At 59.0% G+C, this 113,566-nt stretch carries 99 protein-coding genes, 4 tRNA genes, 4 pseudogenes and 1 other annotated feature (2 of these 108 cut by a window edge); of the genes and pseudogenes, 62 read left to right on the forward strand and 45 right to left on the reverse strand.

Going from position 1 to position 113,566, the window contains the following annotated elements; all coding sequences use genetic code 11:
- The 4 genes from ACLBXN_RS04060 to ACLBXN_RS04075 form a co-directional block, all read left to right on the forward strand.
- A protein-coding gene (locus tag ACLBXN_RS04060; RefSeq protein ID WP_447611237.1) for an AAA family ATPase crosses the window boundary here: on the forward strand, positions 1-16 show its 3' end. Its footprint begins 839 nt before the window's first position; the window shows 16 of its 855 coding nt (coding positions 840-855); its start codon lies off the left edge, out of view; the stop codon is at positions 14-16.
- A 12-nt stretch (positions 17-28) separates the two neighbouring features.
- A complete protein-coding gene (locus tag ACLBXN_RS04065) occupies positions 29-1,840 on the forward strand; it encodes a VWA domain-containing protein (protein WP_447611238.1) in 1,812 nt (603 codons plus the stop codon).
- A gap of 133 nt (positions 1,841-1,973) precedes the next feature.
- Positions 1,974-3,119, forward strand: a complete 1,146-nt coding sequence (locus tag ACLBXN_RS04070) for a transporter substrate-binding domain-containing protein (RefSeq protein WP_447611239.1) — start codon at positions 1,974-1,976, stop codon at positions 3,117-3,119.
- 2 nt (positions 3,120-3,121) lie between these two features.
- The gene (locus ACLBXN_RS04075) at positions 3,122-3,784 is read left to right on the forward strand and encodes an ANTAR domain-containing response regulator (protein ID WP_447611240.1); all 663 of its coding nucleotides are present in this window, start codon (positions 3,122-3,124) and stop codon (positions 3,782-3,784) included.
- Between the two features lie 85 nt (positions 3,785-3,869).
- On the opposite strand, the gene ACLBXN_RS04080 is transcribed toward ACLBXN_RS04075, so the two are convergent.
- Positions 3,870-4,121, reverse strand: a complete 252-nt coding sequence (locus ACLBXN_RS04080; protein ID WP_447611241.1) for a hypothetical protein — start codon at positions 4,119-4,121, stop codon at positions 3,870-3,872.
- A 12-nt stretch (positions 4,122-4,133) separates the two neighbouring features.
- Positions 4,134-4,286, reverse strand: coding sequence for a hypothetical protein (locus tag ACLBXN_RS04085; RefSeq protein WP_447611242.1), 153 nt, complete (start codon positions 4,284-4,286; stop codon positions 4,134-4,136).
- A gap of 797 nt (positions 4,287-5,083) precedes the next feature.
- On the opposite strand from ACLBXN_RS04085, the gene ACLBXN_RS04090 reads away from it, so the two are divergent.
- On the forward strand, positions 5,084-5,350 hold the full coding sequence (locus ACLBXN_RS04090) for a DUF1488 family protein (protein ID WP_043008994.1): 267 nt from the start codon (positions 5,084-5,086) through the stop codon (positions 5,348-5,350).
- A 450-nt stretch (positions 5,351-5,800) separates the two neighbouring features.
- Complete coding sequence (locus ACLBXN_RS04095; protein ID WP_447611243.1) at positions 5,801-7,159, forward strand: EAL domain-containing protein; 1,359 nt, start codon at positions 5,801-5,803, stop codon at positions 7,157-7,159.
- Here ACLBXN_RS04095 and rdgC read toward each other — a convergent pair.
- Positions 7,121-7,941: pseudogene (gene rdgC / locus ACLBXN_RS04100) on the reverse strand (recombination-associated protein RdgC). The gene ACLBXN_RS04095 and the pseudogene rdgC overlap by 39 nt on opposite strands.
- 717 nt (positions 7,942-8,658) lie before the next feature.
- Here rdgC and ACLBXN_RS04105 point away from each other — a divergent pair.
- The gene (locus tag ACLBXN_RS04105; RefSeq protein WP_447611244.1) at positions 8,659-9,090 is read left to right on the forward strand and encodes a hypothetical protein; all 432 of its coding nucleotides are present in this window, start codon (positions 8,659-8,661) and stop codon (positions 9,088-9,090) included.
- 189 nt (positions 9,091-9,279) lie between these two features.
- Entirely contained in the window at positions 9,280-9,732 is a 453-nt protein-coding gene (locus ACLBXN_RS04110) for a hypothetical protein (protein WP_447611601.1), read from the forward strand.
- 349 nt (positions 9,733-10,081) lie between these two features.
- Here the strand turns inward: ACLBXN_RS04110 and ACLBXN_RS04115 are convergent, their stop codons facing one another.
- Positions 10,082-10,279 (reverse strand): hypothetical protein, encoded by a 198-nt coding sequence (locus tag ACLBXN_RS04115; protein ID WP_447611245.1) that lies wholly within the window; start codon positions 10,277-10,279, stop codon positions 10,082-10,084.
- A gap of 1,557 nt (positions 10,280-11,836) precedes the next feature.
- Between ACLBXN_RS04115 and ACLBXN_RS04120 the strand changes: the two genes are divergently transcribed.
- The 3 genes from ACLBXN_RS04120 (at position 11,837) to ACLBXN_RS04130 (ending at position 13,987) form a co-directional block, all read left to right on the forward strand.
- The gene (locus ACLBXN_RS04120; RefSeq protein WP_447611246.1) at positions 11,837-12,460 is read left to right on the forward strand and encodes an FMN-binding negative transcriptional regulator; all 624 of its coding nucleotides are present in this window, start codon (positions 11,837-11,839) and stop codon (positions 12,458-12,460) included.
- Between the two features lie 750 nt (positions 12,461-13,210).
- Entirely contained in the window at positions 13,211-13,456 is a 246-nt protein-coding gene (locus ACLBXN_RS04125; protein ID WP_447611247.1) for a hypothetical protein, read from the forward strand.
- A 174-nt stretch (positions 13,457-13,630) separates the two neighbouring features.
- Positions 13,631-13,987 carry a GNAT family N-acetyltransferase gene (locus ACLBXN_RS04130; RefSeq protein WP_447611248.1) on the forward strand — a complete coding sequence of 119 codons (357 nt, stop codon included), beginning with the start codon at positions 13,631-13,633 and terminating at the stop codon, positions 13,985-13,987.
- Between the two features lie 97 nt (positions 13,988-14,084).
- Here ACLBXN_RS04130 and ACLBXN_RS04135 read toward each other — a convergent pair.
- Positions 14,085-14,246: pseudogene (locus ACLBXN_RS04135) on the reverse strand (winged helix-turn-helix transcriptional regulator); the annotation flags it as partial.
- Between the two features lie 8 nt (positions 14,247-14,254).
- Here ACLBXN_RS04135 and ACLBXN_RS04140 point away from each other — a divergent pair.
- Positions 14,255-14,560, forward strand: coding sequence for a hypothetical protein (locus tag ACLBXN_RS04140; RefSeq protein WP_447611249.1), 306 nt, complete (start codon positions 14,255-14,257; stop codon positions 14,558-14,560).
- Between the two features lie 3 nt (positions 14,561-14,563).
- Here the strand turns inward: ACLBXN_RS04140 and ACLBXN_RS04145 are convergent, their stop codons facing one another.
- Complete coding sequence (locus tag ACLBXN_RS04145; protein WP_447611250.1) at positions 14,564-14,926, reverse strand: hypothetical protein; 363 nt, start codon at positions 14,924-14,926, stop codon at positions 14,564-14,566.
- A gap of 374 nt (positions 14,927-15,300) precedes the next feature.
- Between ACLBXN_RS04145 and ACLBXN_RS04150 the strand changes: the two genes are divergently transcribed.
- Together ACLBXN_RS04150 and ACLBXN_RS04155 are read left to right on the forward strand one after the other, a co-directional pair.
- Positions 15,301-15,531, forward strand: a complete 231-nt coding sequence (locus ACLBXN_RS04150) for a hypothetical protein (protein WP_447611251.1) — start codon at positions 15,301-15,303, stop codon at positions 15,529-15,531.
- A gap of 3 nt (positions 15,532-15,534) precedes the next feature.
- Positions 15,535-15,783: a hypothetical protein gene (locus ACLBXN_RS04155; protein ID WP_447611252.1), complete on the forward strand. Its 249-nt coding sequence runs from the start codon at positions 15,535-15,537 to the stop codon at positions 15,781-15,783.
- On the opposite strand, the gene ACLBXN_RS04160 is transcribed toward ACLBXN_RS04155, so the two are convergent.
- From ACLBXN_RS04160 to ACLBXN_RS04170, 3 genes are all read right to left on the reverse strand, one after another.
- A complete protein-coding gene (locus ACLBXN_RS04160; protein WP_447611253.1) occupies positions 15,770-15,991 on the reverse strand; it encodes a hypothetical protein in 222 nt (73 codons plus the stop codon). The two genes, ACLBXN_RS04155 and ACLBXN_RS04160, sit on opposite strands and share 14 nt — an antisense overlap.
- A gap of 167 nt (positions 15,992-16,158) precedes the next feature.
- Positions 16,159-16,515, reverse strand: coding sequence for a Rap1a/Tai family immunity protein (locus ACLBXN_RS04165; RefSeq protein WP_447611254.1), 357 nt, complete (start codon positions 16,513-16,515; stop codon positions 16,159-16,161).
- 89 nt (positions 16,516-16,604) lie between these two features.
- Entirely contained in the window at positions 16,605-16,997 is a 393-nt protein-coding gene (locus ACLBXN_RS04170) for a hypothetical protein (RefSeq protein ID WP_447611255.1), read from the reverse strand.
- A gap of 127 nt (positions 16,998-17,124) precedes the next feature.
- Here ACLBXN_RS04170 and ACLBXN_RS04175 point away from each other — a divergent pair, with 127 nt between their 5' ends.
- On the forward strand, positions 17,125-17,454 hold the full coding sequence (locus ACLBXN_RS04175) for a hypothetical protein (RefSeq protein WP_447611256.1): 330 nt from the start codon (positions 17,125-17,127) through the stop codon (positions 17,452-17,454).
- Positions 17,455-17,531: 77 nt separating this feature from the next.
- On the opposite strand, the gene ACLBXN_RS04180 is transcribed toward ACLBXN_RS04175, so the two are convergent.
- Positions 17,532-17,786: a hypothetical protein gene (locus ACLBXN_RS04180; RefSeq protein ID WP_043008969.1), complete on the reverse strand. Its 255-nt coding sequence runs from the start codon at positions 17,784-17,786 to the stop codon at positions 17,532-17,534.
- Between the two features lie 115 nt (positions 17,787-17,901).
- Complete coding sequence (locus ACLBXN_RS04185) at positions 17,902-18,285, reverse strand: DUF1090 domain-containing protein (protein ID WP_447611257.1); 384 nt, start codon at positions 18,283-18,285, stop codon at positions 17,902-17,904.
- Between the two features lie 257 nt (positions 18,286-18,542).
- Here ACLBXN_RS04185 and ACLBXN_RS04190 point away from each other — a divergent pair, with 257 nt between their 5' ends.
- The 4 genes from ACLBXN_RS04190 to arsH are packed head-to-tail and all read left to right on the forward strand — an operon-like array spanning position 18,543 to position 21,340.
- Positions 18,543-18,866, forward strand: a complete 324-nt coding sequence (locus ACLBXN_RS04190; RefSeq protein ID WP_043008966.1) for an ArsR/SmtB family transcription factor — start codon at positions 18,543-18,545, stop codon at positions 18,864-18,866.
- 25 nt (positions 18,867-18,891) lie between these two features.
- The gene (locus ACLBXN_RS04195; RefSeq protein ID WP_447611258.1) at positions 18,892-20,181 is read left to right on the forward strand and encodes an arsenic transporter; all 1,290 of its coding nucleotides are present in this window, start codon (positions 18,892-18,894) and stop codon (positions 20,179-20,181) included.
- Positions 20,182-20,205: 24 nt separating this feature from the next.
- Positions 20,206-20,637, forward strand: a complete 432-nt coding sequence (arsC, locus tag ACLBXN_RS04200; protein WP_447611259.1) for an arsenate reductase (glutaredoxin) — start codon at positions 20,206-20,208, stop codon at positions 20,635-20,637.
- The gene (arsH, locus tag ACLBXN_RS04205) at positions 20,624-21,340 is read left to right on the forward strand and encodes an arsenical resistance protein ArsH (protein WP_447611602.1); all 717 of its coding nucleotides are present in this window, start codon (positions 20,624-20,626) and stop codon (positions 21,338-21,340) included. Before arsC ends, arsH begins: the two co-directional genes overlap by 14 nt.
- Positions 21,341-21,399: 59 nt before the next feature.
- Here arsH and ACLBXN_RS04210 read toward each other — a convergent pair.
- Positions 21,400-21,476: transfer RNA gene (locus ACLBXN_RS04210), tRNA-Pro, on the reverse strand.
- A gap of 269 nt (positions 21,477-21,745) precedes the next feature.
- Between ACLBXN_RS04210 and ACLBXN_RS04215 the strand changes: the two genes are divergently transcribed.
- Positions 21,746-21,822 (forward strand) — tRNA-Arg (locus tag ACLBXN_RS04215).
- Between the two features lie 105 nt (positions 21,823-21,927).
- Here ACLBXN_RS04215 and ACLBXN_RS04220 read toward each other — a convergent pair.
- The gene (locus ACLBXN_RS04220; protein ID WP_447611260.1) at positions 21,928-23,664 is read right to left on the reverse strand and encodes a M14 family zinc carboxypeptidase; all 1,737 of its coding nucleotides are present in this window, start codon (positions 23,662-23,664) and stop codon (positions 21,928-21,930) included.
- Positions 23,665-23,877: 213 nt separating this feature from the next.
- Entirely contained in the window at positions 23,878-25,722 is a 1,845-nt protein-coding gene (locus ACLBXN_RS04225) for a DEAD/DEAH box helicase (protein ID WP_447611261.1), read from the reverse strand.
- Positions 25,723-25,987: 265 nt separating this feature from the next.
- Here ACLBXN_RS04225 and ettA point away from each other — a divergent pair, with 265 nt between their 5' ends.
- Positions 25,988-27,649 carry an energy-dependent translational throttle protein EttA gene (gene ettA / locus ACLBXN_RS04230; protein WP_019043963.1) on the forward strand — a complete coding sequence of 554 codons (1,662 nt, stop codon included), beginning with the start codon at positions 25,988-25,990 and terminating at the stop codon, positions 27,647-27,649.
- A gap of 48 nt (positions 27,650-27,697) precedes the next feature.
- The gene (locus tag ACLBXN_RS04235) at positions 27,698-29,998 is read left to right on the forward strand and encodes a DUF1631 family protein (protein ID WP_447611262.1); all 2,301 of its coding nucleotides are present in this window, start codon (positions 27,698-27,700) and stop codon (positions 29,996-29,998) included.
- Here ACLBXN_RS04235 and ACLBXN_RS04240 read toward each other — a convergent pair.
- Positions 29,995-31,032 (reverse strand): P1 family peptidase, encoded by a 1,038-nt coding sequence (locus ACLBXN_RS04240; RefSeq protein WP_447611263.1) that lies wholly within the window; start codon positions 31,030-31,032, stop codon positions 29,995-29,997. The genes ACLBXN_RS04235 and ACLBXN_RS04240 overlap by 4 nt on opposite strands.
- A 161-nt stretch (positions 31,033-31,193) precedes the next feature.
- Here ACLBXN_RS04240 and ACLBXN_RS04245 point away from each other — a divergent pair, with 161 nt between their 5' ends.
- Together ACLBXN_RS04245 and ACLBXN_RS04250 are read left to right on the forward strand one after the other, a co-directional pair.
- Positions 31,194-32,030, forward strand: a complete 837-nt coding sequence (locus ACLBXN_RS04245; RefSeq protein ID WP_447611264.1) for a MetQ/NlpA family ABC transporter substrate-binding protein — start codon at positions 31,194-31,196, stop codon at positions 32,028-32,030.
- Positions 32,031-32,235: 205 nt separating this feature from the next.
- Positions 32,236-33,078, forward strand: coding sequence for a MetQ/NlpA family ABC transporter substrate-binding protein (locus ACLBXN_RS04250; protein ID WP_447611265.1), 843 nt, complete (start codon positions 32,236-32,238; stop codon positions 33,076-33,078).
- A 3-nt stretch (positions 33,079-33,081) separates the two neighbouring features.
- Here the strand turns inward: ACLBXN_RS04250 and ACLBXN_RS04255 are convergent, their stop codons facing one another.
- Positions 33,082-34,284 carry a leucine-rich repeat-containing protein kinase family protein gene (locus ACLBXN_RS04255; protein WP_447611266.1) on the reverse strand — a complete coding sequence of 401 codons (1,203 nt, stop codon included), beginning with the start codon at positions 34,282-34,284 and terminating at the stop codon, positions 33,082-33,084.
- 56 nt (positions 34,285-34,340) lie between these two features.
- Here ACLBXN_RS04255 and ACLBXN_RS04260 point away from each other — a divergent pair, with 56 nt between their 5' ends.
- On the forward strand, positions 34,341-35,318 hold the full coding sequence (locus tag ACLBXN_RS04260) for an SMI1/KNR4 family protein (protein ID WP_447611267.1): 978 nt from the start codon (positions 34,341-34,343) through the stop codon (positions 35,316-35,318).
- Between the two features lie 7 nt (positions 35,319-35,325).
- On the forward strand, positions 35,326-35,829 hold the full coding sequence (locus ACLBXN_RS04265; RefSeq protein ID WP_447611268.1) for an ankyrin repeat domain-containing protein: 504 nt from the start codon (positions 35,326-35,328) through the stop codon (positions 35,827-35,829).
- Between the two features lie 57 nt (positions 35,830-35,886).
- Here ACLBXN_RS04265 and ACLBXN_RS04270 read toward each other — a convergent pair whose 3' ends face one another.
- The 8 genes from ACLBXN_RS04270 to ACLBXN_RS04305 form a co-directional block, all read right to left on the reverse strand.
- Complete coding sequence (locus ACLBXN_RS04270) at positions 35,887-36,255, reverse strand: copper-binding protein (RefSeq protein ID WP_447611269.1); 369 nt, start codon at positions 36,253-36,255, stop codon at positions 35,887-35,889.
- Positions 36,256-36,279: 24 nt separating this feature from the next.
- Complete coding sequence (locus tag ACLBXN_RS04275) at positions 36,280-36,768, reverse strand: DUF411 domain-containing protein (RefSeq protein WP_447611270.1); 489 nt, start codon at positions 36,766-36,768, stop codon at positions 36,280-36,282.
- A 19-nt stretch (positions 36,769-36,787) separates the two neighbouring features.
- Positions 36,788-37,270: a cupredoxin domain-containing protein gene (locus ACLBXN_RS04280; protein ID WP_447611271.1), complete on the reverse strand. Its 483-nt coding sequence runs from the start codon at positions 37,268-37,270 to the stop codon at positions 36,788-36,790.
- 15 nt (positions 37,271-37,285) lie between these two features.
- Complete coding sequence (locus ACLBXN_RS04285) at positions 37,286-38,692, reverse strand: multicopper oxidase family protein (RefSeq protein WP_447611272.1); 1,407 nt, start codon at positions 38,690-38,692, stop codon at positions 37,286-37,288.
- Position 38,693: 1 nt separating this feature from the next.
- Positions 38,694-40,127, reverse strand: coding sequence for a TolC family protein (locus ACLBXN_RS04290; protein WP_447611273.1), 1,434 nt, complete (start codon positions 40,125-40,127; stop codon positions 38,694-38,696).
- Positions 40,124-40,483 (reverse strand): hypothetical protein, encoded by a 360-nt coding sequence (locus ACLBXN_RS04295; protein WP_447611274.1) that lies wholly within the window; start codon positions 40,481-40,483, stop codon positions 40,124-40,126. The genes ACLBXN_RS04290 and ACLBXN_RS04295 overlap by 4 nt, the downstream gene beginning before the upstream one ends.
- A 115-nt stretch (positions 40,484-40,598) precedes the next feature.
- The gene (locus ACLBXN_RS04300; protein ID WP_447611275.1) at positions 40,599-41,060 is read right to left on the reverse strand and encodes a hypothetical protein; all 462 of its coding nucleotides are present in this window, start codon (positions 41,058-41,060) and stop codon (positions 40,599-40,601) included.
- A gap of 104 nt (positions 41,061-41,164) precedes the next feature.
- The gene (locus ACLBXN_RS04305) at positions 41,165-43,300 is read right to left on the reverse strand and encodes a heavy metal translocating P-type ATPase (RefSeq protein ID WP_447611276.1); all 2,136 of its coding nucleotides are present in this window, start codon (positions 43,298-43,300) and stop codon (positions 41,165-41,167) included.
- 39 nt (positions 43,301-43,339) lie between these two features.
- Here ACLBXN_RS04305 and ACLBXN_RS04310 point away from each other — a divergent pair, with 39 nt between their 5' ends.
- Genes ACLBXN_RS04310 through ACLBXN_RS04325 form a run of 4 tightly spaced genes read left to right on the forward strand, consistent with a single transcriptional unit; the run spans position 43,340 to position 46,378 of the window.
- Complete coding sequence (locus ACLBXN_RS04310; protein WP_034395549.1) at positions 43,340-43,813, forward strand: Cd(II)/Pb(II)-responsive transcriptional regulator; 474 nt, start codon at positions 43,340-43,342, stop codon at positions 43,811-43,813.
- A gap of 57 nt (positions 43,814-43,870) precedes the next feature.
- On the forward strand, positions 43,871-44,674 hold the full coding sequence (locus tag ACLBXN_RS04315; RefSeq protein WP_043008920.1) for an MlaE family ABC transporter permease: 804 nt from the start codon (positions 43,871-43,873) through the stop codon (positions 44,672-44,674).
- A gap of 13 nt (positions 44,675-44,687) precedes the next feature.
- On the forward strand, positions 44,688-45,677 hold the full coding sequence (locus ACLBXN_RS04320; RefSeq protein WP_003057075.1) for an MlaD family protein: 990 nt from the start codon (positions 44,688-44,690) through the stop codon (positions 45,675-45,677).
- Positions 45,674-46,378 (forward strand): hypothetical protein, encoded by a 705-nt coding sequence (locus ACLBXN_RS04325; RefSeq protein WP_447611277.1) that lies wholly within the window; start codon positions 45,674-45,676, stop codon positions 46,376-46,378. The genes ACLBXN_RS04320 and ACLBXN_RS04325 overlap by 4 nt, the downstream gene beginning before the upstream one ends.
- A 94-nt stretch (positions 46,379-46,472) precedes the next feature.
- On the opposite strand, the gene ACLBXN_RS04330 is transcribed toward ACLBXN_RS04325, so the two are convergent.
- Positions 46,473-47,510, reverse strand: coding sequence for a porin (locus tag ACLBXN_RS04330; RefSeq protein WP_447611278.1), 1,038 nt, complete (start codon positions 47,508-47,510; stop codon positions 46,473-46,475).
- A 519-nt stretch (positions 47,511-48,029) separates the two neighbouring features.
- Between ACLBXN_RS04330 and ACLBXN_RS04335 the strand changes: the two genes are divergently transcribed.
- Together ACLBXN_RS04335 and ACLBXN_RS04340 are read left to right on the forward strand one after the other, a co-directional pair.
- Positions 48,030-48,106, forward strand: a tRNA-Pro gene (locus ACLBXN_RS04335).
- 182 nt (positions 48,107-48,288) lie between these two features.
- Positions 48,289-48,365 (forward strand) — tRNA-Pro (locus ACLBXN_RS04340).
- A 102-nt stretch (positions 48,366-48,467) separates the two neighbouring features.
- Here the strand turns inward: ACLBXN_RS04340 and ACLBXN_RS04345 are convergent.
- A complete protein-coding gene (locus ACLBXN_RS04345) occupies positions 48,468-48,908 on the reverse strand; it encodes a YbaN family protein (RefSeq protein ID WP_407715654.1) in 441 nt (146 codons plus the stop codon).
- A 217-nt stretch (positions 48,909-49,125) separates the two neighbouring features.
- Here ACLBXN_RS04345 and ACLBXN_RS04350 point away from each other — a divergent pair, with 217 nt between their 5' ends.
- Positions 49,126-50,229: an enoyl-CoA hydratase/isomerase family protein gene (locus ACLBXN_RS04350; RefSeq protein WP_447611279.1), complete on the forward strand. Its 1,104-nt coding sequence runs from the start codon at positions 49,126-49,128 to the stop codon at positions 50,227-50,229.
- A gap of 107 nt (positions 50,230-50,336) precedes the next feature.
- Here ACLBXN_RS04350 and ACLBXN_RS04355 read toward each other — a convergent pair whose 3' ends face one another.
- A complete protein-coding gene (locus ACLBXN_RS04355) occupies positions 50,337-51,455 on the reverse strand; it encodes a DUF72 domain-containing protein (protein ID WP_447611280.1) in 1,119 nt (372 codons plus the stop codon).
- A 164-nt stretch (positions 51,456-51,619) separates the two neighbouring features.
- Here ACLBXN_RS04355 and ACLBXN_RS04360 point away from each other — a divergent pair, with 164 nt between their 5' ends.
- The 7 genes from ACLBXN_RS04360 (at position 51,620) to ACLBXN_RS04390 (ending at position 61,938) form a co-directional block, all read left to right on the forward strand.
- On the forward strand, positions 51,620-54,001 hold the full coding sequence (locus ACLBXN_RS04360) for a Tex family protein (RefSeq protein ID WP_447611281.1): 2,382 nt from the start codon (positions 51,620-51,622) through the stop codon (positions 53,999-54,001).
- A 61-nt stretch (positions 54,002-54,062) separates the two neighbouring features.
- The gene (locus ACLBXN_RS04365; RefSeq protein ID WP_447611282.1) at positions 54,063-55,310 is read left to right on the forward strand and encodes an alpha/beta hydrolase family protein; all 1,248 of its coding nucleotides are present in this window, start codon (positions 54,063-54,065) and stop codon (positions 55,308-55,310) included.
- A 65-nt stretch (positions 55,311-55,375) separates the two neighbouring features.
- The gene (locus ACLBXN_RS04370) at positions 55,376-56,215 is read left to right on the forward strand and encodes an HDOD domain-containing protein (protein WP_447611283.1); all 840 of its coding nucleotides are present in this window, start codon (positions 55,376-55,378) and stop codon (positions 56,213-56,215) included.
- A 210-nt stretch (positions 56,216-56,425) separates the two neighbouring features.
- On the forward strand, positions 56,426-57,187 hold the full coding sequence (locus tag ACLBXN_RS04375) for a response regulator (protein ID WP_211455715.1): 762 nt from the start codon (positions 56,426-56,428) through the stop codon (positions 57,185-57,187).
- Positions 57,188-57,346: 159 nt separating this feature from the next.
- A complete protein-coding gene (locus tag ACLBXN_RS04380) occupies positions 57,347-58,060 on the forward strand; it encodes a sensor histidine kinase (RefSeq protein WP_447611284.1) in 714 nt (237 codons plus the stop codon).
- A gap of 133 nt (positions 58,061-58,193) precedes the next feature.
- On the forward strand, positions 58,194-59,213 hold the full coding sequence (locus ACLBXN_RS04385; protein WP_447611603.1) for a patatin-like phospholipase family protein: 1,020 nt from the start codon (positions 58,194-58,196) through the stop codon (positions 59,211-59,213).
- Between the two features lie 298 nt (positions 59,214-59,511).
- Positions 59,512-61,938 (forward strand): AI-2E family transporter, encoded by a 2,427-nt coding sequence (locus ACLBXN_RS04390; RefSeq protein WP_447611604.1) that lies wholly within the window; start codon positions 59,512-59,514, stop codon positions 61,936-61,938.
- A 17-nt stretch (positions 61,939-61,955) separates the two neighbouring features.
- Here the strand turns inward: ACLBXN_RS04390 and ACLBXN_RS04395 are convergent, their stop codons facing one another.
- Positions 61,956-63,092, reverse strand: coding sequence for an iron-containing alcohol dehydrogenase (locus ACLBXN_RS04395; protein ID WP_447611285.1), 1,137 nt, complete (start codon positions 63,090-63,092; stop codon positions 61,956-61,958).
- Positions 63,093-63,402: 310 nt separating this feature from the next.
- Here ACLBXN_RS04395 and ACLBXN_RS04400 point away from each other — a divergent pair.
- Positions 63,403-63,552: pseudogene (locus tag ACLBXN_RS04400) on the forward strand (transposase); the annotation flags it as partial.
- 4 nt (positions 63,553-63,556) lie between these two features.
- Here ACLBXN_RS04400 and ACLBXN_RS04405 read toward each other — a convergent pair.
- The 9 genes from ACLBXN_RS04405 to ACLBXN_RS04445 form a co-directional block, all read right to left on the reverse strand.
- Positions 63,557-63,844: a hypothetical protein gene (locus ACLBXN_RS04405; RefSeq protein ID WP_447611626.1), complete on the reverse strand. Its 288-nt coding sequence runs from the start codon at positions 63,842-63,844 to the stop codon at positions 63,557-63,559.
- Complete coding sequence (locus ACLBXN_RS04410; RefSeq protein ID WP_447611605.1) at positions 63,837-66,146, reverse strand: FdhF/YdeP family oxidoreductase; 2,310 nt, start codon at positions 66,144-66,146, stop codon at positions 63,837-63,839. The genes ACLBXN_RS04405 and ACLBXN_RS04410 overlap by 8 nt, the downstream gene beginning before the upstream one ends.
- Before the next feature lie 289 nt (positions 66,147-66,435).
- A complete protein-coding gene (locus ACLBXN_RS04415) occupies positions 66,436-67,413 on the reverse strand; it encodes a zinc-binding dehydrogenase (protein ID WP_447611286.1) in 978 nt (325 codons plus the stop codon).
- 3 nt (positions 67,414-67,416) lie between these two features.
- Entirely contained in the window at positions 67,417-68,106 is a 690-nt protein-coding gene (locus ACLBXN_RS04420) for a type 1 glutamine amidotransferase domain-containing protein (RefSeq protein ID WP_447611287.1), read from the reverse strand.
- A 49-nt stretch (positions 68,107-68,155) separates the two neighbouring features.
- Positions 68,156-68,764: a TetR/AcrR family transcriptional regulator gene (locus ACLBXN_RS04425; RefSeq protein ID WP_447611288.1), complete on the reverse strand. Its 609-nt coding sequence runs from the start codon at positions 68,762-68,764 to the stop codon at positions 68,156-68,158.
- Positions 68,765-69,364: 600 nt separating this feature from the next.
- Positions 69,365-69,721: a DUF1304 domain-containing protein gene (locus ACLBXN_RS04430; RefSeq protein ID WP_211455721.1), complete on the reverse strand. Its 357-nt coding sequence runs from the start codon at positions 69,719-69,721 to the stop codon at positions 69,365-69,367.
- A 531-nt stretch (positions 69,722-70,252) separates the two neighbouring features.
- Positions 70,253-70,654: a cupin domain-containing protein gene (locus ACLBXN_RS04435; protein WP_447611289.1), complete on the reverse strand. Its 402-nt coding sequence runs from the start codon at positions 70,652-70,654 to the stop codon at positions 70,253-70,255.
- A gap of 48 nt (positions 70,655-70,702) precedes the next feature.
- Positions 70,703-71,503: an AraC family transcriptional regulator gene (locus ACLBXN_RS04440; protein ID WP_447611606.1), complete on the reverse strand. Its 801-nt coding sequence runs from the start codon at positions 71,501-71,503 to the stop codon at positions 70,703-70,705.
- Between the two features lie 164 nt (positions 71,504-71,667).
- The gene (locus tag ACLBXN_RS04445; protein ID WP_447611290.1) at positions 71,668-72,273 is read right to left on the reverse strand and encodes a TetR/AcrR family transcriptional regulator; all 606 of its coding nucleotides are present in this window, start codon (positions 72,271-72,273) and stop codon (positions 71,668-71,670) included.
- 146 nt (positions 72,274-72,419) lie between these two features.
- Between ACLBXN_RS04445 and ACLBXN_RS04450 the strand changes: the two genes are divergently transcribed.
- The 3 genes from ACLBXN_RS04450 to ACLBXN_RS04460 are packed head-to-tail and all read left to right on the forward strand — an operon-like array spanning position 72,420 to position 75,352.
- A complete protein-coding gene (locus ACLBXN_RS04450) occupies positions 72,420-73,475 on the forward strand; it encodes a sugar phosphate isomerase/epimerase family protein (RefSeq protein WP_447611291.1) in 1,056 nt (351 codons plus the stop codon).
- Positions 73,476-73,511: 36 nt separating this feature from the next.
- Positions 73,512-74,396 carry an alpha/beta fold hydrolase gene (locus ACLBXN_RS04455; protein WP_447611292.1) on the forward strand — a complete coding sequence of 295 codons (885 nt, stop codon included), beginning with the start codon at positions 73,512-73,514 and terminating at the stop codon, positions 74,394-74,396.
- A gap of 2 nt (positions 74,397-74,398) precedes the next feature.
- Positions 74,399-75,352: an alpha/beta hydrolase gene (locus ACLBXN_RS04460; protein ID WP_447611293.1), complete on the forward strand. Its 954-nt coding sequence runs from the start codon at positions 74,399-74,401 to the stop codon at positions 75,350-75,352.
- Positions 75,353-76,208: 856 nt separating this feature from the next.
- Here the strand turns inward: ACLBXN_RS04460 and ACLBXN_RS04465 are convergent.
- Entirely contained in the window at positions 76,209-77,000 is a 792-nt protein-coding gene (locus ACLBXN_RS04465) for a LysR substrate-binding domain-containing protein (protein WP_447611294.1), read from the reverse strand.
- 143 nt (positions 77,001-77,143) lie between these two features.
- Between ACLBXN_RS04465 and argH the strand changes: the two genes are divergently transcribed.
- The 3 genes from argH (at position 77,144) to ACLBXN_RS04480 (ending at position 80,282) form a co-directional block, all read left to right on the forward strand.
- On the forward strand, positions 77,144-78,658 hold the full coding sequence (argH, locus tag ACLBXN_RS04470; RefSeq protein WP_447611295.1) for an argininosuccinate lyase: 1,515 nt from the start codon (positions 77,144-77,146) through the stop codon (positions 78,656-78,658).
- 144 nt (positions 78,659-78,802) lie between these two features.
- On the forward strand, positions 78,803-79,762 hold the full coding sequence (locus ACLBXN_RS04475; protein ID WP_447611296.1) for a Bug family tripartite tricarboxylate transporter substrate binding protein: 960 nt from the start codon (positions 78,803-78,805) through the stop codon (positions 79,760-79,762).
- A gap of 13 nt (positions 79,763-79,775) precedes the next feature.
- Complete coding sequence (locus ACLBXN_RS04480) at positions 79,776-80,282, forward strand: RidA family protein (protein ID WP_447611297.1); 507 nt, start codon at positions 79,776-79,778, stop codon at positions 80,280-80,282.
- 373 nt (positions 80,283-80,655) lie between these two features.
- On the opposite strand, the pseudogene ACLBXN_RS04485 reads toward ACLBXN_RS04480, so the two are convergent.
- The 3 genes and pseudogenes from ACLBXN_RS04485 to ACLBXN_RS04495 all read right to left on the reverse strand — a co-directional run.
- Positions 80,656-81,694 (reverse strand): annotated as a pseudogene (locus ACLBXN_RS04485) (IS3 family transposase); the annotation flags it as partial.
- Positions 81,351-81,467: a sequence feature (AL1L pseudoknot), on the reverse strand. (Overlaps the previous pseudogene by 117 nt.)
- 72 nt (positions 81,695-81,766) lie before the next feature.
- The gene (locus ACLBXN_RS04490) at positions 81,767-83,047 is read right to left on the reverse strand and encodes an allantoate amidohydrolase (protein WP_447611298.1); all 1,281 of its coding nucleotides are present in this window, start codon (positions 83,045-83,047) and stop codon (positions 81,767-81,769) included.
- 16 nt (positions 83,048-83,063) lie between these two features.
- Positions 83,064-84,446, reverse strand: coding sequence for a dihydroorotase (locus ACLBXN_RS04495; RefSeq protein ID WP_447611299.1), 1,383 nt, complete (start codon positions 84,444-84,446; stop codon positions 83,064-83,066).
- 104 nt (positions 84,447-84,550) lie between these two features.
- Between ACLBXN_RS04495 and ACLBXN_RS04500 the strand changes: the two genes are divergently transcribed.
- From ACLBXN_RS04500 to ACLBXN_RS04530, 7 genes are all read left to right on the forward strand, one after another.
- Positions 84,551-85,444, forward strand: a complete 894-nt coding sequence (locus ACLBXN_RS04500; protein ID WP_211455733.1) for a LysR substrate-binding domain-containing protein — start codon at positions 84,551-84,553, stop codon at positions 85,442-85,444.
- 389 nt (positions 85,445-85,833) lie between these two features.
- Positions 85,834-86,928, forward strand: a complete 1,095-nt coding sequence (locus ACLBXN_RS04505; RefSeq protein WP_447611300.1) for a DUF917 domain-containing protein — start codon at positions 85,834-85,836, stop codon at positions 86,926-86,928.
- Between the two features lie 2 nt (positions 86,929-86,930).
- Positions 86,931-88,586 carry a urocanate hydratase gene (locus ACLBXN_RS04510; protein WP_447611301.1) on the forward strand — a complete coding sequence of 552 codons (1,656 nt, stop codon included), beginning with the start codon at positions 86,931-86,933 and terminating at the stop codon, positions 88,584-88,586.
- A 148-nt stretch (positions 88,587-88,734) separates the two neighbouring features.
- Positions 88,735-90,057, forward strand: coding sequence for an MFS transporter (locus tag ACLBXN_RS04515; protein WP_447611607.1), 1,323 nt, complete (start codon positions 88,735-88,737; stop codon positions 90,055-90,057).
- A gap of 45 nt (positions 90,058-90,102) precedes the next feature.
- Positions 90,103-91,248 carry an MBL fold metallo-hydrolase gene (locus ACLBXN_RS04520; protein ID WP_447611302.1) on the forward strand — a complete coding sequence of 382 codons (1,146 nt, stop codon included), beginning with the start codon at positions 90,103-90,105 and terminating at the stop codon, positions 91,246-91,248.
- 131 nt (positions 91,249-91,379) lie between these two features.
- On the forward strand, positions 91,380-93,035 hold the full coding sequence (locus tag ACLBXN_RS04525) for an HAL/PAL/TAL family ammonia-lyase (RefSeq protein ID WP_447611303.1): 1,656 nt from the start codon (positions 91,380-91,382) through the stop codon (positions 93,033-93,035).
- A gap of 46 nt (positions 93,036-93,081) precedes the next feature.
- Complete coding sequence (locus tag ACLBXN_RS04530) at positions 93,082-94,053, forward strand: porin (protein WP_447611304.1); 972 nt, start codon at positions 93,082-93,084, stop codon at positions 94,051-94,053.
- A 779-nt stretch (positions 94,054-94,832) separates the two neighbouring features.
- On the opposite strand, the gene ACLBXN_RS04535 is transcribed toward ACLBXN_RS04530, so the two are convergent.
- Positions 94,833-95,786 carry a LysR family transcriptional regulator gene (locus ACLBXN_RS04535; RefSeq protein ID WP_447611305.1) on the reverse strand — a complete coding sequence of 318 codons (954 nt, stop codon included), beginning with the start codon at positions 95,784-95,786 and terminating at the stop codon, positions 94,833-94,835.
- A 122-nt stretch (positions 95,787-95,908) separates the two neighbouring features.
- Between ACLBXN_RS04535 and ACLBXN_RS04540 the strand changes: the two genes are divergently transcribed.
- The 5 genes from ACLBXN_RS04540 (at position 95,909) to ACLBXN_RS04560 (ending at position 102,635) form a co-directional block, all read left to right on the forward strand.
- On the forward strand, positions 95,909-96,847 hold the full coding sequence (locus ACLBXN_RS04540) for a dihydrodipicolinate synthase family protein (protein ID WP_167010592.1): 939 nt from the start codon (positions 95,909-95,911) through the stop codon (positions 96,845-96,847).
- Between the two features lie 75 nt (positions 96,848-96,922).
- Positions 96,923-97,888, forward strand: coding sequence for a Bug family tripartite tricarboxylate transporter substrate binding protein (locus tag ACLBXN_RS04545; protein WP_211455741.1), 966 nt, complete (start codon positions 96,923-96,925; stop codon positions 97,886-97,888).
- Positions 97,878-98,582, forward strand: coding sequence for an SDR family NAD(P)-dependent oxidoreductase (locus ACLBXN_RS04550; RefSeq protein WP_447611306.1), 705 nt, complete (start codon positions 97,878-97,880; stop codon positions 98,580-98,582). Before ACLBXN_RS04545 ends, ACLBXN_RS04550 begins: the two co-directional genes overlap by 11 nt.
- A 27-nt stretch (positions 98,583-98,609) precedes the next feature.
- Positions 98,610-99,776: a mandelate racemase/muconate lactonizing enzyme family protein gene (locus ACLBXN_RS04555; RefSeq protein ID WP_447611307.1), complete on the forward strand. Its 1,167-nt coding sequence runs from the start codon at positions 98,610-98,612 to the stop codon at positions 99,774-99,776.
- A gap of 417 nt (positions 99,777-100,193) precedes the next feature.
- Positions 100,194-102,635, forward strand: coding sequence for a membrane-bound PQQ-dependent dehydrogenase, glucose/quinate/shikimate family (locus tag ACLBXN_RS04560; RefSeq protein ID WP_447611308.1), 2,442 nt, complete (start codon positions 100,194-100,196; stop codon positions 102,633-102,635).
- A 140-nt stretch (positions 102,636-102,775) separates the two neighbouring features.
- Here ACLBXN_RS04560 and ACLBXN_RS04565 read toward each other — a convergent pair whose 3' ends face one another.
- The gene (locus tag ACLBXN_RS04565; protein WP_447611608.1) at positions 102,776-103,753 is read right to left on the reverse strand and encodes a tripartite tricarboxylate transporter substrate binding protein; all 978 of its coding nucleotides are present in this window, start codon (positions 103,751-103,753) and stop codon (positions 102,776-102,778) included.
- On the opposite strand from ACLBXN_RS04565, the gene ACLBXN_RS04570 reads away from it, so the two are divergent.
- On the forward strand, positions 103,684-104,064 hold the full coding sequence (locus ACLBXN_RS04570; RefSeq protein ID WP_447611309.1) for a helix-turn-helix domain-containing protein: 381 nt from the start codon (positions 103,684-103,686) through the stop codon (positions 104,062-104,064). The two genes, ACLBXN_RS04565 and ACLBXN_RS04570, sit on opposite strands and share 70 nt — an antisense overlap.
- Positions 104,065-104,217: 153 nt before the next feature.
- Here ACLBXN_RS04570 and ACLBXN_RS04575 read toward each other — a convergent pair whose 3' ends face one another.
- Both ACLBXN_RS04575 and ACLBXN_RS04580 read right to left on the reverse strand, forming a co-directional pair.
- A complete protein-coding gene (locus ACLBXN_RS04575) occupies positions 104,218-106,509 on the reverse strand; it encodes a sensor histidine kinase (RefSeq protein ID WP_447611310.1) in 2,292 nt (763 codons plus the stop codon).
- Complete coding sequence (locus ACLBXN_RS04580; RefSeq protein WP_211455747.1) at positions 106,506-107,336, reverse strand: response regulator transcription factor; 831 nt, start codon at positions 107,334-107,336, stop codon at positions 106,506-106,508. Before ACLBXN_RS04580 ends, ACLBXN_RS04575 begins: the two co-directional genes overlap by 4 nt.
- 364 nt (positions 107,337-107,700) lie before the next feature.
- Between ACLBXN_RS04580 and ACLBXN_RS04585 the strand changes: the two genes are divergently transcribed.
- On the forward strand, positions 107,701-112,761 hold the full coding sequence (locus tag ACLBXN_RS04585; RefSeq protein ID WP_447611311.1) for an Ig-like domain-containing protein: 5,061 nt from the start codon (positions 107,701-107,703) through the stop codon (positions 112,759-112,761).
- Between the two features lie 216 nt (positions 112,762-112,977).
- Positions 112,978-113,566: the start of a TolC family outer membrane protein gene (locus ACLBXN_RS04590; RefSeq protein ID WP_447611312.1), read on the forward strand. 779 nt of this gene lie beyond the right edge of the window; only the first 589 of its 1,368 coding nucleotides appear in the window; its start codon is at positions 112,978-112,980; the stop codon falls past the right edge of the window.

Here is a 113,566-nt window from a genome sequence, read left to right on the forward strand (position 1 = left end):
GCAGTTCGATTATTGAAGGCGGGTGCACATGACTGTTCAACAAGGGAAAGTTTCGAGCAGGGGGCAATCAGGGCAACGGGTACGTGCGGTTTTGATGGATGATGAAGCTTCGCTGTTTTCGCGACTAACACTGCTGGCATCTGGATTGGCGCTCGCCCCGGTCAATGTCCAAGCATTGCAGGCAGCGAGCACTTTAGGCAGAAGTGTTGGCTTGTTTGCGGCATCAACTTCCAAGTCATCGCCTCTCCGGCCAGTTCTTTTGGCCAGTCAGAGGGCTGCTGCTCCATCTCCGACGCAGTTACTGCTACCGCCGCTTTCAGAGAAAGACAGCGTGGTGCGCGAACGGGTGCACATGGCTATGGTTGCCCACGCTGCTGCTCATTTGCGGTATTCACCAGCACAGAAGCCCAGCAATATTTTGAAGCCCATGGGCATGACGGTTGTCTCAGCGCTTGAAGATGCGCGTGTTGAACGCTTGTTAATTAAGGACTATCCGGGTGTGCGAAGTTGGTTCGAATCGCAGTTACTGAAGGAGCCAGATGAGCTGGATCTCAGCTTCAATGCCTTCATGATTCGCCTTGATCTGATCTTGATGCAACCCGCGCGTCTCAGTAGCAATCATTGGGTCAACAAAGCGCATGAATTATTCGAGCATGCGGCTCAAGAGCATGGACTAGAAGACTATGCCGCATTTCGTGCCATTGCCTCGATCCTAGCCAATGACCTGGGGCAAATGCGAGTGCGGATGGATCCTCAGCACTATGCAACGCCTCTCGCATACAGAGATGACAACAGTTATCTCTGGGAGCACCCTGAATCTGAGGCAGACGACGAGGACTCCATTGCACTGCAAAGTACTGGCGCACGACCTCCGCCACCGCAGCAGGTGCAAAGGGGCGAGCAGGCGGAGATCAATCAACAAGCTTCAAGCGTGGAGTTTGAAATTGCTCGCTTCACTTACCCCGAGTGGGACAGAAAGATTGAGCGAATGAAGTCGGATTGGTGCACTGTGATTGAAAAATTGCCTGGATGGCAGGGGCTGAGCGCAGTGCCAGAGATGGAGGTGCAAGCTGTATCGCGTTTCGGTGCCATGCTTTTACCTAATGCACATCAGCTAGATAGGCGTCACCGGCTTCGCCACCAATGGGAGGGTGACGATGTGGACTTGGATGCGGCGATTGAGGTGCAGGTGGATCGGCGTCTGAATTTGCGCCCTGATCCTCGACTGTTTGCACGGCCAGGCAAGGGGCCGCGCCCAACCAGCATGTTGGTGTTGTTAGATATTTCAGAGTCGGTTAACAACTTGGCGTCTGACGGACAAAGCTTGCTCGATATTGAAAAACAGGCAGCTCTCTTACTTTCGCACTCCAGCGTACAAGGCGTTGATCGGCTCGCGATTCACGCGTTTTCGTCGAATACTCGCTCAGAGGTTAACTACTATAGGTTGCTGGATTTTGGGCAGTCAGCAAGCCAAGCCACGACGGCCATGTTGAGGGCATTGAAAGCTCGCTTTTCTACACGCTTGGGGGCTGCAGTGCGGCATGCCAGTAACTTGTTGCAAGACGAGCCTTCAGGGCAGAGAACGATGTTGGTAGTGACGGATGGTGCTCCAGCTGATGTGGATGTTCATGACAGCCGTTATTTGATTGACGATGCTCGCCATGCTGTGCAGGAGGCTGCACGTGCTGGTGTTCGTGTCAGTTGTTTGGCGGTCGATCCCAATGCCGATGATTACGTTCGACATATCTTTGGATGGCGCAATTTTGGCATTGCTGACCATGCGCACCAGCTTGGTTCACGTCTGACGCAAATGAGTGCCAGACTTGCGGGGGGACGGTAAGTTGAAAGCGCTAAAAGCCATCATGGAGTCGCGGGAGCGAATGCTTGTGTGCAATAAACTTATACGCTGATATCCCAACAATTGATGCTGGCAAGCAGCAAGTGCGTTTCGCTGGCAGAGGCAGGAGATAGGCTTGGCACACAATGACCCCTTGCGCGTTGGCGTTCTTTTTTCTCAAACGGGGACTACATCCACTATTGGCCAATCGCAGCTACAAGGTACTTTGCTTGCGATTGACGAGATCAATAAAGCAGGAGGAGTTCTTGGACGGGAGTTGGTTGCTGTTTGTCGCGATCCGGCATCCATACCGAGCCAGTTTGCGGAGCAAGCTGAACAGCTAATTGTTCAGGAAAAGGTAAACACGATTTTTGGCTGCTACATGTCGAGTAGTCGGAAAGCCGTGATCCCTATTGTTGAGAAATGGAACAAGCTACTATTCTATCCCACGCTCTATGAGGGCTTCGAGTTCTCAGCCAACGTGATCTACACGGGTGCTGCACCTAATCAAAACAGTGTTCAGCTGGCGGATTTCATGACCAGCAGCTTTGGTGCTCGCGTCTACCTTATTGGCTCAGACTATATCTACCCCTATGAGTCCAATCGCATCATGCGTGAGTTGGTGATGCAGCACCCTGAAAGTGAAGTTCTAGGCGAGTGCTATCTACCCCTTGCCGCAACTGAGCATGACTATCGTGCTGTCATGGAGGATGTGCGCCGCAAAAAGCCGGATTTCATTTTTTCTACCGTTGTTGGGGACTCTACTGCTCAGTTGTATCGAGCGTATGCGGATGCTGGGTTCGATCCAAAGGAAATGCCGATTGGCAGCTTGACGACTTCAGAGGCGGAAATAGCACAAATGGGCTTCGACATAGCTGCAGGTCACTACACCGCAGCACCTTACTTCCAGTCGATCGGGTCAGAGGCAAATGTCCAGTGCCTTGCGAGGCTCAGAAAGTTGTTTGGAGATCATTGCCAGCCAAATCTTTGCTGGGAAGCCTCATATTTTCAAGTACACATGTACGCAAATGCGTTTCGAAAAGTGGGGACGGACAATATTGTTGGGCTTCTTCCCGCGTTGCTGGGGAGCGAGTTTGATGCGCCACAAGGCAGGGTCAAAATCGATCCTCACAATCACCATACTTGGCTTTATCCGAGGGTAGGGCGAGCTAACAGCGGCGGTGGATTTACTATCTTGCGCCAGGCAAGACGGGCCGTATCTCCTGATCCTTATTTAGTCACACATTCGTTGGGTGACTGGACAGCAAAGCTGGAGGTGTGAGCGTGACTCGTCAGCAGTCCCCATCTTCAAACGGATTTACCTCTACGGTTGCTCCACCTCAGCGAGCGACGTCACTTCACCTCAAAGAGCTGCGGCAACTGAAGATTACGGTTATGCATCCCGATGATGCAGATGGGACGCTGCTGACGCAGCAGCTAATGCGTATCGGTTGTCAGATACGTACTGTGTGGCCACCTATGCAGCAGTTGCCCAGCGAGACGGATATCGTACTTTTTGCTGTTCGCCCTGACCACCTGCACCTGCATCTCAGTTGGGCGCATTCAGAGGATTCCCCAGCCTTGATTGCTGTGGTGAATTACGAAAATCCAACCATTGTGTCTGCGGTGCTGGATTTGAAAGCACAGGCTATTCTTCCTTCGCCGATACGCTCATTCGGACTGCTCTCAACATTAGTGATTGCGCGCAAGGCACATAAAGAAACGCGCCAGTTGCAGCAACACATTGCGAAGTTGCAAGGCAAGCTGCAGGGGCAGCGAAAGCTCGCGGATGCAAAAGCCATTTTGATGAGTACTCACCAAGTGACTGAGGAGCGAGCATATGAAATGCTACGGATGCAAGCAATGAATAAGCGTATGTCAATTGAAGATGTTGCCAATGCCATCATCGAAGCTTGTGATTTACTGGGACTGAAATCCAACGCTTGAGGCAAGGACTAGGGCGTGCAACCCTCGCTAGTCTTGACCGAGGTGGATGTAGTGTCGAAGTTAACACTGGATCTTACAGAGACCTTCACAACGAATCATCGAGAGGCTGCTCTGCAGCGATCGCTGTCAGCCGGTTGTCCTGCGTCAATGCCCGTTCTCGACCGCACTTCGGACGTTCAGCTGACACCAACGAATCTACAGCGATTGATGTCGCTGGCTCCTCAGACGCCACTATGAGCACGATCTGAGCAATGCGCCGCTCCATGTCGATGTGCCCCCCGCGCAGCGCTTGGAGTTCACCGGGCCGCAAGCCGGTGTTGAACCAGAATTGGATCATTGGCCGCTCAGCCTAGCGGTATGCCAGCAGGATCTGCTCGCGTTCGTCCTGTGTGAATGGCTGAATCACATAGTCGCTGGCCTTGCTGATGCAGTCCATTCCAGAGAACCAGTTACACAGCAGGCTGGGCAGGACCTGGCCCACCTGCAGCCATACCGGCGGCACATGCGCTATCCAGTGATGGGCATAGCGTAGCCGTTGTAGGTGGGCGGGGACATCTGCTCGTTCTTCGCCTGACGGGCCTAGGTGTTCAGCTGCTTTCGCAGCAACGTTTCCATGGGTGGATTGATTTTGGAAGGAGCTACAGCCTTGGGACTGCCCGGGAAGTAGTCAGTCTAGGAATAGGTACCGTCGACAATCTTGCGCCGGCTCTCATCGCGCAAGGAGGCTGCTCCTGTTGATTGAGCAAGGTGGCGTCAGCTTGGGACATTCCTGCCCCTCCCACGTGAAGGCAACCTGTAACCTGTCGCCGAAGACGAGGGGGCGAACCTTCACGCCGGGTGGTGTTGTTTTGGCAGGTGGTCTTTTATCCATTGACCGGCTTCTTTAATGTTGACGTAAAGGCATCGGTGAACGATGGCGACCTGGGCCTCTTCGCGCTAGGTGCCGGACTTTTTGCTCTGTTTGACCGTCTCTCGCGTGACTCTCGTGAGTTCCTCATGCTTGGAAGTCCAAACCCGCTCAGGAGCGTTGCCGGATACATCGTTGACAGCGGGTGTGGCATCTTGCATATCTGAATGTTTCATGAATCGAGGCTCAATTTGGGTTGGGAATAAAGTGATTGACTGCTTGAAAACGCACGTGTGCGGTCGTGGGCTGGTGCTTAATTGTCAGCCGGCATTTCGGTGCACGGCTGGAGTGACTGGCTTTGGGCTGTGCGATTTATTGATTGCAGAATGCAAAAAACACGCATAGTGGTGGACTATGGGTAAACTTCTGCTGATTAGTTCAGTGGGGCATGTATGGACCAAATGGATGCCGGTGCAACGTACGCAATGAGCCCGCGCAGGGTTGTGTTTGAGTATCAGGCCAACAATGAAGCTCGATCGGCGGCTATCAGTGGCGATGCGCTCGAGCGCTTGACAGGGGCCAAGGACCTTGCCGGAGCGCAGCAGAACCTGGCGGCCTACCGAGACCATTGGCAAGCAATCCATGGGCTGGCCGCGACAAAGCACGGTCAGGGCCAGGAGCCTGTCGTCATTCGTGTGGGCGATATTCCAGCCCCATAAAGCGGCGAGGGGCCAGGGTTGAGCCTTTTTGATCTCTTGAAGCTGAACCTCTGGGCAACCGGTCTTGCTGGCTATCGCTTTACATTGCTGGACTGCATCATCAGATGGCTGCTTGTCGTCTGTGTTTGTTCCGTTTAGGCAATCCGCTCGTGCGTCTATCTTGCCTCTTGCCGTTTTCCGGGGTGGACGCCTGAAACGCGCCAGCCTTTGTGGTCTGGCATGCAGTCAGCCCTTGATCACAGCGCATTTGATTTCAGGTCGCGCGGCTTCTATCTGTGCGCAGTCTATATGTCATTTATATGAAATCAATAGACTCACTATCAATTGAAAAACATGTATAGTAAAAAATAATAAATTGAAACAAATTGTAATATATGATTGGTGAGGCTCGGTTGTAGGTTGGCAACATCTACTTGGTTTAAAAGCATGGAGTAATTTAAATTGGTAGATGTGGAAAATAAAGAGCAGGCTCACTATAGAGAAGTGGAGTGGCTGGGAAAGAAGTTTCCGAAGAGTGATCGAGCCATAAAAATCAGACTACTTCTGCAGTTGAATACTCTGGTATGTACCTCGCTCGGAATTTTCTGGACTATATGCTATTCGTTCTTCTCAAGAATTGATCTGGCTTTAATTTTTGTAGCCTTGTTTTTTGTCGGTGTCTGTTCTTATTTTTCGGCAAAGAAATTTAGCTATCAATATCTTGCAGGTATAGCGCATGCACTGCTGTTGATCGTGATCGCCATCTCTTTGATTGACAGTCCTATCGAAGATGTTCCGCGCTCTGCCCATGTGTACTTTTTACCGCTGGCAATTGGGGTGGTGTTTGTCTTTAATCAGAAAGACAAATATATGGGGATCATCTTCCCAAGGTTGTGTTTGATTCTCTTTGCAATCTTCGGCGTCGGACTCATGGATATGGATGTTTCCAGTATTTCTCCGCCTGAGAATATTCGATGGATTGGCTGCATTAGCAACTATTTATTTTCCACGTTGATTCTCGCCTGCATCCTGAAAATCTATATTGCAAATTTGAATGAAAAGGTCGACTTGGCATTCAATCTGGCGCAAGCTGTTTCCAAGAATGAAATAGTGGTTCACTATCAGATTCAAGTGGATAAATATGGCAAGCCTTTGGGGGCAGAGGCTCTTGTCAGATGGATGCACCGAGAGCGCGGTCTTTTATCTCCGGACAAATTTATTCCACTGGCAGAAGAGAGTTTTGTGATCAGAGATATTGGGCTGGAAGTTCTGCGTCAGTCCTGTCATCTGCTGAGAGAGTGGTCCGAAGATCCCTTGCTGCAGAATAAGTATATTGCGGTCAATGTGAGTCCGGTGCAACTCATTGATGATGATTTTGTGTCTGATGTCATCAAGGTTGTACAGGCGGCGGGAGTCGATCCAGGCTTGATAGAACTTGAGCTGACAGAGTCGGCTTTGAGCATGGATGCTGAAAAAGCAAGTTCGAAAATTCAGCAGTTGAGAGACTTTGGTATCCGATGGGCTCTCGATGATTTTGGCTCGGGGTTCTCATCGCTCGCCATACTGAAGTCTTTGCCGGTCCAGAAAATCAAGATCGACAGGCAGTTCATCAAGGATGCCAAGTCAAGCGAGTCCTCGAAGAACCTGCTGAAAAAGATCCTGGAGATTTCCGAGCTGATGGGGATGGAGGCTATCGTCGAGGGGGTTGAAGATCACAGCCAGCACACCATGCTCGTTGATCTGGGATATTCGCAATTTCAGGGCTATCTCTTCGGACGCCCCAATCCGGCCTCAGTCTTGACCGATTCCATCAGGTCGCGCGGAGGCTGATCGGCTGGAGCGAGCTTCTTCCCCGAGTGCATCCATCAGATCGGGAATCAGGCGTGAACGCTCGCCCGTGGCAATGCTCACATCGGTGCCGAAGCCGCCGTCGTCCTGGCTACTGGGATCCATCGCCGCATCCCGCAGCGTGATGTTCTTGATCTGGAAGTCTTCGGCATGCACGAAGCCCACCCGGTCCTCCCTGGTCATGGCCAGTCTGATGCGGAGCTGGCCGTGCTCGATGTGTTGGCGGACTTCGTCAATATCCAAGGGGTGGTGGGTGTAGCGCACGACAGCCTAGGATTCGTCGCAGGCTTTCAACTCTGCCTCGCGGTCGGCTCTGAAGCCCGCGGGTGGCTCCTGGGTGATCAGCCAGTGTGCCATGGCGGCCTGTGGGCGGATCTGAGTATCCACCAACGCCACCGTAAAGCCGGGCAGGCCTTTAACCAGCAGCGTGGCGATCTCATCGGCGCGGCTTTGGGCACTTGTGTCCATGACCTGGGTACACGGACAGCAGGTCGACCCATACCCACATGCCGTCTTGCTTGGTGAAGGCCATGGGCAGCAGGTCCAGCTTGGCCTCGTCCTTGAGTTCGCGGCGCTCTGTCTTGAAGCGCATCGCATCAGCCACTGTCCGTCCAAGGATTCGATCAGAGGGCCGTACTGCTCACCGCGCGGCGGTGCCCAGCTGGCGGAGTGGTGCCAAATTCGTCAAAGATGGCATCCTCTAGCGCCTGCAGGCCGCCTTGCCAGCGATCAGTAATGCGGTAAATGCTCATGTTTTTAAACATCGCTGCTCCTGAATGAGTCCGCCGTTGGTGGGCATTCTTCGAGTTGATGAACTCTTACAGGGGAACATCGCCTTACATAGATGCTTCCTGAGAGGGATAGGCTGTTGGCAGCAACACTTGTAGAAAGGGCTGCCATGAAAGAGCTATTTGCACTGGCTGCGGTCACCTTGATGCTGGCTGGATGCGCGACTCAGGCGCCTGTGAACGGACAGGGTGTGAAGCCGGGCCCCCTCCAGACGGAGAGGAATGCAGATCAGGATCTTCGAAACAACGAGATCCTGCAGCCAGGTCGCTCAGGCGACTTTGACAATGATTGGGGCAGAGAGAAGGCACCAGATCACGGCAATGAGGGCCATGAAAATCAAGGCAGCTTGTGGCCATGGCCAGGTTCGGGATTGAGCGGCGGAGCTACGTACCCGGGCGGACATAGTTGGGGCTATTAGGGTGAAGGCATGGGTGCATCTCGGGCGCAGTGGTCTTGCTGTGCAGCCCCCGGCATGCTGCCGGGCATCCTTGCGCGCCTGCACATCACCTTGCCAAGTATTGAGAATGCGCATAACTGATTAAGCGTCTTGAGCGCGGTGGCCAATCCCCGCTGTTGTGACTATGGTTTTCCACTAAAAATTGAAATAATTCGACCGGTTAGGTTCAAGAGAATGACTTGATTGCTATCAAAATGAGATAGATAAATTGCGTTTTTAATAATCGAAGCAGGCCATGAAATTCAGAGCTATTGCAGTTGGTATAGCGGCAATTTGCACTACTTCATTTGCTTTGGAGTGCTTTGGGCAGAGCTCGAATGCTGTTGCCAGTGAGGTCAACAAAGCCGCTTCAGAGTCTTTGAGGATTTATCGAAGTCATGGCATGGCGGGGCTGAAGGGGGCGGTGTCGGAGTGCTGGCGACAGCCGCGTGATTTCTGTCTTTATCTGGACGTGGCTTCGCAGCGGATTGCTGCCAATGCGAACCGCAGCGGCACGGCTGTTGACAAGTATTTCTACACGTCGGCCTCGTTGGAGCGGGCCCATGTTTGGCTCTCGCTGAGTGCCCGAAGCCCCACAGCCAATGTCCAATATCTGCAGGCGGTAGAACAAGTCATGGATAGCCTCCTGCGCACCCAGCAAGAAAAAATGACTTTCAAAGTTCAGTAGTTTCTGGTCGGTGCCTGTTTCGGGCTAGCCAGGGTTTCCGTTCAGTACGTCAGCATGGCGGCTCTGACTAGTGCCACTCCGAAAATAACCGGCTGAGTGAAAATTCGGTGTATTTCTTGCTGCACTGCAATAATTCAAGACGCCGCCAGGCCCAAAATTGACCACAGATAGCAACTTGAGTGATTGGAGATGCTGTTTGTGTGTCATGTCATGAAAATAAAAGCCTTTGCGTGCCTGCTGACATCCATCTATTTGGTCACCCTGTCTGGCGGAGTACTGGCAAAGGAAGCCAGCTCCATTGCCAGCGATGTGAGGAAGGCCGTGTCTGACTCGCTGCAGGTCTACAAGCAGGGCGGCGTATCAGGTTTGACCAGCGCGGTGTCCGACTGCTGGAGAGCGCCGCGTGACTTCTGTCTTTACCTGGACTTTGCGTCGCATCGTATTGCTGTGGGCGCGACGTATACAGGCACTACGCTGGACGAGTACTTCTACGCTGCATCCGTGTCGCAGCGAGGACGAACCTGGCTCGCACCCAATGGCCGCGGGCAACTGGCGAATGACCAGTACTTGTATGCGGTGGATCAGGTTATGGCCCGCAGCCTGCTCGCCCATCGGGACAGGATGTTCAAAGGCAGCCCCTGAGCGGTTCAGGCATACGAACTGGGTAGGCAAACCGGCGGTTCAACAAGAACTTACAAGCCGGGGGCGCAGCGGGACTAGCCTGAGAGACTTCACTTTCTCAAGGGGTTGTCATGAAAGCGCTACTTCTGATTACGGCAGTTGCCAGCATGCTGGCCGGGTGTTCGATGATGCCAGGGCGTGATTCGGGCTCGATGCCAGCCCAGGGAGCCAGCCAGCCCATGGGCTCAATGAGCATGGGGGAAGACAGTGATCGCTGGATGTACGGCCGCAACATGCAACCATGGACTGGCGGGGATGGCCCGTTCTTCGTGCGCAGCAATATGTAGTGGAAGCGCAGGCAGCGCCGTGGTCATAAGGGCTTTTCTTTCAGGCATTGCAAGGTCCTGTCGTCCATCCACTGGGCATGTATGCCCGGACGTACCAACTCATAGCGCAGTGCCTTGATGGGGAGGGAGGGTTCATCCGCCTGGGCGCAAGGGCTGGCCAGCCAGGTCAGTCCCATGCAGAGGGCGACGATGAGAGTCAGGCCTTCAAGAACAGGTGTCATGAGTGGCTTCGTAGCGCTGGGCGAGCAGGGATCAATCTTGCGGCGGTCGAGTCTAGATAGGCTATCCATCGGGCGTGAGTGCCATCACTACGGCCGCACCGATCAGGCAGAAAAAAGTCGAAGAGCGTCAGCGCCCACTGCAGGGCAATCAGCAGCTTTGTCTCAGGGCCGGTGCGTGCAGGAGCAGGGCCGCTAGTCCCAGCGCAAGAGCCAGGGTGTCGGGGCGCTGGCCATTGCACAAGCCTTTTTCTCGCGCAGGCGCTGCACGAGGTCTTCATCAATGGGTCGGTGGTCGGTTCGGGTAGACATGGGATTTCGTGTAGGCAAAGCAAAAGAGCCCGCGAGCGAATGCTGCGGGCTGATATCAAGACCGTTACTGATGGCAGGTATGGGGGAATATTTGTTTACAGGCCGGTCTGACTATGAGTTCTAGACTGGTGGCAACAACCAACTAGGAGTTGCCATGAAGAAACTGTCTGCTCTGGCTGCTGTGCTGGCCGTTGCTACATCATTGGGTGGATGCATCGTTGCTCCGCACGATGGGTACTACGGTCACGGCCACGGAGGCCGTTACGACAACGATCGTGGGGGGCGTTATGAATACGAGCAGGGTCGCTGGGATAACGACCGAGACCAGAGACCTTACAGGCCCGACAGACGCCCTGATGACCGCTGGCGCTCGCAGTACTGAACTTGTGGCCAGTTACCGCTGAATAAAAGCCCGACCAGCGAGGTGAACTCACGGTTCAGTGAGGCAGGAGTGCGGTGATGGCGCTACGGTTCACCAGACGAGGGGGCCGGCTACAGGTTTGTGCACTTGGGTTAGGAAGGGGGCTGCGCCATCTGGTGTGACCACTTTCGCCACGACGCACAGCACGCACCGTGCTTCTAATCGAGGGCAGCGCAGGCCCATTCCTGGGCTGTAGTACCTGCTTGAGTAGTTTACACCGGATAGCACCGCTACTTTCCCGGAGTGGCCATGATGGGCGCCTGTGGCCGGTGCGATTGCCCTCTTGCAGTTTTTCAGCCAGGCCCTTGCAGGCCTGGTTTGCAATAACCGAAGAGTAGACCACCCGGCTTGCGGTCTGCCGATGGCGGTACCTTGGACTACCCAACTCCACGCCCGGTTTAGTTCTTCAGCGCCACGCTCTTTCTTGATGGCCCCGCTAAAGCCCTGTGAGGGAGGGCATATACGTGCCACATGTTGGCTAAATGCTCACATTTTTGAATCTCCGTTATGCAGTGGCGACATGTCGTTCGGCGGGGTGCCCGCCTCAATCGAGAGTCTGATCCTGGCCATCGCTATCGCGCAGTGGGCCATGATCTTGAGGAGGGCGCCGTTGTTCTCGGGATTCTCAAAGTCGTTGACCACGATGGCCGGATAACCAAGACGACAGCTAATGACATCTCTTGATAAGCTGTTTATTTCAAACGGAAGCTCTGCGAGCAAGGCTCTGGTTTAAGCAGCGGCCGCCAGCTCAGGCTGGCACAGAGGTGACCTTTGGATGCCCGTCATTGCTCGACACTTGTGGCTGCACTTCATGAAAGCCACTCCGTATGTACATACAGCCGCTTTTTTCCATTGCTGAGGTCAGCGCGTTGCAGCAGGTCATGCATGACTACCCACTCGCGACAGTGATTGCGGAAGGTGCCGGCGAAGTGGAAATCAATCTGCTGCCGCTGCTGTGGGTTAAGGGGAGTTCGTTCGGACGGCTCGCAGGGCATGTGAGCCGCAGTCATCACCTGTTTTTAAAGGGCCCCAGCATCAGGACAGTGACCGCCATCTTCCAGAGCCCGAATGCCTATATCTCGCCCAAGTGGTACATCAACGGGCAGCGAAGCGGACGAAATGCCCCAAGCTGGAACTACGTGGCGGTTCAAGCGCAGGGCCGCATTCGATTCGTCGATGATGCTGTGTGGATGCGTGAGCACCTGAATGCCTTAACCCATTCCCAAGAGGCGTCGCGGAAAGAGCCATGGTCACCCACTCAAGCTAATCCTGAGTTCTTGGAGTCTGTGGCGGCGCGTCTCATTGGTTTCGAGGTGGATATAGAAAACCTGTGTGGCAAGCGATTCTTGTCCCAGCAGCGCACGGCCGCGGATCGGGAGAGTCTGGTTCAGCATCTGGCCCAGGACCCCGGGCCTGGAGCGTTCGCCTTGTCCCAGCTGATCAAACCCTAGCGAGTTCAGACAAACCGCAGAGCCCTGATCCAAGACGCTCTGGTCTGCGCCCCTGATGTCGCTCAGGAACTGGCGCCGATTGCTCGTTGGGCGTTGTTGCGCTTGGCCTCCCGGAATGTCTCGTCGCCGTATAGAACCCAGCGGATGGATTTCGCGTGGCCTTCGAGGTTTCTGTTGCCGGTCTTATTCGGGGGCAGAGCAGAACTGACTTGAGTGAACGACGATCTTTTGTGTCCCGCTACTACCTGCGGTGCCTGTGTTTACCCAGCCGTGCCGCGGCATGAGCCAGGGCGCAGGCCCGATCTCCTGGCACTTATCGGAGCGGTTTTCCGCGATGGATGAGGTATGGAAATGCGAGTCTTATGTTGTCAAGAGAAACGAGCCAACGAACTATTTTTACTAGCCTGAAGAGTGGCGTGCTGCAAAAGCCCGCACTGGCCGAGCTGTTGGCACTTGAACCCCGGGCGGGAGCGGCGCACTATTGAGGCATCACGCGCTTCAAGGAGAGCGGCGATGTCTACCCTCATGATGCAGATGGTTGGTCTGTGGATCCTGGCCGTACTGGTGGCCTGGGTGATCAATGAAATCCGAGACGACTGGTGGGCGTAAAAAAGCCCGCTAGATGCGGGGCTGAAACTTACAGATAGTTTATGGCTGACCGGAGCAGCTGCAGCGTACCTCCATAGGCGGCCGCTTATCGTGTTTGGCCGTGAGATAAGCTCGGCTACCCTAAAAAACAGACCGAGAGACATGGGACTAGAGTACAAGATCAAATTTTCTGTGCCAAGCAGCTACGACCCCGCAGCCTTGCTACGAAAGCTGCCAAACGCAGCAAATAGAGAGTTGATGTGCGACGCGTACGGCTTCGCTGTAGAGCCGGACGGATTCTATTTCATTGATCACTTGGTGGATCGCACCTTAGCGGCCATGGCGCTGCAAAGCTTGCTTGATGAGGCTCTGAGATTCACGGATTCGATTGAACTGACTCAGCTGTAGTCCATGTGTCGCTTTATGCATGCGCAGATGCGGTTGCTCATTACATGGTCACAGGCTTGGGACGCCTAGAATTTGGCGATGAAAAGCAAGGCGCCTACTCCTCAAATTAGACCTGCGTCCGTCTCCGATGTGGATGCTATGTTCAGAGTCAGAGCCGCTGTCGGGGAGAACACCATGACCGCAGAGGAACTGTCTGCCATCGGTGTCACGCCAGACTCCATTTCGCAGGCGGTTCTTGGTGCTTCTTGTTCTTGGGTTGCCGCTGTCAATGATGAGGTCGTCGGCTTCGCGATGGTGGACTTGGAAAGCGCATGCCTGTTTGCGCTATTTGTACTGCCCGAGCATGAAGGATGCGGAATCGGAACGGCTCTCGCCCATGCTTGTGAGCAAGCCATATTTCAGCAACATGCATCAGCCTGGCTTGAGACGGCCAAAGAAAGCCGAGCTGCGCGTCTCTATCGTTACCTCGGATGGGGCGATGAAGTCGATATTGGGAGCGGCGATATACGGCTGAAAAAGCGGCGCGCATAACTGCTTGAGGTTCGGAGCAGGGGGCTTGCTGCCAGAACCGCCGCAGAGCTTGAGGCTTCAGACTCAAGAGGGCCCATTTGTGGCCCGCCGGGAAGTGCTAGTTTTTATGTTTCAGCCACATCCCCAACTCTTTCCTTACGGCGACCACGGGTTTCAAGCGCTCGCCATCGAGCGTCAGCTCGTAATCGACCCGAACGGGAGCACTGGGCCACACCGTTCTTTTGACCAGGCCTGACTCTTCGAGAGCACGCAGGTCCAAGGCACGAATTGGAGCTGGACTTCACACCTATCAAGGTGGACTACAAAACGCATGTGACCGAGGATGGGCGTAGCTTCCTGGACCTCAATCCTTTGGGTTATGCGCCATCTCTGGAACTTAAAGATGGCAGCTTGCCGCGTGAAGGCCCGGCCATACTGCAGTACCTTGCAGGCCTTAGCCCCATTTGCAGCTGGCTCCGTCATATGGGGCCATGGAGCGCTATCGGCTTCAAGAATGGCTCAATTTTCTTGACTTCTGAAATCTGCAAGGGATTCATACGCATGTTGCACGCCTACTGCCTCATCGCACAATGAGGGTCAAGGTTGATGCGTACCTCGACTCCGAGCGCGATGTTGCTGCTGACGCATTTTCAAGGAGTGCTGGCTTTCTGCGTCGACCCGGGCCCACATCTGAAGGAACGCGTCCAGCACGGGTTTCGATAGTTCCTTGTCTTCGATATAGGCAAGTTCGCGTTGCCGATATAGCTCCAGAACAGCGCGCAGCGTTTTGGGATCAGGGTGTGTGCTAATGAGGGCTCCCATGACTGTAAGGAACGCGGCCTGCATGCCCAGCGTGAATTCGCGCAGTTGTTCTAGCTTCTGGATCTGGTGTGGCATGGCAGCCTTGTCTGGTGATGGTTGTGTGGGAGCAGCCATCGTAGACTGGCGCAGGGTGGCCATCTTTGCCCGATCCTGTCAGCATGTCAGATGGTGCTTTCCACTTGACTTTAGTCACTGGGGGCTGTGTCAGGGGCCGCTATCACCACCGCCCTCGGTGTCCATCGGAATGCGGCGGGCACGCCGGCAGATGCGCGGAGGGGGTCGTCATCACCGCAGCCCTGCCGTGACCCTGAGCAGCCGCGAGATCGCGGAGTTGACGGGCAACCTTGCCGCCTGGCGTGCCGGCCCACGTACGGTGGGATGAGTTGCGCCAGATTGAGCGCTCCGGACAGCTGCTGATTCTGACCGTGCGCCGTGACGGGCTGCTGCTGGGCAGCGTGTGGCTGAACCTGTACTAGGACCTGAATACCGGGGAGCCGGTGGCCTGCGACGACATGCTGTTTATGGAGCAGGGCGTGCGCTGCGGAATGGTAGTGGTGCACCTGTGGCGCTATGCCGAGCGGGTGCTGGCGCAGCTGGGGCACGTGCAGATGAGCTGTCATTCGCGCAAGGCCAACAATGCCGGCCGCCTGGCGTGGTTAGTGGGCGGAGGGATCACCCACACAGGTTTCTCGAAGCGGATTGGCTGCGGCCAGGAGCGGGCGCAGCGCGCCGGGAAGGGCTGAGCAATGGGAAAGTGTACCAAGGTCGACCTCAGTGGGCAAAATGCAGCCGCGCTGATGCAAGCGCGACAGTCCAAGGAACAATTGGAATGGGCGAAGCAGATTTACGGCGAGACGGCCGATGAACGCGCAATGGCCACGGCGGTTGCTGACCAGGTATCCCGTTCGCAACTGGAAGCCCAGAACCTGCAGAACAAGGTGGGTGTGTTGTATGTAGTTGCCGAGAAGCTGCCGGAGCGATTCACTTGCCCGTAGGTGTTTGATGAGGTGGCACCAGTTTGGCCAATGATGGGGATAGACGAGATTTGGCTTCGCCGTTGTCGATGCTGTAGTTCATCAGTACCGCGTATTTTGCATTCGACATGTTTGTCTCAGGCAGCCCAGCTTTGGTCAAGCCAGAAGCCAGGGCCTTTGCATAAGTCCTGTATTCCAGATCAGCTTTTTGTTCTGGGTAGGGAACCATGGCAAAGGCGCACCTTTGACCGCATCGAGCTCATGAAACGCGGACACCTGTGAGCAAGCCGTGCAGCCGCACCCTGCAAGAACGATGAATGCGCCAGTAATGGCAGCGATCTGAAAAGCTCTCTCTCGTCCCTCCTATGTGACGTAACGTAGCAGAGCATTTGCCATCTACTTTGGCTTGCAGGGGAAGACATCCTGCAATGCCACCGCGACCAGCCGGTTGGCATGCATGTGCCTAAGCTGCGGCTGGGCGTAAAGCACTATAGGAATGATGTCCAAGATTTGGTCGCGTGTGACGTCATCTGGTATGCAGATGATTTTGGACGACACCAGTGTCTCGGCAACTCCTAAAACATACCCGCGAGCAATATTGGCTTGTTGGCTGCCCGCCGCAATACCCGCTTGAGACTGTTTTGCTTCAGAGAGCCATTGATGCAGTTCATCCCCTGTGATCTGCTGCGCATGCAAATGTGGGCCACAGAGTAATGCGACCAGTAGAGCGGCGGTTCCTTGAAAAGCTGTCATCTCTCTTATTTCTCCGATGCGAAGGAATGTTGCAGAGGGGCCGGTAGCTGATGTGATCCCCTGCTGCCGAGGCGGCGAAGAAATAGCCGCTACTGGCTTGTCAGACTGAGGTATCGCTGCTCTGGTCTGACAGAGTCATTGGTGGTGCATTGGCCCGATAGCGTGTACTCGATGACTCGGCCGTCTTTGATGGAGAAGAGGTTGTGGCAGACAAGCTTGTCGTTATCGACGCAGCCACCAAAGAAGGTCGTGCCGCTGCAGTACGCGCCCCGCTGGGTGTTGACGTAGTCGCGCACTTCAATGTCAGGTGCTGAGGTGCGTGTGGTCATGGGCATGGAGGAGAAGGCCGGATGGGTGTCGAGCGCTTGTACCGGCATCCCTTGCCAGCTATCGAGATCGGCTTGTCGAACCACGGGCTCGATCGCGCAGCCGGCGAGAACTGCAGCGGCCACGCCTGCCACCGCAAACTGAAAAGCGCTCATCTGTCCCAGTCCTCCTCTGCGAAGGAATGTAGCAGAGCGACTCTGACGCGAACCCCCTCCGGAGAGGGGTAGCTGCGCGCGATGAAGTCAGTACGATGCCTGCTCACACTTGAGGAGATGAATGCTCATGAAAGCAGCACTGATGGTTTTGGCCGCATCGATGTCGGCAGGCATGTTTTTTTCTGCACATGCCGATGATGCAAAAGCAGCCGTAGCTTCAGGAACGATCAACATGGCCGCGAGCATGAATGAGCTTGCTCTGGCTTGTGGGCACATGAGCGCCCAGGATGTGGAGGCTGGCCGTATCAAGCAGCGCGACGCGGCGATCAAGGATCTCGGTGTGACTCCCACCGGCTACGACAAGATGTATGTCGGTTACGCATCCGACTTCAAGAAGAAGTGGGGCACCTTGACTGCGGCAAAACAGAAAAGCACCTGTGATCAGATGAAGCGCTAGCCGCGCCCTGACACCCTGTAACCAGGCCCGCCTCGGCGGGCTTTTTGCATGCTCTCATCCGTGGTGTATGCGCGCTCTCAATAGCCTTCGACCAGAGGCATTTCCGTCCCATCGACCGCAATCATCACACCCGTGGTGTTGGCATCGATTTCAATCGGAACGCCCCACAGCTCATTGGGCTTGCCAAAGGAGTTGACGATGTTGAACTGCCGTAACTCTTCCGGCGGCATTTTGATGAGCTTGGGATAGGCGTTGTTGTGGGCCTTCCAGTGCCTCAGGAAGGACTGGCAAACGCGCTTGTGGACGGTGTGGATCGGTGATTCATCGGTCATGGCGCGATTGTCTCAGAGGAGGCGGCTGCGCCATGGCGTCTAGCTGGAGCTGACCAAGAATCGTCATCCACGGCTGGACCTAAGTGCGGCCTGATGCAGACGGCTTGTCTGAGACTCAGAGCTTTCCTCTACGCAGTTTTTCCAGCTCAGCTCTTTCCTTGGCTAGCTTGGCTTCACGATCTGTGATCTTGCCAGCTTTACCTGTTTCTCGTGCATCGTCGAGATCACGTTGCCGCTTCTCCACCTTTCTCTCTTGCTCGGCAATTCGTGCAGCATGCTCTTGCTCGAGTTTGGCGTCGCTGCAATGAGCTTGGTTTTCGCGCAGCGCCTTCTCCAGGCCACGTACACGGCTCACCTGGCCCTTGGCTTTGGCATATTCGATGTCACGTGAAATTTCCGCCCGTTTGCCTTCGCAAGTGGCTTGCACGGATTGCGCCAGTGCAGCTTGGGCGGCCAAGGCGGAAACAGCGATTGCGATCAAAGTGACAGAAGTGCGCATAGGGCTTCATTTCGATAAGTTGGGCTGCCCATGATGCCTCAAGGCATACAGATTCATACGAGCATGCGCGTAACAGCTCCTCCTCGGCCCTCTGGAGATTGAGAAAGACAGCTCCGGGTCGAACTGATACGGTCACCTAACGGCCCCAAGCAGCCACCTGACGTGCATACGTAAAGCGGCTGTCCCGTAGCCCGATATCAACCCCAATCGTGCATGGTAATAAGTCAATGATTCAACAGTTATTGTATTATTGATCTATGCAAGAAGATCAAGTAATTCGTTCTCTATCCGCTTTGGCCCATGAAGCACGTTTGCGCGTCTTTCGTGCGTTGGTAGTTGCGGGCCCAGAAGGTCTGACACCCAGCGCATTGGCTGAGCAGTTGGGTATTGCTCCCAATGCACTGTCATTTCATCTGAAGGAGTTGTTCCACGCCGAACTCGTGAGTCAGGAGAGGCAGGGGCGCAATGTGCTCTATCGCGCTGCGTTCCCCGTCATGAATGGTCTGCTCGCCTATCTCACCGAGAACTGCTGCCAGGGCGCAGCATGCACCCCAGACACTGCGGCTTTATGCCATTGCTGAAGCGGTTGTTGCGAGGAACAGTTCAATGTTGACGGCCATTCTGATTTTCATTTTCACCTTGACGCTGGTCATCTGGCAGCCGCGCGGTCTTGGCATTGGCTGGAGCGCCTCGATTGGAGCCGGTATCGCGCTGCTGCTGGGGGTTGTGCACATTGCTGATATTCCAGTGGTCTGGCATATCGTCTGGAATGCCACGGCAACCTTTGTTGCCGTCATCATCATCAGCCTTTTGCTCGATGAGGCTGGTTTCTTCGAATGGGCTGCATTGCACTTTGCCCGCTGGGGTGGCGGCGGCGGAGTCAAGCTGTTTGCTTTCATCGTGCTGCTGGGTGCCGCCGTTTCGGCCCTGTTTGCCAATGACGGAGCCGCCTTGATTCTCACGCCCATCGTAATGGCCATGCTGCTGGCGCTGGGCTTCTCTGCGGCGGCAACGCTAGCGTTCGTAATGGCCGCCGGGTTTATTGCCGACACTGCGAGCCTGCCGCTGATTGTCTCCAATCTGGTGAATATCGTCTCCGCCGATTTTTTCAAGATCGGCTTCAATGAGTACGCATCGGTGATGGTGCCGGTCAACATCGCCTCGGTCCTGGCCAGCCTTGGGGTGCTGCTGCTGTTTTTCCGACGCGATATTCCCGCCGCCTACGATGTGGCCCAGCTCAAACAGCCGTCGGCTGCGATCAAGGATCTGGCCACCTTCCAGGCTGGTTGGGTAGTGCTGGTCTTGCTGCTGGTCGGCTTCTTCGTACTGGAGCCTCGGGGAGTGCCCGTCAGTGCCGTGGCCGCGGTGGGGGCAGCGATCTTGTTGGCTGCGGCCGCGCGTGGTCATGCCATCAGCACCAGGAAAGTGCTTCATGGAGCTCCATGGCAGATCGTGGTGTTCTCGCTGGGGATGTATCTGGTGGTCTATGGGCTGCGCAACGCGGGCCTTACGGATTACATCGCCGTGTTGCTGAATCAATTTGCAGCCGGCGGCGTGTGGACCGCATCGCTGGGCACAGGCGTGCTGTCTGCGGTGCTGTCTTCCATCATGAACAACATGCCCACGGTCCTGATTGGAGCCTTGTCGATCGATGCATCCACGGCCAGCGGAACAGTCAAGGAGGCCATGGTCTACGCCAATGTGATTGGCTGCGATCTCGGCCCCAAGATCACGCCGATTGGCAGCCTGGCCACGCTCCTCTGGCTGCATGTGCTCGTCAAGAAGGGCACAACCATCGGCTGGGGCTACTACCTCAAAGTCGGTGCGGTGCTGACCATGCCTGTGCTGCTCATCACGCTTGCAGCGTTGGCCCTGCGGCTCAGCGTGGCGTCCTAAGTCTTTGCAACGGAAATCTACGCTATGAGCGACATCACGATCTACCACAACCCTGCTTGCGGTACCTCTCGCAATGCTCTGGCCCTGATCCGGAACAGCGGTGAAGAGCCCACGGTCATTGAGTACCTCAAGACGCCACCTGATCGTGCCACGCTGGTGGGGCTGATCCAAGCCATGGACATGCCTGTGCGCGATGTGTTGCGCCAAAAAGGTACGCCGTATGACGAGCTCGGCTTGGGCGAGTCCAAATGGACGGACGAGCAATTGATTGATTTCATGCTCCAGCACCCCATCCTGATCAATCGTCCGATAGTGGTCACCCCTTTGGGAGCTCGCTTGTGCCGTCCCTCCGAGGTTGTGTTGGACATCCTGCCGAAGCCGCAACAGGCTGCATTCTCCAAAGAAGACGGTGAGGCCGTCATTGACTCGAAAGGAAATCGAATTGGCAAGCTCTGATCTACCGAACCTTGACCAACAAGTGTTTGAGAAGCCCAGCCTGGAAGGCCTGTTGCCTGCACAGCATGCGACGCACGCGCCGCGCATTCTGCTGTTGTATGGCTCGGTTCGTGATCGCTCCTATAGCCGACTGCTGACCGAAGAGGCGGCGCGCCTGCTGCGCAAGATGGGCGCCGAGACCAGGATTTTCGATCCGCGTGGTCTGCCGCAACCCGATGGAGCCCCTGACGATCACCCGAAGGTCAAGGAACTGCGTGAGCTGGCTGTATGGGCCGAGGGCATGGTCTGGACATCTCCAGAGCGTCATGGTGCGATGAGCAGCATCCTCAAAGCGCAGATAGACTGGATTCCCTTGTCCGCTGGTGCAGTGCGGCCGACGCAAGGCAAGACATTGGCGGTGATGCAAGTCACGGGAGGCTCGCAGTCCTTCAATGCGGTCAACCAGATGCGGGTGCTGGGTCGCTGGATGCGCATGATCACCATCCCCAATCAGTCCTCCGTTGCAAAGGCATTTGCCGAATTCGATGAGGCCGGCCGGATGAAGCCTTCTTCATACTACGAGCGAGTGGTGGATGTGATGGAAGAACTGGTCAAGTTCACTCTGCTGACGCGAGACTGTTCGGACTACCTGGTGGATCGCTACAGCGAGCGCCGTGAAAGTGCTGAAGAGCTGTCCAAACGGGTCAACCAGCGAAGCATCTGAGCGACACCGGCGTATAGACAAAAGGCCCTGGATTTTGCAACCCAAGGCCTTGTATCGTTTGGTCGGAGCGGCGGGATTCGAACTCGCGACCCTCTGCTCCCAAAGCAGATGCGCTACCAGGCTGCGCTACGCTCCGAAGGGTGTTAATGTAGCGCTAAATTGGGTTCGGAAATCCGAAATTCCTATTTCAATATGACGCAAGATGCACTTTCGACGGTGTCTTGCGTTGCATCACATGCCGCTTGTTGCGCTGATGCTGTGTCGGATGGTGTCTGTCGCTGCGGCAGAAATAGCACCAATTTCGCACCGACGCCTTGTAAGCCGCTTAGAATGAGAGACTAACGCGGGTTCAATTCCCGACAACCATTTTCAACAACCCAGCTTTGCTGGGTTGTTTCAGTCAAACTGCCCGTAGCTCAGTTGGATAGAGCAACAGCCTTCTAAGCTGTGGGTCACAGGTTCGATCCCTGTCGGGCAGGCCACATGAAAAAAATCCATTCATGCAATTGCATGAATGGATTTTTTGTTTCTGTATCAGCGGTTTGCCGCAGAGTGTTTTGACAGCTCTGCGGGCCTGGCTTACGTTTTTATTCCATTTCTTCTTCAAAAACGACCGACGGTGCGGCGACGACACGTGCAATGTCTGTGGGGGCCGTAATCAGGCTTTTGCTTACATAGCTGAAGGGTGTGTCGGGCTCCAGGGCTGCAGTCGCCAAATGGGCTTTTGCCTGGTTGAGCGTGATGTAGTAGCTGCCCATGGGCGCTTCAATGGCGCCGCGCGTCAGCACGGGGGTGTTGCTGCCGGAGCGAGATGGAGTGTAGTTTTCTGCAAGCATCTGGCCAGATTCCGCAATCTGCATGACTTGCACTCCCTGCAGGCGTAAGCGGTCAACGGCTCGCCCGGAGTCAGCCGACAGCCAATAGCCGCACGGGCGGGGACGGCTTTGTTCGGGCTTGATGCTCAACGACGAGTTCCAGTCCACACGAGCCTCAATTTCCTGACCGGAGTCGGCCCGCAGCATGTGGATGGTGCGCTGCTCGGGCGTTTGCCTGGCCTGGATGGTCAGGGTGTTGCGGCAAGCGAGAGCGGAAATGTCGCGGGAGACGAAAGACTCGACCTGCTTCAGATTTTTCGATTTCTCGGCCGTTGCACGCAGTGCAGCCGTTGCCGCAGTGACCAGACTGTGCACGCGACGCTGAATGTGCAGGCGGTCCAGATCGGAGCCGCGGCTGGCGATGAGCAGGGCAACAGAATTTTTCAGGCTGCTGGTGTTGGCGAGGGTGTCCGCAGTCAAGTCGGCCATGGACAGCGACTTGTCCTCAGGCTGAGCGCTGGGCTGAAAAAACCATTCGTTGCTGAGCTCTGCCTGCTTGAGCGCGTTGCGTACAGGCAGGCTGAACCACTCTCGTGCAGCCTTGTTGACGAACTCGTGTGCATTGGCCGTGGCAGCGGGTTGCAGCAGAACGTCGTAGCGCTGCACAGCTTGAAACTTCTGCAGCAGCGTGCCTGCCGCAGCGAATTCACGCAAGTCAATCACAGCAGCCGGGCGGTAGTTGCGGGTCAGGCGAGCGAGGGCCTGTGCTTCCGGAGTGCTGAGCAGCAGATGATCGTGAACAAGGTCTGTGCCGTCTGCCGTAACGTGGCTGGCCGAGCCTGCCGCATCAGGGTTGGCTCGGGGCAAGATGATGATGTTGATCTGTTGCAGCAATGGCGCCAGCAGGCCGCCCTGGCCCAGTTCGCGTGCGACGACCAACAAGGCTTCTGTGCTGGCAGGTTCGTCGCCACGCTGGCCGCCGACCAGCAGAACAGTGGGTTTGCCATTGCTGTTGATGGCTGTTGCCTGCGTGCTTTGGCCCTGTGTGGCAATAAGGGCTTGAATCGGCAGCCCTCGTTGAGAGGTGCCGATGGTTACAGTGGACAGCTGGGAACCGTTGCCAGCTTTGCTGCTCACAGATTGCAGCCATGCAGAAATTTCTGTCTGTGTGCTGAACTGCTGTCGTCCGTTGCCCAGACCCGGTGTGTCATAAAGAGTGGTGGGGTCGGTGAAGCGAGACTCAATGGCAGGGTTATAGGGCAGTGATGTGAGCTGTGGCGCAGGGGGAACCGGCTGGCTGACCGTTGAGGGAGGCGTAGGGGAACTGGCCGTTGGGGCACTCGTAGTCGGTACCGGGCCTGACATGCCAGTCCAGGGCTGCAGCTGCACATTGGCACAGGCCGTCAACAGCACTGCCGAGCCCACTGTCGTCAGCTTGAGCATGCTTTGAGTCCAGACGGACTGCGTGCGCTTGGCATGAGAGAAAACAGGCTTGGTTAGAAATGTCATAAGTTCAACGCAGATAAAAAGAACATGCCAAGAGCGAAAGCCCAAGCTTCGCACATCTGGAGCCCATATTAGGTCGGCTGGCTTGCGATCGGCTGTCAGCGGGCAGCGATGCTGCAGCTGGAAAAAACAGAAGGGCTGCAATATTGGAGATTGCAGCCCTTCGGGACGGTGGGTTGAAGGCGATTTCACACCTTCAGCCATGGAGGCCGTGGATTAACGGCTGTAACCGCCGCCAAAGCCTCCACGGTTTCCACCGCGATTGCCGCCTCCACCGAAGCCACCGCGACCGCCACCAAAGCCGCCACGGCGACCACGGTCAGCCATGCTGTCCACGCTGGTGCGCATGGGATCGGGCTGGCCACCGGCATTGCTGCCGCGCGCGCCATTGTGGCGGGCATGGCCTTGCTGCGTGCCCAGGTGCGCATCGGCGCGAGGGGGCTGGTCGTCGTAGCGGTTGCCGCGTTCGCGATCACCGAACTGGCGGGCGCCGCCGCGCTTGGGAGCACGCTGCTGATCGTTGTTGCCCTGGGGGCGTGGAGCGCGGTCGCTCGGGCCGAAGGAATTGCTGCGCTCGCCGTTGCGCTCTGTGCCGCGATCGGAGTTGCGTTCGCCGCGTTCGGCAGCTTGCTGGCTCTGGCCGCGCTGGTTGTTGACGCGGTTGTTGCTACGGGGCTTGTGCTGGCGTGGGGGGCGTTGCTGTGCTTCACCTTCTGCTTCGCCTTGCTGGGCATCTGCAGCAGCAGGGCGACGGCCGCCGCGGCCACCGGTGGGCGCCTTGTTGGAGCGGATGCGCTCCATCATTTCCTGGCGGGCCGCCTTGGCAGCTGCCTGCATCACATCGCGGCTGGGAGGCTTACCTGCGCCACCCCACAGGGTCTGGCGGCCCATGGCGATGGGCTCGGCGATTTCACCTTCTTCAGGGCCAAAGCCTTCGATGGGCTGAACCGGAATCTCCTGCTTGGTAAAGCGCTCGATATCCATCATGAAGCCTTCTTCGTCCATGCAGACCAGGCTGACTGCATTGCCTTCGCGGCCTGCGCGGCCCGTGCGGCCGATACGGTGCACATAGTCTTCCGAGATATTGGGGATCTCGTAGTTGACCACGTTGGGCAGTTCGTCAATGTCGATGCCGCGGGCTGCAATATCTGTAGCCACAAGCGCTCGCAACTCACCCGTTTTGAAGCCCTCCAAGGCTTGGGTGCGGGCACTTTGGCTCTTATTGCCATGCAAAGCCATGGCGGAGACGCCGTTCTTGGTCAGGTATTCGGCCACATTGTTGGCGCCAAACTTGGTGCGAGTGAAGACCAGCACCTGGCTCCAGTTGTTTTCCTGAATGATGTGCAGCAGCACCTGCTTCTTCTTGCCGCGACCCACGGGGTGGATCACCTGCTTGATGCGCTGTACGGTGGTGTTGCGCGGCGTGACCTGGATGGACTGGGGGTTGCGCAGCAGTCCGTTGGCCAGTTCACGGATTTCATCGCTGAAGGTGGCCGAGAACAGCAGGCTTTGCTTGTCCTTGGGCACCAGCGCCAGCACCTTCTTGACGTCATGGATGAAGCCCATGTCGAGCATGCGGTCGGCTTCGTCCAGGATCAGCATTTCGACTGTGGACAGGTCCATAAAGCCCTGTCCGGCCAGGTCAAGCAGGCGGCCGGGCGTGGCGACCAGGACGTCCACGCCTTTTTCAACGCGGGCGATCTGCGGCTTCATGCCCACACCGCCAAAAATCACGGTCGAGGTGATGTCCAGATACTTGGCATAGCCACGCAGGTTTTCTTCCACCTGGGCTGCCAGTTCGCGAGTAGGGGTTAGCACCAGGGTGCGAATGCCCTTGCCGCCAAACCTGTTCTTGGGCGCAGTGCCGCTTGCCAGGCGCTGCAGCATGGGCAGCGTGAAGGCGGCTGTCTTGCCGGTACCGGTCTGGGCGCCGGCCAGCAGATCGTGCCCTGCGAGAACCAGAGGGATGGCTTGTGCCTGAATGGGGGTCGGGTTTTCATAACCCTGTTCTTGCACGGCCTTCAGAATAGCTGGGGCCAGATTCAGTTCTTCAAATGTCATTGTGATCAATTGCGCCAATCCTGGGCGCGGGGTATCAGCCTGTCATGGCACCCGTGGGGTGCCTGGCCAGTTGTAGGCAGATAAGTTTGCGTTTGTTGGGAGCTTGGAAACGCTTCCTTTGTCCCCAGCTGAAGTGCTGCTGCAGCAGGCAACTGGACGCCTGTTGCGAGGGGTATTGTCGCATGCACCGATAATCATGGTTTGATTGCCGTGTAAAGCGGCACACTTTTTTGCATAAATCCAAGTAACTCAAAGCATTTCGGACATGGCTCAATACGTTTTTTCGATGAACCACCTGACCAAGACTGTGCCGCCCAAGCGCCAGATCTTGAAGGATATTTCACTGAGTTTCTTCCCGGGCGCGAAGATCGGCGTGCTGGGCCTGAACGGCTCTGGCAAGTCGTCGCTGCTGAAGATCATGGCCGGCGTGGACAAGGAATTCGAAGGCGAAGCCATCCCCATGGCCGGTCTGTCCATCGGTTATCTGCCGCAGGAACCCCAGCTGAACCCCGAGCACACCGTGCGCCAGGCCGTGGAAGAAGCCATGGCAGCGGTGAACAACGCCAAGGCACGTCTGGAAGAGGTCTACGCCGCATACGCCGAAGAAGACGCTGACTTTGACGCACTGGCCGCCGAGCAGGGCGAGCTGGAAGCCATCATTGCTGCCGCTGGCACCGACTCCGAGCACCAGCTGGAAATCGCTGCCGATGCGCTGCGTCTGCCCGCCTGGGATGCCATCGTGGGCCAGCTCTCCGGTGGTGAAAAGCGTCGCGTTGCGCTGTGCAAGCTGCTGCTGTCCAAGCCCGACATGCTGCTGCTGGATGAGCCGACCAACCACTTGGACGCTGAATCCGTGGACTGGCTGGAGCAGTTTCTGCATCGCTTCTCCGGCACCGTGGTGGCTATTACCCACGACCGCTACTTCCTCGATAACGCCGCCGAGTGGATTCTGGAACTGGACCGTGGACACGGCATTCCCTACAAGGGCAACTACTCCGACTGGCTGATCCAGAAGGGCAACCGCCTGGAAGCCGAGCAAAAGGGCGAAGAAGCCCGTGCCAAGGCCCTGAAGAAGGAACTGGAGTGGGTACGCCAGAACGCCAAGGGGCGTCAGGCCAAGTCCAAGGCCCGTATTGCGCGCTTCGAAGAGCTGAGCGATTACGAATACCAGCAGCGCAACGAAACACAGGAAATTTTCATTCCTGTGGCCGAGCGTCTGGGCTCCAAGGTCATCGAGTTCACCAATGTCTCCAAGTCCTTTGGTGACCGCATGCTGATCGACAATCTGTCGATGAATGTTCCTGCAGGTGCCATCGTCGGCATCATCGGCCCCAACGGCGCGGGTAAATCGACGCTGTTCAAGCTGATCGCGGGCAAGGAGCAGCCCGATTCCGGCACGGTGGACATCGGCCAGACTGTGAAGATGGCCTTTGTGGATCAGCATCGCGACGAACTGTCCAACGAGAAGACCGTCTGGGAAGACATTTCCGGCGGTCTTGACATGATCAACGTCGGCAAGTTCACCATGGCTTCCCGTGCTTATGCCGGTCGCTTCAACTTCAATGGGCAGGACCAGCAGAAAAAGGTCGGCAACCTCTCCGGTGGTGAGCGTGGCCGTCTGCATCTGGCCAAGACCTTGATTCAGGGCGGCAACGTGCTGCTGCTGGACGAGCCCTCCAATGACCTGGACGTGGAAACCCTGCGTGCGCTGGAAGATGCGCTGCTGGAATATGCCGGTACCGTGATGGTCATTTCGCATGACCGTTGGTTCCTGGACCGTATTGCCACGCATATCCTGGCCGCTGAAGGCGACTCGCAATGGGTTTTCTTTGATGGTAACTATCAGGAATACGAGGCTGATAAAAAGAAGCGACTGGGCGAAGAAGGCGCTGCACCCAAGCGTGTTCGTTACAAGGCGTTGAAGTAAGCGACAAAATGATTCCAGCCCCGGCTGGAACGGGTATTCTTAGGGGCTATGAGCCTCGCACATGCATCCGTTTCCGTGCTGCGCACCTGCCTTGTCCAGGCAGTGCGTGGCGCTGATGCATTTGCGCTGCGATTGTTGCAGCGCACCGAATATGCGTTGGAGCAATCGCTTTCAACCGGTTTTCACTCTGCAAGGCGCGATGTGCTTGGCGCGGCGCTGCATAATCTGCAGCAGCACCGGGCTTCGGTGATCAGCAGCTTTCCGCAGAATTTGCTGGAGGCGCTGGTACTGTCAGCGCGCCAACCTTTTTCCTTTTCTGCGCAGACGCTCGATACAGTCAATGGCAGGCTTTTGCCATTGGCGGCCATGGCTGAGTCAGCCAATCGTCAGCTTAAGGCCGAGCACAAGCTGGTGCAGATGGTCGAGCCTCAGGTCGAGCTGGCGCTGGCCGATCTGGACGCGTTGATGAGCGGCGCTCAGGGGCTTGAGTCTGCGCGGCCCGAGTGCAATCCGCTGCGACTGCAGAACTATGTACGTGCTTTGAGCCAGTCGCTGACGGCCGTGCAGCCTGCCACCGAAGTGGCCGATTGTTGGCATGAATTCATGTCGCAGCAACTGGGCTCCATTCTGGCTTCCGAATACTCCCGCACCGCCAATTTGCTGCGCCTGCATGGGGTGCAGCCTGCCCGCTACGGTGCGGATGGCGACACCCGGTCCCAGTGCCTGCTGACCCTGCGCTTGCTGCAGGAACTGGCGTCGGATCTGCGCTGGATCGACGACTCGCGCTGCACCGTGCCGCAGTCGTTGACGGATTCCATGCTGGGGAGCTGGCCCGAGACCGAGCCCGCTGCCATGGCACCCATGCATGACCTGGGCTTGGAGCCCGGATGGACTTCGTACTCGGCCAATGCCTTGCAGACATCGCAGCAGCCCTGGGTACCGAGTGTGCTGGGGGGGCTACGCCCAGCGCAGCCCAGCCAGGCACCCAGCGCCCTGATTCAGATGCGCACGCTGCATCGCATGATGAGTCATATGACCAGTGACGGTCGTCTGCTGCCGCCCGTGCAGCGGATCTTGCTGCAGCTCGAACCCGTGTTGAGCCAATTGGTGTCTCAGGACGCAGCGTTCTTTGAAGATCGCTTGCATCCGGCGCGGCAACTGCTGGATGAACTGACGGCTCGCAGCCTCTGGTTTGCCAGCGAATCTGCTTTGGGGTTTGCTCATTTCATCGCCGTGGCCGAGGTTGCGGCGAACCAGCTGACCGGTGCAGGGGCCGCAAGTGCCAACATGTTTGCCCAGGTGCTGCAATTTGTGCGCGAGCAGTGGCCCCCGGAAGGTCGCATGAGCCACATTGCGGCATTGAGCCAGCAGGCCGAAGCCGAGCAGTCCACGCGGCCAGGGCTGATGAGCTCGGCGCTGGGGCTGCTGGATGGCAAGATCGTGGGCTCCATCGAACGGATCAAGCCCGATGCTCTGCAACTGGCGCAGATGATTCGCAGCCTGCCCAGTGCCAAGGGCGTGCCCGAAGATATTCTGGATTTTGTGACCGGCCCTTGGGCCGGCGTGATTGCCCAGGCGCAGCAGCGAGCCGAGCCAGGGCAGGAGCGCGACCCGGGCGGCTATCTGGCACTGGTGCCCAGCTTGTTGTGGAGCGTGTCTCCGCAGGCTGCCCAGGATGTGACGCGGCTGGTGGAGCTTGCGCCCAAGCTGCAGCGCCGTCTGGCGCGGGGCTTGCGCAGCGTGGGCCGCACCGATGTCGAAATTGCTGCGCTGGCGGCGCGTTTGGGCAGTCTGCAGCAGCGGGCGCTGGATACGGCCGAGGCCGCGAATCGGATCGGCTCGAACGACCTTGTCAGTGCGGGCGTACCGGGTGAACCGCCGAGTGTGCTGGCGGGCCAGGAACGAGCCGCGGAAACCGTGCGCACAAGGCTGGATATCACCTTGCCGGTGCTGACAGACAGAGTCGAAGATATGCCTGCGGTGACGGTGGCGCAAGAAGCGCAAACCCGGGCGGCATATGATTCTTCCAGACCTGTCTTCAAGACAACGCCGCAGAAGACGGTCGGTGCCGCCGTGCTCAAGCCTGAAGCCGTGGCATCCAGCCCGATGCCCGCGCAAGCCGTCATGGGCCAGGGCAGACCTGAGGAGGCTGTCGAATGGCCTTTGGGCACCTGGGTGGAGCTGTGCAACGAGCGTCAGCAACTGCGAACCAAGTTGACCTGGGTCAGTCCGCAGCAAAGCCTGTTTTTGTTTACTGCCGAGGACGGAAGCACCCAGTCCATGACGCGGCGCATGCGCGACAAGTTGCTGATCCAGGGGCAGCTGCGGCGACTTGAGGCGATTGCTTAGCTTGCTGCACGTAGATCCTGATAGCTAGGCAGCGTTGCCTGGCCTTCGATCCGCACCGATTGGGCGAGCAGGACAGCGCGCGCGGTGGCTACGGCCACGGCTTCGGCGGCCAATGTGCTCAGCGTCATCATTCCCAACGACTTGCCACTGCGCGCCGTACCAAGGGCGAACAGGCTGTCGCCATCGCTCATGGTGTGCACGGGGTTGATGGCACGTGCCAGGCCGTCATGAGCTACCACGGCCAGGCGATGGGCCTGAGCCTTGGTGATGATGGCGTCGGTTGCCACGACGCCAATCGTGGTGTTGCTGCCGGCCAGAACCGGCCTGGGTTCCTCGCCCGCCAGCAAGGCATCGCGGGTGCCACGCAATTGCAGGCCGTCTGCCGTGCGTGCCCCGGCCAGCAACTCGCCGTTGAAGGGGTTGAATACATCGCCCAAGGCATTGCAGGCAATGATGGCTCCCACAGTGACGCCATCGACGGTAAAGCTGGCCGTGCCTATGCCGCCCTTCATGGCGCGTTCATGGCCGAAGACCTTGCCCACCACGGCGCCTGCGCCGGCGCCTACGCTGCCCTCGGCGGGGCGCACTTTGCCTGAGTCTGGCCCCGCATTCCGGCAGGCGGCATAGCCGGCCGCAGCATCGGGGCGTATGCGCATATCGCCCATCATCACGTCAAACAGCACGGCTGCCGGCACCAGCGGAATCCGGCCCACGCCGATATTCAGGCCCGCGCCTTGCTCTTCCAGCCAGCGCACGGCCCCTGTGGCCGCGTCCAGCCCCCAGGCGCTGCCGCCGGCCAGCATGATGCCGTGGACCTCCTGCACCAGATTGCTGGGGTGCAGCAAATCGGTCTCGCGCGTGCCAGGGGCTGCGCCGCGCACATCCACACCGCCCACGGCACCTTGAGGACAGAGCACGGCCGTGCAGCCCGTGGGGCGGCGCGGGTCGCTGAAATGGCCGATGGAGATGCCTTGCACGCGAGCGATATGGCCGTCATGCGCGAGCAGATCCTCGATGGTTGAAAAAGCACTCATGCCGCTACTCCTTGAACTATTTATATGCTTTTGTGGATAAACAGATGGGTTTTTATTCTTTAGGGTTTGCCCGTGTAAGCTTCATACTTACTACATTGTTGCAGTCCGGTAAACAAATGAGAACCGTGCTGCCCACGCGCATCCAATTCAAGGAGTGATCCATGCCCGCCCATTTTTCCTTTGCCGCCAGCCGCCGTGCCGTTCTGGCCACTGCCGCAGTCGCATTGCTGGCGACCGCCGGTGTGCCCGCTCTGGCCCAGGACCTGGCCAAGAAGAATCTGCTGATTGGCGCCACCGCCGGCTCCAATTACGACCTGCTGCAAAAAGGCATAGTGCCCCAACTGCAGAAAAAGGGCTACCAGATCAAGCTGATCGAGTTCAACGACTATGTGCAGCCCAATCTGGCGCTGTCCGATGGATCGCTGGATGCCAACTTCTTCCAGCATCGCGCCTATTTCGACCAGTTCACTACTGATCGCAAGCTGGCGCTGAGCGCGATTGCGCAAGGCCCGGTGGCACCCATGGGCGTGTACAGCAAAAAGCACAAGTCTCTGGCCGATATCAAGAGCGGCGCCAAGGTGGCTCTGCCCAATGACCCCAGCAACCTGGCGCGTGCATTGCTGGTGCTGCAGCAGGCCGGCCTCGTCAAGGTCAAGGAAGGGGTGAACCCGGCCCGTATCTCCGAGCTGGATCTGGCCGCCAATCCCCACAAGCTCAAGTTTGTGGCGCTGGAGGCAGCCCAGTTGCCCCGCGTGCTGGAAGACGCGGACTATGTGGTGGTCAATGGCAACTTTGCCGTTTCCTCGGGCCTGAAGCTGAGCGAAGCCGTGGTGCTGGAAAAGACTCCCGATCTGTATCTGAACGTCGTGGCCGTGAAGACCGGCAACGAAAACAGCCAGTGGGCCAAGGATCTGGCCGCCGCCTACCGCTCGCCTGAGTTCAAGGCCGTGGTGGACAGCCAGTTTCCCGGCTACTCCAAGCCTGCCTTCCTGAAGTGATCGGGCTGGACTGAAGACGCCAAGGGCCGCAATGCGGCCCTTTTTTCATGCCCGTGGATTGGCTGGTTTTAGATGAAAAGCAAATAAGAGCATGGGTTTTTATTAGTTGGAATTTGCCTCCGCGGTCTGGATACTGCAAAGGCCTCTGCATGCTGCAGAGCCAAACCTTTCGCATCAAAACTCAGTACATCGACGAGGAGCAAGCATGACCCACCTTTTTTCCGCGGCACGGCGCCGCCGCAGTCTTCTGGCCACCACTCTGCTGGCAGGCGCTGCACTGGTTATGGGCGTCTTGCCAGCGGCGGCCCAGGACGCGGGCAAAAAGCAATTGGTGATTGGCGGCACGGCAGGCTCCAACATTGATCAGCTGCAATACGGCATCGTCCCCATCCTGCAGAAAAAGGGCTACAAGGTGCGTCTGGTGGAGTTCAACGACTATGTGCAGCCCAATCTGGCCCTGGCCGATGGCTCGCTCGATGCCAACTTCTTCCAGCATGAGGTCTATTTCAACCAGTTCAAGGGCGACCGCAAGCTCGATCTGACGGCCCTGGTCCAGGGACCGATTGCTCCCATGGGCGTCTACAGCAAGCAGCGCAAGAGCCTGGCCGAGCTGAAGGAGGGAGATCGTATCGCCCTGCCCAATGACGCCAGCAATCTGGCACGGGGCATTCTGCTGCTGCAGCAGGCCGGACTGGTCAAGCTCAAGGAGGGCGTGAACCCGCTGCGCGTGTCCGAGCTGGATCTGGCCTCCAATCCCAAGAAGATCAAGCTCGTGCCCCTGGATGCGGCTCATTTGCCGCGTGCGCTTGATGATGCGCAGTACGCCATCATCAATGGCAACTTTGCGATTTCGTCCGGCCTGAAGCTGTCGGATTCGGTGCTGCTGGAAAAAACGCCCGAGCACTATCTGAACATCGTGGCTGTCAAGACCAAGGACAAGGATGCCCAATGGGCCAAGGATCTGGCTGCAGCCTACAAGTCCGCCGAGTTCAAGGGCGTGGTGGACAGCAAGTTTGCGGGTTATGCCAAGCCCGCATTTTTGCAATAAGTCTCAGCCGACAAGGGCCCGAACCTCGTTTTCCAGATGGCGCAGCGCACGCAGCTCGATCTGCTGCAGCTGCGTTTTCTGCGTTTCGGGCAGGCCTTGCAAAAGCGCGGCGGCGCCAAAGTCGCTGAGCACGGCCTGCCCGGTCTGCAGATTGCACAGGATGTTGTGGGCGTACAGATCTCCATGCAGCAGACCACGGCCGTGCAGATGGGCGATGGCGGAGCGTATGCCTTGCAGCAGCTGCTGGGCCTGGTCGGCTTGCAGGCGCAGCTCGGGGTCATAGACATCACGTGTGCAGCTGTCGAAGCTTGGCGGCCCGGCCAGCGGCTGCATGGCGGAATCCAGCAGGGGCAGGGCCGTGGCCATTTGCCCGTCAGGAGCGCCCAGAACCTGCGCCAGTGGCGTCAGCAGATGAGGATGCTGTCCTGCCGCAATGCCTGCTGCCAGTTCGGATTGCGGCGTACCGTCGCTGGTCTGGGCGGCCTTGAAAACCTTGAGTGCCAGCTCCTGTCCGTTGAGGCTGGCGCGGTAGATATGGCCGCTGGCGCCTTCGCCCAGCTTGCCGGCAATCTGCAAATTTTGATAGAAAATGGACTCAATCCCATGCCCTGAAAGCGTATCCAGCTCCTTTTTTTGAGTCATTGGATTACCTGCCAGCGCCAGCCACGCCAGGCGAGGAAGCCGGAAGATGACTTCAGGAGCATCTTCGAAACGGTTGCTTGCAATGCGCAGCAACTCCAGCGCCTGGCAATGCTCAAGGCTCTGGGGCAACTGCCTCAGCTGGTTGCACGACAGCATGAGCTTTTGCAGACGCGTGCATTGGCCCATGGATTCGGGCAACTGGTGCACGTGGTTGTCCGTGAGAATCAGCCAGCGCAGGCGCGCCGGCAGGCTGTCCTCTGGCACATGCGTGATGCGGCACGCCTTGAAGCCCACCATTTCGAGTTGCGGCATTTGGCCCAGCACGCGGGGCAGTTCGCTGAACGGATTGTTCGAGGCAAACAGAATGCGCAGCCGCGTAAAACGCGTCAAATCATCGGGCAGGGTGCTGAGCTGGTTGCCCGAAAGATCGAGGATCTCCAGCGTCTCGGTCAGTTGATAAAGCGCGGCGGGGAACTCGGTCAGCCCATCGCTGAGCCTGATATGGTGTGCGCGGGCCAGTGAACCATTGGCCAGCCCGGAGTGAAACTGTTCTAGCGTCAACATAGGACGCGCAGTCTAAGCCCCGCGCACGAAATGCACAGAAAACACGAAATGCCTGCATGAAAATCTTCAAAGACCTGCCTGCGCTGGTGCAGGCATTGCCCGAACTCGCGCCGAGCGACTGGGTGGATCTGCCTGCCGATGCCGCTGCCCAGCTGGAGGCGCCAAATCAGTCCCCGCCAGCAGATCTGCTGACACAGCCTGCCTTGCGCTTTGTGGTACGTGATGCGAATGAGGTGCAGCGCATGGGCTATGTGCCGTGGATGCCGGTGGCGGTACTCGCCCAGATGCACTGGCCTTCCTCTGCGGACGCGATGGCATGGTCTTGTTTTCTGCAGGCCGAGTTCGGGCGCAGCCAGCGCTTTGTAGAAAACCATGATGTGTGGGTTGAGGCCGATGTGCCGCAGCCGTATTGGCTGACGATCAATGCCACGGCAGAGCAGCGACTGGCTTACTGGTACCAAGGCCTGCAGGCTCATGCCTGGATGGATGAAGAGCCGGCTCAAGCCAAGCCCTTCAGCCGGGCCGAGCTGCGCCTGTGCGAATGGCGCCTGGGTTGCAGTCTGCCCCAGTCCTTGCGCGACTATCTTTTGCAGCTCGGTGTACTGGACTGGGCCGAGCGCTTGCTGAGTCCGCGCTTTGATCTGATGGCGCCGGATGCAGACATGGATGCCATCGGTCCGGTGCAAGTCGTGTTCCCAGGCATCGTCGATATCGTGGAGATGAGTGCACCGCAACAGGCGCAGGCCTTGATGGCGCAGTTGAGCGAGCTGGTGGTGTTCGGGGACTACCTGGGCAATGGCAATCTCTGGTGCTTTGACCGTCGCGATGGCTCTGTCTGGTATCTGGACCATGACAGCAGCCCTTTGCTGACCCGTATGTTCGACGATGCGGGCGACTATCTGGACGCGCTGGCCTTGATGTCGCTATGTCGCAGTCACGCCGTGGCCCAGGGGCGGGGTGATGACGATGAACAGGCCGAGGTGTTGCTGAGCGAGCGCTTAGGGCAGGCACTGGTCCGGAAGTGGATGTACTGAGATGAGCATGAAGCTGCTCAAGGCCGCTGAAAAAGGCGATATCGCTGCGCTGGAACTGCGCCTGAAGGATGGTGAAGATATCGCCTATGTGCAAAAGAGCACCGGCCTCAATGCGCTGATCACGGCTCTCAATTGCGGCAACGATGCCGCCGCGCGATGGCTGGTGGAGCAAGGTAGTCCGCTGGATCAGGTGAGCCTGACAACGGGTATGAGCGCCACCGCCTGGGCGGCCTTCAACGGGCGCACAGAGATGCTGCAAGTGCTGCGCCAGGCGGGGGCCGACCTGGACAAGACCGGGGATGACAAAGGTCGCACGCCATATCTTTTGGCCGTGGACCATGGCGCTTGGGCGGCAGTGCGCTGGTTCTGGTCGGCCGGCGTCGATATCCAGCGAAGGGATGCCCTGGGTCGCAATGCCCATGATCTGCTGGTGCACGGCGGTCGTGATGTGCCCGGGGATGTACTGGAGCGCGTGGCAGGCCATGCGGCAGTGCCGTCCACGGGATTGTGACGGGATGACGATGCCATCGACGCGTGGCATCGTCATCGTCTCAGCCGAGAGACCGCATCAGGACGCTGGCTGGATGCGGGTGATGATCAGCGAGCCATCCTTGTCCTCGGCATGGAACAACACCTTGTCACCGGCCTTGAAAGAGGCCGACTGTGCGGAGCCTGACAGCGCAAACACCATGGTCATAGGAGGCATGTCCAGGTTCTTGATTTCTTCATGGCGAATCGTCAGCTTGCCCGTGCGGGCATCGACACGGGTGATTTCACCGGCGGTCAGCACATCGGTCTGGCCAGCCGATGCGGCTGCCGAAGCATCGGCAATCGTCCCATGGCCTGCATGCGCCGAGTGATCCTGTGCGAAAGCGGGGGTTGCCAGTGCAATGCCGAGGCTCAGTGCTGCCAAAGTGGTGTGAAAGAAGTTTTTCATCTTGTTCTCCTGAATTGAGAGGGGTCAGCCGCGATAGCTGGTGAAGACGGAGGTGCTGACATCGCTGTTCATGAGGTTCTTGGCGACCAGCAGCACGTCGTAGGGGTCTTTGCGGCCACCGTATTCGGGGCCGTCCATGCCGGGGCTGCCAATGGGCATGCCCGGTACGGCGATCCCCAGCGCCTTGGGCTTTTGCTTCAGCAGCTTGAGCACATCGGCGGCTGGCACATGGCCTTCGACCAGATAGCCGCCCACGAGGGCGGTATGGCAGGAACCCAGGCGGCCAGGCAGGCCCAGTTTGGCGCGTACGGCGCTGTTGCCCACGTCGTGCACCTTGACGGCAAAGCCAGCCTGCTCCATCAGGGCAATCCAGTCTTTGCAGCAGCCACAGTTCGGGTCTTTCCAGACCTCCATGGCAATCTTGGCAGGAGCAGCAGCCATTGCTGGCAGTGCAGCCATGCCGGCAGCGGCGGCCAGCAGATGCAGGGCGTGGCGGCGGTTGGTGCTTGTCATCGGGAATTCCTTTCTTGCGTTATTCGGTGACGGTGATGCGCCCCGTCATGCCGGCCTGGTAGTGGCCGGCGATCAGGCAGGCGAAGTCGAAATCGCCTGCGCGGTTGAAGCTCCACACCATGTCTTCGGTCTGGCCTGCGGCGACATGAGCCATATAGGGTTCGGCATGCTCCATGCCGGGGTACTTGAGCATCATCTGCGCGTGCTCATCGAGCGATGTCCGGGTGCCCAGCACCATCTCGTGCATGAGAACGCCTTTGTTGACCACGCGCAGGCGCAGGGTCTCGCCCTTTTTCACACTGAAATGACTGGGGCTGAAGCGCATGTCGTCTGTCATCTGGATGGTGATGGTGCGCCGGGCCTCCCTGGCCTCGGCGGCAAGGCCCCAGGGCTTTTGTTCCTTGATCACGGGACCGCTGGCATGGGTGCTGTTTCCATGCGCAAAACTAGCGCCGGCGCTTGCTGCAAAAGCGCAGGCAGCTATGAAATGAATAGTCTTCATGAGAGTCTCCTGGCGTCAGTGCTGGGGGTGAGCACCTGTGGCGGGGCCGGTTTCGGGTTTGCGTACGGTGGCGGCACCGGGAGCGGTGCCCGGCGTGCTCTGGCGGGGGGCCTTGGCATCGAAAGGTGCGCCCTGCCATTCATAGGCCCGGGTTCCTTTGGGCTGCTGGTACCAGCCGGGGTCCTTGTAGTCGTTGACACCCAGGTTTTTGCGCACCTTGAAGCTGGTGAACATGCCTCCCATCTCGATAGGGCCGTAAGGGCCCTGGCCCGTCATCATGGGGAAGGTGTTGTCGGGCAGAGGCATTTCCATGGCGCCCATATCGCCCATGCCGCGCTCGCCCATCAGCATGTAGTCGGGCACGATCTTCTGGATTTTGCCCACCAAACCGCGGTGATCCACGCCGATCATGGTGGGCACGTCGTGACCCATGGCGCCCATGGTGTGGTGGCTCTTGTGGCAGTGGAAAGCCCAGTCGCCGGGTTCGTCGGCAATGAATTCGACCTGGCGCATCTGGCCCACGGCCACATCCGTCGTCACCTCGGGCCAGCGGGCGGACTTTGGCACGGGGCCGCCATCGGTGCCCGTGACCTCGAACTCATGGCCGTGGATATGGATGGGGTGGTTGGTCATGGTCAGATTGCCCACGCGGATGCGCACCTTGTCGCCCTGACGAGCCACCAGCGGGCTGATGGCGGGGAATGCGCGGCTGTTGAAGGTCCAGATATTGAAGTCCGTCATCTCGTTGATGCGCGGCGTCATGGTGCCGGGCTCGATCGCATAGGCGCTGAGCAGGAAGGCATAGTCGCGCTGCACCTTGTCGATCAGCGGGTGGGCTGTCTTGGGGTGGGTGATCCACAAGCCCATCATGCCCATGGCCATCTGTACCATCTCGTCCGAATGCGGGTGGTACATGAAGGTGCCCGGGCGGCGCGCCTCGAACTCATAGACGAAGGTCTTGCCTGGCGGGATATGGGGCTGGTTCAGACCGCCCACACCGTCCATGCCATTGGGTAGACGCTGGCCATGCCAGTGGATGGTGGTGCTCTCGGGCAGGCGGTTGGTGACGAAGATGCGCACCTTGTCGCCTTCCACCACTTCGATCGTGGGGCCCGGCGATTGGCCGTTGTAGCCCCACATATTGACGAAAAATCCGGGCGCCACCTCCCGCACCACGGGCTCGGCCACCAGGTGGAACTCCTTGACGCCCGCATTCATGCGCCAGGGCGTGGTCCAGCCGTTGAGCGTGACCACGGGTTGGTAGGGGCGACCATTGGGCGGCATCAAAGGCGCAGCCGTGTCGGCGCTGCCTTGCATGACGGGTTCGGGCAGGGCCGCCATGGCAACCCGGCTGACGGCCATTGAAGTGGTGGCGGCTGCCACTGCAGTGGCCGCGCCAGTGAAAAAGGATCGGCGTTGCATATCAGTGACCTGCTTCGGCTTGTGCAGCGGGCGCTGCGGTGGTGTTGACGGTGGGGGCGGTTCCTGGCGATGTGCCGGTCAGGGCCAGGCGTAGATCGGTCTCGGCCAGCCAGAAGTCGCGCTGGGCCTCGGTGGCGGTCACCACGGCCTGGGTAGTGCTACGGGCCTGGGCCAGCAACTGCCACACACTCATGAACATGCCGTTGTAGCGGTAGACGGTTTCTTCCTGCATCAGCTTGGCCAAGGGCAGCACCTCGGCCTGCTGCTGCTGGGCCAGGTCGTAAGCTGTGCGGTAGGCCAGCCAGTTGCTGCGGGCTTCGCTGCGTGCGCGTATGGCGTTGTCGCGCAGCAGCGATGCGCTGCGCAGCACCTGGTTGCGCGCCATGCCGCGCGCGGCAAATCCCCAGTCAAACAGAGGCAGCGGCACGTCGAACTCCCAGCCCTGGGTCTTGTCGCTGTGACCGGTGGCTCGTTCGGTGCTGGTGTTGTTGCTGTAGCTGGCGCCGATATCGCCAAAGATGGTGCCCACAGTGGCCCAGCCCTGGCGGCCGGCGGTCACATCCAGGTCGCGGCGCAGCGCGCCCAGATCCAGACGCTGGCGCAGCGCCGTGGCCTCGGCGTCATCGCCGCCACGCAATTCGGCTATTTTCGGCAGGGCGGGCAGTTGGGCTGGCAGCTTGTAGGCCAGTTGTTGCCCCCACAGGCCCATGCGGCGGGCCAGTTGCTCGCGTTCCAGCTGAGCGTTCAGACGCGCGCGTGCCAACTGGGCGGAGGCCTGCTGCTGCTGGGCCAGCTCTCTGGCCTGGTCCATCTTGCTGAAGTTGCCGACCTGGGCCATGCGGCGTGCCAGCTCGCCGCCCAGGGCTGCGGCCTCATGCATGCGCTCGTTGGCGGCCAGGGCCTGCTCGGCAGCCACGGCGCGAAGCCACGCGCGGCGTGTGTCGGAGGCCAGCAGCAGCACCTGCTGGGCGGCCGTCAGCGTGGCCTGCTCCATCTGCCAGCCCTGCCAGCGGCTGCGCCAGGGCAGGGTGATGAGCTGCACCAGGCCAAAGCTGAGCTGGCGCTCGATCTCGCGCTCGTGGCCGTTGCGAAAGCGGCCGAAGGTAAAGCTGGGGTTGGGCAGGGTCAGGACCTGCACGCGCTGCGCGTCGGCAATGCCGAGCTGCGCCAGCTGGGCCTGCAGACCGGGGTTGTTGAGCAGGGCGATGCGCACGGCGGTATCGGCATCGACAGGGTTTTTGAGCCAGTCGGCAATCTGGGCTTGCGCATCCTGCAGGGCCTGGGCGTCCGGCGACGGCAGCTGTGCGCCCGCAGGTAGCCTGCCTTCGGTATGTCTGGCCACGTCGCCGCGAAGTCCGTCGGGTGAGATGCTGGCGCAGCCGGCCAACGCCAGTGCGGCGAGCAATGGCGCGGCTTTGAATGCAAGACGCTTCATGGCTGGCCTCCGTGATGGTGCTGATGTGCGGATGTACTGCTGTCCGGGGCCGGGCCGGAGGCATTGCCCTGGGATTTTTCCCACCTGAGCACGTCGCCATGGCCGCGCGGGAACTCGCTTACCGCGGCATTGGCGGCCTTCCAGTCACCGGGCTGGGCGACGATGGCCGCGCTGGCGGCAAGCGGCTGGTGCTGCAGCGCCAGCGTGGGCGCTGTGGGGTTGAAAACGCTGTGACTGCTGGCCGGGGACTGGGCCACCGGGAGAGTCGGCGCAGACGGCTGGGCCAGGACTGGCGGGCTGACGCCGGCCATGAGCAAAGCCATAGCTGTCAAAGAAAGAGGATGCGCTTGGCGCATAGATGATTCCTGTCGTCTAAAACCGGGAGAAGGTCCGCAGTTATGAGCGTTTGACGGCTCGAAACTAGACAGCAAGCACGATGGCTGCTATCAAAAAGCGGACGCACCTAGGGCGTCAGAGCGCAGAAATCGGTGGTTTGACGAGGTCGGCAGGCGCTGCGCTGGCAAAGCGCGCGGCACCATGGGCCGGCTGGGCGGCCAGGGGGAGGCTGGAGTGAAGCGTCAGCAACTCGGGGTTTGCCAGTGTCGAGTGGCAGATGCCGCAGGCCGTGCAATGGCCTTCATGCTGGTGGCAGTCGCTGTCGGCGGCTTTGGCGCTGCAGCTGACGGCCCCTGCAGGGCCTGCCTTGTGGGACGCGGCCATATCGTGATGCGGCTGTGCGTCGGTCGCGAGGCTTGCATGCGCGTGGTGCACAGCGGCTGCCATGGCGGCCACTTCATCCAGGCTTTGCGTCTGCACCAGCGCATGTCCCATGTGATGGGACTGGTCGGTGTTCTGCTCCATGGCCATGGCATCGCCTGCCAGGCCACGCAGAGCCAGCAGCAAAACCATGAACAAGGAGAAAAAGCGACGCATGGGCTGAATGATAGCGAAGGGCGGGGTTTAGTTCCCCGCCCGGTGCAGTAAATCGTAAATTAGATAGCTGCTTGCGCTTGCCCATCAAGGGCTAAGGTCGAATTTCATTCATATTCAGGCCTGTTACCCCAATGGCGCAGGCGCAGGCCGTTGGCGACCACCAGCAGGCTCACGCCCATATCGGCCAGCACGGCCAGCCACATGCTGGCATTGCCGCTGACGGCCAGAATGAAGAAGGCCAGCTTGATGCCCAGGGCCAGGCTGATGTTCTGCCAGAGTACGCTGTGCGCGCGCTGCGAGAGATCGACTACCTCGGGAATGCGGCGCAGGTCGTCGTTCATGAGCACCACATCGGCGGTCTCCATGGCCATGTCGGTGGCGTGCATGCCGCCCATGGCAAAGCCTATGTCGGCCTGGGCCAGTGCCGGCGCGTCGTTGATGCCGTCGCCTGTCATGGCCGTGGGGCCGATGTCGCGCTGCAACTCGCTCAGGGTCTTGAGCTTGTCCTCGGGCAGCATATTGCCGCGTGCATCGTTGATGCCTGCTTCCGCGGCCACCGTGCGCACGGTGGCGCTGTTGTCGCCGCTGAGCACAATGGGCTTGACGCCTAGCGCCTGCAACTGGGCCACGGCCGCCTTGGCCTGGGGACGCAGCGGGTCGGCCACGGCAAACAGCGCCTGTACGCCCTGCCCATTGGCCAGCAGGGTGACGGTGCGACCCTGCTGCTCCTGCAGCATCAGCGCGGCTTTGAGTTCAGCACTGTCCCAGCCTTGCTCGCCCACCCAGCGCAGATTGGCCAACGTCCAGCGTTCACCGCCGACCTGTGCCTGCACGCCGCGGCCGGGCAGGGCTTGCAATTGCTGTGCTTCGGCAAAGTCCTTGCCGACCTGGGCTTCCAGCCCCTGGGCAATCGCGCGCGATACCGGATGGTCTGAGCGCGATGCCAGCGCATGGGCGCGGGCGGCCGCGTCATCGCTGCTCGCGGCATTCCAGCTCTGCCAGTCCACCAGCTTGGGCGAGCCCGTGGTCAGCGTTCCGGTCTTGTCGAGTGCAATCGCCTTGAGCTGACGGGCCGACTCCAGTGCGCTGCCACCTTTGATGAGAATGCCGCGCTTGGCGGCTGCCGTGAGCGCGCTGACCACGGTGACGGGGGTGGACAGCACCAGGGCGCAGGGGCAGGCGATCACCAGCAGCGCCAGGGCCTGGTAGGCGGCCTGATGCCAGCTCCAGTCCAGCAGCCAGGGCGCGAGCAGGCCGAGGGCAATCGCCAGCACCAGCACGATGGGGGTGTAGACCTCGGCGAAGCGGTCGACAAAGCGCTGGGTCGGGGCCTTGGAGGACTGCGCCTGCTCCACGGCATGGACGATGCGTGCAATCAGGCTGTCGCTTGCAGGCGCGGTCACGCGCAGCTGCAGCTCCCCATCCTGATTGATGGAGCCGGCATACAGCTCGTCGCCAGGACCTTTGTGCGCCAGCGCGCTTTCGCCCGTTATGGGAGCCTGGTTGACCGAGCTTTCACCGTCGGTGACCAGACCGTCCAGCGGCACGCGAGCGCCGGGCGTAACGCGCAGTACGGCGCCCAGGGGCACCTCGCTGGCGGCCATGCGCACAGTGCTGCCGTCGGGTTGCAGTACATCGGCGGTCTCGGGGGCGAGTTGCAGCAGATTGCGGATGGCCAGGCGGGCCTTGTCCATGGCCTGGTCTTCGATGCGCTCGGCCGCCGCATAAAGGGCCATGACCATGGCGGCTTCGGGCCACTGGCCGATGATGAAGGCACCCGTGACGGCCACGGCCATCAGGGCATGAATGCCGAGCTTGAAGCGCAGCAAATCCTTGAGGCCGGCCTTGTAGACGCCCAGGCCCGACAGTGCTATGCCCAGCACGGCCAGTGCCATGCCCAGGTATTGAAGCGTGGAGTTGGCGCCGTCGCCGCCAAACCAGTGGCAGGCCTCGGCCGCCAGAGCAGCAGCCAGAGAGGCATAGATGCGCGGCCAGCCGGGCAGCACGCCATGGTCGTGGGCATGGTCGTGACCGTCACCTTCATTATGAACCTGGCTCTTGGCCGGCTCGCTGATGGAGAACGGGGCGCAGCAGCCCGTGCCGCAGGTCGATGTGGCGGTGGCGGCGACGGTTTTGGACGTGGCGGGCGCATGAGCATGGGCATGCTCATGATCGTGGTCATGGGAGTGACCGTTCGGGCCGCCGCCATGGGCGTGGGTGGACAGGCTTTCTTGCTTCATGGCAGTATTGAAAACAATAAAGTCACTTCAAGGTCAAGCATGTCCCTCAATTCGCACGATATTCCGCGCTGGCGTATTGGCGAGGCGGCCAAGCGTTCCGGCATCGCTGCGGCCAATATCCGCTATTACGAGAAGGAGCAATTGCTCTCGCCCGGCGTGCGCGAGGACAACCAGTACCGGCTCTACACCGATGGCGATGTGCACCGCCTGCGCTTTATCCGGCTGTGTCGGGCCATGGATATGTCGCTCGACGAGGTGCGCACCCTGCTGGCGCTCGATGGTGCGCGCAAGGCCGATTGCGTGGCAGCCAACAAGACCCTGGATGCCCATCTGGGCCATGTGCGCGAGCGCCTGGCCGAGCTGCAGGCCCTGGAGCACGAGCTGATGCAGCTGCGCAGCCAGTGCGATGGCTCGGACAGCTTTTGCCACATCATCGAGGCCCTGCATGCCCAGGCCGATGAGCCCCTGCCTGAGGGCCTGCAGGGCAGCGCTGCCGCAAAGCGCCATGTCTGACAGAGTGCCTCTGTGGCTGCTGCGCCCCTACCCTGAAGTGGACGCTATCATTCCTGCATGAGCTGGAGTGAAACCACCATCAAGCTGCCGGGGCGGATCTGGGCTGCGCTGGGAGCGCAGGCCCTGGCGTGGTGGCGCAGTATTTATCTCACCGCCATGCTGCTGGTGCTGATCAGCTCGCCGTCCAGTTATCAGAAGCGCGGGCGGGCCATGCTGGCCCAGCAGATGTATGCGCAGACCGCTCCCATACTCACGGGCTTTACCGCGCTGGCAGCTCTGCTGTGTGCGGTGATTGCGCGCATCGTCATCGTCACCGCGCAGAGCTATGGCCTGTCGCGCTACGCGCTGGATCTGGTGGTGCGGGTGATGGTGATCGAGCTGATACCGCTGACGGCCGCGCTGTTTGTGGCCATGCGCTGCACCATTCCGGCCGGCGTGCAGGTGGTGCAGATGCGTACCCAGGGCCAGCTTGCGAAGTGGAAGACGCAAGGCATTGACCCTGTCCGTGCGGCGCTGGTGCCACGTGCGGCTGCGGGAGTGTTTGCGGCCGTCACGCTTGCCGCGCTCAGTTGCATCGTGGCCTTGGTCACTGTGTATCTGAGCGTCTATGGCTTCAGCCTGGCTGGCTTTGCCGCCTACACGCGCATCTTCGGTCAGATCTTCACGCCGTCGCTGACGCTGGTGTTTGTGCTCAAGACCTGGTTTTTCAGCCTCACGGTGGCCGTCATGCCACTGGCGTCCGCCATGTACACGCCGGTTGCGCGGCACCGGCAGGGCGGGGCGGAGCTGGGCGGTTTTGCACGCATGTTTGCCGTGTTGCTCCTGATCGAGGTGATCTCGCTCATGGGCAACTATTACTGAAAAGGATGGAGCCATGAGCGAAACGCGTATGGCCGAGGAGCAGCTGATCGACGAGGAGTTGCTCAGCCTCAAACCCGTCGCGCATCTGCGCGCCAAGGCTGCAGCGCTGCTGGCGCTGACCCTGATCTTGATTCTGAGTGCTGCTGCCTATCTGCTCTATGCGCGCGGGGTGTTCGAGCCCACGCAGCGTCTGGTGCTGACGGCCGACGACTCCGAAGGCGTGGTCGTGGGGATGGACATGACCTTCTCGGGCTTTCCCATAGGCCGTGTGCACAAGATAGAGCTGGCCAAGGACGGCTCGGTTCGCATTCTGGTCGATGTGACCGAAAAGGACGCCCACTGGCTGCGCCAGTCCAGCGTCTTCACACTGGTCAAGGGCCTGGTAGGCGGCACTACCATCAAGGCCTATACCGGCATGCTGGACGATGCCCCGCTGCCGCCGGATTCCGTACGGCCCGTGCTCAGCGGCGATGCCACGGCAGAGCTGCCGCAGATCATCAATTCCGCCAAGGAGGTGCTGGCCAATGTGGCGGCCCTGACCGCCACGGATTCGGCCCTGGGCGGATCGCTGGCCGAAGTGCGCAAGCTGGCAGAGCGCATGCAGGGCCAGGGCGGGGTTCTGGGGGCGGTGCTGGGCAGCGACGAGGAAGCGAAGAAGGTCGGCCAGATGCTCGAGCGCGCCAACTCCCTGCTCGGACGCATGGACCGCATGGTGGCACGTGCCGACAGCCAGGTCTTCGATGCGAATGGCGTCATGCCCCAGGTCAAGGCCACCATGGAGCAGCTCAACGGCTTGCTGGCCGATACGCGTAAAAGCATGGCCAAGGTCGATGCCGTGCTGGCCGATATGCAGGTGGTGGGCAGCAATGCCCGCGAGGCCTCGACCGATCTGGGCGCACTGCGCGCCGAGGTCGAAAGCAATCTGCTGAGGCTGGAGTCCGTGCTCAACGATCTGCAGCGCAAATGGCCGTTTTCCCACAAGCCGGAGTTGAAGCTGCCATGAAGCAAAAAACCAAGCAAAAGCAGACTCCAGGCCAATGGGGGAGAGCGCTGGCTGTAATATCCGTCGTGGCGCTTTCGGCCTGTGGCAACCAAATCCCGGCACCCGATTGGGCCTTGAGTGCCGAAGCTGCGGCGCAAAAAGCCAGCCAAGCCTATTTGCAGGGGCAGCAGCGCGTGGAGGCACTGCAGTGGCAGAAGGCGCGCGATGCTGTGGCTAGCACCGGCCAACCCGCACAGGCAGCCAAGCTGGAGCTGATGCGCTGCGCAGCGCAGGTAGCCAGCCTGGACTGGAACAGTTGCCCGGCCTATGAGGCGCTGGCGCAGGATGCGGGCAAGCCAGAACAGGCCTATGCCCGCTATCTGCAGGCCAGTGCGCAAGCCGGCGATATCGAGCTTTTGCCCGAGGCGCAGCGCGGCGTGGCGCGGCAGTTGCTCGGCGGCGGCGCAGTTGGCACTGCCCTGGCCGAAATCAAGGATCCGCTATCGAGACTGGTGGCTGCAGGCGTGCTGCTGCGTGGCGGCGCGGCGGACCCTGCCCTGCTGCAGCAAGGCGTCGACACCGCTTCGGCGCAAGGCTGGCGCAGGCCTTTGATGGCCTGGCTGCTGCTGCAACTCAAGGCAGCGCAGCAGGGCGGCGATGCGGAACAACAGGCGCAGTTGCAGCGTCGGCTGAAGCTGTTGGAGACATCCACGCCCAAGTGAACAGGCCGCCGGTCGTCGTATTGGAAATAAAAAAGCGAGGCACAGGCCTCGCTTTTTGTGGATGGCGAGCCAGAGGCCCGTTTAAATCCAGTGCTTAGAAGCGGTGACGGATACCGGCGATCAGGCTGGTGCCGGTCTTGGGGTTGGCATCGGTCACGCGGTCATACATCAGAGCGGTGTAGACATCGGTGCGCTTGGACAGGAAGTGGTCGTAGCCCAGGGTCGCTGTGGTGCGGGTGGCGTCGGTGGCCGCTTCGTACTTGGTGCGGGCCACGGCTGCCTTGACGGTGCCGGGGGTGCCGGAGACCGGAATATCCAGACCCAGCGAGTAGGTGCTGCTCTTGCTATCCAGATCCTTGACCTTGGCCTGGCCGTAGGTGGCGTAGAGCTTCACGACATTGAAGTTGTAGCTGCCACCGACCATCCAGTCGCTCTTGGTGGGCATGACCGTGCCGTTGCCGGGGTTGGTGATCTGGTCACGCTCGTAGAAGGCCGTCAGGCTCAGAGGACCGTTGAAGTACAGGGCGTTCACGCCGACGTTCTTCTTGCTCTTGTTGCCAGGAGTCGTTTGCTCGCCGAACTGGTAGTAGACATTGGCAGTCAGACCGCCGAAGCTAGGTGTCGTGTAGACCAGCATATTGCTCCAGCCGGTGTCGGCGGGCGTTGTCAGGCGGTTGCCGCCCCAGGCTGCGGTGGGCGTGTTCGCGTGCAGCACCAGAGGCGAGATGGTGAAGGAATCGCCAAAGGGGTTGGTCAGAATGGTGGGCAGGAAGTTGGGCGCCTTGTCGCGGCCCAGGCCGATGCGGCCGAAATTGCCGTTCAGGCCGATGTTGGCATCGCGCGAGAAAAAGGTGTCGCCGGGGAAGCGGCCTGTTTCACCCGTGTCCATGCGCATGAAGGCGGTGATGTTGAAATCGACCTTCAGGCCGCCGCCCAGGTCTTCAGTGCCTTTCAGGCCCCACCAGGAAGTGGTCATGCCGCCGGAGCCGACAACGCCCTTGCGGTCCTGGCCAGCCATCTTGACGGAGCCGGCATACATATCGGCCAGACCGGTCAGTTGCACATTGCTCTGGGCATAAGCGGCGCCGGAGCAGGCCAGGGCAGCAGCCATGGCGATAAAAGCGGTCTTCATGAGTGTCCTCTCGAGTTAGATATTGGATTTACGTTTTGAAATATAGCGGGGGTTTGTATACAGCTTGCTCTGCAGTTCCGCGGAAGCCGATGAAATCATCTTTTCAGCGATATGACAGTGGTTTTTTTACCTCAAGGACCCAGGGAAACCACTTGTGTGCACCGTCTTGGTGCTATCGATATTGCTATGCGGAGCGGCCAAGCGACGCCAGTTGCGGGTGAGTGAGCGCTGATGGTTTGGTGTCGCAGGAATAACAGTCATTCCTGGTAGACCGGGTCTGACCGAAGCCTGGATGCTCACCGTTTCATCGCTGTAAGCCGGGCTGTATCAACAGCGTATACCTGCCTAGTGTTGCTGGCGTATTCATGGCGCGATCCAGAGCGAGCGGGCACATGGGCCTGCTTTCCAACCAAGAGCGCTGGCGGGATGCTTGCTGCGTGTATTTGAGACTTTTTTGAAAAAAGTGCGCGTTTTCCCAGGGGAGGCTGTTTTTCCTCCCTATAATTCATCCCATCGACACGGAATGTAGCGCAGCCTGGTAGCGCACTTGCATGGGGTGCAAGGGGTCGCGAGTTCGAATCCCGCCATTCCGACCAATTTGAAAAGGCCTGTGATGTAAATCACAGGCCTTTTTCAATGCGGGTGCCAAAGCTGCAGAGGCGAGATGCTATGAAACCTGCAGCGCCAAGCGTCCGTCATGATTCATGCTTGAGCAATTGCTTCAGCAGCGGTCTTCCCGGAAGAAGGGGAAAAGTCGGTTACAATAGCGTCATCGACACGGAATGTAGCGCAGCCTGGTAGCGCACTTGCATGGGGTGCAAGGGGTCGCGAGTTCGAATCCCGCCATTCCGACCAAATTGAAAAGGCCTGTGATGTAAATCACGGGCCTTTTTCTATTTCAGCTCTCCTGTTCGAGGAAAGCATCGAGCATGCGCATGTATTGCGACTTTGGGGGGCTCATCCTTCAATCTGCGGCTCGGGCCTGAGCCAGAGCCAGAGCAGCACGCAGGCCATGATGCTCAGCGTCATGGCAGTGAGCCATGGCTTGTACGAGAAATACAGAATCAGCAGGCTGCTGGCGCCCATGCTGACGGTTGCCGTCCATTTGGCGCGGCGGCTGACCTTGCCGCCGGTGTCCCAGTTGTGCAGCAACGGGCCGAAAACACGGTGTGCATAGAGCCAACGGTGCAATCTGGGTGAGCTGCGCACTGCCGCCCAGGCGGCCATCAGTATGAATACGGTGGTGGGCATGCCGGGGACCACGGCGCCTATCAGTCCCAAAATCACGCATACCAGCGCAAAGGCAATGAGCAGATAGCGCAGCGGCGCGGAAAGCTGCTTGGGCTCCGGGTGCGGTTCTTCGCGAGGGGTTTCGGGCGGTGGTGGCAGATCGTTCATGAGGCAGAAGGTGGGCTGCAGAAGCTGGTGGGGCTTCAGCCAGGCACGGCTCCCATATTAGTCAGCATTGCAGCCCGTTCGGGCTTTGTGGCTGCAGAGGCTGGCGGTATTTGTCACGTCCTTGTCCCGGCATGCGCGGAGTGCAACCGCATAATCGGTGCGCATGGCCTGGCGACCGACTGGCGACCAGCATGGAATTGATTCAAGGAGCAAGACAATGACCCCCACCCCGAGCGCCGATATGTCCGATGTGATTGCCGAAGTCCGTGGCAAGCTGGGCATGATTACGCTCAACCGTCCCAAGGCGCTCAACGCGCTGTCCCTGGGCATGGTGCGCGATCTGCTGGGCACTTTGCTGGCCTGGCAAAAAGACGACTCGATTCTGGGCGTGGCCATTCGTGGCAGCAACAAGGAAGGGGTGTTCGGGGCGTTTTGCGCCGGTGGCGACATCCGCTTTCTGCATGCCGCGGGCAGCAGCGGCAATCCTCAGCTCGAAGATTTCTTCACGGAGGAATATGCGCTCAATCATCTGATTCACAGCTTCGGCAAGCCCTATATCGCCTTCATGGACGGTATTGTCATGGGCGGCGGCATGGGCATCAGCCAGGGCGGCTCGCTGCGCATCGTGACCGAGCGCACCAAGATGGCCATGCCCGAGACGGCCATTGGCCTCTTCCCCGATGTGGGAGGCGGCTATTTTCTCTCGCGCTGCCCTGGTGCCGTAGGCGAATGGCTGGCCTTGAGCGGCGACACCATCGGTGCGGGCGATGCCCTGGCTTTTGGTCTGGCCGATGGCTGCATTCCCGCCGAACAGCAGGCAGAGCTGTGGGAGACCCTGGCAACCACGGACTTTGCCAATGTGGAGGCGCTCAACGCCGTGGTGCGCTCCCGCTTTGTGAGCGCCGAGCCCAAGACAGCCAGGCATCGTGCTGAAATCGATACCTGCTTTTCTCAGCCCACGGTAGCTGCTGTGGTGCAGGCCTTGCAGGCCGGCAGCGACTGGGCCCAGGCCGAAGCTGCCACGCTGCGCAAGCGCTCGCCGCTGATGCTGCATGTGGTGCTGGAGCAAATCCGCCGTGCGCGCCAGATGAGCCTGGCCGAAGATCTGCGCATGGAGCGCGATATGGTGCGCCACTGCTTTTATCTGCGCCCCGGTCGGAGCGAAACCGTGGAGGGCATCCGCGCATTGGCGGTGGACAAGGACCACAGCCCACGCTGGAATCCTGCCAGTATCGAAGAGGTGAGCGATGCCGAGTGGCAGGCGTTCTTTGACAGCCCTTGGCCTGCACATTCGCACCCGCTGGCGGCGCTGCAAGGCTGATCCTGCTTCCTATCAAAACAAAGCCCGACAGGTTCGATGCTGTCGGGCTTTTTTGATAGCTATCAGCGCTTTACTGGTAAGCGTTTGACGGCATTTTTAGTATCAATTCAGGATGGCGAGCGCGGATGCCTATCAGGGCCAGGGTCTGCAAGACTCGCAAGCGCCTGCGCCAGCAGCGCTATCGAGCGGGGGGCACATCCTTCGGCATCGTTGCTGATGGTCACAAAAGCGGGTTGACCGGCACCGGTGATGCCGGCAATCGTGCGGGCCAGCCGCTCCCTGGTATGCAGGTCTTCGCTGAGGATTTCATTGAACGGCTGGTGCTTCTTCTGGGCATCGGCATAGCCATAGGCGCCAAAGAGGCGGTTCAGATTCCAGCGGCACACCAGCGGCCCGGGCCACAAGGCACGCAACGTGGGCAACTGCTCTTCGATGGGAGGCATCTTGCCGTGCAGCCCCAGGCAGTAGGTTGCGCCATGGAGCTTGAGTGTCTGGGTCAGTGCCGAGGTCAGCAGTTCAGGGTCTCTGACCTCGACGGCAACGACGACCTGCGGATGTGCGTGCAGCACCTGTTTCACGGCGCACAGCAGAAGGCCCAGCTTGTCCATCAACAGGCCGGGGCGGCTGAGCAGACTCCAGGGCAGGGGGCTGAGCTGAAAGACCAGCACGCCCAGTTTGCTGCCCAGTCCTTCGAGAGTGGGCTCCACAAAATGCTCTATGGCCAGATGAGGGTCCAGAAACGCGGGGTTGGCTTCGCGCGGCTTGCCTTCCTCGCTGCGTACCTGGGCATCGGTAATGCCGGCCGGGCATTTGACGACAAAGCGGAAGTCGGCATCGACCTGAGCAGCAAAGGCGGCATATTGGCTGGCCGTCAGCGGCCTCCAGAAGGTGCGGTCGACGCAGACGGTGCGCAGCAACGGGTGCTGGTGATACGCTGTGAGGCCTTTTTTGGCCAGCACGCTGCTGTCATAGGCTCCGTCCCAGACCAAGCCCTCCCAGCCCGGATAGGACCAGGTCGAGACGCCCAGGCGCAGCAGGGGGGGCAGTTGTGCGGCCAGCTCCTGGTACTGCGCCGCTGACGGGGCCAGGGCAATCGCGCCGCGTCTGGGTTTGCATTCACCTGGGCCATCGGCCTGCGGCGCTTCTTCAGGCAGTGCTTTGCCGGTGCCGTCTCTGGGGGGAGGCTGCTCATCGGCAAAAAAATCGTCCTGGAAGGTATCGGTCATGTCGCAATAATTCTAATGAAATTGGCCTTCCGCGCTTTCTCATCAATGGAAAGCATAGTTTTAAGGTTTGCTTGCACTTCTGCCGGATATCAAGCGCAGTCTGGCGGCATGCCTATGGCAAACTCATCGGCTTCCTGTGTTGAACGCCGTGGGGCGAATATCGAATGCAAAAAATCATTGGTCAGATTGCTCAAGAACTGAATGTCAAGCCGCAGCAGGTGAGCGCGGCAGTGGAGTTGCTCGATGGTGGCGCCACGGTTCCGTTTGTGGCCCGCTACCGCAAGGAGGCCACGGGCGGTTTGGACGATACGCAGCTGCGAACGCTGGACGAGCGCCTGACCTATCTGCGCGAGCTGGACGACCGCCGCGAGACGGTGCTCAAGGCCATTGACGAACAAGGCAAGCTGACCGATGCGCTGCGTCTGGCGATTGCCAGTGCACCGACCAAGCAGGAACTGGAGGACATTTATCTGCCCTTCAAGCAAAAGCGCCGCACCAAGGGCCAGATTGCCAAGGAATTCGGCATCGAGCCGCTGGCTGACAAGCTGTTTGCCGACCCCACGCTGGACCCGCACAAGGAAGCCGAGGCTTTCTGCAAGCCCGCGACGACGCTGGACGACGGCAAGCCCGGTCCCGACTTCAGCACCACCTTTGCCGTGCTGGACGGCGTACGCGACATCCTGTCCGAGCGCTGGGCCGAGGACCCGGCGCTGGTGCAGAAGCTGCGCGAATGGCTGTGGGATGAAGGCCTGCTCAAGTCCAAGAAGGTCGAGAGCAAGAACGAAAACGACCCCGAGGTCGCCAAGTTTCGCGATTACTTCGAATATGACGAGCCTATTGGCCGCGTGCCCTCGCATCGTGCCCTGGCCGTGTTCCGTGGCCGTGCACTGGAGGTTCTCGAAGCCAAGCTGGTGCAACCTGTCGAGCCTGAACCGGGCCAACCCAGCCTCGCCGAGGGCAAGATCGCGCTGCACCTGGGCTGGAGCCACGCCAAGCGCGCATCCGACGACCTGCTGCGCAAATGCGTGGCCTGGACATGGCGCGTGAAGCTGAGCCTGTCCACCGAGCGCGACCTGTTCAGCCGCCTGCGCGAAGACGCCGAGAAGGTGGCGATCAAGGTGTTTGGTGACAATCTGCGTGACCTGCTGCTGGCGGCACCTGCCGGCCAGCGTGCCGTGATCGGCCTGGACCCCGGCATTCGCACCGGCGTCAAGGTGGCCGTGGTGGACAGCACCGGCAAGCTGGTGGATACGACCACCATCTACCCGCATGAGCCGCGCCGCGACTGGGATGGCTCGCTGGCCGTGCTCGCCCGTCTGGTGGAAAAGCACGATATCAATCTGATTGCCATCGGCAACGGCACAGCCAGCCGCGAAACCGACAAGCTGGCGGCAGACCTGATCAAGATCGCGTCAAAGGCCGACAAGAAGATCGAGAAGGTGGTGGTCAGCGAGGCCGGTGCCTCGGTCTATTCTGCCAGCGAGTTTGCGGCGCAGGAAATGCCCGATATCGACGTGAGCCTGCGCGGTGCGGCATCGATTGCCCGTCGTCTGCAGGATCCGCTGGCCGAGCTGGTCAAGATCGACCCCAAGAGCATTGGCGTGGGCCAGTACCAGCACGATGTGAACCAGAGCGAGCTGGCCCGCCAGCTGGATGCCGTGGTCGAGGATTGCGTGAACTCCGTGGGTGTGGACTTGAACACCGCTTCTGCCCCGTTGCTGACGCGCGTTTCCGGCCTGTCGGGCTCGGTCGCCAAGTCGGTGGTGCGCTGGCGCGATGCCAATGGTTCGTTCAAGAACCGCAAGCAACTGATGGAAGTAGCCGGTCTGGGAGCCAAGACTTTCGAGCAGGCCGCAGGCTTTTTGCGCATTCGCGGTGGCGACAATCCGCTGGATGTCACCGGCGTTCACCCCGAAACCTATCCGGTGGTCGAGCAGATCATCCTGGCCACGGGTAAGCCTGTGGATCAGATCATGGGTCGTGGCGAAGTGCTCAAGTCCTTGAAGCCGGAGCAGTTTGCCAATGACAACTTCGGTGCTGTGACCATCAAGGATATTCTGGGCGAGTTGGAGAAGCCCGGCCGTGATCCGCGTCCTGACTTTGTGGTCGCCCGCTTCAATGATGGCGTGGAGGACATCAAGGACCTGAAGGAGGGCATGACGCTGGAGGGTACCGTCAGCAACGTGGCCCAGTTCGGCGCATTCGTGGATCTGGGTGTGCATCAGGACGGTCTGGTGCACGTGAGCCAGATGAGCCACAAGTTCATCGAGGATGCGCGCGAAGTTGTCAAGACCGGGCAGATCGTCAAGGTCAAGGTGCTGGAAGTCGACGTGGATCGCAAGCGCATCAGCCTGACCATGAAGCTCGACGCGGCTCCGGCACGTCGCGATGGTCCGCGGGACAATCGCTTTGAAGGTGCAGGCCGCGGCAACAGCTATGGCGGCAGCAATCGCGGTGGCTATGCGCAACCCCAGCGTGGTAACCAGCCCACACAGCAAAATGCAATGGCATCAGCTTTTGCGAAGTTGCAGGGACTGAAGAAATAATCTCCCACCAGGCCGCCATCCAATCCAGATTACAGGCGGCCTTTTTGGTGGGAGCAGAACAATGCGCAAAGCGAGGGGGCGGGTGATATTGCCGGCCATAGGCGTGGCGTTGCTGGTGGTCTTTATCGGCGCCAAGATGACATCACGCGGCTGGATATCGCTGGACAGGGTCAAGCAGAAGGCTCAGGCCCAGGTGCCGGCGCCCGTGGTTTGGCCGCCAGCCCTGGCACCAGAGGGTGATAGCTTGTGCCATACCGTCAAGCTCAATCTTGCACAGGTCGACAAGGCCCAGGAAGAGGGCATCGACATAGATCAGCAGCGGCGCTGCATCACGCGTGCTGCGATGGCCGAGCATGAGATGGCCAAAGTGCGTCACGCTGCCGCTCGCAAGCAGCACGAGAGCCAGCTCGGGGAGCAGGCGCGGATCGAGCAGGTCGTTGAGCAACAGATCGCATCGGGTGAAATCACTCTGCAGAATCTGATGCAGGCGCGCGCCGGTAAGGTAACCCGGATCGCAACCGCCCTGTTGCCGGCAGCGCATATGCCCGTCAGGACTATGCCCGAGCCGCCGTCGCGGTTGTTTGTTCCCATGAGCTATCAGAGCGGCGACCTGAAGCTCAAGGCCTTTGTCACGCCGGATCCCGGTGATGGCAGGAAGCAGCCTTTGATGGTCTGGTTGACGGGGGGAGATACCAATAGCCTGGACGATTTCTGGAGTGAAGGCCCTGCTGCCAATGATCAAAGTGCCAGCGCGTTTCGCAAGGCCGGCATGGCGATGCTGTTTCCCACCCTGCGCGGCGGCAATGACAATCCTGGCCAGCGTGAGTATTTCTGGGGGGAAGTGCAGGATGTGGCCGCAGCCATCCTGCAGGCCGCGCAACTGCCTTATGTCGATCCGGCCCGCATCTATCTGGGCGGGCACAGCACCGGAGCCACGCTGGCGCTGCTGACAGCAACGGCAGGTTTGCCGGTGCAGGGGGTGTTTGCTTTTGGTCCGGTGGACGAGATCAGCGGCTATGGCTGGCCTGTGAAGTGGGAGCTGATATCGCCGGATGAGAGGCGCTTGCGCTCCCCCATGCACTGGCTGCATGCCATCAAGAGCCCGACATGGATCATTGAGGGCAGCAAAAGCCCAGGCAATATCAACAGCCTCGACAATATGTGCGCGGCACGAAAGTCGAACCAGCTGCATTGCGTCTCGGTTCAGGGGGGTGATCACTTTTCCGTGTTACAACCCTTGACTCGCAAGCTTGCTGGTCAGTTGGTCATGGGCCTGCCCGTGCAGCTGAAAAGAGATGAACAGCTCTGATATTCCCTTGAGCCTTCTTTTGTTCACTTCGGGGGGCGACAACCCGGTCGTCGCTTTTTATCCAGATGAGTCGCGTTAAACCCTTGAGCCTGTCAACTCTGCTTGAGCAGCATGTATTGCTGCCCAGCCAGCCGCGCGCTGTTGCGCTGCTGTCGAGTGAGCTGCGCAAGCCGGAGCCCGGTATGCGCAGCCTGGTGCAATTGTTTTCCACCGATCCGGTCCTGACGGCACGCCTGCTGGCTGCTGCCAACGGGCCGGCGCACCTGCTGGGCCAGCGTGTGCACAGCATTCCCGAAGCGCTGGTGCTTCTGGCGCCGGCTCAGTTGCGGCAGATGGTGCAGAAGGCGACCCCTGTCAGCGCGTCTCATGTCTCGGCGGGCTGGAGTCTGGCAGGCTTCTGGCGCTATAGCCTGGACACGGCACGCATGGCACGCGCACTTGCCATGTCGATTCAGGCCAATGCCTCGCAGGCCTACGCATTGGGGCTTTTGCATGGTTTGGGGGAGCTGCTGCTGCAGGCCGCTGATCCAGACACATTCCTCAGGCTTTCCGAGTTGCTGGAGCCTATGCATCCCAGGCGTGCGCAGGTGGAAATGCAACTGATGGGCTATTGCTCGGGACAGATCACGGCCCATCTGGCGCGGCAGTGGAATTGTCCGGACCTCATCAGCGACGCGTTCCAGTTCATGCATGCGCCTATGGAGCAGCCCGTTTTCGAGCCTTTGACGGGAGTGTTGCATCTGGCGATCTGGAGGGCATCGACCCGCGCGCTCAACTGGGGCGAGCGCCAGCTGGCAGTGACATTTCCTGCAGAAACCGGGCTGGCTCTGGGCATGGATATCGATATGGTGCTGCGTCAGGCATCCATAGACTGGCATGCAGGCTCACTGGATGTTCAGTTCTAGGCCTCAATGCCGCCTGCGAAGAGGGAGTTGACGGGTTCAGGGCAGGTCTCGTCAGAAATCCGTGGTTACCCAAATTGCTGTTTTTCTTACGCTGAGTTGCAGTTTTAATTGCTAAAAACTATCTAATGATGAATTGGGGAGTTTTTCTCTATATGGTGTCTTAGGCACCCTCTGGAGCTCCCTGCAAGCAACTCTGGTCAGGAGCGCAAAATGGACCCGAACAGTGCAAACAACTCCGGTGAAGCCTTGATGCTCCGACCCATGGCCGTGGAACTGGGCAGTCCTTCCATGTGGCCTGATCACATGGTGGGGCAGCCCGACAAGCCGGTCAGGGTGCTGCTGGTGGACGACGATGCTCACTTGCGCATGGTGATCGCGCAGGAAATCATGAACGACCGTCGCACCATGGTGGTGGCCCAGGCGGACAACATCAAGGATGCAAGAAAAGCCATCCGTCAGCATGAATTTGACGTGATGCTGCTGGATCTGAAGCTGGGGGCAGATAATGGCCTCGAGCTGATCGAGGTGATGAAAAGCCACCGTCCGCAGGCCGAAGTCATCGTGGTTTCGGTGGTGGAAACTGAGGAGCAGGTGCTGCACGCCTTCGAACTGGGGGCCACCGGCTATCTGGTCAAGAACTCCTGGTTTGGCAATTACCCCCAGGCAGTGCTGCAGGTCGTCAACGGCGGAGCCTCCATCACCCCCAGTCTGGCCAGGCGCCTGCTGCAGCGGTGCGACAAGCGGCCGGCTTCCGGAGCCGTTCCGGGCTCCGACATGTCCGACAGGCTGTCCAGCCGTGAATGCGAGGTTCTGCGCATGGTTGCCAGTGGCAATACCAGCGCAGAGATCGGTGCCAGCCTGGAGATCAGCACCATGACGGTCAACACGCATATCAAGAATATCTACCGCAAGCTCCAGGTGCGCAGCCGAGCACAGGCCGTGCGCTTTGCCTATCTGCGCGGCTGGTTCTAGGCCGCGGCGCTGTCTGCAAACGCGTTCGCCATGTTCTACGCCTGGCATTTGCTTCTGTGGAGTGTGCAGCTGCTGCTGTGGCTGCCCTGGCTTTTGCCGGTGGGAGGGGCGTTTCATTCCGGTCCTTGGTGGACTGCTGTGCTTGGCATGGGGATCAGTATGGCGGTTGTCGTCTGGTTGCTGCCCCAGGCCTATCGCAGCGCGCTGTGGCGCAGACGTAAAAGTGTGCGTCCATCGCAAGAGGTGCAGCGGGAGCGCAGACGCATAGCGCAAGCCTTGCATGATGATGTCGGCAGCCAGTTGGTGCAGCTGATAAGCCTGACCGAGCGCAGCATGGATCCGGCGATTCGCAGTGCCGCTGAGCAATGCTTGCTCGATCTGCGGCTGATTGTTGATTCCATGGATAGCCGCAATGAACCCTTGGGCCTTCTGCTGGCACGCTTCAGGCACAGGCTTCAGCCCGTGCTGGATCATCGGGGCATGAGTCTGCACTGGGATGTCTGGGTCCCGGAGGTCTATGGCGGCACCGCCAGCCTGCCGTGCGGTGTCATGGCCGAGGAGATCATGGCCGTGGTGAAGGAGGCGGTGAGCAATGTGTTGCAACACACGGATGCGCGTGAACTCTGGGTCACGCTGGCGGCCGTTGAGCAGTGGGAAAAGTCTCCTGATGCGCCGGCGGCCTATGTGCATGCCCGATTGAGCATTGAGGATGCAGGCCCCAGCAGGCCGGCCGATGACAGGCAAAGCCCGGACACCGCTGCTGTCACCGGCATGGGATTGATCAATATGCGTCGCAGAGCACTCGCCATGGGGGCAAAGCTGAGCATCTCGGCCCGGCCGGGTGGCGGTACCTCGGTCACGCTCAACTGGTGAAGTCGCGGACCCGATGGCGAGCAATGGGGCTTGCAAGCACAATGTCCGCATGAGGTCATCCACAAGAGCATTGCGAATCTATGCCGGCATCAAGGCGCGGCAGTCCATGGCGCAGCGGGGCCTGCAGCCGGATATGGTCAGAGTCATACCTGCGGCGGCAGGTGGTCCCAAGGGGCTGATTCTCGGACCTCTGGATCGCTTCGTCTTTGGACAATGGTTGCAGGCCAGCGCGCAGCCGGTGGATCTGGTCGGAGCTTCTATCGGTGCCTGGCGCATGGCAACGGCCTGTCTGGACGCACCGGTAGCGGCTTTCGAGCGGCTGGAGCGCGACTATATTGCCCAGCGCTTTGATCCTCCCGAAGGCCACAAGCGCACGCCTGCTTCACTGGTCAGCGAGCGGTTTGCGCAGTCGCTGCAGGATTTTTATGGCGGGCGTGTGAGCGAGGTTCTGGCGAATCCGCGCTACCGGCTGCATGTGATTGCCGCCCGCGGCCGTGGCCTGCTGTCACGCGCATCGCCCTGGCGGACCCCTTTGGGTTATGCGGCCGCGTTTGCCAGCAATGCGTTGCACCGGCCTGCTTTGGGCTGCCTGCTGGAGCGTGTAGTCTTTTCCACCTCTGCTAGCGATGTCCTGCATGCTCTTCCCTTCGGTGTTGTGGACATCCGTTCTGCACAGACACAGCTGACGGAGAGCAATTTCATGCCGGCCTTGCGCGCCAGCTGCTCAATCCCTTTTGTGCTGGATCCCGTGCAGGATATTGCAGAGGCTCCCAAGGGTGCATATTGGGATGGGGGCATTACCGACTATCACATGCATCTGGATTACCTGGCCTCTCGCAGCGGCGATGGGGTGGTGCTTTATCCTCATTTCCAGAAGGCGGTGATTCCCGGCTGGCTGGACAAGGGACTGAAATGGCGTCATGGCTCCAGCTCCTACCTGGATTCGATGGTGGTGCTGGCACCCGACCCTGCATGGGTGGCCTGCCTGCCCAATGGCAAGTTGCCGGACCGGCATGACTTTCTGAGTTACGGCTCCGACCATGATGCGCGTGCCAAAGCCTGGAGCGCGGCGACGTCGGCCAGTCAGCAACTGGCCGATGAGTTTGCCGATTGGCTGAATGCACCTGACCTGAGCCGGGTCGAGGCGCTTTAGCTTTCTTGCAAATTGAGACAAAGCCTGACAGCAGAAGGAGGCAGAGCCAGCTGCAATTCCAGATGAGCACACTTTGACTCCGAAAATCACAGACCGTAGTCCACCAACGATGTCCATGTCCGAGAACCGAAACGAGAAGTCTCCGTCCGACGAGTCGTCTCCCTCCCCCGAGGTCAACTTTGGTGCGGTTGCGCCCACCAAGCCCTATGCGGGGGCGCCGGTCGAAGTCGAGACTCTCTCGCGAGAGGCGGGTTCGGCTGCAGAGGGCAGGCAACCTGCGCCCGGTCTGCGGGAGGGCATGGACAGACGTGCCAGGGCCAACATGGCTCCGGGGCTGGTGCATCTGGCCGAAATGCTGCCGGCCCTGCGCTTGCTTATCGGATTGATGATTGCTTCCATCGTGATCCTTGCTCTGTATTTCGGGCGGGACCTGTTGATTCCTCTGGCCCTGGCAATGCTGTTCGGCTTTCTGCTCGACCCTGCGGTCAGCAGGCTCAAGCGCTGGGGGTTGCCGCGAATGGCTTCGGCCATCGTGGTCGTGGCTTTTGCCCTGGCTGCTCTCGGGGGGTTGGGCATGTATCTGGGAAGTCAGGTGCAGCAACTCAGCGCCGACCTGCCGACCTATCAATCGACAATCCGCGACAAATTGCGCAGCCTGCGCAAGAGCGCCAACATGCCCAGTGCCTGGGATGGCGTTTTCAAGACCTACAACACGGTCGAGAAGGAGATCGCCAGCGTGGACAGCGCCAGGGCGCGGGTGCAGAAGGTGGAGGTACAGACCCCCGATTCCAAACCCACCACGCGGATGCTGCAGTGGCTGGGACGTATTGCCGAGCCGGTGACGACTGCCGGTATCGTGCTGCTGTTTGTCATATTGATCTTGCTGGATAGAGACGATCTGCGTGACCGCTTGCTGCGCTTGGTGGGGGGCAACCTCAATCTGGCGACCGATGCGCTGGATGAGGCCTCGCAGCGCATCGGCAAATATCTGCGCATGCAGTTCATCGTCAATGTCAGCTATGGCGTGCCACTCGCCATGGGCTTGTTGCTCATTGGCGTGCCAGGGGCGATTCTCTGGGGGGTACTGGGCGCCATCATGCGATTTGTGCCTTATGTGGGCCCGATGATGTCTGCGGTGTTTCCGCTGGCGCTGGCCTTTGCGGTCGACCCCGGCTGGAATATGTTCTTGCTGACTCTGGGGTTGATTCTGCTGCTGGAGCTGATCAGCAACAATGTGATCGAGCCATGGCTGTATGGCTCCAGTACCGGCCTGTCGACCTTGTCCATCATTGTGGCAGCGACCTTCTGGACGGCGCTCTGGGGGCCGATCGGCCTGATTCTCTCCACACCTTTGACAGTGTGCCTGCTGGTGCTGGGGCGCTACATTCCTTCGCTCAAGTTCATGGAGGTATTGCTGGGCAGCGAGCCTGTTCTCGGGCCGCAGCAACGGCTGTACCAGCGTCTGCTGGCTGATGACGCTGATGACGCTATCAGCATGGCCGTGCAGTCGGTGGAGGAGCGCCTGCCCTCGAAACCCGGCCAGGATGACAGAGCCAGTGCCGTCAGGGGGTTCTATGATGAGGTTGCCATTCCTGCTTTGCGTATTGCAACCCAGCAACATCTGGAGTCAGCGACGGCAGAGCATCGCTTGAGGCTGTCCAATGGCATGGCAGCCCTGCTTGAGGAACTGCAGGATCAATATGCATTCAGAAGCCGTGGCGAGCATGCCCGGGCTGCTTCCGGTGAAGATGATCAGCGTCGATGCCTGCGTATCCATTGCGCGGGTGTGCGTTGGGAGGTGGATGCCCTGGGCGCAGCCATGGTGGCTCATGCAGAGAGCTTGCATGGTCATGAAGTCAGCTGCTCCGAATGGGCGCTTGCCCCGGACTCCAAGTCCCTGCAGTTCGACGTCAATGGCTTGTTGGCGGATCGCGAGTGGGCTCGGGCCGTGAAGCAATCGGATCTGTTGGTGCTGTCGATTTTCAATCACCAGCCACAAAGCATGGCGAGACGCATTGTGCGGCGCATTCGTCGCCACTGGCCCGGTGCGCGAGTGGTGCTTTGCCTGTGGAATGCGCCAGCCGTGGCGGCTGATCCCGAATTTGCCCGGCAGACAGGAGCGCAGGCCTGCGTGACCAGTCTGCGTGAGTTGCACCTATGGGTGGAGGCCATGCAGGTTGGTGATCCTGGAGAGAGTGTGATTGCAGCTCCGATTCCCGATGACGATGAGCAGCGCGTCAGAATGTTGCATGAAAGCGGAGTGCTGGCACCTGCATTGACCGCGCTATATCGCGACACGGCCAAGAAAGCCGTCAACGCTTTCAACACCAAATGGGCTCAAGTTTCCTGGGTGGATGCTGAGCGTGTCTTTGCACCGGGCAGCCTGCTGCCGCTTTCGGCTCAAGAGGGCTCTCAGCAAGGCTTCCCTCGTGATAGCTCGGTGTGCTCGTATGTGGTGTATGAAGAAGAGGCCATTGTGGTCGGAGACTTGGCACGAGACCCCCGATTTGCCAACGACTCGATGGTGCACAGTCTCAAGCTGCGCTTTTACGCGGGCGTGCCATTGACGGACAAAAGAGGCAATGTGCTGGGCTGTCTGTCCATCCTGGATGACGAGCCGCGCAATCTGTCCGATGATGAGCTGGAGGTGCTCGGCGGCATGGCGCGGCAACTGATGGATGATGTGCGTGAAGCGCTCAGGCAAGGTCCTGTTGTTGACGCCTGAGCCGGTTGCTCAATCTGTCAGAGTGAGGTTCCGAGCATCTGCTCATAGTCCTGCGCTGAGGCCAGTCGTGGATTGGTGGCATGGCAGTGATCCTTGAGCGCGCCGTTGATGATGGCATCAAACTGCGAGCGCTCCACCCCCATGGCGGCCAGACCCGATGGCAGGCCGAGACGGGCATTCATGTCGCGAACAGCTTCAGGGATATCGCTTCCGCTGCTGAGACCCATGGCATGGGCCATGCGATTGAGGCGGTCCTCGCGCTGCACGCTTTCGGCTTCTGCATTGAAGCGTACGACAGCGGGCAGAAACATGGCGTTGAGCGTGCCGTGGTGCAGGCGTGGGTTGATGCCACCCAGGCTGTGGCTCAGGCTGTGCACGCAGCCAAGGCCCTTCTGAAAAGCCATGGCCCCTTGCATGCTTGCACTCATCAGTTGGCGGCGCGCCTCGGCGTCATTGCCATTACGCGTGGCCCGCTCGATATGGGCCCATCCCCGGGCCAGCCCGTCGAGGCCGATGCCGTCGGCTGGTGGGTTGAATGCCGAGGCCATAAAGGCTTCCATACAGTGCGCTATGGCATCCATGCCGGTCGCAGCCGTCAGCATGGGGGGCAGACCAAAGGTCAGTTCGGGGTCGCAGATGGCAGCCTTGGGCACCAGGTGCCAACTGTGAAAGCCCAGTTTGCGATGGTCGTTGACAATGATGATGGCTCCGCGTGCCACTTCGCTGCCCGTACCGCTGGTGGTGGGCACGGCAATCAGCGGTGCAACACGCTCGGTGATGCGAGGCGAGCCGCCTTCAATGGTTGCGTAGTGTGAGAGCGCCCCTTCATGCGTGGCTGCAATCGCCACGCCTTTGGCGCAATCAATGGCGCTGCCGCCGCCCACGGCGATCAGACCATCGCAGCTCTGGGTTTTATAGATCTCAGCTGCCGCGCACACTGCTGCCTCGGTGGGGTTGGAGGGAGTCTGGTCAAACACGGCATAGGGCAGGTCGCCTAACGCATCTATGGATTTTTGCAGAATCCCGGCTGCCTTGACGCCGGGGTCGGTCACGATCAGCGGCTTGCTGATACCCACACGTTCGCATTCCTGGCGCAGCATGCGCACGGCGCCAAAGTCAAACTGGATCTGGGTGACGAAATTGATAAAGGCCATGGTTCGCTTGCTTGATCAAAAGGAATTCTTGCAATCTAGAAGCCGGACGCTGCAGTGCAAAGACAGCAAACCCTAGGTGACGGCGAAAAGTCGTCTCCCTGGGGACAGGGTTGTTATTCTGGGTAAATGAAGTCGCAAACAGCGACTTAGCATTCATGCGGGTGTGCAGGGGATGATGGTGCAGAACTAAAGTCATAGACTCGCCCGCGCTCAGAAGGCGTTCCCATGGATTTTTTGAGGGTGGTGGATTGCCTTCAGGTCGCTAGCGCTTTGGTTTGGCGTACGTCCAAGAGTCGAGAGCAGCGAAAAGATGGGCAAACATCGCTGGGTCGTGGAGAGAACACACGGATGGTTTGCAGGCTTTGGCAAGCTGCGCATTCGCGTTGAAAGGCGACGAGACATCTACGAAGCGTTACTGAAACTGGCCGCTGCGATTATCTGTGCACGCTTCGTGGATCGTGGTGTTAGCCGTTCAAAACAAAACCTGCCTGCAACTCCAGCACCACAGCACGGCCAGCCTCCGTCAGGCTGGCGCGCCAGTGTCCTTCTATATTGTGGATCTGTACCCAGCCGGGGCCGCGCGCGCCGCCCAGCTCCGCATCACCCAGCGCACTCAATTCACGTATCAGCACACTGGCACTTTGCCCCAAATGCTTGCCTAGACGCGGCAATGAAACCGGGTCTAAGCTAGAGTCCTGCAACTGAGCCAGCGTCAGCAGCAGGCGTGTGGCTAACGGCAAATCGTCAGGCATGTGCTGCATCTGGAGCAGGGGCCTTCGTCAGCTCCAAGACCACAGGAATTGATTTAGAAGCAGGTGTTCCCGCCCGCACCGCCACGGCGGTCAACGGCACCAAGGGGTTGGTCTCAGGGTAGTAAGCCGCTAAATTACCGCGTGGCGTGTCATAAGCCACCAGCTTGAAACCATCAGCGCGGCGCTCTTGCCCGTCGTCCCACACGGTTTGGATGTTGACCCAATCACCATCCCTCATGCCCAGCGCTTTGATGTCTTCAGCATTGATGAACAGCACGCGGCGCTGGCCGTAAACACCGCGATAGCGGTCGTCCATTCCGTAGATGGTGGTGTTGTACTGATCATGCGAACGCGTGGTTTGCAAAGTAAAAACGCGCTTTTCTGGCACACGTTTTTGCGCACGCTGCTGCGCTGTTTCTGCAGGTACAGCGTGGGCAAGAAATGCGGCCTTGCCCGTTGCAGTTTGCCACACGCGCTCACTGGCCGTATTGCGCAGGCGAAAGCCGCCGGGCGCAGCCACTCTTTGGTTGAAGTTGGCAAAGTCTGGGAAGACTTTTTCAATCTCATCGCGAATCAGCGCGTAATCTTGCGCCAAACCCAGCCAATCAATGCGGCTGCGCGCCCCCAAGGTGGCATGCGCCAAGCGCGCCACGATGGCAGGCTCAGACAGCAAATGTGGCGATGCAGGAGGATTAATGCCCATGGAGATATGCACCATGCTCATCGAATCTTCCACCGTTACGCCCTGAGGCTGGCCGCCTTGCATATCAATCTCGGTGCGGCCCAGGCAAGGCAAGATCAACGCCTGCCTGCCATGCACCACATGACTGCGGTTGAGCTTGGTGGTGACATGCACCGTCAAGTCGCAGCGCTGCAGCGCCTTCCATGTCTCATAGGTATCAGGTGTTGCCGCCGCAAAGTTGCCACCCAAGGCAAAAAATACCTTGCCTTGGCCTGCGCGCATTTGCTTGATGGCCTCCACTGCATCTACGCCATCCGCACGCGGCGGCTCAAAACCATACACATCGCGAATGCGGTCGAGCAAGGCCGCTGGCGGCTTTTCCCAAATGCCCATGGTGCGATCACCCTGCACATTGCTATGCCCGCGCACCGGGCAAGGCCCGGCGCCGGGGCGGCCAATATGGCCGCGCAGCAGCAGCAGATTGTTAATCATCTGAATGGTGGCAACCGAATGCGTGTGCTGTGTGATGCCCATGCCCCAGCAGGCAATCACGCTTTGGGCGCCCAAGTAAATGTCGGCAGCAGCCCGCATCTGCGCTTGGGTCAGGCCAGAGGCTTCTTCAAGCGTCTCCCAGCGCTCAGCCTGCACGCTGGCTTGCAGCTCGCTCAAGCCCACCGCATGTTCGGCAATAAATGCGTGATCCAGGACATTACCGCGCTCGGCTTCTTGCTCCAGCACATGTTTGACCATACCGCTCAATGCAGCCAAGTCCCCGCCAATGCGCAGCTGAAAGTAATGCGTGCTGATTGGCGATGAACCCAGAGTCGCCATCTCCAGCTTGTCTTGCGGGTCAGCAAAGCGCTCCAGCCCACGCTCGCGCAGCGGGTTAAAGCTGACAATGCGAGCCCCGCGTTTGTGCGCCGCACGCAGCTCAGCCAACATGCGCGGGTGGTTGGTGCCGGGGTTCTGGCCGAAGATGAAAATGGCATCGGCCTTTTCAAAATCAACCAGCTCCACCGTCCCCTTGCCCACACCCAACTGCTCGCGCATGGCGGTGCCACTGGGCTCGTGGCACATGTTGGAGCAGTCGGGGAAGTTGTTGGTACCGTACTCACGCACAAACAACTGGTAGAGAAACGCCGCCTCATTGCTGGCCCGGCCTGAGGTGTAGAAGATGGCTTGATTCGGGTCCGACTGCGCATTCAGGTGTTTGGCGATGGTGGCAAAGGCCTCGTCCCAGGCAATGGGCTGGTAACGGTCACTGGCCGCGTCATACACCATGGGTTCAGTCAGGCGGCCTTGGTCTTCAAGCCAATAGTCACTGAAAGCCGCCAACTCACTCACCGTGTAGCGGGCAAACAGCTCTGGGCCTGCGCGGCGCGCTGTCGCTTCGGCAGCAACCGCCTTCACGCCGTTTTCACAAAACTCAAACGTCGATGCATGGTTGCGGTCAGGCCATGCGCAGCCCGGGCAATCAAAGCCATCGGGCTGATTGGCCGACAGCAGTGTTTTCGCACCTTTGAGTGGAATGTCTTGGCGCAGCAAGGTGTTCTTCACGCTGTTGAGTGCGCCCCAACCACCAGCGGGACCTTTGTAGAAGGCAATTTTTTGTTCGTGCAAAGCAAGCTCTCCGCCATCTGCTCGATGGTCATCGTCTTGCATTTCAATCGCAGGCCTGAGCTGCGTCAAATCACTTATGGCAATGTCGTCATTCAATAGAAAAATGAGAGAAAAAAGTCATTCTATTTATTAGTCTTCAAGGCAATTCAGTGCCCATTCATAAGACTTAGAGCAGCTAACACAACCCCGCAAACCGCAGGTTTGCATTTGAGACGAGGCGCGAATCCGCAAGCAGTACATGCGTACAACGAGGCGCAGCAACGACGTATCAAAGGTTGTGTCGCGGCTCTTAGGGCCTTAGCAAGACCTTCCCTTTGCGGCCCGGCAGCAAGCTTGCGGCTGCTGCCTGAGCAGCATCATTGAGATCGAAAATAGCTTCTGCCGGGAGTTTGAGCTCACCCGACAATACGCGTTGCAGCAGTTCGCCAATCAAGCGCCGCTTGTTGTCAGGCGTCATGGCTTGACTGACCTTGCTACCCCAGAAGCCCTTCACCGTCGCCTGCTTGAAGATCAGAGATCCAGAGTCGATCTGCATGGGCTCACCGGCCATGGTGCCAAAGGACACCAAGGTGCCTTCCTCACCCAATAGACTGAGCAGGGATGCACTGGCGGAGCCTCCAACGGAGTCCACGGCCGCACGAGCCATCGAGCCACCAAGAATGGCGCGAGCGCGTTCCTGCCAGTCTGGTTGTGCAGTGGACAAGGCATTGCCGATGCCCAGGCCGGCAAGCTCCTGTACACCTGCATCGCGCCTAACCAGGTTCAAGACGTGCACACCGCGTGCTTTCGCCAACATTGCCAAAGTCTTTCCGACCGTGCCATTCGCCGTGTTCTGCACGATCCATTGTCCTGACTCAACATTGAGAAACTCCAGCAACATCAATGCGCTCAGTGGCATGGCAATGATTTGCGCTGCGGCTTCATCGGGAATAGCTGGTGGCATCGGCACCAGCACATTGGCAGGGGCAAGAAAGTATTCCGCCCAGGTGTTGTGGACTCCCGCAACAGTGACTCGCTGTCCCACTGTCTGGCCTAGAACACCTTCACCCAGCGCATCGACAATGCCCACGGCCTCGCTGCCGCCAATCGCAGGAAGCTCAGGCTTGTAGCCGTAGCTGCCGCGGATCGTCCACAGGTCATGGTTGTGGATTGGCGCCAGCAAGGTCTTGATGCGCACTTCACCGGCACCCGGTTGCGGGATGGGTCGATCCATCAGCTCGAGAACCTCGGAGGGTTCGCCAAAAGTAGTGTGGATAGCACTGCGCATGACTTATTTCTCCTGATTTGCGAGCATGGACAACAAGGCTTGGGCCACGCCCTCTGAGCTGGTCGGATTTTGTCCCGTGATCAGGCGTCCATCCGTGACGACATGCACCTGCCAGTCCGGAGCTTTTTCATAGTTAGCACCCAAGCGCATGAACTCGTCTTCGATAAGAAAGGGTACGACGGTGGTCAGGCCGACCGCCGCTTCTTCGCTGTTGCTGAAGCCCGTGACATGGCGGCCGGCGACCAATGGTTGTCCATCAGCGGCCCGGACATTGATAAGAGCACCTGGCGCATGGCAGACGAGGGCGAGTGGCTTGTTTGCACGCTCAAAAGCTTCCAGCAATGCAATGGAGTTGGGATCATTGGCTAGATCCCACAAGGGGCCATGGCCACCCGGGTAAAACACGGCATCAAAATCGGTGGCACTTACCTGCTTCAGAGGTACTGTCGAAGCCAGAGCGGCCTGTGTTTCGGTGTCCTGGCGAAACCGCTCGGTCGCAGAAGTCTGGACGGCAGGCTCATCACTTTTGGGGTCCAGTGGCGGTTGACCTCCGGCAGGCGAAGCCAGAGTGATCATGGCTCCCGCATCTTTCAATGCGTAGTAGGGTGCCGCGAATTCCTCCAACCAGAACCCCGTCTTGTGACCGGTGCTGCCCAGCTTGTCGTGGGACGTGAGTACAAACAGAACTTTCATCAATGACTCCTTCGGTGTCGGAAATACAGTGGCTCTTGGTTTATGTGGCTCAGGATGCCGAGGTGCAAGTCAGCAACTGCTCGGTGGTGTCGCGTGCCTCCAGCAACGGCAATTTGTCTTGACTCAACTTGGCCAGAAGTGCTGCCCCTAGCCACATTTGGTACAGCGCCCGAGCAAGCGCTTGTGACGGCTTGCCGGCGGGCAATGACCCATCCTCACGGGCCTCGTCGATCAGCGCAGCTATTCTCGCCAGCAGGCGCTGCACGCCGGTGTCGAGTACCAGGCGCATGTCTTCGGAGAGATCGGCCACTTCGGCAGCGAGCTTCACCACTAGGCATTCTTCAGCCCATCCAAGCGTGGGGTTGCTGGGTGCTGAAATCCAGGCATCCCAGTACCGCATCAGGCGCTCACGACCATTGCCGGTTTCGCCGAGCAAATCATTGAGCTTGTGTCCGTAGCCTTCCACATACTGCTGTAGCAGCACGCAGCCAAAGGCTTCCTTTGACGAGAAGTAGTGGTAAAACGAACCCTTGGGTACGTTGCAAGCTTTAAGAATTTCGAGCAGGCCAAGACCTGCAAAGCCCTTGTGCAGCACCAATCGATACCCGGTATCGAGAATGTGCTGACGTGTCGCTTCGGCCTTTTTGCTGAGGATCATGTGCGTGATTATAAGAATAGACCGGTCGTCTAATAATTGGGTGAGCGTGACCCATGTTGAGGAAATGGCTATGTCTGGATGCCTACCGGTAGCTGATCCAAGCTTCAATGGGCCTGAGACTAAGCTCAGTCGCTATCGCCACAGAGATAGCCTTGACTGGCCAAGCTTACACGAACTTTGCGGCAACAGCTTCATTGCTCCTTGACCTGGGATCAAGAATTGGAGAAGGCAGGGCAAAAGCGATTCAGTGTGGCCACCTACCTCCAAGTCTGCTCGCAGGATGGGTTGGATGCGATTGCAAGAACGTTAAGCGGACTGCCCAGAAAAGCCTTGGGGTACAAAACCTGGGCTGAGATGTTTAACGAGTGTGTTGCATCGACCGGTTGAATCTACCCTGGCTACCACAGCCGCTGTGGGGTATCGCATCCGCAGGCGAGAGGCGGCGCCACCAAGCGATAGCATCTTTGACTAAACTGGTTTGCTTGTGGGGCTGTACTACGTGAAAGTCAGCAACAGCTAAGGGCTGGTGCCGTTTGGCTCACCGATTCTGCAACAACGCCTTCTCAAGCACATCTTCGTATGGCAACGGTGTGACTCACGCTAAGCCAGTGCGACTAGAGCAATAGCGATAGCTGCAGGAACAGCCTGTACAACCAAGATTTTCTTGCTTGCTGTGGCTGCCCCAAAGACCCCTGCGACAAGGACGCAAACTAGAAAAAATACCTTGAATGTAAAACCATCAGCTCCCTGAGCCAAACCAAAGATTAAACCGGCGGACAAGAAACCGTTGTAAAGCCCCTGATTTGCTCCAAGGACCTTTGTTTGCTCCGCAAATTCATGCGTCAAACCAAATGCTTTTCGTCCTGCCGGCTTTGTCCACAAGAACATTTCAAGGACAAGGATGTAGGCATGGATCAGGGCAACTACGGCGACGGCAAGATTTGAAACGAGCAGCATGTGGATCTCTTAATGGGATATGGCTTGCAATAGGTTGGACGAACTGTATTTCTGATAGTTACCAATCTACCGTCACCCGGGTGACGCCTCTTTTTTTGTACGCGCGGTGTTTTTGCGAGCGCTGGTGTTAATTGACCATCATTCCGATACGAGATGAGCGGTCTGCTTGTACTGACCAGTTGAATCCACAGTCGGTAGCAGCCAACGGGCGAGGACTGCTCACGACCCATTGCTGTCGTTCGTGATTTGTCAGCAGATGTCTGCTGTGCAGCGATTGCCAATGTTCATGGCTGCATTGCGACCTATCTCCCTCAGCTACATAGCGGTCATCCGTGTGTCTAAGCAGACGACTGCCCAAGGACAGGTTTCAGGTGTGCGGCGGACAGCGGCCATTAAGTGCAGGCATATAGGTCGCCTGACGTCTGCTGTCACGTCGTGAGAGCAGGCTCTTGCGACTCTGAGGTGACTCGCTGTGCCAAAAGCTGCCGGCCGCACACACCATTTCAGCGGCTCATTGCCAGTGCCTTACTTCTATATCCAAACGTCGTTAGGAGCCCTACGCTCCGAATCGCTATCCCCGGTGTTGGGAACCCCCATGGGCTCGATCATCAGCAGTTTGGCTTCCGTTGCCGCAAACGTTTTGTGCTCAACCCCTCTAGGGACCACAGCCATTTCACCCGCTTGCAACTCTATGCTGTGGTCTCGAAAGTCGATTTTCAACACACCTTCCAGCACAATGAATGCCTCGTCGGTATCGCCATGTGCATGCCAGATGAAGTCACCTGCGATCTTCACGACCTTGAACTGATAGTCGTTCATTTCAGCGACAACACGAGGCTTCCAATGGTCGTGGATAAGACCAATTTTGTGTACTAAGTTGATGGGCACCTGCTGCCCGCGATCCTTGGCAGGGGAAGAAATGCTTACCGCCATGACTTGTCCTTTATCAATCAAAGGGCCAAGCGTAGGCAAAGCAAGCGGTTAGATCTTGAACGTTTGTGCGCCAGAAGGTGTGGATGTGTGGAAGCGCATCATCCGCAACCATCGTCCAGGCGAGATGCCAAAGGTCTGGGTGAAATGACGTGTCATGTGAGCCTGGTCCGCAAACCCGGTGGATGCAGCCGCATCTGCGAGCGAAGCCCCTGAGAGCATGCGTTGTCGTGCCACATCAAGCTTTCGCAAGATCAAAAATCGCGAGGGGCTAGTGCCATAGAACATGCGGAAATCGCGCGACAGACTCCAGCGGTCCCGCCCTGTGACGACACCGAGATCCTCCATCGAGACGGTGGATTGCCAAACGTCACACAAAAAATCATGAGCCAGTTTGGTGCTCTGGAAGTCCCTGGCACGCTGCCCTCTGGTACAGCCTGCTTCGGCATGGAGCGCGAGAGCAAGCTCCACAATGGCGTCCGTTTCTTCCATAGAGTTAGTTGGCCCATGCTGGTTATCCAGCATGGCGTTGGCGGCCACCAGAAGACGTTGGGATTGCGTGATACCGCCTTCTATGTAGGGGAGCTCCAGCCCTCCGAGTACCTCCTGAATTAACGCCGGATTCACATAAATCATGCGGTAATGAAATCCGTCGTCAGTTCCTGCTTGACCGTCATGAGCTTCATCAGGATGCAGCACCATGGTGTGGCCTGGCAGGCTCTGTCGGTGAGCGCCTCGGTATCGAAAGGCTTGCACCCCTGCCATCGTGCAGCCGATGGCATAAGTGTCGTGTCGATGCATGCCATAAGCGTTGCCCTGAAAGAAGGCCTCAATGCGCTCAATTCCATGCATCGCATCGGTACGACTGAGCCAGTTTTTTTTCACTAGGCTGTCGTTCTTGTATTGCCCGTCGTGCGCTTGAGGCTTCCGGATAGCTTCAGGAGGCAGAGGATTTGCGGTTGACTGATGGACGAGGATCACCTTTGGTGCTTGTGGTGCTTTAATGGGACTCAGGTTCATTCAGCCTGGCGCAAAGCTTGATCCAGCACGCCGATGGCCGCCGCTGCGGCCGCCAGCAGGCGCGAGCGCGATATGCCGTCACGAGCCTGTACTGAGATGCCATGCAACTGTGTGGCGTAGAAGTCGCCAAGAGCCTGCACATCAGCGTCTTGTCGCAACTCGCCTTCGTCTATTGCGCGTTGCAATCGGTTGATGATGGACTGCGTTCGCTGGCGACGGTGCACGGCAAGCCAGGCTGCCACTTCCTCGTTCTCTTGCGCGAAATTGGTCGCAGCCATGACAACCATGCAACCTTGTGGCCGGCTTGGTTCCGTATAGGTGGTCGCTGCATCGCGCAGCATGCGTGAAATGGCTTCACGCACCAATGACTCTTCGGCCAGGGCCCGATCGGCAAAGCAGCCGGCGCCGGACTCATAGCGTTGTATGGCTTCGCGGAACAGCGCCTGCTTGCTGCCGAAGGCAGCATAGATGCGGGCCGAGGCGATGCCCATGGCCTGGACCAGGTCGGCCATGGATGTGCCCTCGTAACCGCGCTGCCAAAACGCCAGCATGGCGCGCTCCAGCGCCTGGTCCCGATCAAATTCCCTGGGTCTTCCAGCCATCTTCCTTGTTCCTCTCAAAAGTCGGTGTGGCATCTTAGCGGCGTGTCATCCACGCCGCAGCACACCTACCTGTCGGAAACGACGGCATTTGCGTGATAACATTCTTTGTCGATCAACAAACAATACATCGAAGCAAGGAAAAACACATGCAGACAATCAAGGGGCCAAGCCTTCATCTTGCGCAGTTCGCGGATGACAAGGCACCGTTCAATTCGCTGGAGGACATTGCGCGATGGGCCGCTGGTGTGGGCTTCAAGGCTTTGCAGATTCCCGCTTGGGATTCGCGCCTATTCGATCTGAGCACGGCTGCGCAGAGTCAAAGCTATTGCGACGACGTCAATGGCATGCTCGCCTCGCACGGCTTGGTGGCCAGCGAACTGACCACTCACATCTTCGGCCAGCTCGTCGCCGTGCATCCTGCCTACGACGCCATGTGCGACAGCTTCGCTCCCGTAGTACTACGCGGCAATCCGGCCGCGCGCACAGCCTGGGCGCTGGAGCAGCTCAAGCTCTCGGTCAGCGCGTCGCGCCGCATGGGGCTAACGGAGATGGGAACCTTTTCTGGCTCGTTCGCCTGGCCTTATCTATTCCCCTTTCCGCAGCGCCCGACTGGCCTCATAGAGACTGCCTTCGAGGAGTTGGCGCGCCGCTGGCGCCCCATTCTGGATATCTGTGACGAGCAGGGCGTGAACCTGTGCTATGAGATCCATCCCAGCGAAGACCTGCACGATGGCACGAGCTTCGATCGCTTCTATGAACTGGTCGGTCAGCATGAGCGCTGCAAGATCCTGTTCGATCCCAGCCACTTCGTGCTGCAGCAACTCAACTACCTCGACTACATCGACATCTACCGCGAGCACATCCGCATGTTCCATGTGAAGGATGCGGAGTTCCTGCCCAGCGGGCGCCAGGGCATCTACGGCGGCTATTCCTCGTGGCTCGAACGGGCGGGGCGCTTCCGTTCTTTGGGTGACGGGCAGGTGGACTTCAAGGCCATCTTTTCCAAGTTCGCCCAGTACAACTACCAGGGCTGGGCATCGCTGGAATGGGAGTGCTGCCTGAAGGATCAGGAGGACGGCGCACGCGAAGGCGTGGACTTCATCAACCGCCACATCATCCGAGTCACCGACAAGATCTTTGACGACTTCGCCGGGGCCCCTGTGGACCAGCGCCAGATCAACGCCATGCTCGGTATCGCCTGAGCGCCTTTGTATCCAGATTCAGACAAAGAAACAGACATGAACGCATTTCACTCGACTCTTGCTTTTAAGCAGGACGACTTCTCCCATGACTATGTTCGTATCGAAGGCCATCGCATCCATTGCATCACGGTTGGACAAGGTGCTCCCGTACTGCTGATCCCGGGCTGGCCCCAGACCTGGTATGCCTGGCGCCATGTCATGCAAGCGCTGGCTGCGCAGGGTTTTCAGGCGATTGCCGTTGATCCACCCGGTACGGGCTTTTCGGATCGGCCTGACAAAGGCTACGACACTGGCACTATTGCACGGACTCTGCATCGCACCATGCAGGCCCTGGGGCATGAGCGCTATCAGGTGGCAGGGCACGATGTGGGAATGTGGGTGGCCTATGCCCTGGCCAGCGACCAGCCCCAGGCCGTGCAGTCGCTGGCGTTGACGGAGGCCGTGATACCTGGCCTGGCGCCTGAGCCCGGTATCTTCGCACCGCCCGAGCAGAACATCTTTCTTTGGCACTTCATGTTCAATCAACTGGCCGATCTGCCCGAGACCCTGATCGCGGGCCGCGAACGCGCCTACCTGGAATTCATGTTCAACCGATGGTCGCTGCGGCGCGACAGCGTTGCCGTCGATGTCTACGTCGACGCCTATGCGGCACCGGGCGGGTTGCGCGGCGGCTTTGCCTATTACCGGGCGATTCCAGAGACCATTCGACAGAATCGTGAGCGCGCACAGCGCCCGCTGGGTATGCCGGTGCTTGCCATAGGCGCCGAGCACGCCACAGGCGATGCGCCGCTGGCCACCTTGCGCGGGCATGCCCATGATCTGTCCGGCGTGGTCGTGCCCGGCTGCGGCCATTTCATTATGGAAGAGGCTCCACAAGCTTTCATTGCTGAACTGCTGCCCTTTCTGCAAAGGACACGATGACCATGGCCCTCGATGCTGACATCGCCCGTTATCTGCGGGAGCAGGCACAAATGCCACGGCCCCAGATGCCGCCCACGCTGGCGCAGATGAGGCAGGCCACTGAGCTCGAGCTGCGTGCGCTGCATGGCCCAGCCGAGGCCGTTGCGCGCACGGGGGATTTCACGCTGCGCGCGCGCGACGGTGCTCCGCTGCGCCTGCGTGTTTACTGGCCATCGGCATCCGACGCTCCCCAGCCCGCCCTGGTCTTTGCCCATGGAGGAGGCTGGTGTCTCGGGTCCATGGAGCTGTATGACAATCCCTGTCGCGCGCTCGCCGTGGCGACGGGGGCGGTGGTGATCTCGGTGGACTATCGGCTGGCGCCCGAGCACCGCTTTCCGGTGCCGCTGCAAGACTTCTGCGACGCCTTGAAATGGAGCTTCGAGCAAGCCGAAAGACTGGGACTGGACCGCAGGCGCATCGCCGTGGCCGGGGACAGTGCGGGTGGCAATCTTGCTGCGGCCGCCTGTCTGCTTGCGCGGCATAGCGACGGCTGGGGCCCGGCCGGAGCTCCGGCCATTGCCCACCAACTGCTGCTGTATCCGGCGCTCGATGCAGCCATGGACTCGCCATCTTTTGACCTGTTCGGCGAGGGTTATTACCTGAGCCGCTCGGCAATGGCGTATTGCTATCAAGCCTACCTCGCAGATCCTGCCCTGCAATGGCTGGAGCAGGTGTCCCCGCTGCACGCCGCAAGCCTGGCAGGCTTGCCGTCGGCCACGGTGATCAGCTGCGAGTACGATCCGCTGCGTGACGAGGCTGAGGCCTATGCTCGGCGCCTGCAAAATGAAGGCGTCTCCGTAACGGCTCTGCGGTTGCCGGGCATGGCTCACGCCTGCATCCACATGCTGGGGCTGACACAAGCAGCACGCCGGCTGCTAGATGAGGCAGGAGCAGCCGTGCGGCGCGCTCTTGGGTAAGGTAAATCGACCGAGTCTTGAAAGCCCACTGTCTGCTGACGGTGGGCGATGAGGAGACGAAGTTTATTACACCAATTGACAGGGTCTACAGCCGAATATAACCGCTGCTTCCCGCAGAAAGATAGTGGGAGGAGAGGCTGCAAAAATCTCTGAAAGGGTGGTTATATTTAGGCCCGAAAAGACAGTTCAGGGTCTTCTTGGTAATTGCTGAAAAAGGGCGGTGGAGATGCGGCGAGCATGGCGGTAGAGATGGGGCAATCTGTTGGGTAGCCCCCACCGCAGTTTTTGAACAGCAAGTTCATGCGTTGCGCCTTGGTGGCCTAGATGTGCAAGATTCTGCGATCTTGGCCAGCACGATTGAAACCATAGAGCAAAACTACCGAGATGCGGCTGCTTGTGTAGGCGCAAGTTCATCAGAAAAATGACTACTTGGGGTCTACACAAGCCTGTCGGGGCACACTGAAGCGATTCTTCGTTTATATGCTTCGCTAACCACACAATCGAGTTACCGGTTCTGTGAGTGAAGCGGCACTTCGAGGCAGACGGCGCTCAACGGCAGGTGTTGGAGGTTGCTGTGGCTCAGGCCCAAGGTCCTGAATGGCGCTGATGAGCCTGAAGCGGTCGTCTGGAGTACCACTGTCGCAGTCCACACCTAGGCCAATACGCACATGTCGCTGACCGCCCCATTGCGGCTGTTTAGTCATTTGCTGTTAGTGGTTTCAATTTGGCGGATGTCGTCACATATTGTGCCGGCATCAAACCGCTTCAAAATGTTCCTTGACTTTGTGAATGAAGTCTTCGACAGCTTTGGGGCGGTGTTGGTGGGACGGAAGAACGTAGGAGCATTCAAACGGAATCATCGGAAACAAACGGCGGCTGACCACCAGGGGTCTTTGAAGTTCGCTGCAGTGAATGGATCCACGACAGTGATTCCCAAGTTGCCTCGGACAAAATTGCAGGCTGAATAGGCAAGAGTTGTCTCAATAGGCCGTTGATAATCGACGCCTGCATCATTGAGGGCAGACTCCAACCGAACTCGCAGTGGGTTGTTCTGGCCTAGCGAGATGATCTGTTCACCGCTCAGGTCGTGGAGATGAACCGAGTCCTGTGCGGCTAATCGATGGCTTGCTTGCATGACACAAACGGCGGGGACACTTTTCAAAGGAAAGGTGTCGACACCCGGATATTCTGCTTTGAGTTGGTGTACGAATCCCACATCAATCTGGTTCGCGGCCGCCAACTCTAAAACACTGAGTGAGTTCCTGACGTCGAGTGAAACCTCAACGCCTGGTCTCGACGCTGAATACTGGTTGATGCACTCGCACAAGACATTGAGGGCCAGGGCGCTGAGCGATGCAATTCGAAGGCGGCCAATGCGTACAGACTTGAGATCCCTCGCAACACGCTCGACTTGTTCGATGCCTCGATAGAACAAGTCGACCTCTCGGAACAGCACTTGTGCCTCAGCTCCTGGAATGAGACGATTTCCCTCTCTGCGGAAGAGGCGTATCCCGATGGTCTTTTCCAGGTCCTTGATCAGTCTGCTAACCGCCGGCTGACTCACCTGCAGTCGTTCTGCAGCAACGGTCATGCTGCCTGTCAGCATCACTTTGCGGAAAGCATCTAGCTGTCTTGGGTTTAGTTCCATGCCTCCAACTGTAAATTGTCGCGTGCTTTCTGTTGCATAACATTTTGTTATGTGCGTCCAATTGGATATGGGGTTGTGTTATGTATCCACCCAATCCATCATTTAGTCATTCACTGGGCAACAGATAAATCTGCTGTAGAAAAATGACATCAAATACCGAAACTCTTCTGACGGATGCCCGTCTCAAGTCTCCTGCTGCTGCACGACATTTGAAATACAACGAATTGCCTAAGCTTCAAGGAGAGAAGAAGAAATTCGACGAATTTCTGGCGGTTGATTTAGCTCACACCGCGATGCTGGTAGAGCAGGAGATTATTTCTCCAGAAGCGGGAAGTGCGATTTTGGAGCAGTTAATCGCCGCTAAAAAATTGGGGCAAGAAGATTTTCCTGTCGATGTTCGAAAAGGCAGCTTTCTACTACAGGTTGAATCTTTTCTATTCTCGGCAATCGGCGAAGATATCGGTGGTCAAATGCATACTGGCCGCAGCCGTATTGACCAAGGCGCAACCGTTCGCAGGCTGTATCAGCGCAATCGCTTGCTTGATGTGATGGCGCAGCTGGTCTCATTTCAGGCGGTGATTGCCGAGAAAGCCAGCAGACATGCGGGCACCATCATGCCCGGATACACCCACATGCAGCAGGCACAGCCCTGGGTTTTCGGGCACTACCTGCTCAGCTTCAGTTCTCGGCTGCACGATAGCTTCGAGCGCCTCACCCAGGCGTTTGCGCGGGTCAATCGCAACCCGTTGGGCGCAGTCGGGCTGGCGGGAACTTCCTGGCCGCTGAACCGCAGGCGCACTACGCAATTGCTGGGCTTTGATGGTCTGATCGAGAATTCGAAGCTGGGTCGTGAGGCCTTTTACGGCGTCGACGCATTGAGTGCGCTGTCGTTCGTGATGGCTGATCTCAATGATCTCGCGACAGACCTGCACATCTGGTCAAGCAGCGAGTTTGGTCTCGTGGAGTGTGATGACAGCTACTGTGGGACAAGCAGTATCTTTCCGCAAAAGAAGAATCCCTCAGCCTTGGAAACCATCCGCCGTGCGGCTGGCGGGTCGATGACCTGGGTCACAACCGCGCTGGCTACTTTTCGAGGGGAGGGCACAGGTGACCAGGCAATGCGTGAGTTACCAGTGCTCGATGAGGCCTTAACGACGACCGGGGCGATGCTGGACCTGTTCACCGGTGTCATGGAAACGCTCATCGTCCACGAGGGGCGCATGGCCCAATCACTTGAGAGCAGCTGGTGCACGTCCAGCAACCTTGCAGACCTCATCGTTCGCGAGCACAAGCTGTCTTTCCGCCAAGTCCATCACATTGTTGCCCGTGTTGTTCGCGATAGCTTGGCAGCAGGTGTTCTGCCCTATGAACTGACTGGTGCGATGCTTGACAGGGCCGCCGTGGATATCGGAGGGAAACCGCTGGGTCTGAGCGACGAATTTATTCAGACGGCACTGAATCCGCGCCGTTTTGTGGAGACTCGTATAACGGATGGAAGTGTGGGCCCTGCTCAGGTGGCCAAGCTACTCGGCCAAGCGCTGACGGACAACGCAGGTGATATTGATTGGCTGCATAGCACTCGGTTGAAGTTGGATGCTGCCAATGATGAGCTGGAGCATGCCGTCAACGAGATTGTTCAGGCCTCGATTCACGCGTGACCACTTGTCGGGCAGTGCGCCAACAGCCTGCCCTGCGCCGAGATTTTCGAATAAAGAAGACAAGAACAGCCCTGCCATACCCTTAATGGCAAATGCCTTCAACCTCAGTTGAAAAAATCATTTCCTGACTCACTGGATACTCCGATGATTAAGCACCTTGCAGCTCTTGCGGCCGTACTGACTCTTTCGTTCAATGCAGCCGCAGACACCTATCCCTCCAAGGCTATTACCCTGGTGGTGCCGTTTCCTCCAGGTGGAACCGTGAACTTGATGGGGCGCCTCATTGCAGATCGCATGGGATCACTTTTGGGACAACCAGTGGTGGTGGACAACCGCGCGGGGGCTGGCGGTACGATTGGTGCAGCCTACGCTGCGAAAGCTCAGGCAGATGGATACACCTTGCTGATGGGCTCCATGGGGCAAGCCGTGCAGCCGCTGCTGTACAAGAAGCTGTCTTTCAACGGCAACAAGGCTTTTACGCCGGTAGCTACCTTTGCCACGGTGCCAAATGTGCTGGCCGTATCCACTAACACTCCTGCGAAGAATCTCTCCGAGTTCGTGGCCTATGCAAAGGCCCACCCAGGCGGCCTGAACATGGCGTCCGCTGGTATCGGCTCCATCAATAACCTGACAGGTGAGATGTTCGAAAGCCGTGCGAACATCAAGCTGACCCATATCCCATACAAGGGTGCGTCGCCAGCCACCACAGATCTGCAAGCAGGGCAGGTCAACGTTCTATTTGCGAACCTGCCCAACGTTTTGCCATTCGCCAAGAGTGGCAAGGTGCGGTTGCTGGGAATCGCGTCGGACAAGCGCGCGGCCGCTATCCCAGAAGTTCCCACATTTGCCGAGGGTGGCGTGAAGGATGTGGTTGTTGAATCCTGGTATGGAATCATGGCTCCGGCTGGAACTTCGCCTGCCATCGTCAAGAAGCTCCAGGATACGATCTTGGCGATTGCACATGAGAGGGATTTCGTGGCACATCTGGCCGAGCAGGGTGCATATCCTTATCCCAATAATGCGGCTGACTTCGCCAAGCTGATGGATATGGAAGTAAGGCGCTGGACCGGAATCATCCAGAGCGCCAAGATCTCAATGGACTAACCAAGCCTCAGTCATGCCTTCCAGCTCCGTCAGTCTGGCGGCGCAAGCTGGCGGGTATGGAGGTAGACAGGTACAACTGGATATGGCGGACCGTGAATTAATTGTTCCACCGGCGATGCAATCTATAGTGGAGCGTGCGGGGTATGTGCCGGCCGTGAAGGTCGGCGCTACCGTTTTCTGTGCCGGGCAGGTTGGGCGCACTGTTGATCTAGAAGTGATTGGTGATCCCGAGGCGCAATTCCTGGCCTGCTGGGAGAATCTGCGCGCAGTGCTGGAAGAGGCAGGATGCACATTTGAGGATGTGGTTGATATGACCACCTACCATGTGCAGCTGAGCAAACATATGCCTGTTTTTCGCGAGGTGAAGAATAGGGTTTTTCCACGCGGCACCTGCGCATGGACGTCAATAGGCGTTGCTGAACTCGCACATCCAGGCTTGCTGGTCGAGATCAAGTGCGTGGCGGTAAAGCGAGAGTGGGAGCCAGCAGCTCCCTTAGCTGCAGAGCGGACCTCTGCCTGAGGCTTGAAGTATTGAACTGGCGAAGATGGTGGCCAGAACTTCAGGCAATCGATGCCACAACAGCCGATCAAGCAATGGCATTGGGTGTCTTACCCATGCTGAGATACATCGAGCGTAGTGCTGGCCTGACACGATATCCGAATAGTAGATTCTGGGTCGCTGCTTCATTTGCATCACTCCTGCCGCCTATGCGGTGGTTAGTGTGTTGCAACGACCGATTGAATCCATCGCCTCTATCAGACACTGCGCCTTTGGTAGCGAGTGCCAAATCACATTCATCCCTTGAAGATGAGACCGGCTTTTGGCAGCTCCCGAGGACAGGTAAGTTGGCAGAAGTAGGGAGTGCGGGAGACTGTAATTGGTTGTTCTATTGAGTTGGTATCGTGTTTGCGACTTTGGTTTTCCAGGGCACCCGACCGTGAATCAACTGGATCTTGTAGAGCCCGGTGATTGTCTCAGTCAAGGCGTTGTCATAACTGTCGCCCTTGCTGCCCACTGACGGTTCAATGCCCGCTTCAGCCAGCCGCTCGGTGTAGCGGATGTTGATGTACCGTGAACCTCTGTCGGAGTGGCGGACCAGGCTTCCATCGCGTTCTGCCGCCGCGCGTATAGAGATTGCTCCAGCGCACCGAGCACGAAATCCGTTCACATCGAGCTGCTTACCCGCCAGCCCACGATATGCCGGGCGAACACGCACATACAGGCAGCCCTGCCAGGTCGAGACGTATGTGAAGTCACTGACCCACAACTGGCTGGGTCCCTGCGCCCGGAATTGCCGGTTGACCTCGGTACAGCGGGCATGGTGCTTGGAATCACCGACGGTGGTGCACACGACCTTGCCGTGCATCACACCACGCAGCCCCAGCTTGCGCATCAATCGCTCGACTGTGCAACGAGCCACGACAACGCCTCCGCGTGCCAGTTGCCGCCAAACCTTGTCGGCGCCATAGACCTGCTGTTGGCTTGCCAGACACGTTCAAACTGTGGCATCTGCATCTCGTCGCGATGAGTGCGGGCACAGCGCTTATGTGGCTCGCGCAGCAGCTCCACATGTCTTCGATATGCCGACTGAGCGACCTGCGAGACCTTGCAGAGCGGCTTGACCCCGAAGGCATCGCGATGCTTGTCGATGAAAACCTTCAGGATTTGAGTCGGCGGTCGAGCTCCGCCTGGGCGAAAAACGCACTGGCCAGCTTCGATATCCGCTGCGCCTCGCTGGTCGTGACGCCTTCGCGCACGCCGGCATCGACTTCAGAGCGCTTACCCCATTCGTTCAAGGTCTGCGGCACGCAGCCAATCTTGGGCCCGTTGGACTCGATGGTCGCCTACAGAGATGGGTATTCCCCATGGTGCTGCACCATCCTCACGGCCCGTTCACGGACTGCAGGCGAGAACTTGTTCGACTTCTTCATGGCTCAATCCTCTCAGAGTGTTGAGCCTCCTCAAAAGCCGGGGCGATTCACGATGCTTCGTGGACCGTGGCCTTAGCCACTTTTGGCGAGACACCTGTCAAGGACACGCACGGTTTCGTACAGAATCCGTGTGCCATCGAGCAACTGACCTGGATTGATCCACTCCTCTGGAGCATGACTGCGGCCATTGAGGCAAGGGATGAAGATCATGCCTATAGGACCGGTTGGAGCCATGTAGACGGCATCGTGGCCCGCGCCGCTAGGCATGCGCATGCTGGCGTAGGCGAGGTTATCGCAAGCCTGTTCGATACCCTTCATCACCAGTTCCTGGCAATCCGTGGGCAGGGAGCGACTTACATCGTTCATTTCGGCGCGCACGCGCAATTCGGCAAGGCCTGCCTGAACTTCTGCAAACAGTTCGTCGGGAAAGGTGTCGAGAACGCCTTGCGCATCGCTGCGCACTTCCATCATCATCTCCACCATGCCGGGCACGGCGTTCGAGGCGTTGGGCGTGAGCGAAAGGCGCCCCACCGTGGCTACCACGTAATGGGGCTTTCCCGCGAGCGCAGAGGCTTTGCGATTAGCTGCATCGATGACGCGTGATGCGCCCACGAGCGCATCGTGGCGAATGTCCATGGGCGTGGTGCCTGCATGATCTGCCTGACCATGCACGATGAAGGAAACGCGGCGAATGCCTACGATATTGGTGACCACACCAATCGGCAATTTCTTCTGCTCTAGCACGGGGCCCTGCTCAATGTGTAGTTCAACGAAGGCTGCCGTACTGTCCTTGCTACGCAGCGGTTGGTTCAGTGCTTCCGGATTGGCACCGATGCGGCGCATGCCCTCCGCCAGTGTTTCACCCTGAGGATCCTTCGCGGCCAACATGCCTGCATCAAGCTTGCCAGAGATGGCACGGCTTCCGATACAGGAGATGCCGTAGTCACTGGGCTCCTCGGAGAGAAAATCGATCACTTCGAATGGGTGCTGCAGGGCGATGCCGTTTTCGTGGAGCGCGTGAGCCACTTCAATGCCTGCAAGTACGCCGATGATGCCGTCGAAGCGGCCGCCCATCATTACCGTGTCGCAATGCGATCCGGTCACGATGGGGGATCGTTCTGGAGCACTTGCAGCCGCAGGCAGGCGACCCACAAGGTTGCCGCCAGCGTCGAGGTGCACCTGCATGCCCGCCGCCTTGAACTCGCTAGCAAGCCACTCACGAGCCTTTTCGAACTCTGGCGAAAAGGCTCGGCGTGTCCAGGGAATTTCGGGGAGCGTGAACGTGGATAGGGTCTCAATGCGGCGCCATAGGCGCTCGGCATTCAGCGGTGGGAAAAGAGGCTGGGATGTCATGCTGTGAGTAGTCGGGTCAGTCATCGTATGAAGGGGCTACGCCGGTTGCTGCATGTGGACGCAGGAAGCGGCCGTCGCCCGGCTGGTTCAGTACCCTGGCACCGTCGTACACATGCTGGCCGCGGCACCAAGTGCTTGCCACGCGCACGGTGAATTCCATGCCTTCGAACGAACTCCACTGCACGGCGGAAAGGCTGGAGGATGGGTCGAACGTATGGCGTTCGGGCTTCAGAATGACGATGTCCGCATCCATGCCCGCATCCAACGTGCCCTTGCGGTCATCCAGAAGGAAGTGGCGTGCTGGGTTGCGCGATAGCTGGCGCACTACCATTGATGGCTCTATGCCGTGCTGTTCGCAGCCAGTCCAGAATGCGGGCAGCAGGGTTTCCAAGCCCGGTCCGCCAGAAGAGTTCTTGAAGACATCGGGATTGCCCTTGCGCTCCAGGCCCCAACTCACATGGTCGGAGGAGACGAAGGTGCAGGCATCGCGTGCGATATGTGTCCACAGCAGATCGACTTCCGCCTTGGGGCGGATAGGGGGATAGTGCTTGGTCTTGGCACCGAAGCGACGGGTATGTTCCTCATGGTTGAGCATGAGGTACTGGATGCATGTCTCGATAGTGGATGCATTGCCGCTGCGACGGTACATGTCGCACAGCTCGAAACCTCGCGAAGTGGATACATGCACGGCATGCGCTCGGGCTCCGGTTTCAGCACCCAGTTCGTAGATGATGCCGGTCGCTAAGTTCTCGATCAATGGTGTATGGGCACGCATGAAAGCATCCCATCCGGTGTCGCCTGCGTCCTGAAGGCGGCGGATGTTCTTGCGGGTGAGTTCCTGCATCTGGTTGTGTACACCGCACACCAGGCCCGATGGAGCGATGAGCTTGAAAGCTTCGAACAAATCGTCTTCATCCACTCGCGGAAAACGGCCCGGTGTGGCTTCAAAGGTAGAAAACTTGAATGCACACACCCCTCCTTCAATAAGATCGGCGGCAGCCTGCAGACCATGCTGGGGATTGAGCGTGCCAAACAGGGCCACGTCCACATGGCAGTCACGCTCGACTTCGGCGATCTTCGCATCGAGATGCGGGCGCGAGGCCACCGGTTCCGGATCGTCGTAGGGCATGTCCACCATCACCGTCACACCACCCGCCGCAGCAGCGCGAGATGCCCAACCCAATCCTTCTTGGCCGGCCTGGCTGCCTGAATGCACCTGGCCATCGACCACGCCGGGAACGACCCACTGGCCGCGCGCATCCACCTTTTCTCGGGCAGCAGGGGCATTACCTTGGCCGCGGGCCGCAATCTTGCTACCGCGAACGCCCAGCCAGCCGTCTTGCACAACACCTCGTGCGTCAACGATATTGCCTTGAACGACAAGGTCAAAGTCACTCATCTTGAGTCTCCTAATCACTGCAAATGAGAAAAGTGTAGGAGTGCACATAAAGAAATGTCATATGCTTTTATGTGCATAGAAATTAACATTAGGTTATTAGTGATATGAAGTTGAATCTGCGCCAAATAGAGGTATTCCGAGCCATGATGCTCAGCGGCTCCATTAGCGGGGCGGCCAAGTTGCTCTATGTCTCTCAGCCAGCAGTGAGCCGCCTCATTGGCTACACGGAGCAACGGCTTGGGTTCAAGCTGTTCGAGCGCATCAAGGGTCGACTTCATCCAACGCCAGAGGCACACCGGCTTTTTGAGGAAGTGACGGCTCTGTACCAAAACGTGCAGAGAGTGAATGAAGTCGCGGATAACCTATCGCTTAACAGGGAGGGGCATATCCGTATCGCATGCAGCCCCAATATCGGGCAGTCCCTCATGCCTCGAGCGGTGGCCCGGTTTACTCAGCTCTTCCCAGAGGTGAGAGTGGTACTGCACACCCACATACCGCATGTCATGTTGCAGGCGTTACTGACTCAGCAAGTCGAGCTTGGCGTTACCTATATGCCGATTCCACATCCAAGCTTCGAGATGCAGCCTCTATATGAGAACCGCATCGTTGCCGTGCTGCCGCAGGATCACCCGCTCGCCGATCGCGATCAGATTTCGAGCCGTGACTTGCAGGGAGAGCGCTTCATTGGGTACGGCAGTGATATTCCATTCAGTCAATTGGTTCACCGGATATTTGGCAGCGAGGAGAATCAGCCGTCTGCACGTGTGGAAGTGCAACAGGCCCACGTGGCATGTGCCATGGTTCAAGCTGGGGTTGGTGTAGCGCTGGTCGACGAACTCACTATTCGTGGCCCTTCCTGGTCCAACATCGTGGCCATTCCAGTAGCCCCTATGGTTCATGCCCCTATCCATGCCTTTAATCTAGCCCTGCAACCTATGTCGCGCTTGGCCCAGGAGTTTGTGGGCGTTCTGAAATCCTTGGATGAATCCAAGCGTTAACCATTGCTGGAAGGTACTCGCATCAACCGGATGGAGTGGTTAGACAGCCCCTTGATTCAATCCCTAGTGATTTGAAGCCTACTTTCCGCCCCTGGGATTTTCCCTAAACGAAGGATAGGTGCGGTCGCTCCAGGTTGGTGCATGAGTAGCCTCTCGAAGAACGAGTTTCAGGCGGTTTCTCCTTTGTTTCAAAGGCTTTGGCAGGAAAGCGCCATGAAGCACCAAAATCAACCATTAACATGATGTTAAGTTGTCGCAATAAAAAGTAATGCGACATTGTTGATTGTCGTCTCTAGCATCCGTTGCATTCAATAGCTCTTTGACGTGACCTCCGGCAGTTTCTGTAGGCGTCACGGACAAAGTCCTCGAATGATCAATCTGGAGTAGCAATGGGACGTATCTTGACTCTCAAAGACGTGGAATCTGCAGTGCGCGGCGGTTCCGTTTTCGCATGCGGTGGTGGCGGCTGGGCCGACCATGGTCGCGAACTAGGCACGATGGCGGTGACTATCGGCCGCCCGGAACTGGTGGACATGTCCGAAGTGGCGGATGACGCTTGGATCGCCACGGCCGCCGCCATTGGTGCGCCGGGTGGACTGACCGACTGGGAAATGCTGGGCATGGACTACGTCAAGGCCGCCCGACTGGTGCAGGAAGAGTTGGGCGCGCCACTGCACGGCCTAATCATTGGCCAGAACGGTATGTCCAGCACGCTCAACGCATGGCTACCATCCGCTGTGCTGGGCACCAAGGTGATCGATGCTGTTGGGGATCTGCGCGCACACCCCACCGGCGACATGGGCTCGCTCGGCTTGGCCAGCAGCCCGGAGCCAATGATCCAGGCAGCCGTGGGCGGTAAGCGCGCCAACAACTCGTACATCGAGTTGGTGGTACGCGGCGCCACTGCCAAGGTCTCGCCGATTCTGCGCAAGGCCTCCGACATGTCCGGCGGCTTCATCGCCAGCTGCCGCAACCCGATCAGGGCTTCCTATGTGCGCCAGCATGCAGCGTTGGGTGGCATCAGCCGTGCACTGGCATTGGGCGAGGCCATCATCGCCGCGCAAGGCAAGGGCGGCACGGCCATCGTGGACGCCATCTGCAAGCAGACCGGCGGCAGCATCATCGGCAGCGGCAAGGTCACGGCCAACACACTGCGCTACACGGATGAGGCGTTCGACGTGGGCGTGATCGAGATCGGCGAAGGCGCACGCAAGCGCCGCATCCATGTGATGAACGAGCACATGGCCGTGGAAGACGCCGATGGTCAGCGCATCGCCACCTATCCGGACGTGATCACCACGCTGGATACCGACGGCAACCCGGTGAGTGCCGGCGAGGTGCGCGAAGGCACGGAGATCCTGATCTTCCACGTGGGCAAGAGCCTGATTCCGCTGTCTTCCAGCATCAGCGATCCGGCCGTGTATCCGCCCGTGGAAAGGGCCCTGGGCATCAACATCAGCAACTACGCACTGGGCAAGGAATAACGATGAGCCGCGAAGATTTCAAGGTACACGGCGGCAACGAGCTGCGTTGCAAGGGCTGGCGCCAGGAAGCGCTGCTGCGCCTGATGGAGAACGTGCTGGCCGTGGGCGAAGACCCGGACAACCTCATTGTGTATGCGGCCCTCGGCCGCGCCGCGCGCGACTGGCCGTCGCACAACGCCATCGTGCACGCGCTGCGCAACCTGGAAGAAGACCAGACACTGCTGGTGCAGTCGGGCAAGCCCATCGGTGTGCTGCGCACGCACGCGGCCGCGCCGCTGGTCATCATGGCGAACTGCAATATGGTGGGCCAGTGGGCCAAGGCCGAGAATTTCTACCAGTGGGAGAAGGACAACCTGATCTGCTGGGGCGGCCTCACCGCCGGTGACTGGCAATACATCGGTTCGCAGGGCGTGATCCAGGGCACGTACGAGATCTTCTCGCGCATTGCCGAGCGTCACTTCAACAACGATCTGCGTGGCCGCTTCATTCTGACGGCTGGCCTGGGCGGCATGGGGGGTGCACAACCGCTCGCCGGCGCCATGGCAGGCGCGGCGATCCTGACGGTGGAAATCAACCCCGAGCGCATCGAAAAGCGCATGCAGATCGGCTTCCTGCAAAAACGTGCCGACACGCTGGACGAAGCGCTCGCCATGATCCGCGAAGCGCAGGACAGGCGGGAGCCCATCTCCGTGGGCCTGCTGGGCAATGCCTCCGAGATCTTCCCGGAGATCCTGGCGCGTGGCATCACGCCCGATATCGTGACCGATCAGACCTCTGCCCACGACCTGGTGTATGGCTACATTCCCGCGGGCTACACGCTCGAGGAAGTGGTGGAACTGCGCAAGACCGATATCACGAAGTTGATGGACGCCAGCCGCGCATCCATCGTGCACCATGTGACGGCCATGGTGGGTTTCCAGGACAAGGGCTCCGTGGTGTTCGACAACGGCAACCTCATTCGTACGCATGCGAAGCAGGGTGGCGTGGAGCGCGCCTTCGAGATCCCGGTGTTTACCGAAGCCTTCCTGCGTCCGCTGTTCGCTCGTGCCATCGGTCCATTCCGCTGGATTGCCCTTTCCAACGATCCGGACGACATTCGCAAGATTGACGACTTCCTGCTGCGCCGCTTTGCGGACAACCGCATCGTCGCCAACTGGGTGCGCCTGGCGCGCGAGAACGTGCCCTTCGAAGGCCTGCCGGCGCGCATCGCGTGGCTGGGCCACGGCGAGCGTACGGAGTTGGCGCTCGAAGTCAACCGTATGGTGCGCGATGGCGAACTGAGTGGCCCCATCGCCTTTACGCGTGATCACCTCGATGCGGGAGCTATGGCGCACCCTAACATCATGACGGAGAACATGCGCGATGGCTCCGACGCAATTGCCGACTGGCCGCTGCTCAATGCCATGCTGACTTGCTCTTCCTCCGCCGACCTGGTGGCCATCCACTCCGGTGGTGGTGGCTACAGCGGCTACATGACCAGCGCAGGTGTCACCGTAGTGGCCGACGGCACCGCGCAGGCGGATGAGCGACTGAATCTCTCGCTCACCAACGACACGGCCAGTGGCGTGCTTCGCTATGCCGACGCGGGCTACGAAGAGGCGCTGGACGAGGTGCAGAAGAAGGGCATCGCACGCATCGACACGGGCGCCCACGCCTGACGATCCAGGCTTGTCCTGGGGTTGCTTGATGACACCTGCCGACGCATGTATCCAAAACCATGCGTGGGTGGTGTTACTCACGACTTTAGGCATATCTCCAACTCAACTAACCCCAACCACCATGACCCACCCTATAGCTTCCGCCCATTTGGGAGCCGCACAGGCCTCGGTCGGCACCTCCCAGCGCGTGTCCCATGACGAGCGATCTAGCAAGCGTGCCGTGATTGCCGCATCCACCGGCAATGCGCTGGAGTGGTATGACTTCACGGTCTACGCGCTGTTTGCCGTCTACATCGGCCAGAACTTCTTCCAGAATGAGAACCCCACGGTACAGCTCTTGGCATCGTTCATCGCGTTCGGCATCGGCTATATCGCTCGTCCGTTGGGAGCGCTCATCCTCGGCTCCTATGGCGACCGCAAGGGCCGCAAGGCGGCGCTCACCCTGACCATCATGCTGATGGCCGTAGGCACACTGCTCATTGCCATCGCTCCTCCGTATACGGCCATCGGCATCGGCGCGCCGCTGTTGATCGTGGCGGGTCGCGTGCTGCAGGGCTTCTCCGCCGGCGGCGAAGTGGGCGGCGCCACTGCGTTTCTCGTCGAGCACGCCCCACCGGCCAAGCGTGGTCTCTATGCTTCGTGGCTGCAGGCCAGCATGGGCATCAGCAATATGATGGCCGCGCTGGTGGCCACCGCTGTCACCATGCTCTTCACCACGCAGCAGGTGCATGACTGGGCCTGGCGCATTCCGTTCATCATCGGCCTGGCCATTGCCCCCGTTGGCCTGTGGATGCGCCGCGCGCTGGATGAAACTCCGCATTTCAAGGAGCAGGTAGAACGCGCCGCAGCGTCTGGTGAAGCCGAGAAGAAAACTCCCATGCTGCAGGTGCTGCGTGAATGCCCACGCCAACTGCTGACGGGCCTGGGCCTCTCCGTGCTGTGGGCGGCCGCACCTTACGCGCTCATCATCTACCTGCCCATCTATGTGCAGAAGAATATGGGCTTCGAGAGTTCGCAGGCATTTACCGCTGCGTTCATCGGCAATATTTTTCTGGTGGCCGGTTGCCTTATCTCCGGCACGCTGTCCGATCGCTTCGGCCGCCGCAACATGCTTCGCTTTGGTGCCATCCTGCTGTTGGTCGGAGCCTACCCGCTGATGGCCTGGCTGCATGGCAACCACACCACGATGGCGCTGATCATCGTGCAGTCGGCCATGTGCTCCATGGTAGCCCTGTTCGTGGGCGCCGCGCCTGCCGCGCTGTCCGAGATTTTCCCCACGTCCGTGCGTTCCTCGGGCATGTCCCTGTCGTACAACGCGGCCGTGACGGTGCTCGGTGGTTTTGCTCCCGCGCTGCTCACCTGGATCACCTACAAGACCGGTGTCGCCTATGCCCCCGCGCTGTACGTAATGGCGGCGGCCGTGGTGGCGCTCATCGCAATCAGTTTCCTCCCCGCACGCAGCGAAGACTGATAGAGAACTTCCGGCCTGCTCTACTACCTGACCCATAAACACGATATGAAGAAAATAGACAGCTGCCGTTCATGGCTTGGCCGGATCATGCTGGCGACAACGTTCGCTATCGTTGGCACGGGTTGCTCCCTGACGCAGTCAGGGAAGATCGATGCGGCAATTAGCAAGTCCGCGCAGCCGGAAGTCACTCCAGCAGCCGAGTTGGTGCTGCTGGGTGTGGCGGGCGGCCCCACCTGGTATGGCAAGGAGTCGCCCCACGGCATTTCCTCCGCACTCGTGGTGGATGGCAAGGCCTATATCGTTGATCTGGGTTCTGGCGCCTATCGCCAGCTGCGCCGTGCAGGCATCCAGCCAGGCAGCGAAGCGGCCGTGTTCTTCACGCATCTGCATACCGACCATGTGATCGACCTGGCCAGCATGCTCATGTACGACCCGAGCGCGCGCCGCCGCGCCAGGGCGCAGTTGGAGATCTTCGGTCCGGGCCGCCGTGGCGTGCTGCCCCCGCTGGCGGACGGCATGAAGGGGGATGTAGTGGTGCATCCCGAGAACCCGAACGCCGGCACGGTGGATCTGGTCGATGCCATGCTGGGCGGCATGGCGGCGGATCTGAACATCCGCGTGCGCAGCGAAGGCGTGCCGGATGTGCGTCAGTTCTTCCAGGCGCATGACATCGCCTTGCCGGCAGGTCTGGTGGTGGATCCGAACACGAACCCGCCACCACCCATGGAACCCTTCAAGGTATGGGAAGACGCCCGCGTGAAGGTCAGCGCTATCCTGGTGCCGCATGGGTTGGTGTTTCCGAACTTCGCCTATCGCTTCGACACGGTACATGGCTCGGTCGTGTTTTCCGGCGATACGGCGGCCAGCGACAGCTTGGTGAAGTTGGCACGCGGCGCTGATGTCCTTGTGCACGAAGCCATCGATCCGGCCTGGGTCAGCCATATCGTCGGCCCCAAGCCCTGGGATGCCCGTCAGCAAGCACTCGCAAAGCAACTGCTGGAAGCGCATGCCACGCCGCGTGAAGTGGGCGAGATCGCCACGCGCGCTGGTGTGAAGCGCCTGGTGCTGTCGCACCTGGTGCCGGGCGACGCACCGCGTGAGCACTGGGAGCAGGCACGCGACACCTTCAAGGGGCCAGTCGTTGTGGGTGAAGACCTGATGCGTCTGCCGCTCACCAAGACAGGTCTTTAACGAAATCCATGAAGGGGCTGCAAACAGGCGGCTCTTTCACTTGGCGCCATGTATGTGGCATGGAAACGGCGCGATGCCTGAACGCACGGCCTCAGCGTTGTATTTCTTCATTTTTCAGAACAACTCACAACATGAACTCTCTTTGCTGCTTTTTGCCGCGTGTGCCTCTGCGCACCCTGACGCTGGCCGTTCTGGCTAGTCTGAATCTGCAAGTCCATGCAGCCGTCGAACTCAATGGCCGCAACGCCACGCCGGACGTTATCACCCGCATCACCCTGGGGGAGCGCGTGCAGGTGGCGCCCGCCGCCATGGCGCGTGTGAAGAAGGCTCATGAAGTGCTCATGGCTGCCGCCGCTGCCGGCCAGAAGATCTATGGCCTGACTGTAGGCGTGGGGCAGAACAAGGACCGCGATATGGTCGACGCCCATGGCCAGCTCAGCCCCGAGGTGATCAAGGCGTCACAGGAATTCAACATTGGCCTGCTGCATGCGCATGCGGGTGGCGTGGGCCCTGACGCGCCTGTGCAGGATGTGCGCGCCGCCATGGCTGCGCGTCTCAACGCGTTGCTCGATGGTGGCGCAGGCGTGCAGGCATCCATCGTCGAAGCCTATGTGCAGTTCCTGAACCACGGCATCACGCCCGCCATGCCTGCGCTGGGCTCCATTGGCGAGGCCGACATCACGCTGCTGAGCCATGTGGGCACGGCCATGATGGGCGAGGGCGATGTGTACTACCAGGGCCGCAAGCAGCCGGCGGCGGAGGTGCTCAGGCAATTGAACATCCGCCCGATCGAGCCCGTGGGCAAGGATGCGCTGTCTATTCTCAGCTCCAACGCCTACGCCAGCGGCATGGCGGCGCTGGCCCTGCAGGACATGGCGCACTTCAACCGCATCTCGCAGTTGGTGTTCGCTCTCAGCCTGCAGGCGCTCAATGGCAATGTGTCGCCGTTCCTGAAGGATTCGCTGGCGCTGCACCCTTTCCCGCAGACGCAGAAGGCCGGTGAGGACCTGCGTCATCTGCTCGATGGCTCCAGCCTCTGGAATGCTGATGACAAGCGTGCGCTGCAGGACCCACTGAGCTTCCGCACCGGCGTCTATCTGCTGGGTGAACAGGCGCTGGCACTGGAGCAGGCGAGTGCTCAACTCGCAGTGCAGTTGAACTCGTCCGACGACAACCCCGGCGTGGCCGTGGGGGCGAAGCCCGCTTCCGACCGCGCGCAGGAAAAGCGCGCCTATGTGGAGGGCCTGGGCGCGGTGCTGCCGGATGCCAATTTCGAGCCACTGCCGTGGGTGCTGGCCATGGAGAAGTCGGGCCTGTCGCTGGCGCACAGCGCACTTGCGTCGGCGCAGCGCGTGGTCAAGCTCAATGATCCGGCCTTCACGGGGCTCAGCCGTTTCCTCGGCACGGAGTACAGCGTGCATGCCTTTGGCGCCATGGAAAAGCCCGTCATGGCGCTGGCCATGCAAAGCCTGCGTCTAGCCCAGCCCGCCTCGATGAACTACCTGCCCGTAGCCGGCAACATCGAGGACGTCGCCACCAACGCGCCCATCGTGGCCCAGAACTTTCGCCAGCAGATCCAGACGGGTTATCAACTGCTCGGCGTGGAGCTGGTACATGCAGCACAGGCCATCGATCTGCGACGCACCAAGGATCCGAACTTCCGACTCTCGCCCGCGACCGCCGAGCTCTTTGACGCGCTGCGCAATCAGGTGGCGTTCCTCGACAAGGACCGCGCGCTGACGCTGGATTTTCGCGCCGCTGCCGAGCTGCTGCGCACTTTCCGCTGATCGCACAGAAGCAACACACGGAAAAAAGAAGAAAGGAGCAATGACCATGAAACCACCTAATCACCCGCTAGCCTTCTGCGTGGCCATCGCTGCTGCTGCCTTGTACGCGAGTACGGCACAAGCGCAGAGTTCGGTCACGCTCTATGGCCTCATTGACGCCAGCGCGCGCTACGAACACAGCAATAAGGGCAACGTCACCTCCGTGGTCGATGGCGCCGATGCCGGGTGGGGCGGAAGCCGCTGGGGCTTTCTCGGCTCCGAGGACCTGGGCGGCGGCCTAAAGGCCATCATGAACCTGGAAGGTGGCTTGAATATCGACGCCGGTACTTTGCGCGGCGGCAAGGCCTTTGGCCGTACTGCAATGGTGGGCCTAGCAAGCTCATATGGCGAGATCACACTGGGGCGTCAGTACAACGCGCTGTACTACACCGGCTCCTGGCACAGTGACCCTACCTATGTCTCCAGTTGGTCGCCCACCGTGGTCCATCAACTGGACTTTGCCTGGGACAACGCCATCGCCTACACGGGCCGCGTTGGCGACTACATTGCCCGCGCCACGTTCGCACCAGGTGAGCAGCACGGCTCCAAGGGCAACCGGCAGGCCGTCAGCTTGCTGTACAACGGCCATCCTTTCGGCGTGGCAGCAGGTTACGGCAGCGTCAAGGATAAAAACTGGTCCACGGCCAACCTCGGCGCCTATTACGAGATTGGCAAACTCACCCTTCAGACCACCTACTATCGAACGACGAATGAGCCTTATAGCGGTGCCCGGCGCATTACCACGCGGGGTTTGGGAGGCTTCTACCAGTTCACGCCCGAGATCGAGTTGACGGCTGCCTTCTGGCACACAAGGAGCGCTCTCGATAGCGGAGTGCAGCGTGAACGGAAGGGATTAGTGGCTGCGCGCTACAGCCTTTCCAAACGTACACGTCTATATGCGGAGGCCGATCATGCTCGGAGTAATGGCGACATCCGACGTAAATCTGGGGTCCAGTTGGGAGTTCAGCATTCATTCTGACTCCGAAACCAGCAGGCTCGGATTGTTTTTAGTGTTAACTTTGGGATGAATTTCAACGCCGGTATCTTGAATTTGGACTTGATCCTGTCCGATGCTCCATCGGGTCAACTGTCTGAATGTTTGACGCCGCCATCAAGCGCCTGATGGGATGCCCTCAAATTGGCAAAACATCCAGGATATGGGGGGATTGCAAGTGCTTGTTTTTGTTGAAATTTGGTTGTGTTTGCGACTTTATTTGCCCGGAACAGTTGAGGCTCTCGGTCAATAAAGTCGTAACAGCGAGGTGGCATCCATGCGAATTTCCGGGCAGCGGTAGTGTGGTTCTGGTGCCGTAGATCAGCGTGTCACTGAAAATCACTCTGACGGAGCTTTTTTGAAGTGGATGGCCTTCAGTTCGCCAGTGCTTCAGTTCTGCGTTTTTCCAAGTCGAGCCCACAAGGCGAGATAGCAGCGTTGATCAGTCGACATACGAGCCTGCCACGGACAGGCAGTTCGTGACCAGACAAGAGCGCTCGCTTGCCACTGAGGCGCTTAAGCTGGTCGCTTGGGGACAGTTAATGCAGCTTGTATTTCCGATTATGTATCGGAGGTTCTCAAATCATCATTGAGCCAGTGATTGCTATGGAACCGTCCAACTACCAGCAACTGGTCACTTCCATGTGCCGTCTACTCCGTCGCTGTTTCAGCAGGTGGATTCCGACGCCGTGCTTGTGAGGCGTAAATCTAGTTAATCCATACCACCGAGCCGCTTCACTGGCAGTGACCATGAATCGTTGCAGTCACTCAATCACTTGCATCCTGGCTAGCTTCCACAAGGCCTCGGCCTTTTCCGACATCTCTGAGCGTTGTCTGTACATGCGTATCTCGACAGGGATGCTCCATGTCTCCGGCCCTGCCCGCACCAGTGATCCATTTGCCAACTCGGCCTTAATCAAAGACTGGGGAAGCCAGGCTATTCCGCGGCCTTCCAAGGCCATGGTTTTCAGAAGCACGGCGTGATGCGCAGTGAATACCTCCTGAAGATCTGCTTCGGAGGTGTTTCTGCCGCTCTTCGGTGTATTGGGCCGTAGCAGCGATCTCATGATCCGCCCCAGACCAGAGTCCTCGCTGTATGCCAGCATGGGAAGCGGCGGTGCGTTGCCGATTGCATGCAAAGCCTTGCCCATCGTGCCGTCGGGGTGTGGCACGCACACTGGTACCAGCAAGTCTCGGCCCAGAAGGAGCATGGGGTAGTCTTGCTCATCAAGCCTGCCAGGCGCGCTCTTGTGCCCATGGCACAGCACGAACTGAACCTTCCTCTGAAACATCAGGAATTCACAGCTGCGAGAACTGTCAGACATCGTCTGCAAGGAGCCGATGTGCAGCCGTGACTCAATGCCCGCCAGCCACTGAGGGAAAAAAGTCAGTGACAGCACATGCGTTGCGGCAAACCTCAGCGTGGATTCCTCTTGGTCATGTGCTGCACGGGCCTTGATCCGGGCAGCTTCAAGGTCTGCAAGCACCCCTTCGAGCAAAGGCAGAAACCTCTGGCCTGCGGCGGTCAGCGCCGCTGGATGTGCGCTTCGATCAAAAAGATCCACTCCCACCCATTCTTCCAGTCCCCGAATATGACGACTGAAGGCCGGTTGGGCGATCGCCCGAACTTCTGCCGCGCGTGAAAAATTGCCGCTTTCGGCAAGTGCGATGAAGTCTTCCAACCACTCTAGATCGAGGTTGCGATTGCCTGGTCCCATGCTCTGCACTCGTTGGGTTCTAAGAAATAGATAGTTGTATGCATTTCTAGTATTGGTGCTGATTGGCACTCTCAGAAATGATGGCGTCTCAGATCAACAAGGCCGACACCTGGAGACTATACATGCCATCGATAGCCAACTACAAAGGGATCATCCCCGCCATCTCTTGCCCCTTCACTTCGGATCACAAGATCGATGAGGCAGCTTTGCGAAAGCTTGCATCCTGGCTTGCCGGCCATGATGGAGTGGTCGCAATCATGACCAATGGACACACAGGGGAAGTGTTTGCCCTGACGCCCTCGGAGCGCGCAGAGGTGACTCGCATTGTTGCCGACGAGCTCAAAGGCCGCCTGCCTGTCATTTCGTCCATTGTGTGCGAAGGCCTCAAGGAAGCAGCCGAACATGCAAGGGCGGCCCGGGAGGCGGGAGCCGTGGCTCTGGATGTGATGCCACCTCATCACTGGCTGCGCTTCGGATTCATCCCGGAACATGCACTCCAGTATTTCGAAGCCATTCACAAGGCGGCTCCCGACCTGGACCTGGTCTGCCATGTCTACCCTGCCTGGACAAGAGCCTCCTACTCTTCGCAGCTTCTCGCCACTTTGGCCCGGTTGCCGTACGTGCAGGCGTTCAAGGTCGGTCAGCGAGACATGAACAAATATGCACGCGACATTCAGGCCATCCGGGATGCGGATTCGAGCAAGGCCATCCTGACCTGCCACGACGAATATTTGCTCGCTTCCATGGTTCAAGGCGTAGATGGTGCGTTGGTCGGATTCGCAACCTTCATTCCTCAGCTCATCATTGATCTGTGGAATGCCGTCAAAGCCGGTGACCTGAAGAAGGCCATGGAAGTGCAGGCAGTCATCACCCCCCTCAAGGACGCCGTGTACGGCGGTGGCGAGCCGACCGGCGAGGCACATGCCCGCATGAAGGAGGGTATGTATCTGGCCGGCGTGATTGATGACGCCATCGTACGCCCGCCCACTGAAGCGCCCAACGAAAAGGAGACTGCTGCATTGCGTGCAGCCGTGGCGCAGGCAGGACTGCTCAAGCGCTGATAGCGATTTCGCTGCCGTGGACCGTTATGCGGCCACGGCCATGGACTTTCCTAAGAACGACAGGAGACAAAGAACATGCAACGCAGAATTTTCACTGAGCTCGCCATGGGAGCCATATTCATGGCAATGGCTGGCGTCGCTTCGGCACAAAGCTATCCATCCAAGGCTGTCAAGGTCGTGATCCCGTTTCCACCGGGTGGCACTCTGGATACCGTGGGTCGGCAACTGGCACAGAAGCTCAGCGAGCAGATGGGACAGCCATTCATCATCGAAAACCGTCCTGGCGGCAATGGGGTGATAGGAGGTGATGTCGTGGCAAAGGCACCGGCTGATGGCTACACCCTGTTATTCAATGCCTCAACCTTCACCACCGCCCCCATGACGATGAAGTCTGTTCCCTATTCGGTGGACAGGGACTTTACGCCGGTGGCGCTGGTCGCCAAAGCGCCCTTGTCGGTTGCAGTCAACAAAAGGTTGCCCATCACGGACATCAAGTCGTTGATCACCTACGCCAAGGAGCATCCTGGGAAGATGACGTTCGCTGTAGGCTCGATTGGCTCTGCGGGACACCTATCTACAGAGCTGCTCAAACGTGCAGGCAAGCTGGATTACATGATCGTGCCCTACAAGGGCACGGCCCCTGCATTTCAGGATCTGATCGGCGGCCAGATAGATGGATTCATCGACCCCATTCTGGGCTCGCTGCAATACCACAAGAGCGGCATGCTGCGCGTTGTGGCCGTTACGTCGGCGGAGCGTGCAGCCAGCCTGCCCGATGTACCCACGGTGAGTGAGACCATTCCAGGCTACGAGTTCTACAGCTGGTATGGACTATGGGGTCCTGCAAAGCTGCCAGCCGAAATCACCAAGAAGCTCAATGTCGAGGTCAATCGGGCGCTAGCCGGCGACATGAAGGAAAAGCTCAAAGAACAAGGCATCCTGACCACTGCTGGTACGGCTGAAGATTTCATCAAATTTCAGAAGCTGGACATGGAACGTTCACAGAAGATCGTTTCCGAGGGGAAGATCCGTGTCGAATAGCTTCCAGCAAAGACATGCCGTTGTCACGGGGAGCAGCGGCGGCATCGGAAAAGCCATCTGTGAAGTCTTGCTCAGCGCAGGTTGGAGCGTTACCGGGCTTGACCTTTCCCCGCCCACGATTACGCACGACTCGTTCGTTCATCACCGACTGGATCTGAGCGATCAGGTCCAGACCCGCTCCGTTGCGTCGATCCTGGGGGATGTGGATGCCTTGGTACATGCCGCAGGGGTGCTTCGGGTTGCGCCACTTGGCAAGCTGGATGCCGAAGCCGGCGAATTGATGTGGCAGATCCATGTGGGGGCGGCATCCCAATTGGCCGACCTGTTGGTTCCTGCAATGGTGGAGCGCGGGTTTGGTCGCGTGGTCTTTATCGGCAGCAGAGTCGCTCAAGGCCTGCCCGGGCGTGGCCAGTATGCAGCCACCAAAGCTGCCGTCATTGCGTTGGCTCGCAGTTGGGCAGTGGAGGTGGCGCCCAAGGGCGTCACGGTCAACGTCGTCTCTCCTGGCGCAACGGCCACGCCCATGCTCAAGGACCCGGCCCGAGCAGGAAGCGCTCCACGTGTCCCACCCATCGGCCGCCTGGTAGAGCCGCAGGAAATCGCTTCCATGGTCGCCTATCTGCTATCCCCTGCAGCTGCGGCAATCACAGGCCAGAACTTCAACATTTGCGGCGGCTCGTCCCTGTCGCAATGACGTCAAAGTCCACTTAGAAAAGCCATCATGAAAATCGTCAACATCATCGAATCCACGCGTCCCATCAAATCCGATATCCGTAACGCCTACATCGACTTTTCCAAGATGACCTTGAGCCTGGTAGCCGTGGTCACGGACGTGATCCGCGACGGCAAACCCGTTATCGGCTATGGCTTCAACTCCAATGGCCGCTATGGTCAAGGCGCGCTGATGCGCGATAGGTTCATCCCCCGTGTTCTCGAAGCGAATCCGGCCAGTCTGATTGACGACGCTGGAGAAAACCTGGATCCCCACAAGATCTGGGCTTGCATGATGACCAACGAGAAGCCCGGTGGCCATGGAGAGCGATCGGTTGCTGTCGGAACCATCGATATGGCCGTCTGGGATGCGGTCGCAAAGATCGAAGGCAAACCACTGTTTCAGCTGCTCGCGCAGCGCTATGGAACAGCAGCCGCCAACCCGCGTGTTTTCGTATACGCTGCTGGCGGCTACTACTACCCCGGCAAGGGCCTGGACAAGCTCAGGCAAGAAATGGAAAGCTACCTTGACCGCGGATACTCGGTCGTCAAGATGAAAATTGGCGGTGCCAGCATTGCAGAGGACTGCGAACGCATCGAGTCGGTGCTGAATATCCTGGGCCCAGGGCAGCAACTGGCAGTGGACGCAAATGGCCGCTTCGATTTGAACACTGCAATCGACTATGGCAGAGCACTGTCCCAGTATCCGCTGTTCTGGTATGAGGAGGCCGGCGACCCTCTCGACTACGAGTTGCAGGCCAGGTTGGGCGAGGTATACAAAGGGCCAATGGCTACGGGGGAGAACTTGTTCTCGATGCAGGATGCCCGCAACCTGATCCGCCACGGCGGCATGAACCCCGAGCGCGATTTCCTGCAGTTTGACTGCGCCCTCAGCTATGGCCTCGTGGAGTATCTGCGCACTTTGGACATGCTCAAGGAAAACGGCTGGTCTCCGAGCCGTTGCATTCCACATGGAGGGCATCAGATGTCGCTCGCCATCGCTGCGGGTCTGGGGCTAGGCGGCAACGAGAGCTATCCAGACCTGTTTCAGCCCTATGGAGGCTTTCCGGATGGCGTGAAAGTGGAGAACGGTTATGTGACGCTCCCCGAGCTCCCCGGCATTGGATTTGAAGGTAAATCCGATCTGATCTCTGAAATGCTGAGACTGACTCGCTGAATACGCATGGCATTTTTCCGGCTGCTGTTGGGGAGCAGCAGTCCTTCCTGAAGCCTGGTTGCCCCAGTCACAAGGCGGATGAATGTCACGAGGCAATCCGGGGAGATGTGAGCCAGTCTCAAATACCTGCAGTCGATGACAAGGGCGTACGGCCCGGTGTTGATGATGGCTGAGTGCCCATGGGTATCGGGGCCTGAGCCTGTACTTGCTGTTGCAGTATTTCTACGTGGTATTCCCTATCACGTAAATTTCACTTTATCAATAATTGTTTTCACCAGGGCGCAATAATCCGCTCTCGGATCTTGATTCATGTCAATTCCGAGCTCTCAAAGCTTGTGCGAGCGGCCAAACGCCGAGACCAGCCCGCTGCTCACCCGGCAGCAATGCGGCACCTCGCACACCCAATCGGATGTAAAAATGGAAAAACAACAAACGCAACCCTCCTTGGCTGCCAAGGTGTGTTTGCTCGTTCTAGGTCTGTGCCTCTTGGCAGCAGGTCTGTTCTTCGCGTTCTATGGCTACCAGCTCGTTACCCTGAAGGGTAGCTGGTACTTTTTGCTGAGCGGCTTGGCCCTGGTGGCTTCTGGTGTCCAGTTGGCGCGCCTGCGTTCCAGCGGCGCCATGATCTACGGAGCCACCTTTGTGGCTACCGTGATCTGGGCTCTGATTGATGCGGGCCTGGATTTCTGGCCCTTGGTCTCGCGCGTGCTGTTGCTGGCTGGCCTGGGCATCCTGGTGGCTCTGGCTTTCCCCGTGCTGCGCCGCGCCAACGCGCAGCCGCCTCAGCGAGGAGCATCGCTCGCAGTGGCCGGCGTTTTGACGCTGGCCTGCCTGGCCACTGTGGGTGGCATGTTCCTGCCTCACGCCTCGGTCGCAGCCAAGACGGATGACACCGTGCTGCAGCCAGTGCCTGCCGGCCAGGCACCCATCGACTGGGCCCACTATGGCAGCACGCCCGGTGCCACGCGGTTTGCGGCGCTGGATCAGATCACGCGCAGCAATGTCAAGGACCTGCAGCTGGCATGGACCTATCAGACCGGTGATGTTCCCGTGAGTCCTGGCGGTGGCGGCGCAGAGGACCAGTTGACGCCCCTGCAGGTTGGTAACCAGGTCTTTGTCTGCACGCCTCACAACAATGTGATCGCTCTGGATGCGACAACCGGAAAGGAGCTCTGGAAGACCGAGATCAATGCCAAGCAGAAGAAGTGGATGCGTTGCCGCGGCCTAGCCTACTTTGATGCCGCTCAGCCCCTGGCTCAGCCCAGCGTGGTCGGCGCTACTCCCGTCAAGGCGGTTTCCGTACCAGCCGGTGCGCCCTGCCAGCGCCGCATCCTGATGAACAGCGTGGCCCCCGAGCTGATCGCCCTGGACGCCGACACTGGCGCCTTCTGCGAAGACTTCGGCAATCATGGCCGTGTGGACCTGCGCGCAGGCATGGGCAAGGGCGCCGACAAGGGCCAGTACTACCCCACCTCGGCTCCCACGCTGGCCGGCACGACCATCGTGATCGGCGGCCGTGTGGCCGACAACGTGAGCACCGACATGCCTGGCGGTGTGGTGCGCGGCTTTGACGTGGTCACCGGCGCGCTGCGCTGGGCTTTCGATCCCGGCAACCCCGAGGACCAGAGCGCCCCGGCCGAAGGCAAGACCTACGCCCGCTCCACACCCAACGTCTGGGCTCCCATGTCCTACGACCCTCAGTCCAACACCGTGTTCATGCCCGTGGGCAGCGCGGCCGTGGATCTGTGGGGTTTGAAGCACACGGCCTTGGATCGCAAGTACGGTGCCTCCATGCTGGCCGTGGACGCCAGCACCGGCAAGGAAAAGTGGGTCTACCAGACCGTGCACGACGATTTGTGGGACTTTGACGTGCCCATGCAGCCGTCCTTCGTGGACTTCCCAGGCGTTGGTGGCAAGACCACCCCCGCCATGGTGTTCGGCACCAAGGCAGGCCAGATCTTTGTTCTGGATCGCGCCACCGGCAAGCCCCTGACCAAGGTCGAGGAGCGCCAGGTTCCAGCCGGCAACATCGAAGGCGAGACCTATTCGCCCACTCAGCCCTTCTCGGTCGGCATGCCCAACATCGGTGCTGCCGACATGAAGGAGTCGGACATGTGGGGTGCTACGCCCTTCGACCAGCTGCTGTGCCGCGTGAAGTTCAAGTCCAAGCGCTACACCGGCTTGTTCACGCCCCCGGGCACTGATCCTTCACTGAACCTGCCCGGCTCGCTGGGTGGCATGAACTGGGGAGGCATCTCGGTTGACCCCACGAACAACTACCTGTTCATCAACGACATGCGCGTGGGCCTGGAAGTACAGCTGATCAAGGCCGATCCGGCAGACGCTGGCGTCAAGGCCGACGGTAACGAAGCTGCGGCCATCACCAAGCCCGTGCCCCTGGACGGTACGCCTTACGCTATCAACGCCAAGGTGCGTTTCATGTCGCCGCTGGACATCCCCTGCCAGAAGCCGCCCTTCGGCACGCTGACGGCCGTGGACCTCAAGACCCAAAAAATTGCCTGGCAGGTGCCTGTTGGTACGGTCAAGGACACTGGTCCCTTTGGCATCAAGATGGGCCTGCCCATCCCTATCGGCATGCCCACCATCGGTGGCACCATGGCCACGCAAGGTGGCTTGGTATTCATCGCCGCTACCCAGGACTACTATCTGCGCGCCTATGACACTGGTACCGGCAAGGAAGCCTGGAAAGCCCGTCTGCCAGTGGGCAGCCAGGGTACGCCCATCAGCTACCAGTCGCCTGTGACCGGCCAACAGTTCGTGCTGGTATCGGCTGGCGGTGCCCGCAATTCTCCCGATCGCGGAGATTATGTAATTGCCTACGCTCTGCCACGCAAGTAAGACGCGAGCTCCGATACTTGGACGCTGCTGCCTAGGCTGCGTTCTTGCTCGACCCCGGCAATGCCGGGGTTTTTTGTTGAGCCCTCGTGCTTTTCATCCTTTGGCTGCCTGGCCGCAGGTGAGGAGTTTCTTCATCTTCCTCAAGGGGAGAGCCCTGCGGCTTTCACCAAAGCGGCATTGCTTTTCATTTCAGAATTGATGTACGCATTGAATTCTGACGAAGACAATGCCCAGGGTTCCGCGCCTAGGCTGGCGAATCGTTGCTTGACTTCGGGGTCGGATAATGCGCTCAGGACCTCTTTGTTAAGGCGTTCAACTATTTCCTTGGGGACCTTGGATGAAGCGAACATACCAATCCAGAAGTTAAATTCTGAATTGGCAACGCCGGCCTCCGCGGTCGTTGGCACATTGGGAAGTGCCGCTGATCTTTTTCCCGAGCCAACCGCAAGTGCAAGCAGGTGGCCTTCCTTGATTTGACTGATTACAGGTGCAGTCGGGGAAAAGTAGTAGTCCGCTCTTCCTGCCAAAATTTCATTGATGGCCTCTGCTGAGCCCTTGAACGGAATGTTGGATGCATCGAGCTTCGCCGTCATTCTGAACTTCTCTGCATTCAGATGTGTTGCGCTGCCCTGACCGGCGGATGCGTAATTCAGTTTGCCTGGCTCATGGCGCCCCTTGTCCAGCAAGGCCTGCAAAGTCTTGATGTTTTTCTTGGGTGAGATGACTAGAGCATTTGGTAGGGGCGCAATTGGCGCAACAGCCGTGAAATCCTTGAAAGTGTCAAATGGAAGCTTGGCAAAGGTTGATGGGTTCACCGTGTGTGATGACGACTGAATCATGATGGTGTAGCCATCGGGAGCAGCGGAGGCGGTGGCGGCTGCTCCTATTGTTCCGCTTGCACCTCCGCGATTGTCGATAACCAAAACCTGTCCAAGGCTTCGGCCTATTTTTTCGGTAATGGCTCTGGCTACGATGTCAGTCGTGCTGCCTGCCGTAAACGGAACAATCACCCTGATGGGGCGGTTCGGGTAACTCGAGAGATGGACACATGGCTGCGCTGCTGCTCGAAGAGCTACACAGACTGGTGCCGCAACCCTTGCTGCTGCCGGCGGCGGCAGATGGGCGCGTAGCGCTCGCCTGTGAGCACATTCGCGTGTCTCCCAGACACAACTCAACCGCTCAAGGCTGTGCCGATTCACTAGGAGTGAGTGAACGCACATTGCATCGCTTGTTCAAGCGCGCGACGGGACTTACATATCCGGACTGGCGCAAACAGGCGATGCTTCATCGCGCAATTGAATGGAGGGCATCAGGAATGCTTTTTAAAGAGATAGCCGCAAAACTCGGCTATGACAGTCCAAGCGCTTTCAGCCATATGATCCGCAAGACACTGGGCTCAGCTCCAACGAGACTCTTTGAAGGCATTTGAGCGCGCGCCGGCTTGAGGCTTGGAATTGTCTACAGCAGCCTTGGCAGTCCAAGTATCTCCCCCTTGATTCTCAATTTGCCCTTCTTCTTTGAAGAAGATATTGATCTGGAAGGGCTGTGGTGTGAATGGCTCCTGTGCGAAAGCACTATTCAATCAACGAAACGGTGCACTGCGTGCAATGTTTCCAATTTGCTCAAAGTCAAGATCATCCAGTGCTTGCCTGACCGCCTTGATCAAAACCGGATAGTCCGTTCCGTTATCCATGGCATCAATCCAGGAGTGCAAATCGCTCCAGTTTCCATGTCTTGCAAGCCGTTCCAATTCGTCCTTGTGTTTCTTGGGGAGAGCCTCCAGTTTTTGCATGGGCTCGGGCATATGGCCTCTATCGGATGCGGGCAGTGAGATCAAGGCTTGGAAGAGGGGACTATTAGAAACCTGTTTGACCATTAGAAAGAAGACCGCATTGGTGCCGCGTCCAGGACGGCTGTCAATCGATAGATGGCCGGTCATTTTCTCGATGATGCGCTGTGCTATGAGCAGTCCCAGCCCTCGCTTGCTGTGGGTGCGATTGGCTGCCAGCGATTTCTGGATTCCCGCGAGGACTTCCTCATCGATGCCGGAGCCGCTGTCGCTGACTTCAAAGCGCAGATGCCATTTTTCGCGGCCAAGGTATTTGGCCTGCAGCTTGAGGTCGATGTTTCCGTCGAAGGTGAATTTGGCGGCATTGGACAGGAGATTGAGCACCGCCTGTTGCAGCCGTTTTCCGTCCAGATAGATATGCGCGGGCAGCAGGCTCTGTATCTGCAGTGAAAACGCATTGCGCTGGCGATGGGCCAGGGCCTGGGCGTACTTGGTCAGATCGTTGAGCAAAGCGCTCAGATCCACCGATTGCTCATTCAATGCCAGAGGAGGTTGCAATTCATCTTTGGCATAGTCCACCAGCTCGTCTATCAATGCCAATTGGTAGGCGGCGCTTCTTTCGATGGCGGCAAGCTTGTCCGGGTCCACCTTGTTCGGGGACCGGTGCATCAGCTGCAGATAGGCAATGATGGCCGAGACCGGCGCACGCAAATCATGGCTGACATAGGCCAGCAGTTCTTTCTGTTCCAGCGAGCGCTGCTCCGCCTGCTCCAGAGCTTCCTTGAGAGCGCGCGTCTTGTAATCGACCTCGTGTTCCAGGCGTTCCTGCTGCTGGCTTTGCCATTGCAGCAATGTGCGCTGTGCCTGATGCCTTTGATGGGAATGCTGATAGGCCCAGCTGGTGATCACGAAAAGGCCGACCGTGAGGGCCGGCAGCACAAGCGCATATTGCTCGAGAAGCTGCACCACCGCGATATTGGGCACAAGCAGAGCGGCGGCGCGCAGCAAGGCGCAAAACGCCAACACGGAGACCAGCAGCAAGGCCGTCATACCGCCTGGCCCACCGTTGCGATGGTAGATATAGGTGCAGGCCAGAATCGTGAGCAGGCTCAGGGGCGCGACGATGATGCCCACAGGTGCGAACCAGTCGTACGGCCCCCAGAGGGCACCGACCAGGACCATGCTTTCCAGCAGGGCAATGAACTTCAGCATGACTACTCCTGCTGAAGGCAGATACTCTGGAGTCTTTTCGAGACGCGCACGTAGATAGAGCAATATGCTCAGCACGATTCCCGCCACCAGGACGTGATGTGCGCGGTAACCCCATTGCGTGCTGCTGGGCCAAAGTATGACTTGTGCGTAGCCTCGGTAGGTCGCTTCGTAGAGTGCGGTCAGCAGCAGGCCCAGGGTTTGCCATCCCATCATGGAGGCCCGCAAAATTCTCCACAAAGCTGCGGAATACACCACGAAAACCAGAATGCTGCCTATCAGCAGACCACTGAACAAGGCATAGTCACGCTCCATCATGTGCCATTGATCCACGGTATGCAGAGTGACTTCGAGCTTGCTGGACGCATGACTGTTGACATGGACCAGCACGCGTAGCGTCTCTCCGGGTGCGAGATTGATGGCAATCTGAGGCACGCGGGTCAGCGATTCGTTGGGGTCGCTGATTCCTGCCAGCGTCCGACTGGCACGAACCTGGCCCTCCTGCATGCGCAGGACGTAGAAGCTAACGTGCTGCAGCCAGCTCGCTCCCAGAGCCAGTTGCAGTGCCTGGGGGTTTGCCAGATCGTTGTGCAGCGTCAGCCTGAGCCACAGATTTTTCATGTCGAATCGCCCATCCAGGGTCTTGGCGCTGACGGTGCGGAATCCGTCGACCTCGCCGCCAGGAACTGCGGCCACTTCGAGCGGGTTTTCGTTGGCTGTGCCTCGTTCCCAGACCTCGACCGTGCTGTCGAGGACTTTGCGGCCCAGAATCACATCGCTGATCTGAATGCGCTGCGGGGAAGACAGTTCAATGGCATTCGCACCGGTTGCCCACCACAGCAACAGGCTGCAGAGCAGCTGGATACATTGCCTCATGGCTGTGGGCTCGCGCATGAGCGCCGAAAGGCGGACGGGGTGCAGCCGAAGTAGGAATGGAAAGCCGAGGAGAAATTGGCCGCACTGGAAAATCCTATGGCTGCGGCTACTTCTTCTATATGCATGGCAGAGCTGGCAAGCATGCGTTGGGCCTCGTGAAGACGTGCCTCCCGGATGAACTTGTAGACCGTGTTGCCCGTGTGCGTCTGGAACACCCGTGTCAAGCGCTTTTCGTGGGTGCCCAGTTGGGCTGCCAGTTCAGGCAGAGTGGGTACCTTGGACAGATCGGACAGCACCAGTTGCTGGGCTGCCCGCAGCAGGGTCAAATTGCGATCGCTGCTCAGTGCCTTCGAGAGCTTCGCCGGCTCGGAAGCTGTCACTGGTGACTGTGACGGAGCTTGAGCATCCTGTTGCGGTTTTGCTCGGCGCTGCGCCAAGGCCAGATGAATTTCCACACGCGCCAGAACCTCGTTGATGTCGAACGGCTTCTGGATATAGTCCACGGCACCCAGCTGCAAACCTCTGAGACGTTCCAGCGGCGACGCGCAGGACGTCACAAAAATTACAGGAATGTTTGCGGTGGATGGATCGGCCTTGAGTAGCCTGCAGGCGGTAAATCCATCTACGTCGCCCATGTTTACGTCCAGCAGGATTAATTCAAATTGCTGAGTCGTGGCGCGGCGGTAGCCTTGCATGCCTTCCATGGCGACCGAAAGACGATAGCCATTGCTTTTGAGCAATTCCAGCAGGATCTTTAGTTCAGCCACGTTGTCGTCGATGACGAGAATTCGTTCACCGGAGGGGCCTGCAGGCGACCAGTAAGACACAGCAACAATCCGAGGTTAGATGGTTATGTTGAAAAACCACGGGATTGTGAAGTTGATCTTTAACGATGTGTTACGTTTTGATGGATTGAATGACTCAGATTCACGAAATCTGACGTTTGTTTACAAGTTTTCCTGGAATACAAAAGCGATTTCCTGTTTTTAAAAATTGACGCGATAAGGCGAATCTCTGTCATCAGAAAAATTGACATTTATTTTGAGTCTTTGTCTGGTAGGCAGATGGAATGTTCGCTTTTTCAAAAGCGTTGCAAATCGCTAACTCCTAGCATTCGCGGGCGTTTGGCATTGAGCACCCCGGAGTAGAGGGTTCAGAACTTTGCCAAGGTCAGGAATCAAGGAGAAGTTCATGGAAGCCGTATACAAATCTGGTGGAAAAGTCGTGCCCGCTCAGCAAGGTCTGGTCTTGGACAAGCCTTCTGCGCTTATTCTCAAAGTTGCTCCGGAACAGATCGCCAAGTCAGTGCGTGTTGGTAATGATCTGGTGTTGACGCTGGTCAATGGAGAGCAAATCCATGTGAACGGATTTTTCACGCCATATGCAGAGGACGGGCGCAATGATCTGGTCCTTGAAGATCAGCAAGGGGTGCTTTGGTGGGGGCAATATGGCAAGGCCTGGGAAGGCTTCGAGTTCACCGAGATCGAATCGAATGAGCCTGTTGCACCCTGGCTGCCCTGGCTTTTAGGGTTGGCTCTTGGTGGTCTGGCTGCGTCGAGCGGCGGCGGCAAGAGCGTCAATCACTCTCCCGAATATGCCGATCCCAATGAGGGTTTGCGTCAAGGGGAGCCAGATCATGTGTCTGGGCAGGAATTCAGCAATGGCGGCTACAAGGTCTCGGTGCGTGAGGATCAGCCGTTCAATGGCAAGGTGACTGGCAAGGATGCGGACGGCGATAGGCTGACCTATGAGCTGGGCGATCCGCCTGCTCACGGCACGGTGACCGTCGACAAGAGCACCGGCAAGTACACCTACACGCCCAACAAGGACTGGAGCGGCTCGGACAGCTTCACCATCGAACTCGATGACGGCAAGGGCGGCAAGACCACGACTACGGTGACCGTCAACGTCACGCCCGAGCAGGATGCGTTCGACGATGCTGCCAGCACCGGCTTCGAGAAGTCCGTCACCATCGATGTGCTGGGCAACGACCTGTTTGAAGGGCAGAACCAGCACATCACCCACGTCAACGGCACGGCCATCGCCGAAGGCGGCACCGTGGCCGTGGCCGACGGCAGCGTCAAGCTGGTGGGCGGCAAGCTGGTGTTCACACCAGCGGACGGCTTCAACGGCGATGCCAGCTTCAGCTACACGGCGCAGACCGATGGCGGCACGCCCGAGCAGGCCAACGTCACCGTGACCGTGGCGGCCAACCAGCTGCCCGAACCCACCGATCCTAATGAAGGGCTCAACCCCGGCGATCCTGACTATGTCCCTGGCCAGAGCTTCACGCCTGGCGGCGGCTACACCGTCACCGTGGGCGAGGACACACCGTTCAACGGCAAGATCACGGGCGAGGACAAGGACGGTGACCCGCTGACCTATGACTTGGGCATTCCGCCCGCTCACGGAACGGTGGCCGTGACGCCGGACGGCAAGTACACCTACACCCCGAATAAGGACTGGAGCGGCCCGGGTACGGACAGTTTCGAAGTGATCGTGGATGACGGCAAGGGTGGCAAGACCACGACTACGGTGACGGTCAACGTCACGCCCGAGCAGGATGCGTTCGACGATGCTGCCAGCACCGGCTTTGAGAAGTCTGTCACCATTGACGTGCTGGGCAACGACCTGTTTGAAGGACAGAACCAGCACATCACCCACGTCAACGGCACCGCCATCGCCGAAGGCGGCACCGTGGCCGTGGCCGACGGCAGCGTCAAGCTGGTGGGCGGCCAACTGGTGTTCACGCCAGCGGACGGCTTCAGCGGCGATGCCAGCTTCAGCTACACGGCGCAGACCGATGGCGGCACGCCCGAGACGGCTGATGTCACCGTGACCGTGGCGGCCAATCAGCTGCCCGAACCCACCGATTCCAACGAAGGGCTCAGCCCCGGCGATCCTGGCTATGTCCCTGGGCAGAGCTTCACACCAGGCCCCGGTGGTGGCTACACCGTCACGGTGGGTGAGGACCAGCCCTTCAATGGCAAGATCACGGGCGAGGACAAGGACGGTGACCCGCTGACCTATGACTTGGGCACTCCGCCCGCTCACGGAACGGTGGTCGTGACGCCGGACGGCAAGTACACCTACATCCCGAACAAGGACTGGAGCGGCCCGGGTACGGACAGCTTCGAAGTGATCGTGGATGACGGCAAGGGCGGCAAGATCACGACCACGGTGACGGTCAACGTCACGCCCGAGCAGGATGCGTTCGACGATGCTGCCACGACCGGCTTCGAGAAGTCCGTCACCATCGATGTACTGGGTAACGACGCGTTCGAAGGCAGCAACGTCAAGATCACCGAAGTCAACGGCACGGCCATCGCCGAAGGCGGCACCGTGGTCGTGGCCGACGGCAGCGTCAAGCTGGTGGGCGGCCAACTGGTGTTCACGCCAGCGGACGGCTTCAGCGGCGATGCCAGCTTCAGCTACACGGCGCAGACCGATGGCGGCACGCCCGAGACGGCGCAGGTAACGGTCACGGTGGCGGCCAACCAGCTGCCCGAACCCACCGATCCCAACGAAGGGCTGAATCCCGGCGACCCTGACTATGTCCCCGGCCAGAACTTCGATCCGGCCACGGGCCAGTACACCGTCACCGGCAACGAAGACCAGGCCAGCATCAACGGCAAGGTCACGGGCACCGACGCCGATGGCAACGCCATCACCTATACCAAGAAGAGCGATCCCGGCCATGGCAGCGTGACGGTGAATCCGGACGGCAGCTACAGTTACACGCCGAACAAGGACTGGAGCGGCTCGGACAGCTTCACCATCGAACTCGATGACGGCAAGGGCGGCAAGACCACGACTACGGTGACCGTCAACGTCACGCCCGAGCAGGATGCGTTCGACGATGCTGCCAGCACCGGCTTCGAGAAGTCCGTCACCATCGATGTGCTGGGCAACGACCTGTTTGAAGGGCAGAACCAGCACATCACCCACGTCAACGGCACGGCCATCGCCGAAGGCGGCACCGTGGCCGTGGCCGACGGCAGCGTCAAGCTGGTGGGCGGCCAACTGGTGTTCACGCCAGCCGACGGCTTCAGCGGCGATGCCAGCTTCAGCTACACGGCGCAGACCGATGGCGGCACGCCCGAGACGGCTGATGTCACCGTGAAGGTGAGCCAGCCGCCGGTGTTTGTCGATCCAGGCGATCCGGGCGAACCGCCCGTGACGAGCTATAGCTTCGAGTACGACGAGAATGGCGCTGCCGGCCAATTGCTGGGCCAGGTGAAGGCTACCGATGCCGACAGCACATCGGTGAGCTACAGCATCGATCCGGACAGCGACCCCAATGGCTGGTATGCGATTGATGCGACGACTGGTGAGATCACGTTGACAGCGGCTGGAGCGGCGTCGCAAGCCAATGACTTCGAGCAAGGCAGCAATAGCCAGACGATCACGGTGGTGGCAACCGATAACGAGGGCGGAAAGACCGAAGTCACTGTCACGCTCAGGGAAAAGGACCTGAACGACGACGCCCCGGTGTTGGTGATTGAGCCCGAAGACAAGGTATTGCATGTTGCGGAGGAGGCGCTGGTCGGAGGCATCAAGGATGACCCGAGCAGCACGGCCACCGCCGCGGGCAAGATCACCTTTACCGATGCGGACAAGACTCCAGACATCAATACCTTCTCGCTGGAGATTGAGGGCCCAGCGGACGGCAGCATCACTTCGGGCGGCTTGGCGGTGACCTGGAGCTGGGATGCCAGCTCCAGCACGCTGACCGGCATGGCCGGTGCCAAGGAGGTCATGACCGTCAAGGTCGGAGCCCTGACCGAGGTTGGCGGCAAGTACGAGGCAAGCTACACGGTCACCCTCAAAGGCCCTGTGGACCATGCGACGGGCAGCGGTGAAAACAAGCTGGATCTGGATTTCAAAGCCATTGTTCACGATGGCAAGCAGGACAGCGAGATCGGGTTCACTGTGGAGGTCAAGGACGATGTGCCGGCGCTCAGCGATGACGCCGAGTTGGCGATCAACCTGGCCAAGCTGCAGACCAATGTGATGATCGTGCTTGACCTGTCGGGCAGCATGAACTTCGTGGGCAGCGGCAGTACACAGCTTCCCAATGATCCGAACAACCGTCTGAATCTGGCCAAGAAGGCGCTTGAAGATCTGATCAAAAAGTACGACGAGTACGGCGATGTGGCGGTCAAGCTGGTGACTTTCAGCACGGGAGGCAATGCCAGGGCCAACTGGATGAGTGCCTCGGATGCTATTTCGGCCATCAAGGCTTTGCAGGCCACTGGCGGCACGAGCTACAAGGCGGCCCTTGATGCGGTGATGGGGAGCAATGGCTTTAGCGACAATGTGGGCAAGCTGACCGGGGAGGGGGTGCAGAACGTCTCCTACTTCATCACCGATGGTGTACCTACGAACGGTCCGGTGACTGCAACTCAGCAGACAGCCTGGGAGGCCTTTGTGACACAGCACCACATCAATTCCGTGGGTGTGGGCTTCGGCGGTATCCAGACGGGCGATGTCCCGAATATCGATCCCATCGCCTACAACGGTGCGGCGGGATCGGAGAACGCAGTGGTTCTGGCCACTTCGGCGGCAGAGCTGAATTCCACGCTGCAGAACCTGATCCAGCTGCCCAGGCAGGAGGGCTCGCTGCGCGGCGAGCTCGACAGCACCGTGGAAGGTTTTGGAGCGGACGGCGGTTTTGTCAATGTGCTGGAGGTCGACGGCGTCACCTATACCTATTTGCCCGGAGAGGCTCTGCAGGTGACGGGCAACCCGGCCTCGGGAACCTATACCTATGACGCAGTCAAGCACATCATCACCATCAAGACAGCCGCAGGTGGCTCGTTGACCGTGGAGTTCGATACGGCCAAGTTCATCTATGAGGGCAAGGCGCTGGCTTCCTACTGGGATCGCTTTGGCTACACCATCCAGGACGGAGATGGCGACCAGGCATCGACCGTCAAGGATGTGAAGGTGGTCTACGACGGTGGCGATCCCGGCCCCAAGCCTGCGTATGCGTCGCCGTTGATGGCCATGAGCCTGGACCTGGAGCATCTCGAGGCCCTGCATACGGATGCGGACGAGCCTGCTGCGACACTGCCTGCGCTGCACGATGTGCTGCAGTCCAAGGACGAGGCTGCAGCTGAGATCGTTGGCCTGGACTCGGCGCAAGCTCCTGCTGCCGCTGTTGCTCCTGCCGCTGTATCACAGGACCTTGCCTTGTATATGCCAGCTCCTTTGCCAGAGGAAGAGCTGCACCAGCCGGTGCATGTTTGATGGCTTATCAAACTTGATAGCTGCCAGCGCATGAAGTACGGAGTTTTTAGCATTAAACATGCTTGAAACGCCGTACTGAATGCGCAACCAGCTATGTAAGCGAGAGCAAACAAGAAAAACAAACAAGCTGCGTCGCAGGCCAGATGCTGCGATGCGGAGCGGTGATCGCGCCATGGTGCCGCGATGCCAAGCTGAGAAATAGCGATAGCGATAGATATGTCGATCAAGTCCAAACTCCCTCTGGTTTTCATGCAGCAGGTTGCCGCAGCGGTCGCGCTGGCTTGTGCAGCGGGGTGGGTCAATGCTGCTGCTGCTGCTGCTGCTGCTGCGGGCCAAGACATGGATATGCGTGCAGCGGTGCAGGCGGCTGTGGCATGGCACCCTGCAGTGCGTACGGCGCAGGGGCAATTGCAGGGAGCGGATGAGGGCGTGGCTTCGGCCCGCGCGGGCTATTACCCGCAGGTCAAGGGCGGGGTGGGTGCACAGGTAAACAATCGCGATGTCTATCCCTATACCTCGCGGCGCGTGTATGACGCCAGCGTTTCGGTATCGCAGATGCTGTATGACTTCGGCAAGGTGGACAGCGCGGTGAAGCAGGCCGAGGCGGGTATCGAGGTTGCTCAGGCGCAGCTGTATCTGTCCACCGACGATGTGGCGCGCGAGGCCGCGCAAGCCTGGGTGGAGCTGCGCCGCCAGCAGGCCATGGTTGCGATTGCGAAAAGTCAGCTGGAGGGTGTGGGTGCGCTGGCGGAGCTGGCGCGGGAGCGTCAGGTCAAAGGTGCCAGCACCCGTTCGGACTTTATGC

The organism is Comamonas sp. C24C, assembly GCF_053345995.1.

Bases quoted from the DNA above. Each gene is read 5' to 3' on its own strand.
- ACLBXN_RS04065 (WP_447611238.1), top strand. From the start codon at position 29: ATGACTGTTCAACAAGGGAAAGTTTCGAGCAGGGGGCAATCAGGGCAA.
- ACLBXN_RS04080 (WP_447611241.1), bottom strand. From the start codon at position 4,121: ATGATCCAATTCTGGTTCAACACCGGCTTGCGGCCCGGTGAACTCCAA.
- ACLBXN_RS04090 (WP_043008994.1), top strand. From the start codon at position 5,084: ATGGACCAAATGGATGCCGGTGCAACGTACGCAATGAGCCCGCGCAGG.
- ACLBXN_RS04105 (WP_447611244.1), top strand. From the start codon at position 8,659: ATGAAATTCAGAGCTATTGCAGTTGGTATAGCGGCAATTTGCACTACT.
- ACLBXN_RS04110 (WP_447611601.1), top strand. From the start codon at position 9,280: ATGCTGTTTGTGTGTCATGTCATGAAAATAAAAGCCTTTGCGTGCCTG.
- ACLBXN_RS04115 (WP_447611245.1), bottom strand. From the start codon at position 10,279: ATGACACCTGTTCTTGAAGGCCTGACTCTCATCGTCGCCCTCTGCATG.
- ACLBXN_RS04120 (WP_447611246.1), top strand. From the start codon at position 11,837: ATGTACATACAGCCGCTTTTTTCCATTGCTGAGGTCAGCGCGTTGCAG.
- ACLBXN_RS04125 (WP_447611247.1), top strand. From the start codon at position 13,211: ATGGGACTAGAGTACAAGATCAAATTTTCTGTGCCAAGCAGCTACGAC.
- ACLBXN_RS04130 (WP_447611248.1), top strand. From the start codon at position 13,631: ATGACCGCAGAGGAACTGTCTGCCATCGGTGTCACGCCAGACTCCATT.
- ACLBXN_RS04145 (WP_447611250.1), bottom strand. From the start codon at position 14,926: ATGGCCACCCTGCGCCAGTCTACGATGGCTGCTCCCACACAACCATCA.
- ACLBXN_RS04150 (WP_447611251.1), top strand. From the start codon at position 15,301: ATGCTGTTTATGGAGCAGGGCGTGCGCTGCGGAATGGTAGTGGTGCAC.
- ACLBXN_RS04155 (WP_447611252.1), top strand. From the start codon at position 15,535: ATGGGAAAGTGTACCAAGGTCGACCTCAGTGGGCAAAATGCAGCCGCG.
- ACLBXN_RS04160 (WP_447611253.1), bottom strand. From the start codon at position 15,991: ATGGTTCCCTACCCAGAACAAAAAGCTGATCTGGAATACAGGACTTAT.
- ACLBXN_RS04165 (WP_447611254.1), bottom strand. From the start codon at position 16,515: ATGACAGCTTTTCAAGGAACCGCCGCTCTACTGGTCGCATTACTCTGT.
- ACLBXN_RS04170 (WP_447611255.1), bottom strand. From the start codon at position 16,997: ATGAGCGCTTTTCAGTTTGCGGTGGCAGGCGTGGCCGCTGCAGTTCTC.
- ACLBXN_RS04175 (WP_447611256.1), top strand. From the start codon at position 17,125: ATGAAAGCAGCACTGATGGTTTTGGCCGCATCGATGTCGGCAGGCATG.
- ACLBXN_RS04180 (WP_043008969.1), bottom strand. From the start codon at position 17,786: ATGACCGATGAATCACCGATCCACACCGTCCACAAGCGCGTTTGCCAG.
- ACLBXN_RS04185 (WP_447611257.1), bottom strand. From the start codon at position 18,285: ATGCGCACTTCTGTCACTTTGATCGCAATCGCTGTTTCCGCCTTGGCC.
- ACLBXN_RS04190 (WP_043008966.1), top strand. From the start codon at position 18,543: ATGCAAGAAGATCAAGTAATTCGTTCTCTATCCGCTTTGGCCCATGAA.
- ACLBXN_RS04195 (WP_447611258.1), top strand. From the start codon at position 18,892: ATGTTGACGGCCATTCTGATTTTCATTTTCACCTTGACGCTGGTCATC.
- arsC (WP_447611259.1), top strand. From the start codon at position 20,206: ATGAGCGACATCACGATCTACCACAACCCTGCTTGCGGTACCTCTCGC.
- ACLBXN_RS04220 (WP_447611260.1), bottom strand. From the start codon at position 23,664: ATGACATTTCTAACCAAGCCTGTTTTCTCTCATGCCAAGCGCACGCAG.
- ACLBXN_RS04225 (WP_447611261.1), bottom strand. From the start codon at position 25,722: ATGACATTTGAAGAACTGAATCTGGCCCCAGCTATTCTGAAGGCCGTG.
- ettA (WP_019043963.1), top strand. From the start codon at position 25,988: ATGGCTCAATACGTTTTTTCGATGAACCACCTGACCAAGACTGTGCCG.
- ACLBXN_RS04235 (WP_447611262.1), top strand. From the start codon at position 27,698: ATGAGCCTCGCACATGCATCCGTTTCCGTGCTGCGCACCTGCCTTGTC.
- ACLBXN_RS04240 (WP_447611263.1), bottom strand. From the start codon at position 31,032: ATGAGTGCTTTTTCAACCATCGAGGATCTGCTCGCGCATGACGGCCAT.
- ACLBXN_RS04245 (WP_447611264.1), top strand. From the start codon at position 31,194: ATGCCCGCCCATTTTTCCTTTGCCGCCAGCCGCCGTGCCGTTCTGGCC.
- ACLBXN_RS04250 (WP_447611265.1), top strand. From the start codon at position 32,236: ATGACCCACCTTTTTTCCGCGGCACGGCGCCGCCGCAGTCTTCTGGCC.
- ACLBXN_RS04255 (WP_447611266.1), bottom strand. From the start codon at position 34,284: ATGTTGACGCTAGAACAGTTTCACTCCGGGCTGGCCAATGGTTCACTG.
- ACLBXN_RS04260 (WP_447611267.1), top strand. From the start codon at position 34,341: ATGAAAATCTTCAAAGACCTGCCTGCGCTGGTGCAGGCATTGCCCGAA.
- ACLBXN_RS04265 (WP_447611268.1), top strand. From the start codon at position 35,326: ATGAAGCTGCTCAAGGCCGCTGAAAAAGGCGATATCGCTGCGCTGGAA.
- ACLBXN_RS04270 (WP_447611269.1), bottom strand. From the start codon at position 36,255: ATGAAAAACTTCTTTCACACCACTTTGGCAGCACTGAGCCTCGGCATT.
- ACLBXN_RS04275 (WP_447611270.1), bottom strand. From the start codon at position 36,768: ATGACAAGCACCAACCGCCGCCACGCCCTGCATCTGCTGGCCGCCGCT.
- ACLBXN_RS04280 (WP_447611271.1), bottom strand. From the start codon at position 37,270: ATGAAGACTATTCATTTCATAGCTGCCTGCGCTTTTGCAGCAAGCGCC.
- ACLBXN_RS04285 (WP_447611272.1), bottom strand. From the start codon at position 38,692: ATGCAACGCCGATCCTTTTTCACTGGCGCGGCCACTGCAGTGGCAGCC.
- ACLBXN_RS04290 (WP_447611273.1), bottom strand. From the start codon at position 40,127: ATGAAGCGTCTTGCATTCAAAGCCGCGCCATTGCTCGCCGCACTGGCG.
- ACLBXN_RS04295 (WP_447611274.1), bottom strand. From the start codon at position 40,483: ATGCGCCAAGCGCATCCTCTTTCTTTGACAGCTATGGCTTTGCTCATG.
- ACLBXN_RS04300 (WP_447611275.1), bottom strand. From the start codon at position 41,060: ATGCGTCGCTTTTTCTCCTTGTTCATGGTTTTGCTGCTGGCTCTGCGT.
- ACLBXN_RS04305 (WP_447611276.1), bottom strand. From the start codon at position 43,300: ATGAAGCAAGAAAGCCTGTCCACCCACGCCCATGGCGGCGGCCCGAAC.
- ACLBXN_RS04310 (WP_034395549.1), top strand. From the start codon at position 43,340: ATGTCCCTCAATTCGCACGATATTCCGCGCTGGCGTATTGGCGAGGCG.
- ACLBXN_RS04315 (WP_043008920.1), top strand. From the start codon at position 43,871: ATGAGCTGGAGTGAAACCACCATCAAGCTGCCGGGGCGGATCTGGGCT.
- ACLBXN_RS04320 (WP_003057075.1), top strand. From the start codon at position 44,688: ATGAGCGAAACGCGTATGGCCGAGGAGCAGCTGATCGACGAGGAGTTG.
- ACLBXN_RS04325 (WP_447611277.1), top strand. From the start codon at position 45,674: ATGAAGCAAAAAACCAAGCAAAAGCAGACTCCAGGCCAATGGGGGAGA.
- ACLBXN_RS04330 (WP_447611278.1), bottom strand. From the start codon at position 47,510: ATGAAGACCGCTTTTATCGCCATGGCTGCTGCCCTGGCCTGCTCCGGC.
- ACLBXN_RS04345 (WP_407715654.1), bottom strand. From the start codon at position 48,908: ATGAACGATCTGCCACCACCGCCCGAAACCCCTCGCGAAGAACCGCAC.
- ACLBXN_RS04350 (WP_447611279.1), top strand. From the start codon at position 49,126: ATGACCCCCACCCCGAGCGCCGATATGTCCGATGTGATTGCCGAAGTC.
- ACLBXN_RS04355 (WP_447611280.1), bottom strand. From the start codon at position 51,455: ATGACCGATACCTTCCAGGACGATTTTTTTGCCGATGAGCAGCCTCCC.
- ACLBXN_RS04360 (WP_447611281.1), top strand. From the start codon at position 51,620: ATGCAAAAAATCATTGGTCAGATTGCTCAAGAACTGAATGTCAAGCCG.
- ACLBXN_RS04365 (WP_447611282.1), top strand. From the start codon at position 54,063: ATGCGCAAAGCGAGGGGGCGGGTGATATTGCCGGCCATAGGCGTGGCG.
- ACLBXN_RS04370 (WP_447611283.1), top strand. From the start codon at position 55,376: ATGAGTCGCGTTAAACCCTTGAGCCTGTCAACTCTGCTTGAGCAGCAT.
- ACLBXN_RS04375 (WP_211455715.1), top strand. From the start codon at position 56,426: ATGGACCCGAACAGTGCAAACAACTCCGGTGAAGCCTTGATGCTCCGA.
- ACLBXN_RS04380 (WP_447611284.1), top strand. From the start codon at position 57,347: ATGGCGGTTGTCGTCTGGTTGCTGCCCCAGGCCTATCGCAGCGCGCTG.
- ACLBXN_RS04385 (WP_447611603.1), top strand. From the start codon at position 58,194: ATGGTCAGAGTCATACCTGCGGCGGCAGGTGGTCCCAAGGGGCTGATT.
- ACLBXN_RS04390 (WP_447611604.1), top strand. From the start codon at position 59,512: ATGGACAGACGTGCCAGGGCCAACATGGCTCCGGGGCTGGTGCATCTG.
- ACLBXN_RS04395 (WP_447611285.1), bottom strand. From the start codon at position 63,092: ATGGCCTTTATCAATTTCGTCACCCAGATCCAGTTTGACTTTGGCGCC.
- ACLBXN_RS04405 (WP_447611626.1), bottom strand. From the start codon at position 63,844: ATGCCTGACGATTTGCCGTTAGCCACACGCCTGCTGCTGACGCTGGCT.
- ACLBXN_RS04415 (WP_447611286.1), bottom strand. From the start codon at position 67,413: ATGCGCAGTGCTATCCACACTACTTTTGGCGAACCCTCCGAGGTTCTC.
- ACLBXN_RS04420 (WP_447611287.1), bottom strand. From the start codon at position 68,106: ATGAAAGTTCTGTTTGTACTCACGTCCCACGACAAGCTGGGCAGCACC.
- ACLBXN_RS04425 (WP_447611288.1), bottom strand. From the start codon at position 68,764: ATGATCCTCAGCAAAAAGGCCGAAGCGACACGTCAGCACATTCTCGAT.
- ACLBXN_RS04430 (WP_211455721.1), bottom strand. From the start codon at position 69,721: ATGCTGCTCGTTTCAAATCTTGCCGTCGCCGTAGTTGCCCTGATCCAT.
- ACLBXN_RS04435 (WP_447611289.1), bottom strand. From the start codon at position 70,654: ATGGCGGTAAGCATTTCTTCCCCTGCCAAGGATCGCGGGCAGCAGGTG.
- ACLBXN_RS04440 (WP_447611606.1), bottom strand. From the start codon at position 71,503: ATGCATGGAATTGAGCGCATTGAGGCCTTCTTTCAGGGCAACGCTTAT.
- ACLBXN_RS04445 (WP_447611290.1), bottom strand. From the start codon at position 72,273: ATGGCTGGAAGACCCAGGGAATTTGATCGGGACCAGGCGCTGGAGCGC.
- ACLBXN_RS04450 (WP_447611291.1), top strand. From the start codon at position 72,420: ATGCAGACAATCAAGGGGCCAAGCCTTCATCTTGCGCAGTTCGCGGAT.
- ACLBXN_RS04455 (WP_447611292.1), top strand. From the start codon at position 73,512: ATGAACGCATTTCACTCGACTCTTGCTTTTAAGCAGGACGACTTCTCC.
- ACLBXN_RS04460 (WP_447611293.1), top strand. From the start codon at position 74,399: ATGGCCCTCGATGCTGACATCGCCCGTTATCTGCGGGAGCAGGCACAA.
- ACLBXN_RS04465 (WP_447611294.1), bottom strand. From the start codon at position 77,000: ATGGAACTAAACCCAAGACAGCTAGATGCTTTCCGCAAAGTGATGCTG.
- argH (WP_447611295.1), top strand. From the start codon at position 77,144: ATGACATCAAATACCGAAACTCTTCTGACGGATGCCCGTCTCAAGTCT.
- ACLBXN_RS04475 (WP_447611296.1), top strand. From the start codon at position 78,803: ATGATTAAGCACCTTGCAGCTCTTGCGGCCGTACTGACTCTTTCGTTC.
- ACLBXN_RS04480 (WP_447611297.1), top strand. From the start codon at position 79,776: ATGCCTTCCAGCTCCGTCAGTCTGGCGGCGCAAGCTGGCGGGTATGGA.
- ACLBXN_RS04490 (WP_447611298.1), bottom strand. From the start codon at position 83,047: ATGACATCCCAGCCTCTTTTCCCACCGCTGAATGCCGAGCGCCTATGG.
- ACLBXN_RS04495 (WP_447611299.1), bottom strand. From the start codon at position 84,446: ATGAGTGACTTTGACCTTGTCGTTCAAGGCAATATCGTTGACGCACGA.
- ACLBXN_RS04500 (WP_211455733.1), top strand. From the start codon at position 84,551: ATGAAGTTGAATCTGCGCCAAATAGAGGTATTCCGAGCCATGATGCTC.
- ACLBXN_RS04505 (WP_447611300.1), top strand. From the start codon at position 85,834: ATGGGACGTATCTTGACTCTCAAAGACGTGGAATCTGCAGTGCGCGGC.
- ACLBXN_RS04510 (WP_447611301.1), top strand. From the start codon at position 86,931: ATGAGCCGCGAAGATTTCAAGGTACACGGCGGCAACGAGCTGCGTTGC.
- ACLBXN_RS04520 (WP_447611302.1), top strand. From the start codon at position 90,103: ATGAAGAAAATAGACAGCTGCCGTTCATGGCTTGGCCGGATCATGCTG.
- ACLBXN_RS04525 (WP_447611303.1), top strand. From the start codon at position 91,380: ATGAACTCTCTTTGCTGCTTTTTGCCGCGTGTGCCTCTGCGCACCCTG.
- ACLBXN_RS04530 (WP_447611304.1), top strand. From the start codon at position 93,082: ATGAAACCACCTAATCACCCGCTAGCCTTCTGCGTGGCCATCGCTGCT.
- ACLBXN_RS04535 (WP_447611305.1), bottom strand. From the start codon at position 95,786: ATGGGACCAGGCAATCGCAACCTCGATCTAGAGTGGTTGGAAGACTTC.
- ACLBXN_RS04540 (WP_167010592.1), top strand. From the start codon at position 95,909: ATGCCATCGATAGCCAACTACAAAGGGATCATCCCCGCCATCTCTTGC.
- ACLBXN_RS04545 (WP_211455741.1), top strand. From the start codon at position 96,923: ATGCAACGCAGAATTTTCACTGAGCTCGCCATGGGAGCCATATTCATG.
- ACLBXN_RS04555 (WP_447611307.1), top strand. From the start codon at position 98,610: ATGAAAATCGTCAACATCATCGAATCCACGCGTCCCATCAAATCCGAT.
- ACLBXN_RS04560 (WP_447611308.1), top strand. From the start codon at position 100,194: ATGGAAAAACAACAAACGCAACCCTCCTTGGCTGCCAAGGTGTGTTTG.
- ACLBXN_RS04570 (WP_447611309.1), top strand. From the start codon at position 103,684: ATGGCTGCGCTGCTGCTCGAAGAGCTACACAGACTGGTGCCGCAACCC.
- ACLBXN_RS04575 (WP_447611310.1), bottom strand. From the start codon at position 106,509: ATGAGGCAATGTATCCAGCTGCTCTGCAGCCTGTTGCTGTGGTGGGCA.
- ACLBXN_RS04585 (WP_447611311.1), top strand. From the start codon at position 107,701: ATGGAAGCCGTATACAAATCTGGTGGAAAAGTCGTGCCCGCTCAGCAA.